This window comes from Nostoc sp. (genome assembly GCF_036917575.1).
In the GTDB taxonomy this organism is placed as follows: domain Bacteria; phylum Cyanobacteriota; class Cyanobacteriia; order Cyanobacteriales; family Nostocaceae; genus Nostoc.
The window spans coordinates 173,015-268,354 of record NZ_JBALDC010000039.1; the positions used below are offsets into that span (position 1 = coordinate 173,015).

76 protein-coding genes and 2 pseudogenes (1 of these 78 running past the window's edge) are annotated in these 95,340 nt (G+C 41.0%); 43 read left to right on the top strand and 35 right to left on the bottom strand.

Annotation, left to right across the window (positions count from 1 at the left end; all coding sequences use genetic code 11):
• On the top strand, window positions 1–744 hold the 3' portion of the coding sequence (locus V7K79_RS09460) for an aldo/keto reductase (protein ID WP_335046902.1). The gene continues 294 nt to the left of window position 1, outside the view; only the last 744 of its 1,038 coding nucleotides appear in the window; the start codon falls outside the window, past its left edge; it ends in the stop codon at window positions 742–744.
• A gap of 11 nt (window positions 745–755) precedes the next feature.
• Here the strand turns inward: V7K79_RS09460 and V7K79_RS09465 are convergent.
• Window positions 756–962: pseudogene (locus V7K79_RS09465) on the bottom strand (zinc ribbon domain-containing protein); the annotation flags it as partial.
• 117 nt (window positions 963–1,079) lie between these two features.
• Between V7K79_RS09465 and recR the strand changes: the two are divergent.
• A complete protein-coding gene (gene recR, locus V7K79_RS09470; protein ID WP_335046904.1) occupies window positions 1,080–1,637 on the top strand; it encodes a recombination mediator RecR in 558 nt (185 codons plus the stop codon).
• 189 nt (window positions 1,638–1,826) lie between these two features.
• On the opposite strand, the gene V7K79_RS09475 is transcribed toward recR, so the two are convergent.
• From V7K79_RS09475 to V7K79_RS09490, 4 genes are all read right to left on the bottom strand, one after another.
• The gene (locus V7K79_RS09475; protein WP_335046907.1) at window positions 1,827–2,399 is read right to left on the bottom strand and encodes a prolyl hydroxylase family protein; all 573 of its coding nucleotides are present in this window, start codon (window positions 2,397–2,399) and stop codon (window positions 1,827–1,829) included.
• Between the two features lie 98 nt (window positions 2,400–2,497).
• Window positions 2,498–5,740 carry a PAS domain-containing protein gene (locus V7K79_RS09480; protein WP_335046909.1) on the bottom strand — a complete coding sequence of 1,081 codons (3,243 nt, stop codon included), beginning with the start codon at window positions 5,738–5,740 and terminating at the stop codon, window positions 2,498–2,500.
• Between the two features lie 248 nt (window positions 5,741–5,988).
• Window positions 5,989–7,935, bottom strand: coding sequence for an amino acid transporter (locus tag V7K79_RS09485; RefSeq protein WP_335046911.1), 1,947 nt, complete (start codon window positions 7,933–7,935; stop codon window positions 5,989–5,991).
• Between the two features lie 769 nt (window positions 7,936–8,704).
• Window positions 8,705–9,781 carry a PIN/TRAM domain-containing protein gene (locus tag V7K79_RS09490; RefSeq protein ID WP_335046913.1) on the bottom strand — a complete coding sequence of 359 codons (1,077 nt, stop codon included), beginning with the start codon at window positions 9,779–9,781 and terminating at the stop codon, window positions 8,705–8,707.
• 398 nt (window positions 9,782–10,179) lie between these two features.
• Between V7K79_RS09490 and hemW the strand changes: the two genes are divergently transcribed.
• Window positions 10,180–11,388, top strand: a complete 1,209-nt coding sequence (hemW, locus tag V7K79_RS09495) for a radical SAM family heme chaperone HemW (protein ID WP_335046916.1) — start codon at window positions 10,180–10,182, stop codon at window positions 11,386–11,388.
• Between the two features lie 10 nt (window positions 11,389–11,398).
• Window positions 11,399–12,286, top strand: a complete 888-nt coding sequence (locus V7K79_RS09500; protein ID WP_335046918.1) for a sugar phosphate nucleotidyltransferase — start codon at window positions 11,399–11,401, stop codon at window positions 12,284–12,286.
• 227 nt (window positions 12,287–12,513) lie between these two features.
• On the opposite strand, the gene V7K79_RS09505 is transcribed toward V7K79_RS09500, so the two are convergent.
• Window positions 12,514–13,911 carry a hypothetical protein gene (locus V7K79_RS09505; protein ID WP_335046921.1) on the bottom strand — a complete coding sequence of 466 codons (1,398 nt, stop codon included), beginning with the start codon at window positions 13,909–13,911 and terminating at the stop codon, window positions 12,514–12,516.
• Between the two features lie 530 nt (window positions 13,912–14,441).
• On the opposite strand from V7K79_RS09505, the gene V7K79_RS09510 reads away from it, so the two are divergent.
• Together V7K79_RS09510 and V7K79_RS09515 are read left to right on the top strand one after the other, a co-directional pair.
• Window positions 14,442–15,566: a THUMP domain-containing class I SAM-dependent RNA methyltransferase gene (locus tag V7K79_RS09510; protein ID WP_335046924.1), complete on the top strand. Its 1,125-nt coding sequence runs from the start codon at window positions 14,442–14,444 to the stop codon at window positions 15,564–15,566.
• A 642-nt stretch (window positions 15,567–16,208) separates the two neighbouring features.
• Window positions 16,209–16,475, top strand: coding sequence for a hypothetical protein (locus V7K79_RS09515; RefSeq protein ID WP_335046926.1), 267 nt, complete (start codon window positions 16,209–16,211; stop codon window positions 16,473–16,475).
• 319 nt (window positions 16,476–16,794) lie between these two features.
• On the opposite strand, the gene V7K79_RS09520 is transcribed toward V7K79_RS09515, so the two are convergent.
• Entirely contained in the window at window positions 16,795–17,679 is an 885-nt protein-coding gene (locus tag V7K79_RS09520; protein WP_335046928.1) for a hypothetical protein, read from the bottom strand.
• A 935-nt stretch (window positions 17,680–18,614) separates the two neighbouring features.
• Between V7K79_RS09520 and V7K79_RS09525 the strand changes: the two genes are divergently transcribed.
• The 4 genes from V7K79_RS09525 to V7K79_RS09540 all read left to right on the top strand — a co-directional run bounded on the left by V7K79_RS09525 (window position 18,615) and on the right by V7K79_RS09540 (window position 24,329).
• A complete protein-coding gene (locus V7K79_RS09525) occupies window positions 18,615–19,580 on the top strand; it encodes a helix-turn-helix domain-containing protein (protein WP_335046930.1) in 966 nt (321 codons plus the stop codon).
• Window positions 19,581–19,782: 202 nt separating this feature from the next.
• Window positions 19,783–22,422 (top strand): TonB-dependent siderophore receptor, encoded by a 2,640-nt coding sequence (locus V7K79_RS09530; RefSeq protein WP_335046932.1) that lies wholly within the window; start codon window positions 19,783–19,785, stop codon window positions 22,420–22,422.
• Between the two features lie 65 nt (window positions 22,423–22,487).
• The gene (locus V7K79_RS09535) at window positions 22,488–23,432 is read left to right on the top strand and encodes an iron-siderophore ABC transporter substrate-binding protein (RefSeq protein WP_335046934.1); all 945 of its coding nucleotides are present in this window, start codon (window positions 22,488–22,490) and stop codon (window positions 23,430–23,432) included.
• Window positions 23,433–23,669: 237 nt separating this feature from the next.
• Window positions 23,670–24,329 carry a hypothetical protein gene (locus V7K79_RS09540; protein ID WP_335046936.1) on the top strand — a complete coding sequence of 220 codons (660 nt, stop codon included), beginning with the start codon at window positions 23,670–23,672 and terminating at the stop codon, window positions 24,327–24,329.
• Here the strand turns inward: V7K79_RS09540 and V7K79_RS09545 are convergent.
• The 5 genes from V7K79_RS09545 to V7K79_RS09565 form a co-directional block, all read right to left on the bottom strand.
• Window positions 24,326–25,942 (bottom strand): NAD(P)/FAD-dependent oxidoreductase, encoded by a 1,617-nt coding sequence (locus V7K79_RS09545; protein WP_335046938.1) that lies wholly within the window; start codon window positions 25,940–25,942, stop codon window positions 24,326–24,328. The genes V7K79_RS09540 and V7K79_RS09545 overlap by 4 nt on opposite strands.
• Window positions 25,943–26,155: 213 nt before the next feature.
• A complete protein-coding gene (locus V7K79_RS09550; RefSeq protein WP_335046940.1) occupies window positions 26,156–27,643 on the bottom strand; it encodes a helix-turn-helix domain-containing protein in 1,488 nt (495 codons plus the stop codon).
• Between the two features lie 292 nt (window positions 27,644–27,935).
• Window positions 27,936–28,145: a hypothetical protein gene (locus tag V7K79_RS09555; RefSeq protein ID WP_335046942.1), complete on the bottom strand. Its 210-nt coding sequence runs from the start codon at window positions 28,143–28,145 to the stop codon at window positions 27,936–27,938.
• Between the two features lie 265 nt (window positions 28,146–28,410).
• Window positions 28,411–28,893: a hypothetical protein gene (locus V7K79_RS09560; RefSeq protein WP_335046945.1), complete on the bottom strand. Its 483-nt coding sequence runs from the start codon at window positions 28,891–28,893 to the stop codon at window positions 28,411–28,413.
• A 129-nt stretch (window positions 28,894–29,022) separates the two neighbouring features.
• Window positions 29,023–29,478 (bottom strand): CAAD domain-containing protein, encoded by a 456-nt coding sequence (locus V7K79_RS09565; RefSeq protein WP_335046946.1) that lies wholly within the window; start codon window positions 29,476–29,478, stop codon window positions 29,023–29,025.
• 677 nt (window positions 29,479–30,155) lie between these two features.
• Here V7K79_RS09565 and V7K79_RS09570 point away from each other — a divergent pair.
• The 4 genes from V7K79_RS09570 to V7K79_RS09585 all read left to right on the top strand — a co-directional run bounded on the left by V7K79_RS09570 (window position 30,156) and on the right by V7K79_RS09585 (window position 32,921).
• On the top strand, window positions 30,156–31,034 hold the full coding sequence (locus V7K79_RS09570) for a DUF2382 domain-containing protein (protein ID WP_335046948.1): 879 nt from the start codon (window positions 30,156–30,158) through the stop codon (window positions 31,032–31,034).
• A gap of 357 nt (window positions 31,035–31,391) precedes the next feature.
• Complete coding sequence (locus tag V7K79_RS09575; protein WP_335046950.1) at window positions 31,392–31,601, top strand: acetyltransferase; 210 nt, start codon at window positions 31,392–31,394, stop codon at window positions 31,599–31,601.
• A 293-nt stretch (window positions 31,602–31,894) separates the two neighbouring features.
• Complete coding sequence (locus V7K79_RS09580) at window positions 31,895–32,332, top strand: hypothetical protein (protein ID WP_335046952.1); 438 nt, start codon at window positions 31,895–31,897, stop codon at window positions 32,330–32,332.
• A gap of 67 nt (window positions 32,333–32,399) precedes the next feature.
• Window positions 32,400–32,921 (top strand): hypothetical protein, encoded by a 522-nt coding sequence (locus tag V7K79_RS09585; RefSeq protein WP_335046954.1) that lies wholly within the window; start codon window positions 32,400–32,402, stop codon window positions 32,919–32,921.
• A 136-nt stretch (window positions 32,922–33,057) separates the two neighbouring features.
• Here the strand turns inward: V7K79_RS09585 and V7K79_RS09590 are convergent, their stop codons facing one another.
• From V7K79_RS09590 to V7K79_RS09615, 6 genes are all read right to left on the bottom strand, one after another.
• Window positions 33,058–34,083 carry a S66 peptidase family protein gene (locus V7K79_RS09590; protein ID WP_335046956.1) on the bottom strand — a complete coding sequence of 342 codons (1,026 nt, stop codon included), beginning with the start codon at window positions 34,081–34,083 and terminating at the stop codon, window positions 33,058–33,060.
• A 603-nt stretch (window positions 34,084–34,686) separates the two neighbouring features.
• Window positions 34,687–35,295: a hypothetical protein gene (locus tag V7K79_RS09595; RefSeq protein WP_335046958.1), complete on the bottom strand. Its 609-nt coding sequence runs from the start codon at window positions 35,293–35,295 to the stop codon at window positions 34,687–34,689.
• A gap of 516 nt (window positions 35,296–35,811) precedes the next feature.
• Window positions 35,812–38,292, bottom strand: coding sequence for a dynamin-like GTPase family protein (locus V7K79_RS09600; RefSeq protein ID WP_335046961.1), 2,481 nt, complete (start codon window positions 38,290–38,292; stop codon window positions 35,812–35,814).
• Between the two features lie 252 nt (window positions 38,293–38,544).
• On the bottom strand, window positions 38,545–39,987 hold the full coding sequence (locus V7K79_RS09605; protein ID WP_335046963.1) for an SAM-dependent methyltransferase: 1,443 nt from the start codon (window positions 39,985–39,987) through the stop codon (window positions 38,545–38,547).
• Window positions 39,984–40,646 carry a restriction endonuclease gene (locus tag V7K79_RS09610; protein ID WP_335046965.1) on the bottom strand — a complete coding sequence of 221 codons (663 nt, stop codon included), beginning with the start codon at window positions 40,644–40,646 and terminating at the stop codon, window positions 39,984–39,986. The genes V7K79_RS09605 and V7K79_RS09610 overlap by 4 nt, the downstream gene beginning before the upstream one ends.
• A 26-nt stretch (window positions 40,647–40,672) precedes the next feature.
• Window positions 40,673–41,656, bottom strand: a complete 984-nt coding sequence (locus tag V7K79_RS09615; protein ID WP_335046967.1) for a polysaccharide deacetylase family protein — start codon at window positions 41,654–41,656, stop codon at window positions 40,673–40,675.
• An 892-nt stretch (window positions 41,657–42,548) separates the two neighbouring features.
• Between V7K79_RS09615 and cysE the strand changes: the two genes are divergently transcribed.
• From cysE to V7K79_RS09650, 7 genes are all read left to right on the top strand, one after another.
• A complete protein-coding gene (cysE, locus tag V7K79_RS09620; protein WP_335046969.1) occupies window positions 42,549–43,289 on the top strand; it encodes a serine O-acetyltransferase in 741 nt (246 codons plus the stop codon).
• A gap of 45 nt (window positions 43,290–43,334) precedes the next feature.
• Window positions 43,335–43,562, top strand: coding sequence for an Asr1405/Asl0597 family protein (locus tag V7K79_RS09625; protein WP_335046971.1), 228 nt, complete (start codon window positions 43,335–43,337; stop codon window positions 43,560–43,562).
• A gap of 305 nt (window positions 43,563–43,867) precedes the next feature.
• On the top strand, window positions 43,868–44,065 hold the full coding sequence (locus V7K79_RS09630) for a DUF2949 domain-containing protein (RefSeq protein WP_335046974.1): 198 nt from the start codon (window positions 43,868–43,870) through the stop codon (window positions 44,063–44,065).
• A gap of 369 nt (window positions 44,066–44,434) precedes the next feature.
• Window positions 44,435–45,568 carry a homocitrate synthase gene (gene nifV, locus V7K79_RS09635; RefSeq protein ID WP_335046976.1) on the top strand — a complete coding sequence of 378 codons (1,134 nt, stop codon included), beginning with the start codon at window positions 44,435–44,437 and terminating at the stop codon, window positions 45,566–45,568.
• The gene (locus V7K79_RS09640) at window positions 45,555–45,842 is read left to right on the top strand and encodes a nitrogen fixation protein NifZ (protein ID WP_335046978.1); all 288 of its coding nucleotides are present in this window, start codon (window positions 45,555–45,557) and stop codon (window positions 45,840–45,842) included. Before nifV ends, V7K79_RS09640 begins: the two co-directional genes overlap by 14 nt.
• A complete protein-coding gene (nifT, locus tag V7K79_RS09645) occupies window positions 45,817–46,020 on the top strand; it encodes a putative nitrogen fixation protein NifT (RefSeq protein ID WP_114083693.1) in 204 nt (67 codons plus the stop codon). The genes V7K79_RS09640 and nifT overlap by 26 nt, the downstream gene beginning before the upstream one ends.
• Before the next feature lie 107 nt (window positions 46,021–46,127).
• Window positions 46,128–46,676, top strand: coding sequence for a (2Fe-2S) ferredoxin domain-containing protein (locus V7K79_RS09650; RefSeq protein ID WP_335047052.1), 549 nt, complete (start codon window positions 46,128–46,130; stop codon window positions 46,674–46,676).
• Between the two features lie 285 nt (window positions 46,677–46,961).
• On the opposite strand, the gene V7K79_RS09655 is transcribed toward V7K79_RS09650, so the two are convergent.
• The gene (locus V7K79_RS09655; protein ID WP_335046980.1) at window positions 46,962–47,588 is read right to left on the bottom strand and encodes a GNAT family N-acetyltransferase; all 627 of its coding nucleotides are present in this window, start codon (window positions 47,586–47,588) and stop codon (window positions 46,962–46,964) included.
• 304 nt (window positions 47,589–47,892) lie between these two features.
• On the opposite strand from V7K79_RS09655, the gene V7K79_RS09660 reads away from it, so the two are divergent.
• Window positions 47,893–48,786, top strand: a complete 894-nt coding sequence (locus V7K79_RS09660) for an NAD(P)-dependent oxidoreductase (RefSeq protein ID WP_335046982.1) — start codon at window positions 47,893–47,895, stop codon at window positions 48,784–48,786.
• 343 nt (window positions 48,787–49,129) lie between these two features.
• Here V7K79_RS09660 and V7K79_RS09665 read toward each other — a convergent pair whose 3' ends face one another.
• Window positions 49,130–50,512: a 1-acyl-sn-glycerol-3-phosphate acyltransferase gene (locus V7K79_RS09665; protein ID WP_335046984.1), complete on the bottom strand. Its 1,383-nt coding sequence runs from the start codon at window positions 50,510–50,512 to the stop codon at window positions 49,130–49,132.
• 149 nt (window positions 50,513–50,661) lie between these two features.
• Between V7K79_RS09665 and V7K79_RS09670 the strand changes: the two genes are divergently transcribed.
• On the top strand, window positions 50,662–52,473 hold the full coding sequence (locus tag V7K79_RS09670) for a proline--tRNA ligase (RefSeq protein WP_335046986.1): 1,812 nt from the start codon (window positions 50,662–50,664) through the stop codon (window positions 52,471–52,473).
• A 305-nt stretch (window positions 52,474–52,778) separates the two neighbouring features.
• Window positions 52,779–53,393, top strand: coding sequence for a GerMN domain-containing protein (locus V7K79_RS09675; RefSeq protein WP_335046988.1), 615 nt, complete (start codon window positions 52,779–52,781; stop codon window positions 53,391–53,393).
• 106 nt (window positions 53,394–53,499) lie between these two features.
• On the opposite strand, the gene V7K79_RS09680 is transcribed toward V7K79_RS09675, so the two are convergent.
• The 3 genes from V7K79_RS09680 to efp form a co-directional block, all read right to left on the bottom strand.
• Window positions 53,500–53,847 (bottom strand): ArsR/SmtB family transcription factor, encoded by a 348-nt coding sequence (locus V7K79_RS09680; protein ID WP_335046990.1) that lies wholly within the window; start codon window positions 53,845–53,847, stop codon window positions 53,500–53,502.
• A 62-nt stretch (window positions 53,848–53,909) separates the two neighbouring features.
• A complete protein-coding gene (gene accB, locus V7K79_RS09685) occupies window positions 53,910–54,467 on the bottom strand; it encodes an acetyl-CoA carboxylase biotin carboxyl carrier protein (RefSeq protein WP_335046992.1) in 558 nt (185 codons plus the stop codon).
• Between the two features lie 109 nt (window positions 54,468–54,576).
• The gene (gene efp, locus V7K79_RS09690; RefSeq protein WP_335046994.1) at window positions 54,577–55,134 is read right to left on the bottom strand and encodes an elongation factor P; all 558 of its coding nucleotides are present in this window, start codon (window positions 55,132–55,134) and stop codon (window positions 54,577–54,579) included.
• Window positions 55,135–55,300: 166 nt separating this feature from the next.
• On the opposite strand from efp, the gene V7K79_RS09695 reads away from it, so the two are divergent.
• Entirely contained in the window at window positions 55,301–56,407 is a 1,107-nt protein-coding gene (locus V7K79_RS09695; protein ID WP_335046996.1) for a peptidylprolyl isomerase, read from the top strand.
• Window positions 56,408–56,445: 38 nt separating this feature from the next.
• Here the strand turns inward: V7K79_RS09695 and V7K79_RS09700 are convergent, their stop codons facing one another.
• On the bottom strand, window positions 56,446–57,033 hold the full coding sequence (locus V7K79_RS09700; protein ID WP_335046998.1) for a Uma2 family endonuclease: 588 nt from the start codon (window positions 57,031–57,033) through the stop codon (window positions 56,446–56,448).
• Between the two features lie 90 nt (window positions 57,034–57,123).
• Between V7K79_RS09700 and thiL the strand changes: the two genes are divergently transcribed.
• Complete coding sequence (thiL, locus tag V7K79_RS09705) at window positions 57,124–58,200, top strand: thiamine-phosphate kinase (RefSeq protein WP_335046999.1); 1,077 nt, start codon at window positions 57,124–57,126, stop codon at window positions 58,198–58,200.
• An 82-nt stretch (window positions 58,201–58,282) separates the two neighbouring features.
• On the opposite strand, the gene V7K79_RS09710 is transcribed toward thiL, so the two are convergent.
• A complete protein-coding gene (locus V7K79_RS09710; RefSeq protein ID WP_335047001.1) occupies window positions 58,283–59,296 on the bottom strand; it encodes a type I glyceraldehyde-3-phosphate dehydrogenase in 1,014 nt (337 codons plus the stop codon).
• 117 nt (window positions 59,297–59,413) lie between these two features.
• A complete protein-coding gene (gene nadD / locus V7K79_RS09715; protein WP_335047003.1) occupies window positions 59,414–60,040 on the bottom strand; it encodes a nicotinate (nicotinamide) nucleotide adenylyltransferase in 627 nt (208 codons plus the stop codon).
• A 403-nt stretch (window positions 60,041–60,443) separates the two neighbouring features.
• On the opposite strand from nadD, the gene murC reads away from it, so the two are divergent.
• The 4 genes from murC to V7K79_RS09735 all read left to right on the top strand — a co-directional run bounded on the left by murC (window position 60,444) and on the right by V7K79_RS09735 (window position 64,107).
• On the top strand, window positions 60,444–61,922 hold the full coding sequence (murC, locus tag V7K79_RS09720) for a UDP-N-acetylmuramate--L-alanine ligase (protein ID WP_335047005.1): 1,479 nt from the start codon (window positions 60,444–60,446) through the stop codon (window positions 61,920–61,922).
• A 78-nt stretch (window positions 61,923–62,000) separates the two neighbouring features.
• Window positions 62,001–62,999, top strand: a complete 999-nt coding sequence (murB, locus tag V7K79_RS09725) for a UDP-N-acetylmuramate dehydrogenase (protein WP_335047006.1) — start codon at window positions 62,001–62,003, stop codon at window positions 62,997–62,999.
• Window positions 63,000–63,203: 204 nt separating this feature from the next.
• On the top strand, window positions 63,204–63,551 hold the full coding sequence (locus V7K79_RS09730) for a YbaB/EbfC family nucleoid-associated protein (RefSeq protein ID WP_292762183.1): 348 nt from the start codon (window positions 63,204–63,206) through the stop codon (window positions 63,549–63,551).
• A gap of 76 nt (window positions 63,552–63,627) precedes the next feature.
• A complete protein-coding gene (locus V7K79_RS09735; protein WP_335047054.1) occupies window positions 63,628–64,107 on the top strand; it encodes a low molecular weight protein-tyrosine-phosphatase in 480 nt (159 codons plus the stop codon).
• Between the two features lie 45 nt (window positions 64,108–64,152).
• Here the strand turns inward: V7K79_RS09735 and V7K79_RS09740 are convergent, their stop codons facing one another.
• Window positions 64,153–64,836, bottom strand: coding sequence for a response regulator transcription factor (locus tag V7K79_RS09740; protein WP_335047008.1), 684 nt, complete (start codon window positions 64,834–64,836; stop codon window positions 64,153–64,155).
• Between the two features lie 626 nt (window positions 64,837–65,462).
• On the opposite strand from V7K79_RS09740, the gene smpB reads away from it, so the two are divergent.
• Window positions 65,463–65,930, top strand: coding sequence for an SsrA-binding protein SmpB (gene smpB / locus V7K79_RS09745; protein WP_094349892.1), 468 nt, complete (start codon window positions 65,463–65,465; stop codon window positions 65,928–65,930).
• Window positions 65,931–66,570: 640 nt separating this feature from the next.
• Here smpB and V7K79_RS09750 read toward each other — a convergent pair.
• Together V7K79_RS09750 and V7K79_RS09755 are read right to left on the bottom strand one after the other, a co-directional pair.
• Window positions 66,571–67,989: an IctB family putative bicarbonate transporter gene (locus V7K79_RS09750; RefSeq protein WP_335047011.1), complete on the bottom strand. Its 1,419-nt coding sequence runs from the start codon at window positions 67,987–67,989 to the stop codon at window positions 66,571–66,573.
• A gap of 338 nt (window positions 67,990–68,327) precedes the next feature.
• Window positions 68,328–69,881, bottom strand: coding sequence for a GAF domain-containing sensor histidine kinase (locus V7K79_RS09755; protein WP_335047055.1), 1,554 nt, complete (start codon window positions 69,879–69,881; stop codon window positions 68,328–68,330).
• A 704-nt stretch (window positions 69,882–70,585) separates the two neighbouring features.
• On the opposite strand from V7K79_RS09755, the gene V7K79_RS09760 reads away from it, so the two are divergent.
• The 10 genes from V7K79_RS09760 to V7K79_RS09805 all read left to right on the top strand — a co-directional run bounded on the left by V7K79_RS09760 (window position 70,586) and on the right by V7K79_RS09805 (window position 84,853).
• Window positions 70,586–71,779 (top strand): DegT/DnrJ/EryC1/StrS family aminotransferase, encoded by a 1,194-nt coding sequence (locus tag V7K79_RS09760; protein WP_335047012.1) that lies wholly within the window; start codon window positions 70,586–70,588, stop codon window positions 71,777–71,779.
• A gap of 117 nt (window positions 71,780–71,896) precedes the next feature.
• Complete coding sequence (gene crtB / locus V7K79_RS09765) at window positions 71,897–72,790, top strand: cyanoexosortase B (RefSeq protein ID WP_335047057.1); 894 nt, start codon at window positions 71,897–71,899, stop codon at window positions 72,788–72,790.
• 206 nt (window positions 72,791–72,996) lie between these two features.
• Window positions 72,997–73,719 (top strand): cyanoexosortase B system-associated protein, encoded by a 723-nt coding sequence (locus V7K79_RS09770; RefSeq protein ID WP_335047013.1) that lies wholly within the window; start codon window positions 72,997–72,999, stop codon window positions 73,717–73,719.
• 257 nt (window positions 73,720–73,976) lie between these two features.
• The gene (locus V7K79_RS09775) at window positions 73,977–75,311 is read left to right on the top strand and encodes a polysaccharide biosynthesis/export family protein (protein WP_442938900.1); all 1,335 of its coding nucleotides are present in this window, start codon (window positions 73,977–73,979) and stop codon (window positions 75,309–75,311) included.
• A gap of 219 nt (window positions 75,312–75,530) precedes the next feature.
• Window positions 75,531–77,690: a GumC family protein gene (locus tag V7K79_RS09780; protein WP_335047017.1), complete on the top strand. Its 2,160-nt coding sequence runs from the start codon at window positions 75,531–75,533 to the stop codon at window positions 77,688–77,690.
• 458 nt (window positions 77,691–78,148) lie between these two features.
• Window positions 78,149–78,943 carry a 30S ribosomal protein S2 gene (rpsB, locus tag V7K79_RS09785; protein ID WP_335047019.1) on the top strand — a complete coding sequence of 265 codons (795 nt, stop codon included), beginning with the start codon at window positions 78,149–78,151 and terminating at the stop codon, window positions 78,941–78,943.
• 214 nt (window positions 78,944–79,157) lie between these two features.
• Window positions 79,158–80,102 carry a translation elongation factor Ts gene (gene tsf, locus V7K79_RS09790; RefSeq protein ID WP_335047021.1) on the top strand — a complete coding sequence of 315 codons (945 nt, stop codon included), beginning with the start codon at window positions 79,158–79,160 and terminating at the stop codon, window positions 80,100–80,102.
• Window positions 80,103–80,435: 333 nt separating this feature from the next.
• Window positions 80,436–81,290: a hypothetical protein gene (locus V7K79_RS09795; protein WP_335047023.1), complete on the top strand. Its 855-nt coding sequence runs from the start codon at window positions 80,436–80,438 to the stop codon at window positions 81,288–81,290.
• A gap of 32 nt (window positions 81,291–81,322) precedes the next feature.
• Window positions 81,323–83,818: an ATP-dependent DNA helicase RecG gene (recG, locus tag V7K79_RS09800; RefSeq protein ID WP_335047025.1), complete on the top strand. Its 2,496-nt coding sequence runs from the start codon at window positions 81,323–81,325 to the stop codon at window positions 83,816–83,818.
• Between the two features lie 396 nt (window positions 83,819–84,214).
• Window positions 84,215–84,853, top strand: a complete 639-nt coding sequence (locus V7K79_RS09805) for a histidine phosphatase family protein (protein WP_335047027.1) — start codon at window positions 84,215–84,217, stop codon at window positions 84,851–84,853.
• 145 nt (window positions 84,854–84,998) lie between these two features.
• Here the strand turns inward: V7K79_RS09805 and V7K79_RS09810 are convergent, their stop codons facing one another.
• Window positions 84,999–85,952, bottom strand: coding sequence for a glycosyltransferase family 2 protein (locus tag V7K79_RS09810; RefSeq protein ID WP_335047030.1), 954 nt, complete (start codon window positions 85,950–85,952; stop codon window positions 84,999–85,001).
• Between the two features lie 337 nt (window positions 85,953–86,289).
• Here V7K79_RS09810 and V7K79_RS09815 point away from each other — a divergent pair, with 337 nt between their 5' ends.
• Window positions 86,290–88,650, top strand: a complete 2,361-nt coding sequence (locus tag V7K79_RS09815) for a PhoX family protein (RefSeq protein WP_335047032.1) — start codon at window positions 86,290–86,292, stop codon at window positions 88,648–88,650.
• Between the two features lie 59 nt (window positions 88,651–88,709).
• Here V7K79_RS09815 and V7K79_RS09820 read toward each other — a convergent pair whose 3' ends face one another.
• A complete protein-coding gene (locus V7K79_RS09820; RefSeq protein WP_335047034.1) occupies window positions 88,710–88,943 on the bottom strand; it encodes a hypothetical protein in 234 nt (77 codons plus the stop codon).
• Between the two features lie 1,069 nt (window positions 88,944–90,012).
• A complete protein-coding gene (locus tag V7K79_RS09825) occupies window positions 90,013–90,273 on the bottom strand; it encodes a hypothetical protein (protein WP_335047037.1) in 261 nt (86 codons plus the stop codon).
• A gap of 478 nt (window positions 90,274–90,751) precedes the next feature.
• Here V7K79_RS09825 and V7K79_RS09830 point away from each other — a divergent pair, with 478 nt between their 5' ends.
• Window positions 90,752–92,812, top strand: a complete 2,061-nt coding sequence (locus V7K79_RS09830) for a tetratricopeptide repeat protein (RefSeq protein WP_335047039.1) — start codon at window positions 90,752–90,754, stop codon at window positions 92,810–92,812.
• A gap of 11 nt (window positions 92,813–92,823) precedes the next feature.
• Here V7K79_RS09830 and V7K79_RS09835 read toward each other — a convergent pair whose 3' ends face one another.
• The 3 genes and pseudogenes from V7K79_RS09835 to V7K79_RS09845 form a co-directional block, all read right to left on the bottom strand.
• A complete protein-coding gene (locus tag V7K79_RS09835) occupies window positions 92,824–93,603 on the bottom strand; it encodes a hypothetical protein (protein WP_335047041.1) in 780 nt (259 codons plus the stop codon).
• 138 nt (window positions 93,604–93,741) lie between these two features.
• Window positions 93,742–94,290, bottom strand: a pseudogene (locus tag V7K79_RS09840) (S-layer homology domain-containing protein); the annotation flags it as partial.
• Between the two features lie 145 nt (window positions 94,291–94,435).
• On the bottom strand, window positions 94,436–94,966 hold the full coding sequence (locus V7K79_RS09845; RefSeq protein WP_335047042.1) for a pentapeptide repeat-containing protein: 531 nt from the start codon (window positions 94,964–94,966) through the stop codon (window positions 94,436–94,438).
• Window positions 94,967–95,340 lie beyond the last annotated feature (374 nt).

Genomic DNA, 95,340 nt, shown 5'->3' on the forward strand with positions numbered 1-95,340 from the left:
GATTACCATAATGGAGGTAGCGAAATTCGCATGGGTAAGGCTCTGCAAAATGGTTATCGTCAAAAAGCTTTTCTGATGACTAAAATCGACGGTCGCACAAAGGCGGCTGCTGCTAAACAAATTGATGAATCTTTAAAACGTTTGCAAACAGACCACATTGATTTGTTGCAGCATCATGAAGTCATTCGCATGGAAGACCCAGACCGGATTTTTGCCCCTGGTGGTGCGATGGAAGCAGTTGTGGAAGCACAAAAAGCTGGCAAGATTCGCTACATAGGCTTTACTGGACACAAAGACCCTTTAGTACACCTGAGAATGTTGGAAGTTGCCAATCAAAACAACTTCCGTTTTGATGCAGTGCAGATGCCGTTAAATGTTATGGATGCCCATTTCCGCAGTTTTGAGAGGCAAGTTTTACCCAGACTGGTTGAAGATGGAATTGCTGTACTGGGGATGAAATCAATGGGCGATCAATACATTCTCAAAAGCAATGTGGTCAAACCTATTGAATGTCTGCATTACGCGATGAATCTGCCAACTTCAACGGTGATTACAGGCATTGAAAGTATGCCCATCTTAGACCAGGCTTTCGAGGCAGTACGCACTTTTACACCCATGAGCCAAGAACAAGTTAAAGCATTACTGAATCGGACTCGCCAAGCTGCTCTCAAAGGTCAGTATGAACTGTTTAAAACCACTAGCCAATTTGATGGTACAGCCAAAAATCCTGAGTGGTTAGGTTGACACTCCCCGCTCTAAAGAGACGGGGATTCTTGGTTCCCTGACTCGCCGTTAGACGATAGGCTTGCGCCAACCGCCCAAGAGGGCAAATCTCCCCAAGCGTAGCTTCCCGTATGCCCTACGGTAGTTAGTCCACGTTTTAGAATATTGATACTGGCGTTCACGTCCCTATCTTCTACATAGTTGCAGTGAGGGCAAACATGAGTCCTTAGCGATCGCGAGTTGGAAGTGTTGCGCCTGATGGAAGTACTAAAAAAATGTCATCATAGTTAAAGTGAAAACATTTTGGAGACAAGACAACGGTTTACGCACGCCCTTTAGCACGGTTAATTGAACAATTGCAACGCCTACCGGGAGTTGGCCCCAAAAGTGCCCAACGACTGGCTTTGCATATTTTGAAGCGACCAGAAGCAGAAGTAGAAGCTTTGGCACAAGCTTTAATTGAGGCAAAAAAACAGATAGGCTTGTGTTCTGTTTGCTTTCACTTATCTGCTGAACCTGTTTGTGAAATTTGCCGCAATGCCAATCGTGACAACAACACTATCTGTGTTGTTGCAGATCCTCGCGATGTGATTGCACTAGAAAAAACCCGCGAATACAAAGGCAAGTATCACGTTTTGGGCGGGGTGATTTCGCCAATTGATGGAATTGGCCCAGATCAATTGACTATACTACCTTTGCAGCGCCGTGTGAGTCAGCAAAAACCTCAAGAAGTAATTCTCGCAATTAGTCCGAGTGTAGAAGGGGAGACAACAACCCTGTATATCGGTCAGCTATTGAAACCATTTACCAAGGTGACGCGGATTGCTTTTGGTTTACCTGTAGGTGGCGATTTGGAATACGCAGATGAAGTGACTTTGGCGAAGGCGTTGGAGGGACGCCGGGAGTTAGATTAAATTTTGTTTATTTTGCAGCTTAATCACTTTCTATAAAACTCATATTTTATTTTTGAAAAAAACTCAGTACACGTTTATTCCTTTTTCCCAGTCCCCAGTCCCCAGTCCCCAGTCCCCAGTCCCCAGTCCCCAGTCCCCAGTCCCCAGTCTCTACGAGTAATTCTCCGAATCAAATCGGATTGCTATAGACTATTGACTGTACATAACATCCGATCGCAAGACGTACTTTCGCCCCTGGATAATAGTAGCGCCCTCATGTACTAGTTCGTGGACAAAACACAAAGCCATACCTGTTACTGGAAGCACAGCTAGATTAGATAAATCTTTGTAGTATTGAGGAAGATAAAAGCGGGTTTCACCGCCTTCAAAGCCTTCATTCAGATAAATCATGAAAGTCAATAAACTTTCCTCACCGTTAGGGCGGCGATAAGCACCATCATGGTGAGGTGCAAATCTCTGACCTGGATCGTAGCGATAGAAACGAAAACGCTCATTCAGCCCAACTGGATGCCATCTACCAATGGTGTTGGGGATATAATTTGACACACGCTGCCACAAATCAAAAGCACGCTCCCGGTCATCCAGAATAACGCGCTGATTATTGCGGATGTCGGGACGCATTTCAAAACCTCGGTGGGTAGTAATAGGAGCATCTACATAACCAATGTTTTCTGTTAAAGCAATATATTCAGCGCATTCTGCTGGCGAAAGAATATTTTCCAGCGTAAAAATTTGGTTGCGAAGCAAATCTTTCTTGGTCATGGTTAAGTCGATTGAGATTTAAGTCGGATGAATAATGTATTCTTTATAACCCAATACAGTTTAGTTCAGCCTAAAATCCAATGAACAGAAATAGAGTTTTAGTCATGATTTTGACCTAGTAAATCTGCAATTAAGGTGAGTAATTCAGTTGGTTGTACTGGTTTAGCAATGTGTTTCTGAAAACCAGCTCTTAAGACACGATCGCGATCGCTTTCTCCTGCATAGGCGGTAAGAGCGATCGCCGGAATTTCCCCGCCCTCCTCTTTGGGCATGGCTCTGAGCATCTTAATCAAGCTGTAGCCATCCATTTCTGGCATTCCTAAATCACTGATTAATAAATCAGGTACAGCCTGTGTTAGAATTTTAAGCGCCTCATTTACCGATGCTGCGGCAGTTATCAACGCCCCATTCTGTTGTAGCAAGAAGTGTAGAAACTCACGTGTGTCAACATCATCATCGACAATTAATACTCTTAGTCCACGCAGAACTGATGAGTTAAATTTCTCCTTTACTCTTCTTGCTTCTCCTGCACCCTCATTCTCCTTCATCAGGGGCAGTCTGACAGTAAAAACTGCTCCCTGTCCAATTCCTGGACTGGCTGCTTTTACAGTGCCACCATGCAACTCTACTAAGTGACGAACTATTGCCAATCCCAATCCCAGTCCGCCAAATTTCCTGGTTGTGCTGCTATCGGCTTGACGAAAATATTCAAATACGTGGGGTAGAAACTCAGGGGAAATACCTTGACCTGTATCTTTAACTTGAATTATTGCTGAGTGGAAAGTTAATTCACCACTCAATGAGAGACTTACTTCCACCGAACCACGAGAGGGAGTAAACTTGACTGCGTTCGAGAGTAAATTCCCGACAATTTGCTGTAAGCGATTATAATCGCCTAACACTTTACCAACATTGGGGTCAACCTGTACTTTAATCTGGATAGATTTGGTTTCGGCAATTAACCGCACTGTTTCCAATGCAGCATCAATTACAGCTACCAGGTTAACAGTGGCAAAAGTTATGTTCAACTTACCGCGAATAATTCGGGAAACATCCAGCAACTCATCAATTAATTGAATCTGCAATTGAGCATTTCTTTCGATGGTTTCCAAAGCACGATTTGTAGTCACTTCATCAAATTTGCGGCTTTTGAGTACCGATGACCACCCTAAAATGGGGTTGAGAGGCGATCGCAATTCGTGGGAGAGAATAGCAAGAAACTCATCTTTATTCCGGTTTGCCTGTTTGAGTTCCTCAGCTTGTTGCCTGAGTGCCTTTTCTAATTGCTTCCTGGGGGTTAGGTCAAGAATGAAACAAATCCAAGACGCTGGCTCTCGCTCCACCAAAGCACCACCAATTAATATGGGAATGCGGGAACCATCCTTGCGGATATATTCTTTTTCAAAGGGAGTACATATCCCAACCGTTAAAAGTTGTTCTAGTCCCTGCCGATCGAGAGCATGATATTCAGGTGGGGTAATATCTTGTCTGCGTATCTTACCCGTTAATAGTTCCTCTCGTGTATAACCCACCATTTCTAAAAAAGCCTTGTTCGCCTCAGTAATGTAGTCAAGAGTGGCGAACATAATGCCAATAATGTTGGAATCAACTAACCGCCTTAATTGAGTTTCACGCTGGCGCAAATTATTTTCTATCTGTTTGCGTTGGGTAATATCCTGGGTAGTACCCATCATTCGTACTGCCTTACCTTCGGCATCATAAAAGACGCGACCTTTAGCAGAAATCCAATGAATACTTCTATCAGACCAAAGGGTGCGGTATTCTATGTCACACTCAACTTTTTCTTCAATAGAGCGAGCGATCGCTTCATGAATGCATTGGCGGTCTTCTGCATATACACAGTTGAGGAAAATCTCAAAGCTAATTTCAGCTTCTAAAGACAGTCCAAACAGCTGCCGACATTTGTCTGTCCAAATTAACTCGTTGGTAGTGATATTCCAAAACCACATACCTAGTTCAGCAGCATTAGTAGCTAACCGAATCCGTTCTTCACTCTCACGCAGATTTGTTTCAATTTTTTGACGTTCCCATAAAGCAGCTTGCTGTTCAGTAATATCAGTACTCGCACCAACTACCCTAACTACCTGACCATTTGCATCCCGGACTGCAAACCCCTGGTCTTCCACCCACAAATAGCGACCATCCTGGTGACGCACTCGATACTCAATTCGATAACGGTTTCCATTGGCCATACTAGCCATGAACTGGTCATTAACTCTTTGTTGGTCATCAGGATGGATGCGTTCTTGCCACCACTGGAAGGTAGGTTCAGTTTCTTGTTGTGTGTAGCCAAAAACCTGGGTTAGACCCTGAGTTCTTTCTACAGTATTTCTCTCAATCTCCCAGTCATAGATGAGACAATTAACCGCAGCTGCTGCCAGCTCAAATCTTTCGTTACTTTGCCGCAAGGAAGTTTCTATGTGTCGTCGTTCTGTAATATCAAAAGCGATTCCCAAAAGATATTGCGGCAATCCCTCAGCAGTTCTGCTGTACACAGTGTCATAGCTACAAAACCAGCGCCATTCACCATTGGCGTGTCGAATCCGGTATTCAAAGCTAAGGACTTCACCTTGATAAGCAGAATTAAATTTTTCAAAATAGCTAGAAAGTCGAGCCAAATCTTCAGGGTGTAAAAGTTGATTAAATAACTCTTTTCCCATCGCCTGGATTTCTGCTGGTGTGTAGCCCCAACCTTGAGCAATTTCGTAATTAACGTAAGAATTTCGCTGCTCAATGAGGTCATAAATGTAGATTATCCCCGGAAGAGTGCCAGCAATTTGTTGAAACAGACGTTGACTATCCCACAGTATTTGAAATTCATCTGCATCAAATCGTTGAGTATCTTGTTCGCAACTATAGTCTTCCTCGAACTGAGCGTGTTTAGATTCCGTAATATCCGAAAAAGTTGTGACGATCGCATACAGATTGCTTCCTTCAGTTTGAAACAGAGGTTGCGAAGATAACAACAGCCAGACTAGCTCACCACTTGGTTTATAAAAGCCACACACCACATTTAAGCAAGGTTTACCTGTATTTTGGGTAACAATAGCAGGATGAGTTTCACTGAGTAAAGGAGAGCCATCTTCATGAATAAACTGCCACTTGGGATCGAGCAAATTTTGCCCTACAAGCTGTTGTGCGGTCAGTCCCAAAATGCGATCGCTAGCGGCATTACAAGCCTGGATAGTGCCATCAGCCAACTGAAGCACCATTCCTTCTTCTTCATTGGTTACTAGGGAAGATTTTGCCTTTTTACTAACTTGCCGATGCAGCAGCCTGTGATTAGCCAGCTGGTTGTGGAACTTTTCTGCGTCTGGCATTCTGAAAAGTTAATTAAATGATTTTAAAGTTAATCTTAGATTGAGTGGGTGATCATTACATAAATTTTAGGGCAATTTCTTCCATCTGGAGGCAGAAGCAGCGATCGCTACTTTTATCACTGGTTTATTTTTTGCCGCATCTTTATAAGACAAGGGGAGGGGGAAACAAGGGAATAGGAGAAAAAAGAACTCTGTTAACGAAACAGTGCTGAGTAATTTTAATTTACTCAGCACTCAGCACTCCTAAATCAACCCCCAACATGAACGCCAGGACGCTTATGGGGATTCTTTTCAGCCCGACGCAGTACTTCGCGGGTAACTACAGCAATGTCACCTTCACCAAACAAGATAAAACGCAGTAGGTATTGTATCGGATTTCCCTCAACCCAGCCGAAGTAAGCATGGGGAGTCTTACTCGTTTGGTCGCGAATATAAAGTAGTAAAGCTGCGATCGCATTCGGTACTGCTGCACTTTCAGCCCGGAGGATGCGATAATCACCAACTTGTGCACCTTTTACTTTAATTACATCGGCAAATTCCGAAGCATCGGAGACATGAATTTCTAAAAATAGAATTGGATCGTTGGATGGAATATGGTTGTCTTCGCGTACCTCTTTCTCTTTCATAAAATACTCTAAGACATCGCCCGTATTTAACCGATTCGCAATCAGTCGTATTGTTCCTTGGCTATCTTCGGTAAGGAATTGGGCAGCAAGTTCATCAATTTCAATTCGCTCTGTTCGCAGTTCTGTTGAACGCCAAACACGAGAAACCAGCGAGGTAAAAATGATCGCGCCGATGAAAAACCCAGCAATCCTAATCCCTTCTGGTCTTTCAATGATATTGACAATAGTGGTATATAAAAATAACAGTGTAATGATGCCAAAAATGATTTTGGCCCGCTTCTGTCCGTGACGGTGGGCTGATAAGGTGACGGCAAAGGCGGCTGATGTGATCAACACAAGTACACCAGTTGCGTAAGCTCCACCTTGGGCTTCTACACTTGCTTTGAAGATAATTGTGACAACAAAAGCGATCGCTGTGTAGACTAACACTAAAGGTCGCGTTACTCGGGCCCAATTGGGTGCCATACCATAGCGTGGTAGGTAGCGAGGCACAATATTTAATAGCCCTGCCATTGCAGATGCACCTGCAAACCACAAAATGGAAATAGTACTTAGATCGTAAATTGTGCCAAAGGCATTGCCTAAATGCTCATGTGCTAAATAAGCAAGGGCGCGTCCGTTGGCTTTGCCCCCAGATGCAAATTGTGCGGCGGGAATCAGGAGAGTGGTTATAAAGCTGGTGGTGAGCAAAAAGAAGCTCATAATCACAGCAGCAGTGGTGAGCAGTTTGCGTGTATTCCGAAGCCGCCCTTTGGAATACTCTTGAGTGTCAGTGCTGCTCCCTTTTACCAGGCCCATAACGGTCACGCCAGTTTCAAAGCCTGACAATCCTAATGCTAGCTTGGGGAATATCAAAAGAGCGATACCGATTAGGATCAAAGGGTTAGAATGGCTGGCAAAAAGTGCAGTTTGCCAGTTAGCGATCGCTTCAGGGTGAGTTATTATCTGATACAGACCGACGCTAACGACAATCAAGTTTAACAGCAGGTAAACTCCCACCAAAATTACTGCAATACCAATTGCTTCTCGGAAACCTTTGAGGAAAACTGCACCTAATAATGCAACTAATACTAGAGTGATTGCGATCGTCTGATTGTGAAGCCAATTTGGAGCTAGCGGATTTTCGATGATATGGGCTGTAGCATCAGCAGCTGACAAAGTAATGGTGATAATAAAGTCAGTTGCCACAAACCCAAGTAAGCACAGTACAAGTAATTTGCCTTGCCACCAGGGGAGTAAACGTTCTAACATTGCGATCGACCCTTCACCATGAGGGCTTTCGGCAGCAATGCGGCGATAGATTGGCAATGCTCCAAAGAGCGTTAGCAAAACCAGAACCAAGGTAGCTACAGGAGAAAGAGCGCCAGCTGCCAGTGCTGCAATCCCAGGTTGATAGCCAAGAGTCGAGAAATAATCTACACCAGTCAAGCACATCACCTGCCACCAAGGATGCTGGCGATGTATTTCTTGCTTGCGGTGGGGTCTTTCCTTCTCTCGTCGGTCTTCTTGAAGCAACCAGCGGATTAACTGTCTGCTGAGGCGTTTTGTTGAAACAATTGATTTAGCCATCAAATACGGTTGTATTGCAAAAGTCGGCTTTGTATTTTTTTTAAGCCTTCGTGGTTTATTAAAATTTTTAACTACAAAGGTATAGCACTATTATTGTATGTTAAGCATCCTGTCCAATTTACAAAATATATAGTAGCTGCTCGTAGTCGTCTACCATATAAAGATCGTTTGCAGCTTTTGGTATAGGAATAATCAATACCGCAACCGTATATTTCGGGATTAAGACTTTTGCATCCTTAACACCTTGAAACTGCATAAATTCTAAAAAACGGCACTACCAAACAAGGTATGTACGCAATTAACAAATTTGCCCTAAATTTATAAAAACAAAATTTACAAAGCGTTCCTCCAGAATGGGCTATTAATCCAGAACCTTGTGGTTTAAGACACCTTGCTTTTCAAGTTAATGATGTTGAACAAACTGTTTTTTATTTAAAATCCAAATAGCTATAAATAGAAAATATTAGAATTAAGGATAGACTTTTTACTTTTGTAACAAATAAAAAACGAGTTTTGAGGTCAGATATTATGCGCAAATCGGCGATTTATCAAGACATTGTACAAAAAGGTAAGGTTGAAGCGTTACTTGAAGTGGCAATAAATTTATTTAGGGTATGTCATTAGAACAGATCAACAGGTGATAGGGCTATCAATTGAGCAGTTACTGTATTTACAAGCAAGTGAGTTTTATGAGTCCAATCAATAAATAATCGGTGCAGTCAACCTGCACCGATTATCAAGTGTCACTTGAATTGAACATCCCATTGTTTCACGCCAATGCTGAAGCTTGGGGTTTAGCAAAAATCATTCTTCCTGCTGTAGTTTGTAAAGCACTGGTGACTACTACTCGCAGTTCACCACCCACATAACTGCTACCTTCTTCAACAACTACCATTGTGCCGTCATCTAGATAGCCAATGCCTTGACTAGGTTCTTTGCCTTCCTTGAGAATTTTCAAATCCAAGTTGTCGCCAGGTAAATAACTGGGACGCACAGCATTCACTAAATCATTCACATTCAAAACAGGTACTTTCTGAACACTGGCAACTTTAGACAAGTTGTAGTCGTTGGTTAACAATGTCCCACTGATTTCTTGGGCGAAGCGTACTAACTTGGCATCGACTGTGGGAATATCATCGTAGTCAACTGCATTAATTACAATGCGCTCGGGATATTCTTCTTTAATCCGGTTGAGAATTTCTAGTCCTCGTCTTCCCCGCACCCGCTTTTGGTCTTTACTAGCATCCGCTACTTGTTGGAGTTCTTGCAAGACAAATTGGGGTACGATAATTTGCCCTTCTAAAAACCCAGTTTCTAGTAAGGCTTCAATACGACCATCAATAATACAGCTAGTATCTAAAACTTTAGTATTGGCTGGTTTTAGCGTTCCTTCTACTACCATCGATTCGACGGTGTTGGGATTAATGAACCGCAACAAGCCTCGCCCGTGGGTGTCTGCCAAATTCATGCCAGTGACGGAGAGGATAATACTACCGACAACTGCCACCAGTGGCTTAATAAATCCAAAATCCGCCGGGATAGGGAGCAAAAATAATGGGGCTAGCATTAGGTTGGCTAGTAATAGCCCAATAACTAAGCCGATCGCACGAGTTAAGATCGCTTCTAAAGGCATTTCTTTGACTTGTGATTCTAGGCGACGATATGTCGTCTGGAAACTCAGCCCAATCGCACCACCAATAATAGCGGCAAAGACGGCAACAACTAAGCGTAAAGCTTCTAGATTCGTAACTTGATCTAGCGTCCCATTGGGTAGTAGTTCAATGCTGTAGAACCCTATTCCCGACGCTGCTAGGATGAATGAAAAAATAATAATGGCGTCAAGCATGGTTGTCTTGTTTTCCTACAACTGTGTTCACCGATAAACTTAAGTATTTTTTATTTCATCGGTAAGATAAACTTATCAATATTGACTTACACTAAGGGTTTAGTAGGGCAATATCTGCAATTATTATAACTAAAGGCTTTAATCTTAATATTTTTCATTGTTTTGTTGTTAAAAGACAAAAAATTGTAAATAAACTACTTATCTTGTAAGAATTCAGAATCTAGAAGTCAGAATTAAGAAGACTTTAATACCCAAACTTAATAATTTTCATAAAATCAAGAAGTTATTACACTCTTAATTTTACAATTATTCTGGCTCCTGACTCCTGAGTGCTGAATTCTTTCCTTATTTTCATTGTCTCTAATTCGCAGTTGGATTAACTTAAAACTTTTCTCAAAATGAGTAAAAAATTTAGTATTTCTGGAATTGCGAGTTCTGCTTATGTCCATATTCCCTTTTGCAGACGGCGGTGTTTTTATTGTGATTTCCCGGTGTTTGTTGTGGGCGATCGCTTGCGGGGCGAAACATCTGGTACTATCTCCCAATATATTGAGGTGCTATGTCAAGAAATTGCCATTACACCAGCATTTGGCCAACCTTTGAAGACAATTTTTTTCGGTGGTGGTACTCCTTCGTTGCTATCAATAGAGCAGCTACAACGGATACTGACAGAGCTACACAAGCATTTTGGGATTGCGTCTGGAGCAGAGATTTCGATGGAAATTGATCCAGGCACCTTTGATTTAGCTCACATAGCAGGCTATAGCAGTGCAGGTGTGAATCGGGTAAGTTTGGGCGTACAAGCCTTTCAATCAGAATTATTGCAAAGGGCGGGGCGATCGCACTCAGTTGAAGATATTTTTGCAGCTGTGGAATTAATTCACCAAGTCGAGATTCCCGTATTTAGCTTAGACTTAATTTCTGGATTGCCGCATCAATCTTTGGATCAATGGCAGGATTCTTTAGAAAAAACGGTGGCGATGTCTGGCGACAAGTCGCTTCTCGCCTACGCACCCACTCACATCTCCATTTACGATCTTACCATTGAACCCGGTACAGCCTTTGGTCGTTACTACAAACCTGGCGATACTCCAATGCCTACGGATGAAGCCACAGTCAAAATGTACCAGATGGCGCAGCAGGTTTTAACTAGTGCAGGTTATGAGCATTATGAAATTTCCAATTATGCTCAACCTGGTCATCAGTGTCGGCATAATCGGGTTTATTGGGAAAACCGCCCTTATTATGGCTTCGGTATGGGTGCGGCGAGTTATGTTGAGGGAAAGCGGTTCACTCGTCCGCGCAAAACTAAAGATTACTACCAGTGGGTACAAGCTGGCGGTGTAATTGATTGTGATGTGACTCCCCCAAAGGAAGTATTGTTAGAAACGTTAATGTTAGGGTTGCGTTTGGCAGAGGGTTTGAGTTTGGCGGCGTTGGTAGAGGCGTTTGGGGAAGAAAAGGTAGAGAAGATTTGCCGATGTTTGCAATTCTATTTTGAAAAAGGTTGGGTGGAAATTGCAGAGGGAAGGTTGCGTTTAATTGATCCCCAAGGGTTTTTGTTTTCTAATGTAGTGTTGGCGGAGTTGTTTGAGAAGTTGGGGTAAGAAACTGCTTATGCAGAAAAATCAAGTTAGAAAAGCTGTGATTCCGGTAGCTGGTTTCGGTACTCGGTTATTTCCAGCTACTAAAGTTGTCAAAAAAGAACTTTTCCCGATTATCGACCGAGATGGTAGGGCAAAACCTGTGATTATCGCAATTATTGAAGAAGCAATTAGTGCTGGAATTGCAGAAGTGGGGATTGTGGTGCAGCCAGATGACAAAAAAATATTTGCAGATTTATTAAAAAATCCACCCAAAAAAGAGCTTTTAGAGAAACTTTCACCAGAAAATCAAGAATATAGTCGATATCTGGAAGATTTAGGTAGCAAAATTACAATTTTATTGCAAGAGGAGCAACTAGGCTATGGTCATGCGGTATTTTGTGCCAAGGATTGGGTACAAGATGAGCCGTTTTTGCTGATGTTGGGCGACCATATTTATGCATCTGATGTTGAAAAATCTTGTGTGCATCAAGTTTTAGATGTTTATGAACAAGTTAATCAAAACATTGTTGGCTTAACTACAATGCCAGCAGAAATTATTCATAAGGCTGGGTGTATAACAGGAGTTTGGCAAGAGTTAAACTCGATTTTGTCAGTTACACAACTCTATGAAAAACCGACTATTGAGTATGCACAAGAGCATTTACGTGTAGAGGGAATCTCAGAAAATGATTTTCTAGGTATATTTGGCTTATATTTACTAACGCCGAAAATTTTTGACTTTTTAGCAGAACATATTAACCAAAATTTTCGAGAACGAGGTGAATTTCAGTTAACATCTTGTCTGGAAAAATTGCGTCATGAAGAGGGAATGACAGGATACGTTGTTAAAGGCAAGTGTTTCGATACAGGTTTGCCAGATGCTTATCGTCAGACAATGATTGATTTTAGAAAAATATAGATTAATTTCAGTTCAATTCGTTTGTCTGGGAGGATCTCAGTTTTTCAGATGGCTCAAGCAGATAGTAATCCATTGAGGTAAGCAGAGCGATGAGCAAGGACTTGAAAAATCTTGAAACTATACTGTTTAGTTTGTTTTTTGTAAAAACTGTTTTCAGTTAGATGAGTTACAAAATGCAGGACTCAAAATCAGACACAAAGAATTTCTACTTCCTTCCTACTGCCTGATTAAAAAACTACCTCAAAACTAGCGGTAGTTAGAGTCGGAAAAGAGTTGACACCCAATTGGGCAAATTTACCCCCAGAATTAATTTCAGCAAAATCATTCGCCGAACCGTTAGGGTTATAAAAGAGACTACCATTTGCGCTATTATAAACGATCACCGCACTACTACTCGCAGCTAAAGTATCGTTTGTCACTGTGGCAAAGTCTGCGGAATCTAATTCGGTTGGGAAGACTGAGTTACTTAGAGCGGTAAAGGTAGATTTAGATAGTTGAATATTGTCTTGCTCAGGATTGAAGTCATTAATAATATCAACTCCGAGTTCCCTAATATCAAACTTCGAGCCTGTTGCAAATGCAAACTTATCTGAACCTGCGCCTCCTCTTAAGATATCATCCCCACTATCTCCCTGTAGGTAATCGTTGCCCTTGCCCCCGGTCAAAATATCTTTTCCACTACTGCCAAAAATAATATCATCACCGTTGCTCCCCTTGAGGTTGTCGTCATCACTACCCCCATCGATTCTGTCCGCACCAGATCCACCAACAAGGATGTCAGAACCGGCTCCCCCATCGATGTAATGATTACCAGCAACACCAGAAAGCAAAATACTGTCATCACCGTCCCCAGCAAAAATAACCTGATCGCCAGGTGAAAAATCCCCCCTACTAAAGGTGTCGTCTCCATTGGTTGTAGTGACATCAGTACTAATCGCATTTCTAGCTCTAGCAACTGCCTCTTTTATGGTATCTGCAAGATTCTCACTTTTAGAACCAAGAGTCAGTACAGCACCTCGACCGAGCTGGGTAACTAGTGTCTCATAATCGACTGCAACATTACTCGTAGTTAGAAAAATTGGAATAATGTTATTTGCTTCTAGCGCAGTTTTTACTTGTGCGATCTCTGGATAATCTTCATAAGCATCAGCTATCCCATCTCCATTATTGGCAATAGTATCACTTGGACTAACTGCTGCTTGATCGCCAGCAACGTGATAAATACTATCGGTAGCTATTATAACAACACGAAATGAACCGACTCTGTAACCAAGACTGCCGCCGCTATCTAAAGCTGCAAACAAGAGTGCGTCTAATTGTGATTCTGGCCCATCATTGCCACCAAAAGCTTGAAAGTCAAAGATTTTATCTTTAATTGTTGTGACATTATTTGTCAAAGGGACTTCTGCTTGATATACATAGTCAGCGTAACCTCCAAAAGGCGGAAGTGGCTTATCCTTGAAAGAGCCAATACCAAATTTCAGGTCATCACCAAAGATACTTGCTAACGCCGGATTGGTTAAACGATTTACCGTCGCCGGAAGTACGGCTTTAAGCTGGACTAAATTGTCATCAGATGACGATGTTAAGTCTTGTAGCAGAACAATATCAGATACAAAACTCATAGTTTTTCCCTCTGACTATTTTTACTCACGGGTTGTATTGCAAAGTGTCTGAGTAGGATTTCAGCTTGATATTAACAGGGTTAATTGATTTAAGATAGTACTTAAACTGAAGAAAATATAATCTCTTTGCAAAAATATTTGCTGTGTCCTTACTCAGGCAAGATGTGAATTTGTCTAGGGCTTGTTATGCTGAGTTACCTAAGAAAGGCAGGAGGCAGGAGGAAGAAAATGTATTTTTTGCCCTCTGCCACTTTCTTTTAGAGCAAGTAAATTTATTTATTGTTCGTGTAGCGTGTCGTAGACAAGAAAGAAGAAAATATGTATTTTGAGATGCGTAGCGCATATTTACTGCCTCCTTATTGAAACAAAACCCATAAATCTAGGGGGTTTAGCTCCTGCCTCCTTATTTAATTCTTTGTACCCTACTAAGGTTATAGTCGCAGACTTAACGAGAGAGAATGTCACAAGATATGAGTTAAGCTAAAGTGCGTCAATGGGTGAGCAATGAAGATAATACTTTGGATTAGAGGATGAATCAGTATTTTGCAACGGTTGCTCGCGGATTAGAAAACCTCGCGGCTCAGGAGTTAGAGCAACTGGGCGCTCATTCAGTGGAGCCGGGGTTTTGCGGTGTAGCCTTTGAGGGCGATCGCACCCTACTTTATCGCGTCAACCTCTGGGCTAGGCTACCGTTCCGAATCTTGGTAAATATCCATGAGTTTCCTTGCCTTGATGCCGAGGATCTCTATCGCGGCATCCAGACTATCGATTGGCAAAACTATCTCACGCCAGACATGACGCTGGCAGTGAATGTCACGGGTAAAAACGATCGCCTCAACCACAGCCACTTCACATCTCTCCAGGTCAAAAATGCGATCGTTGACCAGCAGCAAGAAAATCTGGGTGAACGTTCAAATGTAGAGCTTCATGAACCAGATGTACGGATCAATGTTCATATTGAACGCGATAGTTGTACCGTTAAACTCGACAGTTCTGGAAATAGTCTGCACCGTAGAGGCTATCGCCCTGCGGTTGGAGTCGCCCCTCTCAAGGAATCTCTAGCTGCTGCCCTGATTCAACTTTCGGGCTGGCAACCAGACCAGATGTTCTACGATCCTCTGTGTGGATCTGGCACTTTACCGCTGGAAGCTAGCTTAAAGGCACTGAACATAGCACCAGGACTATTTCGTGAGTCCTTTGGATTTGAAACTTGGCTCGATTTTGACTTATCCCTTTTAGAAAAACTGCTCCAAGAAGCTAAAGACAGCCAACTGGATACCCTGCCTGCACCTATTTGGGGAAGCGATCGCGATGAAAATATAATTGAGCAAGCGATTAACAATGCTCAAAACTGTGGCGTTGATAACCATGTATGGTTTTCTCAAATGGAGCTTACCGATGTTGTTGCCCCCGCAGATAGTGGGGTTTTATTCTGCAATCCACCTTATGGCGAACGGCTAGGGCGAGATAGCGATCTAGGGGCATTCTATAAACTTTTGGGCGATGTACTAAAACAACGCTTCAAAGGCTGGACTGCATTTGTCTTGAGTGGCAACAAGGAACTGTCTCAATCGATTGGACTAAAATCATCCCAACGGATTGCAGTGTATAACGGAACGCTGCCCTGTCAATTAATGAAATATGAACTGTACTAAGTACAGCATTTCATTAATTCGTAGCGAATTAAACTTGCCAATACCTTGCAATGCCAATGCATCCCCCTGCAATGTTAATGCGTCCCTATACAATAGACTTCTTGCAGAACTAGGGAAAAGGGTAAGGGGGAAAGGGAAAAGGAATAAAAAATCTTTCCCCTTTAACCTTTCCCCTTTTCGCACCTCTTGCAAAAGTTACTTTTGCAAGAGGTCTAATGCCAATGCGTCCCTATACATTAAAAATGTAACGCTTTTACGCAAAACTGTATTAAGACAGAATCAATCAGATTTTGCGATTTTTGGTTTGTAGTATGTTTTCGGCGATCGCTCTCAATTACTTTTGGTCAGTAAAAAATACATTGCCTGAAAATTTGGTGACAGTGGAGATGTGCTGTATTGTCGGAGTTTGTGAGAACCGCGACCTAAATCTGCTGTTGTATGGTATTACCTATCTCGATAGATTCAATCTGAATTGGTGATATTTTTAGTCCTCTTTAATAAATTTAAATTAAGTCAAACAAACTTGAAACTATGTGTAAGTCTATATTCTGGTAGTTAGTATGACAACTTTTGAAACAAGTGACAGTATAATCAATGACTGACAATCTGCAATTTATTTATCATTAAAAGGCAAGGCTATTTATGTCAGACCAATTCACCTTTACCGTTACCAATAAAACTGAATTGGCAATTACAGAGTTATGGGTATCTATCGATGATCAAGAGTGGGCCTCATTTAATTTGGGTGAGTTAGGGATTCCATCAGGTGAAACAGCAACAATTGCTTGGGCTGAATATACGAATGGTTCGCCCTGTGAATGGTATATTTATGCTGTATTTGAAGATAAATCAAAAACTGAGTCAGCCCTATTTAACTTCTGTAAAGAACCAGCTTTAACAATCGGATAAATTCTCCACTGCGATCGCCTACGGCGGGCGTGTACGCCATCGCGCTTGATAGATGATTGCATATCGACTCTAGACATAAAAACAAAAGCCTTACCTAAAAAGTATCTAGGTAGGGCTTGATATTAGAATTGACATATCCCTTTTAGAGAAGTTGCTCGAAGAAGCTAGGGACAGCCTGTGAGACGCCCTGACTGCGCCTATTTGGGGAAGCGATCGCGATGAAAATATAATCGATCAGGTTTGTAGTATCTTAAAAGCGATCGCCTTTTTGAAATCTAGCTACTTGAGTAAACGAATAAAGCTGGCTTTGTGATTTGGCCTAATTTGTCGGGCTGAAACAGGTTTCATGCTTACTTATCATACAAAGCTGTTTTTGACCTAGATCGGTTTTGAATTTCACTTGATAAGTTTCGTTTTCCGCAGGTAAAGTTTTAGTGTAGTTATTCGCTCTGTCGCACGAAAAGTCACGAGTGAAAGTTGCTGGAGACCACTTAATTGTCATCGTACTGCCGCTCAGACTGACTTTTCCTTGTCGAGATCGGAAAATTTGCTGGTTGCAGCTGCCGCTCATTACGTTCATTATTCCTGTAAATTCGACCGTTCCGTTCGGCAGAAATTGATAAGTGAAACGCGAACCGTTCGAGCCGATATATGTACCATTTGTACTTATAGCACTGTTTCCGGTACGCGTCCAAACCCATTTTCCAACTAGTGACGAAATCTCTCCAACGCTATCAGATGAATCATCAGTATTATTTGAAGCAGTTTCGCTCGCGTGGGCGCTATCGTAAACAGACAGCAAAAGTTTAGCTTCCGCATCATTCGGTAAATTTCGCAATTGCCCTACATATTCTCCGTTAAATGCCTGCCGAATCCGGCTTTGTTCTTCTTCGTTCTTAGCAAGAGCTTGTGTATAATTGGAAATTAAATTGTCAATAATTTTTCTGGTTCCATCTGGGTCTTTGCGAAACTCATTTAATTTTATTGACTGATATTCATTGCGCTGTTCTATAGTGAATTTTGCTGAAAATGCCCATTCGTAAAAAGCGATAACTTTGTCAATATTCGATTCGTTAAGAGATTCGTTTTGAGCCGTTACTAAAATTTTACTTCCAGCAGCCTGGGCAGAAATATTTATAATCGCTCCGTCCATTAAAACGATATATAAAAATAACATGGACAAATATTTTAGTTTTTTCATCATTCCTGTAATTCTTTTACAATTTAATTAATTTTACCAGCAAGTGGTGAGTTTATATGCAATATTACACCTATAAGTGTGTAACGCGTTAGTGAGGTTGTCATTAAATTAATTGTAAATGTTTAGAGTAAATAAAGATACCCAGAGCTAAATAATTTGTATTACGTTCGCAAGCTGCAAAAACTTTTCAAGAGTTAGATCAGGCTATTATAAATGCACTTAATGTAATGACTAAAAAAGACATTATGGCTTGTCCAATATAGAAGTCATTTTTATACAAAATCAAGACCATCTACACTCAGTAAGCCAATTATTTGTAGAAGCGAGTATACGTCTGTTTGCTAATCGCCGATAGCAAACAACCCAACGCTTAGGTAGCAAAACAAACCTCTTGTGCTTTTTGGGTTAGATAACTACTTGTACAATTCAACAGCAAAAGTCTATTACCCACTGTATGGATAGACCACTGTCAAAGCCACTATCAATTCAGGCTAGATTCAAGCGCGACACGGTAGTTTCCATCTGTTTGACCTTCTTAAGTCAGCAATTCTCATAATGAGAATTGTTGAGCGATCGCCCTGCTTGATAGATATTTAGATTGTATTGTGATGATATACCAATAATATTGGCTACTTAATACTGCATTTGGTAAAGATACTATGACAAAAGACTTAGGGCAACTTAACAGTACTTTCCCGAATAATTTTAATTAAAAATGGCTTCAGTACTCAATTTGATTAGCTCAATGATAAGTTGTCCTCGTCTGAGCAACAAGATTTAGAATACTGTTTTTAAGATTTGTATCAAGAATATATTTGATGTTTTACTTACAAAGTTGGTAGTATCTAAACTAGGTGTAACTGACGTACTTAAGGATAATACGTCTTCCACTTACCCTTCATAGCTATTTCAACACTTTCTAGTAAGTTACTATTAATATGACACTTATCCTCCCGCAAGCAGATTACTTAAAAATACTATACCAAGCAGAAATAATTCAAAATAATGATATTTCAGAAAATTTTGATATCACCAGTAAATATCAATTTGGAGAAGGGTATTGGCGACATATTCAGCTACGAGATAGCATATCTTTAGAAATTTCCAATTATCAGCAGCCCAAATCATTCATTTTAAAATGTGAGCAGCGAAAGCATCCATTAGAATTCCGATTCCTTATTTTGTTAGAGAGCGAATTTAAAAACTTTGAGTTCAAGACAGGAGAATACTTTTTAAGTGGCAGTGGTATGGCATCTGAATGCGCTGTATTCGAGCCATCAGCGCAGGTAGTAGAAGTAGCTATTCACATACATCCAAATGTGTTTCATAGCTTTGCAGAAAATACATCTGGTAAACTTCCTAAAGAATTACAACATCTAATTAGACGTTGGGATCAACCAACTTATGAACGCTATGGAACTCAAACTCCTGCAATGCTTTTAACAGTGCAGCAAATTCTTCAATGTCCATACCAAGGCTTTACTAAACAAATTTATCTTGAAGGTAAGGTTTGGGAACTGGTAGCAATGGTAGTCGAGCAAGAAGTACAAATCAACCAAGGTTGCTTCCAGATTAATAAACTCAAGCCATCAGATATTGACCGCATCTATCATATTAGAGAAATTCTGTTGAAACATCTAGACAACCCACCATCTCTTATTGAACTAGCACGACAAGTAGGTTTAAATGATTGCACAATGAAGCAAGGCTTTAAGCAAGTTTTTGGGACTACGGTGTTTGGCTATCTGCATCACTGCCGAATGCAACTAGCTTATAAGCTGCTTATTGAAAGAAATATGAATGTCACAGAAGTAGCTAGAACAGTAGGTTATGCTAGCTTACCTTCATTTAGTAATGCTTTTCGTAAGAAGTTTGGGGTAAGTCCTAAATCTTGTCAGAGATAAAAATTCCGGATGGAATAAAAAAAATTCCGGCTCGAATAAAACGCAAACACTGAAAAGTTATATATTTTTACAATAATTGGGTTGGTATAAATATATTTTTTACCAATTTAGTTAGTAATAATTGCGATCTATGGGCTGAAAGGAAAATTATACTTAATTCTCAATTTCAATACCTAGTATTTACTAAGTGGTGTGTGTAAAAATGTTTATCAGACTACCGTATCCTACTGTTTGCTGGTTAATATCTGTTGTTTCTCTAACTTTAGTCAATCCAGCATATTCTGAACAACCGTTAGTCAAAAAAACTTTAGTACGCTCAGGTGAAGTTTTCAGAGAAATTCAAACATTAAATCAGCTACAGCTTCCTAAAACTAATGCTTCATATTTATGGAGAGTACCTAGACAGAATGATTTCCCTGAACTTAGTCAAGCAACTACAGATGTGGTATTAGTTACGGATGTTCAGGTAAACTCTACTGATAAAGGGATAGAGTTAATTTTAGTCACAGCTAATTCTCTTAAACTACAAGTTATACCGAAAACTGAGGGTAATTCTTATATTGTAGATATCCCTAATGCCAAGTTGCAACTAAGAAGTGGAGATTTTAGACAATCAAAGCCAGTAGCCGGAATTGGATTAATTACAGTTGCAAATGTAAATGCGGACACATTGCGAGTAAGGGTGACTGGAGAAATGGGTGCGCCTGCGGTGCAGTTGTTTGATAGTACAAAAGAAGGTTTAGTTTTTGGAGTGACCCCTAGTACTTCTACTGCTCAACAGCCAACAACAACATCAGAACAAAAACCATCTACAACAGAGCCAGAAAAACCCATTGAGTTAAATGTGATTGCTCCACCAGATACAAATTATCGGGTACCAGATGCAACTACTGCAACGAAAACAGATACACCATTGCGTGATATTCCCGTTTCGGTTCAGGTGATTCCTCGACAAGTTATCGAAGACCAACAACCGCGTAACTTAATTGGGATACTCAGAAATGCTGGCGTTGTCCAAAATAATTTTTCATCTCGAATTGCAGACACTTTTTTGATTCGAGGTTTTAGAGCTAGAAACGTCTATAGGAACGGCATCAAAGACCGCTTTGCAGATGGTGCTGCTTTCTCAAGTTCGCTGACAAATATAGATAGAGTAGAAGTTGTTAGAGGGCCAAACTCTGTAATTTATGGTCAAGTCAATCCAGGTGGGATCATTAATATAGTTACCAAAAAGCCTTTGAGTCAACCTTACTATGCCTTAGAGGTAAGGCGTGGTGCTTATGAACTTTTTGAACCTTCACTTGACCTTTCTGGCCCTGTGACAAAAGATGGCAGTCTGTCGTATCGCTTAAATACCTCTTACAGAACCGCAGAAGACTTTACTGATTTTTATAATGAAAAGCGTTTTTTCGTTTCGCCTGTTGTTAATTGGCGCATAGGTAAAAATACAAATCTAACTTTTGATTCCGAATATGAAGACATCCAACAGTCGCTAGGTACTGGTGGTGATCAGATTGCTAGTGCAACTATACTTCCTAACCCAAATGGCAAAATCCCTATTAACCGTTATTTAGGGGAACCGACTGATTTCTTTAACCGCCAGCTTAATAGATATAATTACAATCTAGAACATCGCTTTAACGATAACTGGTCTATTAGTAATTCATTTCAAGCTGCATTTTTAACCCTTGATTTACGTGAAACAGCTGTTACCAGTCTACTGGAAGCAGACAACCGCACTGTCGAAAGAAGACAGACTATTTTTCCAAAGCCAACAGAGTATGAAGCTTACACAATAGATACTCATGTTGTTGGTGATTTCAACACTGGTAGTATAAAACATAAACTTTTGGCGGGGTTTGACTTATTTAGACAAACCCAAAGTATTAATATACTTAGAAGATATGTGGCTCCTCTTGATGTTTTTAACCCAGTGTATGGTCAACCACTAGGTGATACTTTTGGAAGACTTGATCTCTACTTTAGAGATGATGCTTTAGGCTTTTATCTTCAAGACCAAGTGACACTTGCTAATAACCTCAAACTACTTGTGGGTGGACGTTATGACTTAGTAGAGAATGAGTTTGCCAATCGGATTGCTTCAACGGCGAGTGTCCAGTCTGATTCTGCCTTTAGTCCCAGGGTAGGCATAGTTTATCAACCCATAGCGCCTGTCTCACTCTACGCCAGCTATAGCCGCTCTTTTGAACAAGAAACGGGTGCAGATAAAAATGACAACCTTTTTAAACCACGGCTGGGTACTCAGTATGAAGTGGGCGTTAAGACTGATTTATTCGATAACAAACTCTCAGCAACACTTGCTTTATATCAACTGACACTAACTAACATTTTAACTACCGATCCTACCGATCCCGATTATAGTGTGCAAACAGGAGAACAAAGAAGTCGGGGAGTAGAACTGAGTGTCACCGGAGAGATTCTTCCCGGTTGGAATGTGATTGGCTTCTACGGTTATACAGATGCACGCATTACCAAAGACAATGATCTTCCAGTCGGAAATCGAGTAGAAGGAGTACCAGCTAATGTCGCTAGTTTGTGGACAACTTACACCTTTGGTACTGGCTCTCTCAGAGGTTTTGGAGGTGGAATTGGCTTTAACTACGTTGGAGATAATAAGCCAGATAGTTTGGATACATTTACAATCCCAAGCTACTTTCTCACCGATGCAGCTCTGTACTATCGCAATAATAACTTTAGCATTGGACTCAACTTGAATAACATATTTAATGTTCGATATTATGAAGCAAGCTTTGACTATCTCCAAAGAATTATTCCTGGTCGTCCGTATACGGCAGAGTTGTCAGTGAAGTGGGAATTTTAATGAGAACAACTCATTGGTTAGCCAAATGTTTTGTCATATCCCTGCCCCTTTTAGGGTTGCTTGCTATGGTAGTGTGGCTAAACGGTTGTTTCTTTTTTAATTACCCAAAAGTTAGCGATTCTAAGAGTATTTCTTCTTTAAGTCAGGTTCGAGTAGTTCAGCACTTAATGGGTAAGACAATAGTTCCTGCTCATCCTCAACGAGTTGTTGTGCTTAGTGGTCGTTGTTTAGAAAATGCTTTGGCATTGGGGATCAAACCTATAGCTGCCTCAAAGTTATTTGTCTCACAATTGCAGCGATTAGTAGGCCCGCTATCAGGTATTGAAGATGTAGATTGGCTCTCTCCTAGTATCGAAAAAGTCTTGTTTCTCAAACCAGACCTAATTCTTGGTATGCATTTTCATCAAGATATTTATCCACTGCTATCACACATTGCACCCACTGTTTTGGCTCCTCCTGGAGCCAGTGGAGCTTGGAAAGAATCTTTTGCTTTCACAGCCCGTGTTCTGGGTAAAACTAAAATAGCCCAGCAGGTAATGGATAATTATTATGCACGTTTAAAACAGTTTAAAGCAAAAATGGGCGATCGCCTGAACACAACTTTAGTCTCGGTTGCCGAATTGCGTACTGATGCACTTTGGCTGTGGGCGAAGGCAAGTTTTCCAGGAGTTATTCTTAAAGATGCGGGTGTTGCACGTCCTTACTCTCAAACTTTAGATAGTCAAGCAACCCTGAGTCTAGGGGGTGGCCCTGCTGCATACGCTTTATCAAACGAACTCTTGAGTGAGTTAGATGGGGATATTTTATTTCTAGTATCAGAAGACGCACTGGGTAAAAGGGATTTACACCAAATACTTGAGCAACTGAAAGCAAAACCGTTGTGGTCAAAGTTGAAAGTTGTCCAACAGGAAAAAGTTCATGAGGTGGGGTTTTACTGGGTTCAGTTTGGCCCCCTTGCAGCCAATCGGATGATAGACGATTTGGAGCGATATTTAGTTAAACAGCATTGAAGAAGAATTCAGAAGTCAGAATTCAGGAGTCAGAATCAATTAGTGGCGGGTTTGAATCCCCTACTAATTGTTCGCCCTTGGCGTTCCCGAAGGGTAGACTATTAAATCTTCGATAAGCGTGGGGGTCTTAAACCCATTTATTCATCCGCCAGTCGCACAGAATTAAATTCTGAATTCTGGCTCCTGACTCCTGAATTCTGTTTTGATAAACTATTTGAAAGTTTTTGAAGAGGGATTATGTTGAACTTGAGTGCAATTAGTAATGCAACTATGCAGTCAATTCCTTATAAATGGATTGTATTTGAAAACTTGCTTGACACTTCAGTACAATCTGAACTAGCAAATAGTTTTGCTACTACAAACTATAAAGAATATCATGCTAGAGACTTTGAGCCAGATGGATACCCGGAATATACGTATGATGACTACAGGTTTTTTGCTCGCTGCATTCTGGATGAAAGTAAGTACAAAGGTTTACAAGATATCAAGGATCTGAGTCTTAGTTGGCAAAGATTGATTGAACAACTTCTCACTCCTGATTATCGAGAGGCAATGGAGCATCTTACTAATTTGGATTTGAAAAACCATTCACTAACAATTTATTTAACACGACATGATTTAGGATTCTGGAACCGTCCTCATACAGATATCCCGCGTAAACATGTAACTCAACTTTTCTATTTCAATGAGGGATGGAACCCAGAGTGGGGAGGGTATTTTCAAGTTCTTAAAGATAATCAGACTACTTCTGTAATTCAAGAAGTTCCACCATTGCCTCAATATTCAGTTGCTATTGTACGTTGCGATCGCTCTTGGCACATGGTATCTCCTATTTCTTTGAATGCAACTCAACACCGTTTGCATCTACAGACTTGCTTTTGGCTACCAGAGTCTTAAGCCGTTCGATAATTTCTCAAAATACTTAAAGCCACCGCCTCCGCTACCTTAATTCCATCGATACCTGCTGAGAGAATTCCCCCCGCGTATCCCGCACCTTCACCAGCTGGATAAAGACCGACTGTATTTAAACTTTGACAATCTTCTTGGCGTTTAATCCGAATTGGTGATGATGTGCGGGTTTCTACTCCAGTCAACACGGCATCATCCATCGCAAATCCTTTAATTTGTTTGTCAAAAGCGGGAAGTGCTTCACGGATCGCTGCGATCGCATAATCTGGTAAACTCTGACTCAAATCACCCAAATGTACCCCTGGTGTATAAGACGGCTTAACAGTGCCAAATGCTGTAGAAGGACGATGATTGAGAAAGTCTCCTACTAATTGCCCTGGCGCTTCATAAGTGCTACCGCCCAACTCAAATGCTCGTTCTTCCAAGCGCCGTTGCAAGTCAATTCCCGCTAAAGCGTTGCCCGGATAATCTGCGGGGGTGATGCCCACAACGATCGCACTATTGGCATTGCGTTCATTGCGAGAGTATTGGCTCATCCCATTGGTGACGACTCGGCCCAGTTCAGATGTGGCTGCAACCACCAAGCCCCCCGGACACATACAGAAACTATAGACAGAACGACCATTTTGACAGTGGTGAACCAGTTTGTAATCGGCAGCACCTAAAATCTTATGACCCGCCTGAGCGCCGAAACGACATTGGTCGATGAGAGTCTGGGGATGTTCGACGCGAAAGCCGATAGAAAAAGGTTTCGGCTCTATGTAAACTCCACGATTAAATAGCATTTGGAAAGTATCGCGGGCGCTATGACCTACTGCAAGAACCACATAATCGCTGGCGATATATTCCCCACTAGCGAGGGTAACTCCCCGCACCTGTCCGTTTTCGATGTTGATATCTTCCACCCGACTTTGAAAGCGAATTTCACCGCCAAGAGATTCGATTTTCGCACGCATACTTTGGACGATTCCCACCAGTTTGAAAGTGCCGATATGCGGTTTGTTGATATAGAGAATTTCCGGTGAGGCTCCCGCATTCACTAGTTCGGTTATTACCTTACGCCCATAATGCTGAGGATCTCTAACCTGACTGTAGAGTTTGCCATCAGAAAATGTACCCGCCCCACCTTCGCCAAACTGGACATTGGATTCTGGGTTGAAGTCTGATTTTTTCTTCCAAAAGTTAAAGGTATCAACGGTGCGATCGCGGACTTGTTTGCCACGTTCTAAAATGATCGGACGGAATCCCATTTGCGCGAGCATCAAACCCGCAAACAATCCACAAGGCCCAGTACCAATGACAATGGGGCGAATCGTCAAATTCCTCGGTGCTTGTGCCACTGGGCGATAACCCATGTCTGGCGTGACAATCACATGAGGATCTTTTTTCAGGCGCTTGAGTAAATGAGTTTCCTGAGTCGTTTCTACATCCAGAATATAAACAAGGGTAATCTCTCCTTTCTTACGGGCATCGTAGCTACGCTTGAAGATGGAATAGTTGATCAATTCTTGGGGCGTGATTTGTAGCTTTTTGAGGATGGCAGTTTTAATCTCATCTTCAGGATGATCGAGCGGGAGCTTTACTTCTGTTAGGCGTAACATAGCGAGGAGAAATTCATACTATCTTTCAAAATATTAACAAGATAGGCAGGAGGCAGGACGAATACTGCCTTCTGCCGAAACCTTACATGAACACTGACTTTTCACGTCATGGAAAAACCTACGAAAAACCTAACCCCCCTCCCGATGCAGTTACAATAAGTAATAATACGTAGCAAAAATTACCTCATAGAAAAAAGAAAAGTTTAGTTCAAATCAATACCTGTTAAGGTTTAGTTCTAGTGTATTGAGCAACTTGGGCAAGTCCTTTTGAGAAACCTGACGTGTACCCGTCTCGACTGCATCAACCCAGGAAACGCTTTTCCCCATCGTTGTAGCGAAAAATGCTCTAGACCAGCCTTTTGCTTTTCTCGCTTCTCTGATCGCATTACCTGATACAGGCTGGATATTGTTTGCACTTAGCTGATTCGAGTCCAGGGTCAAGCGTTCCTGTACTTCTGCTGGTAAATGAAAACGCCATTTAGAATTGAGTATTTCACTCCAATAACCTATAGGTCTTTTAGCGCTTGTGCTGCTTGTTAACCAAGCTGGGCCTGTTTCCAGTTCTGCTTGCCATCCGGTTTCTTTGACAACTTTCAAGTCAGTTTCCAAATCATCAGCCATTTGCCGTCTAAGCTGTCTGTCTTGCTCTGCTGTTGACACTTTGTCTGCACCGTAAGCAATCTCCATCAGAGTCTTGCCCATTACACAATCCTGGAATTCCGGTTGGATTTGGAAGGTTAGCCAAACTAGCATTCTAGCCGCGCCGGCATTTTGTTTACCAATACTAAATAGTTTCTGTACGGTTTTCTTGGTAATAATTCCAGTGTGGTAGTGGTATTTAGATTTGTTGAGGAAGTATTTTGTCCATACTCCAGCTTGACCTATCACCTTTAAACCCACTAGCTTATTATTGCCAGCTTTATCTGTTTCAAAATCTCGTATTATGCTGATGTCCCAAATCTTTAAATCAGCAACAGTAAAAGCTCCAGCTTTCTCCTGTTTAGGCCATGCAATACAAGCTAGTACCTGAGCAGGTTGCCGTAACAAGTCGTATAAAATACTCAATTTTTCATGCTTGCATAAGTCCCTGCGTTTCACAAGCCCTGTGTATTCAAATAGTTGCTTATCATCAATTACAAAATTGCCTGACCAAGGTTTATCTAAGCTAGCTACTAAAGCACAGTAAATCAGGTGAATAGCACAGGCTCTTGGATCAAATTGGTCTATAACAACTAAAGCTGCCTCTTCTGCCAGAGTTTCTGGTTGTGGAGTTTCGGAATTATCTGTTACATAATAAAAGATTTTTCCTTTTCCAGTTTCAGCTTCTTTTTCGTAACTAAAAGTATTATTTACTTGACTTTTCCACGACAGATTCATTTTTTGAGATAAGACTTCAGCAACTCCATACAAAACTAGCGACAAGGCAGCAACATTAGTCTTACTATCAGGAAATAAAGAAGCTTTTTTGAATTGCCGAGGTTTTGCTGAATACTGGTAATTTAATAGTAAATTTTGCTCATCTTTATTAACTCTGTCTTGAAGAGGAATTTGCTTTGATAATTGAGTAGTTGGGTCTTTTAAAGATTCTTCATCAAGAGCAACATTAGTTTCCTTTGAATTTGAATTACGGGAAATGGTAATTCTCATTACCTGGTGAAATAGATGCAGAAGTTTACTATATAATGTTTGTGCTTGTTTCATTTTTATACAAATCTGCCGATCATGTAGGTAATTTACAATGATGAAATAAAGCCTGAGTTTCTTCTACTTGACCTTGCTAGAATAAACTCTCAGCCGCTTTGAGTCGCTTTAAACAACCACCAACAATGCAAGATATTTGACACCAGGTGATACCAATCTAATAAAAAGTGGTCAAGTAAAAAACTAATTTTTACTTGACCATAATTATCAGTGATGAGTTCAAGCTTTCACTGATTGTAATTACTAATTACAAATTATCAATTACGAATTACAGCTTTGCTGCTTGACGTTACTAGCGGTACTGTTGGTCAGCAGGATCTTTATACGGGTCTTCGCTAGTTGGGCGGATATTACCATACTGCCTGGAATTTCCTTGATTGCCTCTTTGCATTAACTTTTTGACAGCTAGAGCCGCGATACCAGCGATCGCTCCCTTAGCTAATGGATTACTCATAATGTTACCACGTTGACCACCGCTAAAGCTCCCCGCAGCACCACTCATAATTTGACTGAGTATATCTGGTTGTTGCTAGTGAACCCGGCCTGGCGTTTGAGCAAGATAATTTGGGTTTTGAAAGCGATCATCTATACCATCTTGGTTTAGATCGGGAAAATTTAAGTTTGAAGAGCGCGAACAAACTGCATCCGCTCTTGTGGTGACATCCGACAAAAGGCTTCTTGTGCAGATTCCTGAATATATGAAAAAAAGTTTCTATTAAAAAATAGAATGACGGTTAAACGCCATCTATTTATAATATGTACAACAATTAATTTGTTGGAACAGTACCTTCACCCAAACCCCTTAAGTCTCGCCCTGTGGGATTGTTATTATATCCTTGAAAGTCCCGGTATTGTTGTGCCTCCTCCTGTGGAACACGAATGCCCTCTTGTGGCGCTGTCACCCAGACAGGGCGACGTTGAGCATCTCGATAGTAAACACGCCCATTCTTAGAAAGGTAGTATTTCCCCTGCGCTCCTGTTCCTTGGGCATTCTTCCGCTGATTGTAGAGGTAGAAAAGTCCAGCGGCTCCTGCCAAGATTGCCACTTTCTGCCCTGTACTCAATCCCCTCCTAGCTTGGGGTTGATTTACGGGGGCGGGATTATTTAAATTTCTACCAACACTATCGTCAACTGGAGGTGGCGCAGCATTTCGGGAACCTCCGCCGCAGCTATTAAGCAACGGGACTGTTAGCAATGTTGAAAGAAATACTGTTGTTGTCAGCGAAGCTAATCTATTTGTCTTGATCATACATTTTCTTTTCCTGCTAATTTAGCTGAAGTGGTATAAGAGTCTACAGTTCTATACAATGGTCAAGTAAAAAGCCGAGTTTTACTTGATCGAAAGTTCAAATACACTGTATTCGCCACTATACTTTAGTTAGCTTAAAGTCTGTGATTCTTCTTTGCCTAGAATTTGTTTTTTAAGCAAGCGAATTTCTGCTGTAAATTCTTGCCGAGTGGAATCTTTGAGCAAATAGCGGGAAGTAAACCAAATTGTGTAACCAAGTCCAATTAATTGGAGAAATGGAGAAACTAGTGGAATATCATTTATTGCGTTGAGTACCGCTAGAAAAATTCTTAGTGCTGTAACCGTTATCACAAGCAAAGCAAAGCTGATAATCGGTAGTTTATATTCTTGGTAGAATCTACCTATGTACTCAGGTATTTTTGCCAAAAATATAGAAATCTGTCTACCAATTCTTTGCCATTGTTCTTCATTTTCTGAGGCGGGTGGCAACATTGCCAGGTTTCCAGACTCTGAACCTTTAAGTGCTTTTATCTGGTTTTCGGAGGCAGTATCGACATACTGCTGTTGCTGTAATTCTGTATCCATAATTATCTCCTGATTTTCTGCAATGAGAGCAGTTTTAAAGTTTACACTTAGCCACAATTTATCAACTTATGCAGCGCTTGTTCTGCATCCCAATGATGAGTAAATACGCCTATAGCACGCTGATGTACACTTAAGTCCATTATTTATCCTTATTGCTCCTTAGCAGCACAGGTAAATATTTGTTTGCAATATTAGGACTTTAATCATATTTAGTCATTTTTAGATTTACTTATCATCAATCTTTTGGAATAAATTCTGTTTTCAATAAGAGTGATAAAGCAAGCATTACAACTTCAGGCAATAAATATTTAAGAATGTGAGGATATTTGATTTAAGTGTAAGGTATTAAGAGACATATTAAACTAGCTAGGTTTGATAGTATGTATCGATTTAGCTAAATTTAGACTTGAAATCTACTGCTAGTAAGTAGTCACAAAAATGCTAGAGACTAGTCACGAAAGTTATAAAGTTTTAGTTATAATCAATCTCATCGAGAGTAATACATCAATACTAAAAACCTTATCCTATCTCATACTTTTGGGTTATAAAACTATATTTAATTGCTTCGATAGATGAAATATCAAGATGATTGAAGTCAATCCTCGGACAGAAGATTTATCTAAACTAAATTGTGTAATTTATAAAAAAGACACAGCAAGATTTTAAGGAATAAAAGAATGCCACTCCAGAAAATAAGTGAATTTGATGCAGACTACCATAATACTATTGAAGGCAATGACATCAAAGGAATGGGTGTCTATGTTCAAGGAACTGATGAGAAGATTGGCACAATAAATGATGCTGTAGTAGACGACCAAGGAGCGTTCCGCTATTTAATTGTTGACTTAGGCTTTTGGATTTTTGGCAAGAAAGTCTTATTACCAGTAGGAAAATCACGTATTGATTCTACAGCAAACCGTGTATATGTCGTTGGTATAACAAGAGAGCAAGCGGAAAATTTACCTGAATATCAAGAGCATACAACACTTGACTATGACTATGAAGAACAGGTGCGTGGAGGATATCGTACACCGTCTGTAGAAAGTTCAGCTGCACTAGGATCGACAGTTGGTCGTACTACTCCAAGTCCTGACAACTACACCTACGCAGATGACACGGATCTGTATGATGTCAGCGCTCACGAAGACCAAACCTTCAAACTCTACGAAGAAAGGCTGGTTGCCAACAAACAGCGCCGGAAAACTGGAGAAGTGACAATTGGCAAGCATGTTGAAACAGAAACTGTAAGAGTTTCTGTTCCAGTGGAAAGAGAGCGAGTTGTGATTGAGCGAGTTACTCCTCAAGATGCAGGCAAAGTTGTCTCTGCTGAAACAGCTAACTTCCGCCAGGGCGAAGTAGCACATGTGGAACTCTATGAAGAAGTTGCTGATGTCCAGAAAGAAGCTTTTTTACGGGAAGAAGTCAGAGTCCAAAAAGTTGTAGACCAAGAAACTGTTGAAGTTCAAGAGACCATTCGCCGTGAAGAGTTAGACGTTGATGCTGAAGGTCGTACTATTGAGGAAAAAACTGGTAAGTTGCCCAAAGACCGTATTTAAAAAGGCTGCTTTTAGCTTTCATCTCTTGTCAGACAGCACAGAGATTCTAGGCTGAATCTGGAATCTCTTCAAAGCTTTTCGGCATTTTTGTGATCGAGCAAATGTATTTGCTTTCTGTATGCGTTTGCAAGAGTTGTAGAGATCCCCAATTAGATTTAATTTATCGATTTAGCTACAGGAGAGACTTCTTCAAACCAGAAAGTGTAAAGTCTGCGTTGGCTGAACTTGTCGGTACATTCTTTCTGACGCTTGCTGCACCCTTGGGTGGTACACCTTATGCTGTTGGGCTGACACTATTAAAAAGAATGCATCAGTAAGTTAAACCTCAAACCTCAAACCTCAAACTTAAGTTTTGCTATGTTACTACAAGATAAACAGAACGGCAATTTAGTAGAAATCCTCGACATTGAGGCACTGTTTAGCCCGAAAGAAACTACTGTCAAAGGACAATATCAGGTGGGAGAAGAAGAACAAGATCCAGAATCTTTTGAGAAAGGCAAATTAAATTTTCCCTCTGGTGAGAACTTGCCACAATGTTGGATGGATCCAAATTACAAAAGCGCTTGAACATCTACTTAAAATTCATACCATGTATGTTTTATTTTAGGCTATAGCTTATTCAAGTAATTACTCAAACCTCTATAACAATTCTAAATGATTTATGAACTTTTCTGTTTCTCCTGTTGGCTCTCTTCTCTAACGAGACGCTCTGCGTACCCCTACGGGGAAGCAAGCTACATCTAAAGAAAGCGGTAGCCTGCGGCAAGCTGCCGCGCGTCTACGATAATTTTCATAACTCAAATAGGATTGCTATAGCCTGGGATTGTGGAACTTCCAACTTACTTTTTTAGGAGACAATCGTGAATATGATTCAACAGTTTCGCAAAATTTTAACGGCTTTAGTCTTGGCTTTAATCTTGACCACGACTGTTGCTTGTAACGCAGTCGTTGAAGCTAAACAACCAACTCAATTATCACCTGGAATCAGTCGTAGTGGCGACTATGCCTTGTTAGAGCGTGGTAACAGCGTACAGGGTCAAGATTTTGGGAACTGGGTTATTGGTACAGCAAAGGGAATTGTCCAAGATGCTTATGTGCGTGACAATAATAAGTTAGGTATCGTGATTACGCCTCAAGTTCGTCCGACGGAAGTACGACCATTAGCAAAATCGTTACTCCAAGGTTTTCACAAGAATTTCCCTAATCAAGACTTAACAGTTTTGATGTATGCACCAGATAAAAAACTGATTTTGACGAGTCAGTATGATGTGCAAACAAATAAAATTGAGTACAAATAATTACTCAATTTTCAAAAGTTCAAAAAATGATTTACCTTGATTTAAAGTAGAAAAGGAAACAATTAAAATGAGCAGCAGTGACAAGTATAAACGCGAAATTCTCAACGAGTTGGCTCATGGTAATACAGAGTCTTTAGATGATGTTTCATCTGACCCAACCAAGGAATACCAAAATTTTGATGATTTTGCTCAACGCTCATCCCACGAAGAACGTCGTCAATTATTTGGTCGGTCTTTCAACCATAACAGCATTCCTCCCAGCCAGATGGAGCCAGAATTGCAGAAGGCGATCGCTCAGATTAAACCTAACGAGCGGGATGATGTCGCACGGTCATTTTTCAAGCACTTAAAGCAAAGAGGTCTAGACGAGCGCCATCTAGAGAAAGACTTGGGACTTTCTACCCATAACCCTAACCATCTGAATGCAGATGACCTGAGCAAACTTGCATCTTTCACATATCATAGCCATCCTGATATCTTCCGAGAAGTGATGGCTGAACAACCAGCGATTCTTAAGTTTCTCAGTAATCCAGTTGTGGGAGCAGCTTTAGGAGCGATCGCCTCTAAATGGTTTGGTGGTCATAAGTAAGCATTCCCAAACTTGATACACATAGGCAAAAAGGCAGTGAAAGCCTTGATTTATCCGTAGGGGCAATTCATGAATTGCCCCTACATTTTAGATAAAATATGAGTCACTATTTTTATATTCTAACCTCCTACCTCCTTCACACAAGGCTAACAGCCGCCTCTAACATTCGTATTGTCCCAAGTTCAGCATCTATTTCCACTTCTACACCGATTGGCAAGGTAAATTTATCCTTAATATGACCAATCATTGAACCGTACCAAGCAGGAATACTTAAAGGAAGTATGTGTTGTTGCAATACTTGCATTAATGTAAAAGATGGTTCATCTCCAAGACTACATTTAGTACATTGCCCAAAGATAAAGCCAGCAATTTGATTAAGTATCCCAGCAGTTTTTAACTGTGTCAGCATCCTATCTATACGATAAACATCCTCGCCAACTTCTTCCACAAACAGGATGCTTTTGTTCCAAGAAGGTAGGTAAGGTGAACCAACCATCGCTGATAGTACTGATAAGTTTCCACCCACAAGCTTACCTCTGGCTTTTCCCGGTGCTATTATCTCCAACCGCACTTCGCTAGGGTTGAAATTTTGCATAGTTACAGCTTCACCATTAAATAGGATGCGTTTAAAGTAATCCACTGTAAACTGATTCCAGGTAGACGTAGCAACTGGCCCATGAAAAGTAATCATTTGACTACGGGCATTGATTGCCAACAACAGAGTAGTAATATCGCTGTACCCGATGAGAATTTTCGGATGGGAACGAATCAGCGAGTAGTTAAGTAAGGGTAAAATGCGATTGCAGCCCCAACCACCACGCATGGGAATAATTGCTTTTATAGTGCGATCGCTAAACATCAAGTTTACATCATCGGCGCGATCGGCATCTTTACCCGCTAAATAGCCATAACGGTCTAAAATATGCCTCCCTAGCTTGACTTTTAACTTTAACTGTAAAATTGACTTCTGCGCTGCTTCGATGTCTTTGGCGTCAACGATACCCGCAGGGGCGATTAATCCTATGGTATCGCCCACTTGCAGGCGGGGCGGCTTACGGATGGTATTTGGGGGTAGTTTACCTTGGGCGGTAAATGATGGTATTTGGGTAGCTAAGGTAGTTAGTCCACAGGTTGTAAGAAATTGCCGACGCTTGATAATCATAATTCATAATTATTTATAAATTATGAATAAGGTTAACTCTTAAAAAACACATTTTATAACCCATTACCAGCAATACTTTCAGAAAATTCCTCAAAATGTGTTTCTTTCATATTTTGCTAGTAGCGATGGTGTAGCGTGCCGGAGGCATTCGCCGCTAATTGGAGGCTCATATCATTTCCGGTTAAAGACTTATTATTAAGACCGCAGGGGAGCAGGGGGAAAGAGGTTTTCCTGATTTTTGCACAGATGCAGCGAATTATAACTAATTGGGCGGACATGATATCCATCTTGCACCTATCAGGGGAAACCACTAATGCACCAATAAGCGGTGAAAAAAAGCGACTGGTTTTAGACTATAGTCTAAAACCAGTTGTAGAGAGAATTGGACCTATAAATAAATCGCATTTGGGTGAGAAATAGTTGCCGAGGAGAGTTCTCAGTTGAGAATCGCAGAAACGGCAGATATGACAGATAGTCAACTGGGTCAGGACTTAGGCAAAAAAGTTCTGAAGTAGCGGTAATTCATGAATTACCGCTACGATAAATCAGATTTTTGAGATAATTTTGCGTAAGTCCTATCAATGCAAAATTATTTAATTTCTATTACGTTGGTATTGTAGTGCTGTAATAAAGCCAAATATAGTCCCCCTTTGCTCCTTGATTTAAGTCTTGGTAAATGGGTATCCATCCGGGGATATTTGGAGGAGAACTTTGGTTACCAGCAATAACTAGAACATTGATAATAGGTGGCTTATCAACTTCTCCTGTTTTCCACGCCAGATAAATATACTTACCACCTGCTCCTGCATTTAAATCTGACGGATCCCAAGACCACCCAGCAGGGGGATTATACTGTGGAGTATCATAAGCTTTAACATCTACAGAAGTAACAGGAGGTAGTCCACTTATGCCTTGATACTCAAGATAGATATATCTTCCTTTAGCTCCTTTATTAAGGTCTGTTGGAAGAATATTCCATCCTCCATCACCAATAGGACCTCGCTGATTAAGAGTCTGAATTTTAAATTGAGTTATTGGTGTTGGCTGATTCGTGTTTTGTGAGATGTAGTAGGGCTTCTCCGACCCCAACTTATTAAAAGCAAATTTTGCCACCTCCGCTTGCACCTTAGTTAGAAAACTTAACGGCAAAAAAACGGTAGCAAACATTGACACCAGAAAAACAGCAGTTAATTTTCCACTTTTCATTTTCATCGGTTATTCCTTACATAAATACACTGATTAATTATTCAAAAGCTGATCAGATACGTTTAGCTTAGAGGCTGTTTCTAAACAAATGTAAAGAGTAGTAACGCAGCGATTGCATCATTGGAATTATGGTTCATCTGATGTTGAAACACCTCATAACACCTCAATCCAAACCTTTATAATCGTTTAAAAACAGCCTTTTAGAAGTTGTTTAAAAAGTGTAAGCTTGAGCCTTAAATGCAACTCAGAGAAGCGAACGCAAGTCCCAGATCCCCCATTATGTCGTTCAACTTCTCAATAGCTAGAGTAGTCAAACATACTTGGATGACTTTTCAAACATTCTCTTAGGCTTCTGCTTGAAGTCTTTAAGAATAGATTGCTTCACGTATTTACACTGAATCATTTTCTCCAGAAACATTACTGTTAAATGCTGCTAAATATCCAGCTTCTTAACAAAATTATACAATAAGAGGCTATTTGCAATAAGTAATAGTATTTAAAATTTTGTTGAAAACGTTAATACTAAACCTCTGCTACTTCATGAACTAAACCATCTGAGTTCACCAATCCATTTCTAGCAAATTTGCTATCAATGTCTAATGAACCAGGGGTAGCATATATAAAATCTGCATTACCAATTACAGGCAAAAGATAGTCAGATAATTGCATCGCCTGTAAACAACTATTGATACTAAAAGCTGCTGAATTATATGCTGCAATATTTTCTTCAAGAACACTCAATAATCGTTGATTATTCGCAATTTTTTCTTCAGCTTCTTGTTCCAATGTTTTCTCTAAATAAGCACGCGCCTGTGGATATTGCTGCAAAATTTCATCCGCCTGCTGATTTGCCATTGGTATCAATTGAGTTTTGAGAGTTTGATTTATGGTTTGACGGAAAGATTTACGAATAGTGTGGGAAACTTTTGGTTCAAAATCTAATTTTAATAACTGCCTAATTGCTGGTTCTGCTTCCACAATACTTTCAGCATCGTAACCTTGAGAAGTTTGTAATAGAGTTTGGCGAAATTGATATATGGAAAAAGTGCCTTCATCATAGAATCTGGGACTTTCTCGCACGAAGCGATCGCACTCTACACTAGCTGCACTCACTAATGCTTGAGTAACTACTTTTTCTACAGTTTTTATTTCTTGTTCAATTCCACCATCATTATCTAATAAACGATACAATTGGCGATAATATTCTGACTTGCGAATCTTTTCAATCAACCGTTGAAAATAATTTGCAACTATTTGCTGAGAAGATTCAACCAAAATATCTTCTAATTGATTTGCTAAGTAATAAAATGCCTCTACTAAAATAGCAATTAAAGGTGCGGTAGCGTTGCGAGGATGGCTGATGGTTGCACGTCGATAAGCATAAGCTACAGAAAAAGTATCTAGCAATTCATCTAGACGACGAATCATTCGTGATTGCAATTGCTTAAAATCTGCTTCAAAAGCATCACAATAATTATTAATTATATGATTAATTTCTTCTGTAATATGTTCGCTAAATTCCCTACCAATTTGCTGTAGTTGCTGATTTAGGTGTTGCAACTCTTGCGCCTTCATCATCTCAATTTCTTGGGGCTGACTATCTAACTCGCGTTGGGCGCTCTGATAATGTTTTTTGAGCTTAATACAAACATCTTCCAAATCATCAGCAAGATTTTTAAATAATTGGGGACGCTTTTCTTCTGTAAGATAGCGAGTAATAGCTGTGCGAAATTCCTCAGTACCACTATCTTTAATTAGCTGTTCTATAAGTTCATTTCCCCAATCTCCTAAAATCCGCACATAATTTTGATTTGGAGTTTCATAGCCGTTAACAGAAACACGGAATTTAGTGGAAGACAGCTTTCCTGAATTTACACAGTAGTTATTAAACGCATAGACAAATTGTGGTGTTTCTTCTTTACCATTTAAACCTTTAATACTTTCTGCAAAAACAGAATTTAAACCAAATCTATCTTGTTGGCTTGTTTGTTTAATCTGACTACCGTAAAATCCTAATAATCCACTCGTTTTATAAACCTTGTTTGAATTGTGAAACTGTCCATTAATTAAATCGTCTAATCGTTGCCGTAGTTCGGTATTATACCAAGTTTCATCGATCCGGTTAAATACATAGAAAACGCGATCGCGTACTCCCGCATTCTCCCGCATTAATTCCAAAAGTTCTGTTTCTTCTTTTGTCATCTCACCCGCCGAAGCAGGTTTTAGCACACACACCACCGCCGAAGTATCAGGGTGTTGAATTTTGGCGTAAGTTAGCTGTGCATCTTTCTCTACTGGTGCATCTATACCCGGCGTGTCAATAATTACATTACCATCTTGTAGCAGAGGATGATTACAGTAATATTCTATCCGCTTCAATACGGCACTATTACTACCACGACGGGCATATCCAGCCGCTTCCTTGAGATTGGAAAAGTTAAATTGCTCCATTGAATATGTAGCATTCATCACCGTATTGATGCGATCGCGGTTTGCTATATATCCTTCTACTAACAACATTAACGCCTTCGCCTGTTTTGCACGTTCTGATTTACTCTCACCACCCTCCTGCTGAATAATTGCTTCAGAATATTGACGTAGCAAGTTAATTAAATCGGGTTGATTGATATTAGGTATTGTCTTAAATCCTAATTGCTGACACAAAGAAACTACTTGTTCCCGAATTTCTGCTTCACTTAAAAACGTCAAAACAACACGTTCTTTATCTACTTCTGCATACTCGATTTTGCATTCTGTACCTGTAGCGTGTCCCTCTGCACTGTAGAGTAATTCCCTTTCTAATAGTGCATTAATTAGCATTGATTTCCCGGCGCTAAATGCACCTGCAAACACAATCTCAAACTTGGGAGAAATCGCCTTACTTAAAGAAGTTCGTACAGATGTAATATCTTGGGAACGTAGCGTTGATTCTTGTTGTAAAAGTTGTAATATAGATTCAACCTGCTCTTTCAAATTTTTGCATTGAAGCGGCATATCTGACATATTCAGCATCCTGATAATATTTATCTATATATTAGTAATATTTATTGTCTTGATGGTTCAGTAAAATTCCTGAGAATTTTTATGCGGTTTAACTGTTAGGATATTCAGGTTATCAATAATTAGAAATTATACCGGACTCTTCAGAAATATGGTTGCATTACAATACAGTTCAGTTGAGCCTCACTTTGTGCAACGGGCGCAGTGGAACAAGCATCTTTATGACAACTAATAATTGTATTGATAAACAGCACATTAAAATACTAACTTTGCTAAAGCTGCCAAGTTTAAGCTATTTAAAATACTAGACTTAATTGGACGTTTTTCATCCCAAAATATTAGAGATGAATAAAAATCTTTCGCCAATGAAGAAGTTAAAAGCTGATATGATTCGTATGCACTTTTCTCATCAAAAAAGCTGAGGAAGTAAACAGTATCATCAAAAATAGCAGGCTTTTCATTTATTTGACCAATTAATCTAAAACTTAATTTTTTGTAAAGTCCACAAATTGCTATTTTCCAAGGTGCAAAAGTATATGAGCCAACACCAAAAATAGAGAATTTAGGGCTATTTTGATAAATTTTACTTTTCCTATTATTTAAAAGACTTTCATGCTTTTCTAAATATGCCCATGTTTTAGGTGCTAATTTTTGTATAGATTCAGTAGACTCGCCAACGAAAGTTTGAGTAACTAAAATATATCGATCAGTCGCTTTTGTTTTATTTTTGGCAACAGAAGAACCTTTAACTAAAGGGAAAATATAAGTTTCTTCGAGTTCATAAGATTCTCCTAGCCCATTTATAAAATAGTCATTATTTTTGCGAAATTCCATTACGCTAGCGCAATCATGCTTAATACCAGAACGCCATTTTGTTTTTGATTGCTTATTGTATAAGCTTTCTACTTTTTTAAATGTAATCAAATCCTTAATAAGAATATTATTCAAATAGCCTACACGAGAGCAAACTGAGCTTGCAAGACTATCAAATACATCACAATAATATTTTTGTGAGTTTGAATCAAATTTACAGAAAAATAAGCAAGCTTCAACAGCAGCATTAAAATATTTCTTAGAATCTATCTTATAAACTGCACAGTAAGCAAGATTTAGCTTTTCAGAATAGATATAATTTAATATTTTTCTAGAAACCGAAGTTTTACAAAGCACCGCTAGAGAACTGTTATCCTTCTGTAAGTATTGTACAAACTGTATGAGCATCCATTCGGATATATCAAAATTACTTTTTCCTGTAATTGCATCTAAACCAGTATGATTTTGAAAATTGCTCTTTTTGGGCAAATTTACGCCCCCAATACTGCCCTGTTGTGAGTTTGTTACCCAAGGTAAATTACCAAGCACTAATATTTCTTCATTTGATTCACCTATTAGTGATAACCAATCTACTTGAAAAAAATCCTCACATTTAATTTCAATCCTTTGGTCATATAAAAACTTTTCTTCTTCTAGAATCTGTCTAAAGTAGTCGAGGTTTAATTCAATTCCTAAAATTTTTTTTGCCGATTCAAAACAAGATGAGGCAGCTTCAACAAAGTTTCCTATTCCACAAGTAGGCTCAATTATAATATGTGGTTTAACACCAAGCTCTACTAGCTTTTTACATACCTGATCGGCTAATTCTATCGGCGTTTGAAAATCACCGTATTCTACTTTAAGTTTCTGAAGAGTACGCATCATGGATTAGCTCTATAAACGGTAATTATACCTTTTTCTTGGCCAGCACGTTCTATCACTCTCCCATACTGAAGCCGCCATTGCAAAGCATTAGAAATTGTCAAAAATCCCTGTAAAGGTGGATTTCTCAATATTTCATCCGCGATGTTACTTGCTTCAAGCTCGTCAACAGGCAAATTGCGGTCGAGCATAAAAGCAATTAGGTCATCTTTATTACCTTCGTTCTCTAAAATACTAGAAATTCCACGTGTCATCTGGAAATCTGCGGTTCTTTCAGCACTTACGTAAATCGTATGCAAAATATTCAGAGTTGCCGTGCGGTTTATACTATTATCTACCTTATCGTAAACAAAGATAAGCAACGAATAGCCAAGCCCAAAAATTTTTTGGCGTGCAGATTTGAATGGGCATGATGATTGTGGTTGTCTAATACTTGTTACCTTCATATCTATAAGCAACCCTGGAAAATCAATACCAATCGCAGAATTACCTTGTATGAAATCATACTTAGCTTTTAAGTAAAGTCTAAATTTCTGTTCTAGGTAAGTTCCGACAGCTTTTCCATCAGTAACACCATATAGCAGAGGTTCTGGATGTTGAGACTCGGCTAATGAAAATATTTCAGCCTCTAAACAGAGGATTTCTGCTGTCAAAATCGGCATAGGTAAAGTGATAATAGATGATATTTTTACCTTTTTTGAGGTACTAATACAGGTAATTTATGAGCATCGGCTGCAAATTTAGCGTGTTGTCCAACAGTTAAAACATTAAACTGACTAGATATCATTTCTAAACTTTTGTTCACTATTGCCAGCTTTTTGTAGGTAGGGACACTCATACCTGGGAAGAATGAGAGTTCTGGTACATCTTCTTGACTTACAAAGTCTGTAGGATGGAGTAGCAGAGAAGGCTGAACGTGTGTAACTTTACACAGCCACAGAGCAATTCGCAGGTAAAGTAATGCCACTTCCGAAGAAAATGTACTCAGAAACATTATGTAACTGAAGTGAATTGGCACTTTAAAAATTGGCATGGTGGTAACGGGAATCTCAGTCAGTTGATTCTTATCTAATTGCCACTGGTAAGGTTTTAGCGGCTGCAAACCTTCTTTAAAACCGCCGAACAGTGCTTCCCGTTTTTTACGTTCTTCCTTGCTCAATTTACAAGTTATTAAATAATATGCTCGTGCTATGGGCCCCAAAAATGTGGGAAAAGTTGAAGCATCATATTCGTATCCCCGGCGCGCTAAGACTTTCAATACTGCTGGAGAAAAACTGTATCCTGGGCCCCGAAAGCCAATAGGATGTTGATGAGTGACGCGTTTGATATGTTCTTCGGCGAGTGCCACTTCTTGTTCAATCTCATTCTCGGAATACAAATGTAGCCAAGGATCGTGATAAAATGAATGGTTGCCAATTTCGTGACCGGCATTAGCGATCGCTTGTATTGCCTTAGTATTCTTTTCCAACGCTGCATCTTGACCGACAATGAATACTGTGATTGTCAAATCCCATTGTTGGAGAATATCTAAAAAACGAGGTACGGCGATATCTAGGTAAGAAGGATACGTCTCCCAACCCGGAGCGCCCTGATTTTTTAAATAAGACCAAATATTATCTAAATCTAAAGAAAGACTGGCTATTGGTTTATTTTTTTTTTGCTTAATTTTCATTATTATTTCAAGTATTTAGACAATTTTCAGCGTAAATTATATTATTAGATTTGAATTTTATCAGTAAAGTTCCATAGTTCAATTCGGGCTGATTTTAGAATCAACCTCAAGCCAGAATATTTGCATTTCCTCCTCTTCAAAATAAAGAGTTATTTTTAGGAGCAGCATTTCCTAGACATTACCCAGATTATGAGGCAGATTTATATTTGCTTTTCTAAAAAATATTCCCGATAAATTAGATAATGATTTTTCCGCGCTCCTTTAATATCGATTTTATTGAACCTTTTAACAAGTTTTTACCCTGATATTTAATTACTGGTCATTAGTATATTATAACCAAGATCCATATCAATTTACACAAGTAGTTTTTAGCGATCGCTATTCCCACACATCTATATAATGAGAAAATAGTCACGATGAGCGATAACTATATTTTGAAACGTATATACACATACAGACAGCAAATCCTAAAAGAAAATAAAGAAATCTGTCTTTCGTCTAACCAAATAATAGGATACTAATAGTAGTAGCATATACAAAAAATGTATTTGTAACTTTATCTAAATCAGATTTGAGTGCATCTGAGTACAGCTTAATATATTGCAAAATATCTTGATAAAATCTTAGCAAAGGCTTACGGATAAAGTTTCTTGTAGCGTGAACATAAATTCTTAACCCCCGCGCCAAAAATACTAGTACCCCCATCGTTAAATACTAGCGCCCCTACCCCCAGATAGATTTTAACTTTATGTTAAGTCGGGGTTTTGGCATTTGAGTACAACCTTAATCAATCCAATAAATCCAATCAGCATTGGGTTTTCTATCGAGTTGGATGTCACCTGATATAAGCATAAAAATAGCAGATGACTCATCTACCAGATAGACATTACCGATGCAACAGTCTTTAGACAGTCTTAATAATTCCCCAAGTACCAAAACGCAGGATTCTACGCGCACATCCATGCTGAAAAATCTCCTCTCTGGCGTTTTTTTTAAGCCATTATTGAGTGATTTTCGCATTATCTTTGAACGCGATCCCGCAGCACGTAATTGGCTAGAGGTAGTATTTTGCTACCCTGGATTGCACGCGCTATGTTTGCATCGTCTTGCTCACTGGTTACATAATCGAGGAGTCGGTTTTATCCCCCGTTTAATTTCTCATTTGGGGCGATTTTTGACCGGAATTGAAATTCACCCCGGTGCAGAAATTGGTCAAGGCGTGTTTATCGACCACGGAATGGGTGTTGTCATTGGTGAAACTGCGATCGTCGGCGACTATACACTGATTTATCAGGATGTCACCCTTGGCGGAACTGGTAAAGAAACTGGTAAGCGTCATCCCACAGTGGGGAAAAATGCAGTGATTGGGGCGGGTGCAAAAGTTTTGGGTAATCTGCAAATTGGCGATCGCGTCCGTATTGGTGCAGGTTCCATTGTCTTACGGAATATCCCCAACGACTGCACAGTTGTGGGCGTTCCCGGTCGAATTATTTCTCGCAACGAAAGCGCTAACCTTTCTCCTTTAGAACATGGAAAGCTACCCGATATGGAAGCAACCGTGATTCGTTCTTTGCTCTCGCGCATTGAGCAACTCGAAAAACAATTGCAAATTTTAGGCGTTAAGAGTCATTAATCATTTGCAAAGAACAACTGACACCTGACAACTGACTAATGACAAATGACAAATCATATTTTGCAGATTCCTTTGAGCGATCGCTGGCAAATCTATCACCGCTTGCAAGAGTTAAAAATTCAGAGTTGCTGTCCCCCCGATGGTTCTTTACGAGTGCAAGTGAACAATTTAGTCGAAGCAATTCTAATTCGCAGTACAGTTATGCAGTTTCTTGCTTCTCGTCACGAATTATTAGAGTGGCTAGAGCGTTGCTGGCATTATAGCGAACGGTAGAGACGCTACTCGTCGCGTCTGTTCAAGACACTGTTAATCTTGAATTCATGACGCAAGTACTGGACTTCATCCTTTTTGTTCACTGATGCACAAAGCTCAAATAGGTTTAGAGTTTGAAGCTACTGTCTGCTAGCAGAATTTGTTGCAGACTGAGATGAATTAGACGGAGTTTAGATTTTGTTAGGTCTACTAAATCTGAAATTTTCCTGACATATAGCAACAATTAAAAAGGCGAAATTCCTAAATATAAATTGGAATCTCCAATTTTTAATTTTTTCTCAAATTAAGAAATTGAAAGTTCGATTATGCCAACTCGAAACAGAGATATAAAACTCCTCAATTTTTTGCACAATGAACTTGAACTTTCAAATGCCGATATTGCTGTAGCTCTGCGACATCGTGAATCAGAAAATGGCCCACTACCAATGCTCCTCTGGCAATATGGTTTCGTTGATTTGGAGCAGCTAGGAAAAATTTTTGATTGGCTAGCAGACCAAACTTAGTGAATTTGTACCCATTAGCTTTGAGTACCATTACCTGCCTAAATACAACAAAATGCACTAGAAAAGATGAGGTTACGAAGATGATTACATCCTTAATTGCTGGATTATGTGTATTACTTTGTTCAGGATTTGCTAATAGTTATATTAGTTCATTGCTAATCGAAGACATTTCAAATGACATCGGTAAAAACAATTAGTAAATTATACATTGTTTTAGTTCCCTGCCATACAGATGTGATGCTACTAATCGGGCAATAATAAAGGATCATGTATCCTACTTATGAATTGTGATATTTTTAGCATTTACCATCACTGGGGATTGTAGAGGGAAAGGATATTAAGAATACTTCCAAGAGAGGGATATTTGCAATGAATCAAATCATAATTAATGACACTACATTACGTGATGGCGAACAAGCAGCAGGTGTTGCCTTTACTCTACAAGAAAAAGTAGCGATCGCTAAGTTTCTCGATGCCATTGGGATACCAGAATTAGAAGTGGGTATACCAGCAATGGGTGACGAAGAAACCCGTGCGATCGCCGCAATCTCTCACTTGGGTTTACAAGCAAAACTCTTGGGCTGGAACCGTGCTGTCATCTCAGATATCAAGGCTTCCATCGCCTGTGGTTTGGACAGGGTGCATATTGCTATTCCCGTCTCTGGTATCCAAATTGCCGCTAAGTTTCACGGTCAGTGGCGAGTAAGTTTACAAAAACTCAAAGACTCAATTAACTTCGCCCTCGATCGAGGTCTTTGGGTAGCAGTCGGCGGCGAAGATTCTTCTAGGGCTGATGAAAATTTCCTCTTAGATGTAGCACTTTATGCCCAAGAATGGGGTGCATCCCGGTTTCGCTTCTGCGACACTGTAGGAGTTCTTGACCCCTTCACCACCTACACCAAAGTCCAACGGCTGGTTTCAGCGTTGACGATTCCCCTAGAAATCCACACGCATAATGATTTTGGTCTGGCAACTGCTAATGCCCTTGCGGGTATCAAAGCCGGAGCATCATCAGTAAGTACCACAGTTAACGGATTGGGTGAAAGGGCAGGAAATGCCGCATTAGAAGAAGTTGTCATGGCAATCAAGCGCATCTACGGCGTTGATTTAGGTATTAACACTTCCAGTTTGCTGGAACTATCTCAATTAGTAGCAGGTGCATCCGGTGCAGATTTACCACCTTGGAAAGCGATCGTTGGCGAAAATACCTTTGCTCATGAATCTGGTATCCATGCTCACGGAGTATTGCAAAATCCCACTACCTACGAACCATTTGCTCCCGAAGAGGTGGGTTGGCAACGGCGTTTAGTAGTAGGTAAACATTCTGGACGGCATTTAGTTGCTAACTTGTTAGAACAGCATGGAATTTTCTTGAACTCCCAAGAAACCCAATCTGTTTTAGACGCAGTGCGCCATCAATCGGTACAGAAAAAACGTAGTTTGACGACAGAAGAACTATTGAATTTGGCCAGAGAACAGAGGTACTCTCATGCAACGCGATGAATTAGAACTAAACTTGCCACCTGCTTTTGAAATTGGTGCAAAAGTTAGAGTTCGGAAACTGCTCAAAAACGATGGTACCTTTCCTGGTAAAGAAGTTGGGCAAGTTTTAGTGAATAAAGGAGATATCGGCTACGTATCAAGTATAGGCACATATTTGCAGACTTCCTATATATATGCTGTGCATTTCTTAGAAACAGGGTTTGTCGTCGGCTGTATGAAAAAAGAACTAGAATCTGTTGAGGAATCTCATGAAAGTAATGCTACGCATGAATGACGCCGGCACTTTAGTAGTTTACGTTGCTAAAAAAGACCTGGAAGAAGAAGTCGTCAAACAAACCGATGGAAATGATGGCAAGATTCTCACCCTAGCAAATGGTTGGGAATTAGAATTTCGTGATTTGCCAGACACAGCAAATTTACCTCAAACAGTAGAAGCTAAACGCCTTGCTTAAAAAGACTGGGTACTGGGGACTAGGGACTAGGAAATAAATATTTAGGAATATCTCAGTACCCAATCCCCAATTCCCAATCCGCAATGTCCAATAACTTTTTATCAATCATGGGTAACAAATATTTGACATTATCAGAATTGAACCTTGAAGGACAGTTAACAGGTTTTGTTGGTGGTGAACCAGGAAAATATAAATATTTGCAATTAGCAGTTCCATCTGGAAATGTAGAAATTAAACTGCCTAAAGAGTTACGCCGTTCTCTAAGTTCATCTTTAGTTCCCGGTCAGCGAGTTCGTGTTTGTGGTCATAGTAAGGTAGATTCGCGCACAAGTAAAATAAAAATTAAAGCCTATCGGGTAACACCAATTGATGCGTGTCCAAAGCAAGACTTACCACCTCAACCCAAAGCGAAGATTATGGTATGTCAAAAGGGTGGTTGCCTCAAACGTGGTGGTAAAGGTTTATTATCAGAATTAGAAAAAACTTTGTGCGATCGCGGTTTGCTAGACAAAGTTAACATTGAACATACTAGTTGCCAAAAATGCTGTGGCAGCGCTCCCAACTGTGTTTTACAGCTTGGTAACAAGAAATACAAGAATATTCATCCGGAAGCGATCGCATCTTTGCTAGAAAGTCACTTAACTTCAGAGCAATAAACTTCTCTAGCTTTTCTTAAAATAATACATAAATTTGTAGGGGTAAAATTTTTACCTCTATTTTTGTTGGTATAGTAAGACAAAGCTAATTTTCACGCATGACAAGAGCGAAGTTGAAACGACCCGACTAAATATGAAACTGTATGAATTTGATTTGTTATTTCGCTTTTAACTATTTCGGTTTCAGAGCGTTTTAGAAAATCTTCCATTCATTTAAACTTACTTAAAAAAATTGCTTTTTCCAATTTAAAAACGTAATATTTAACGCTTTAAAAGCTGTATTAGTTAAACTCGAAGTAGTAAAAACCCATTCGTTAAAGCTTCATTCCAAAGAGGTGAATTTTGTATTTTTGCCAGAGAAACAGGTGGATTTACAGATTGTGTGGTTATGTCGCCATCAGTCAAGAAAGATGACTCTGCTTGTAAAGATAATTGCCACAAACCTATATCATGCCACTGATCAAATTTATAGCCAACTCGACGCAAGATACCTATAGGCGAAAAACCAACAGACTCATGTACAGCTACGCTTGGTTGATTGGGTAAAGCGATCGCGGCAACAACGTTATAAAATCCTTGGAGTCGCAGCAATTTCAACAGAGAACTATACAAAGCTTTAGCAATTCCTTTTCTGCGATAATTAGCACTGACATACACAGATGATTCCACAGACCATTGATAAGCAGCACGGGTACGGTAAGGGCTAGCGTAGGCGTAGCCTACAACCTCTTGATTAATTTCGCAAACTAGCCAAGGCATCTGCTGTTGATAGCTTTTGATCCGCTGTTGAAACTCTGTTTCACTTGGTGGTTCTACTTCAAAAGAAGTTGCAGTTTCCCACACAATTGGCGCATAAATTGCCAGCATTTGTAGAGCATCATTTTCATTAACTAGTCTGATTACTGCCTTCATTGCAATACTTGCCTTCTCCCAAGCCAACTTAACTATAAAGCGGTTCCTACTCCCCAAGCAACACTGACTCATAACCTGTAATTATAATTGCTGGTTTCCAACCTTCTGCGTAGAAAAGCTAGGACAAATCAAAATACATCTGCTTTTTGAATCATCAGGTAACTTGCTTCCTGAGAATAATATATGGTAAATTCCTATTTAGATAACTACGGTAATTATATCAATTTACCGTGGTTATCTCATGACTCAATCACCAAAGTCAGCGTATTAGCCAAAAGCTGAATGACAGATAATCAAGCTTTCCATGCAAATTCAAACAGTTGGTATTTTAAGCCCGGGTGACATGGGACAGGCGATCGCATCTGTTCTTAATCAAAATGGATTGAAGACCATTGCTGCCCTGGACGATCGCAGTCCTAGAACTCGGCAATTAGCCGCCGCAGCCAATATCGAAGATGTGGGTTCTCTCAGACAACTAGTAATTGAATCTGATGTGGTCTTATCAGTGCTAGTCCCCGCCGCCGCAATAGAAGCAGCGAATCTTGTAGCTGAGGTAATAGGCAATGTGGGGAAACAGATTCTGTACGTTGATTGCAATGCAGTTGCACCCCAAAAAGTAAAACGTATTGCCCAAGTCATCGAGTCAGTGGGAGTCACATTCGTAGATGCCTCAATTATTGGCCCACCTCCCAGAGTTCCTGGTCGTACCCGCATCTATGCTTCAGGAAAACAGGCCGTTGAATTTCAACAACTGCAAAATTATGGGTTGGATATACGAGTAATTGGCGATGAAATTGGTCAAGCTTCTGGATTGAAGATGTCTTACGCCGCCTTGACAAAAGGACTGACAGCGATTGGTACAGAATTACTGATTGCCGCTCATCGCTTAGGCTTGGATGAGCAACTATGGGAAGAAGTATCTAGCAGCCAACCGGAACTTGCTGCTATACTCACCCGTTCCATTCCATCCATGACACCAAAAGCACATCGTTGGATAGGGGAAATGGAAGAGATTGCCGAAACTTTTCAGGAGGTAGGTCTGACTGAGCGCATTTTCTACGGAGCAGCTGATGTTTACCGCTTGGTGAAGGATACATCTTTGGGTAAAGAAACACCAGAAGAGTCTAACAGCGATCGCCCCTTGAGAGAAATTATTAATGCTCTTTCCGACGAAACTGCATCAAACGAAAGCTTGTAACTCGACTCAGGTTTAACAAGATGAGTGAAATTCGTGCTTTTGCTGTGAATTTTTTGTAAGTTATGGACAAAATTAAATTAGTTATTTTTGATTGTGATGGTGTTCTAAGAATTCTCTTCCGGATTTTTATTAACCAACAATAACTTTGTTGTGGTTGATTAATCTTTATTAACCCTCTGTTGTCACCAAGGAGTAGGTTTTCGGGATGCTATTTTTAGCACTACACATCTTTTGTGCTTAATACATGATAGCTATCTAATCAAAAATGCCCTTGCTAAAAATAAAAAGTAAGGGCGTTGAAATGCTTTATTATGGTTACTAGCAAAAAATGCAACCCTTTTAATCAAATCAAATTTTCTAGCGCGTGTTGTAAATCATTCGTCGCATCAGCAACAGCTTGCCTAGCACTTAAACGATTTTCCTTATAGGCTGGGTAACGCTCAGAAATAGATATCGGTTTACCCACAGTAATTTTTACTTTTTGCTTACCCAATTGCGGACGCTGTACACCTTTATCGCCTGTGATTTTAGCAATCATTTGCCATAAAATTAAAATTGTCTCTGCAAACCTTTCTACTGTGGGATTTTCACGAATATAATTACCAGAAATAGCGACAAAACTTTCTACTAAACGCATGTGCCACATCCTTGCATTCGCTTCTTCAGCAATGCGATCGCCTAAAGCTCTTTCAACAGCAGATACTCCTTTTACATCCTTAAAATCTTCTCTAAATATATAATTCCACCCTGCTTGTTCTACCCGCCGACATCGGTCACTTAAAGTACCTTTTGACTGCAAATCAAAATACTGTTCTGATATTAGTAGCGCTGCATTTAATAAAGCTTGTAAACGAATTGCCAATGCTTCATTTCTATTTTCGATTTCTTTTCCTACTGTTTTGACATCTGTAAGCTTTAGATGATAAAAGCGCGTATAAAATCTTTCCATCAGCGAAAGTAAATGTTCAGCCAAAGTCAACAACCGGGGATAAAGCGATTCTATAGAAGCACTTTCTGCTGCATTCACAGGTAAACCACTAGCTGCTTCCAATTCACTTAAAAGATTAGCGATCGCATCCCAAGGAGCATCAACATAACTATATTTAATTCCAACTGGTACAATTAGAACCTGTTGGTCGCTTCCAGCTTTGTGCAAATCTTCAGCACACCAAAAGCCTAATTGGGCGATACCAGGTTCTAAGGGGCTAATATTTTCTGATAAACCATTGGTAGCACCTTCTGGCGCAGCTGCCATCGGGAATTTTCCATTAACAAACAACTCACGCGCCGAACGTAACCCCGTCCAGTCAGCCTTACCTCGCTGAATCGGAGTACCGCCTAAATGAGAAGCAATCCAGCCCACGTGGGAACCTGCCCAGAGAGGAATGCCGCGATCGTAGATAAAATGAGCGTGAATGGGAAATTGTAGTGTTGTACCTTGCGATCGCGCTATCTTTGGTACAAGTTGAGACAGCAAGTAACCCAAACAAAACGGATCGTCTGTTTTCGGATGGCGAAACGCCAGCAGAAAACGGATCTTACCCTCCTGAAACTGGCGATAGAGATCCACCAGAACCTCTACGTTGTCTGCTTCAATTTCAGTAATAGATGTTTGCCAGTTTATCCAACTGGGTAGCAACAGATGGACGACTCGTAGAAATAAAGGGTTAAACGCCGGCGGAATAAATTCTAAAGGTGCCTGTGCTTGATAAATTACATCTGCCAAGGTAGTTCTCTCCTAAAGTTGCGATAAAAAAGGCGGAAAGCTATAAGTAAAAATGAAAAATAAATAACGCTGTGTACTTTGTACTTCATCCTTAATACTTCATACTTTAGTTGACATAGAAATTAGCGATCAAAGAAAGGCTATAAACGATGCGACTGTCACAAATGTTATTCGTTACACTCCGGGACGATCCAGCTGATGCTGAGATTCCCAGCCATAAATTATTACTCCGTGCAGGTTACATTCGTCGCATCGGTGGTGGGATCTATGCTTATCTGCCGTTAATGTGGCGAGTACTACAAAAAGTTTCCCAGATTGTGCGGGAGGAAATGAACGCTACAGGCGCACAAGAATGTCTTTTACCACAATTACAACCTGCTGATTTATGGAAAGAATCGGGACGCTGGGATACTTACACCAAAGCTGAGGGGATTATGTTTTCCCTGATTGACCGCCGCGAGCAACAATTAGGATTAGGCCCAACTCATGAGGAAGTAATTACAGCGATCGCTCGTGATATGATTCGCTCTTATCGCCAGCTACCGTTGCACCTCTACCAAATTCAAACCAAATTTCGTGACGAAATTCGTCCCCGCTTTGGTTTGATGCGCGGACGGGAATTTATCATGAAGGATGGTTACTCCTTCCATACTGATGAAGCCAGCCTTAAAGAAACTTACCAGGATATGTATAAAGCCTACAGCAATATCCTACGGCGTTCTGGTTTGGCTTTTCGGGCAGTGGAAGCTGATTCTGGTGCAATTGGTGGTTCTGGTTCCACAGAATTTATGATTTTGGCAGAAGCTGGTGAAGACGAAGTTCTCTACACTGAAGATGGTAAATACGCTGCTAACGTAGAAAAGGCTGTTTCTTTACCAATTGACGCCGAAACCTCACGGTTTACAACCTACGAGAAACGGGATACACCTGGAACAGAAACGATTGAAAAGGTGTGTCAACTCCTTAACTGTTCTCCCACTCAATTGGTAAAAAACGTACTTTATCAGACAGTTTATGATAATGGTGTAACGGTGTTAGTTCTGGTGAGCATCCGAGGCGATCAGGAAGTTAATGAAGTCAAATTGCAAAATGAATTGACCAAACTAGCTGCTGAGTATGGCGCTAAAACTATTATTAGTTTGAATGTACCAAATGTAGAAGCCCAGCAAGCATGGACAACTAAATCTTTGCCTTTAGGTTACATTGCGCCAGACATCGCAGATGAGTATATTACCGCTAATAAACAGATCCATCCCAAGTTTTTGCGCTTGGTAGATCAAACAGCCGTTGATTTAAAAAACTTTGTTACAGGCGCGAATGAAGCTGGTTATCATGTAGTTGGTGCTAATTGGAATGAGCAATTTACACTGCCTATTATAGTAGATATACGTAAGGCAAGACCAGGCGATCGCGCCATCCATAATCCCGAACAAACCTTAGAAAGCGCCCGTGGAATTGAAGCAGGTCACATCTTCCAATTAGGCACTAAATATTCCCAAGCGATGGGTGCAACTTATACTAATGAGCAGGGTGAAGAAAAGCCGCTATTTATGGGTTGTTTTGGCGTAGGTGTATCACGATTAGCACAAGCTGCCGTAGAGCAATCTTACGATAAAGATGGGATTATTTGGCCAGTTGCGATCGCACCTTACCACGCGATCGTCACAATTCCCAACATAAAGGATGCTCAACAAATTGAAACCGCTTTAAATATTTACACAGAACTCAATTCCAGGGGAATTGAAACCCTACTAGATGACCGCGACGAACGTGCGGGAGTCAAATTTAAAGATGCTGACTTGATTGGCATACCTTATAGAATTGTAACCGGGCGGGCGATCGCTAATGGCAAAGTTGAAGTTGTAGAAAGAGCCACCCGTAAATCTCAAGAAATTGCCATTGATGAAGTGACAACAACACTTCATAAGTGGATTACGGAAGCAATAGGGCATAGGGCATAGGGCATGGAGAAGAGATAAGGTAGATAAGCAAGAGGAGGGAGAAGGGAGAGACTTGTTCAATAATTCTCCCTTGTCCAGACGCGATGAATCGCGTCTCTACTTCTAACTCCCCATAATTTACATAATCTGGTAGGTGACTGATTAAAAATAAAAATTCTAAAATTAGATTGGGGATTTATAGAATTAAAAGCCATCAACAAGTCTCCTCTAGATTGTGGGAAACTCTCTACTTATAAGTATCGTCTTTAACCAGGCTGCTCCTCACATAACTACCATATCAGCCCTCAGTTAGGAAGGTTTTGAACATGAAAGACCAACAAGGATCTAATCGTATTTCTTCAGGCGTAATTGCAGCCGTGTCAGCAGCGGTTGTAGCGGTGGGTGGCGGTGTAGCTTGGTTTACCACACAATCGAGCAATACTCCTACACCGTCAAACCCCTCTGCGCACATCGATCAACCTGCACAGCCATCAACTAGGCAGCCAGCTAATGAGCAAACCCCTAATGTTTATTGGCTCAGATCAAAAGACAATAGTATTGCTTTGGTTCCCCAACCTGTTAAAGTCGCTTCTATTCGACCCAATCAGCCTTTAGAAGCAGCTTTCCAGAGTTTGTTAGCAGGCCCACCAACACAAGGGACAGATTCAACAACTATCCCTAAAGAAACTAAGCTATTGGGATTGAAGGCGGAAAATAACGAGGTTCACGTTAATTTATCTGAAGATTTTACCAGTGGTGGTGGTAGCACCTCAATGATGGGGCGCGTCGGACAAGTTGTTTATACTGCGACAAGTTTAAATCCCAAAGCCAAGGTATACATCGACGTGAACGGCAAACCATTGGATGTTTTAGGCGGCGAGGGTTTAGAGTTACAACAACCGCTAACTCGCGAACAGTTTCAGAAAGATTATCCGCTTTAGTCATTAGTCATTGGTCATTGGTCATTAGTTTTTCACAAAATGACATAGACGCGCCACTGGCTTCCCGCAGGGTAGGACAAAGGATAAATGACAAATGACAACTGACCTAACGCTTGGTATTTAACACACGAAAATTACGGGCTTGCTGCTCTAACCTTGTGGCAAGGCGATCGCAAACCCGATTACACAAATCAAAAATCATTTGATCTTCCACCCGGTAATAGGCGCAAGTTCCTTCACTGCGGCGGCTAAGAATACCTGCTTGCCACATTACCTTCAGATGTTTTGATACATTTGCCTGAGAAGTCTGTGTTGCCTCTACCAACTCTTGCACGCATTTTTCTTCATCCCGTAATAAGTGTAGCAGCCGTAGGCGCATTGGCTCACTTAACAGGCTGAAGTATTCAGCTACTTGTTGCACCACTTCTGGTGGTAAAGGCAACGTTTGTTTCATCAGGATTAACCCGCAAGGACTGAAAGTTTTAACAATGACTCACATCATATATACATTAATACTTAATCAGGGTTAATTCGCATCAAAGGTTGACCATATTCTACAGCGTCGCCATTTTGGAGGAGAATTTCCATCACCTGTCCAGAGACTTCGGCTTCGATTTCATTCATCAACTTCATGGCTTCAATGATACAGACTGTTTGACCCTTGCGGACGCGATCGCCTACTTCCACAAATGCCGCTTCCCCAGGCGCAGGAGCGCGATAAAACGTTCCGACCATTGGGGAAGGCACTTCTACTAATCTTTGGTCAATAGTTGAGGGAGGATTTACTGACAACTGCATTTGTGTGCTGGTTCCAGTATTCTCAAATACACGAGATGTGGATACCTCCGTCACCTGACTTCCACTCGTCTGGGTTCCCCCAGATGAACCCAATGTCAAGCCTGAACCTACCACACCGCCTAAAGTCCCTTGACCTCCTGACAACATCTGATTGCTAACGCTCACAGCCTTACGGACTGTTAGCTCAAAATCATCGCTTTTGAGCGTGACTTCTGCAATATCTGTTTGTGCGATAGTTACCAGAAGTTGGCGGATTTCATTAAAGTCCAATGGCACAGTTTTTATTACCTCGACCTATCCGTAAATGAGCATCTTAAGTGTGGCAGGGAATTAATCCCTATGTAGGGATCTCAATTGGGAGCAAGCATCTTTATAGAGATGAAAGTTATTCCCTGCTGATATATTTATCTTCCTGAGTATCAACTTTGATACGTTCTCCTTGGGAAATAAATAAAGGAACCATCACAACTGCACCAGTTTCCAGAGTTGCTGGTTTTGAGCCACCTGTGGCAGTGTCACCTTTTAAACCTGGATCTGTTTGTACAATTTCCAGAACCACAGATTTAGGTAACTCTACTCCTAGTACCTGTTCGCCCCACCGAATCACTTCAGCTTCCATACCTTCTTTGAGGTACTTGACGCGATCGCCAATTTGTTCGCGAGTTAATCTGCCTTCTTCGTAGGTTTCCATATCCATAAAGACAAACTCATCGCCTTCTTTATAGGTATGCTGCATGGTGCTTTTTTCTAGAGTAGCTTGCGGCACTGTTTCCCCTGCGCGGAACGTTTTTTCTATAACGCTCCCACTCTGGACATTTTTTAGCTTAGTTCGTACAAAGGCGGAACCTTTGCCTGGTTTGACGTGCAAGAATTCAAGCACTCGCCATACAGACCCATCCAATACAATTGAAACACCTGGTCGAAAGTCGTTACTGGAGATCATGAAACTTTCAAATTTTGGAAGACAATCGGCATTTATTGTACCCTTCTAGGGTCGTCATTGGGCATTTGTCATTTGTCATTTCTGATTTATCCTCTGCCCTTAACGTGGGAAGATTATTGATGGGTTACGTCCAGTCAACAATTCACTGCTGCATTTGAGTTATCCCATGCTTAACTTATTAAAATCCTGGCTGAAGAAGAGCCTAATGGCAATACTGCTAATAACAATATTTTTAGGCATAACTACAGCTGGGTGGACTCCCTCCAGTAACGCCGCACTCCCAGCCGGCAATGCAATTACCGACGGAAAGGCTTTGTTGCGGTATGCACTCCCGATAGATAACAAACCTGTGCGGCAACTACAAGGCAGTTTAGAGGACATCTCTGCCCAACTGCGGGCGAATCGACGTTGGGGTGCTATTTCCAAAGACATCAGCCAAGCATCCCGCATTCTCGATAAACCTTCCCAAATCTTAACAAGCGTTCCCGCAGAACGCCAACCCCAAGCCGAAGCTTGGATTACCGAGTTGAAAGCTGGGGTTGCTAAATTGGAAGAATTGGCGAACAGCAAAGATAAAGAACAAATTCTGCAAGAGAGAAGTAAACTACTAAATTTCATTACTCAGCTAGAAGATTCAATGGTGAAACAATTTCCCTTTGAAGTTCCTGCTGAGTATAGCAACCTGCCACAACTTAAAGGTCGTGCAACTGTAGAAATCAAAACCAACAAAGGCGATTTGGCTCTTGTCGTAGACGGTTATAGCGCCCCTGTAACTGCTGGTAATTTTGTAGATTTGGTACAGAGGGGTTTTTATAATGGCTTAGAATTTACCCGTTCTGAAGAATCTTACTTTCTCCAAACTGGAGATCCTGCTGGGAAAGATGTAGGCTTCATCGATCCAAAAACAGGTAAATATCGTGCTATTCCTTTAGAAGTCTTAGTTCAAGGTGATAAAGTACCTACTTATGGCATCACTTTAGAAGAAGCTGGTCGTTACGTTGATATGCCAGTTCTACCTTTTTCTTCCTTTGGTGCAGTAGTGATGGCTCGTCCTGAAAGTGAAGTAAATGGTGGTTCATCACAATTTTTCTTCTTTTTGTTTGAACCAGAACTCACTCCCGCCGGACGCAACCTATTGGATGGTCGTTATGCCGTTTTTGGCTATCTCACCGAAGGTAAAGAAGTTTTGGATAAACTGAAGGCTGGTGACAAAATTGAATCGGCAACTGTGGTTCAGGGAATAGAAAATCTGGTTCAGCCACAAGCTGCATAAAAAAGAGCAGGGGGAGAATAATTCCTGTACAGACGCGATTAATCGCCTCTCCCCTGATTCAGATTTCCGGCGGTGAACACCCGATCAACTGCGATCGTTAATTCTGGAAAAGTCCGCGCTCCAATTTGTTGGTTATCTGTAAAAACTGTTTCTTCGTAAAATCCATCTTCCAGTAGTAACACTGAAACTTTTCCTTTCAATGGGTCTACAATCCAATATTCAGGAACCTCTAAGGCCGCATATTCCGAGCGTTTATAACGATAGTCTCGTTTTACAGACTCTGGACTGACCACCTCGACAATTAATAACGGAGGTGACTCAAATACTGCTGAAGCATTCAACAATTCTCTAGCTTGCTCCAGTGTGACTACACACAAATCAGTCAACCTAGATTTATTTCTACCCGTTCTCACCCCACTTTCCCGAAAACACAGCCAAGTATAGTTACAACGTTTGATTTCTGCATCTACTAATTGCTCAAGAAATTTGGCAATCAGGAAATGTTCAATAGTAGGTGGATTTATTAGCTCTAGCTTGCCATCCACCAGTTCATAATGGAAATCGCTACCATCATCATAGGTTAAGTACTCCTCAAATGTGATGCTGGTTACTGGTGTTGTTACCATTCCAACTGACTCCTAGACAATACCCTTATTATTAAACAGTAAAGTAAATCATCAGTTTTCTTCGTAATTTTGCAACACGGAAAACCGATTGTGAACAGTGATTTATCTTCTCAACAAGTAAAAGACATTGGCGAACAAGGTCTTTTAGAAAGATTACAACGCTTCTGCCCACCAGAAATTATCGGCGATGATGCCGCAGTACTTGAAACTGCACAAGGGGAATCTTTGGTAGTGACTACAGATGTACTGGTTGATGGCGTACATTTTAGCAACCTCACCACTTCACCAGAAGATGCAGGTTGGCGAGCTGCGGCTGCCAATTTATCAGATTTAGCAGCAATGGGCGCTTCTCCATTGGGAATCACTGTGGGGTTGGGATTACCTGGTGAACTTAGGGTGAGTTGGGTAGAGCGCTTGTACCAGGGAATGACAGAATGCTTGCAAAAATACAATACCCCGATTGTTGGGGGTGATATTGTGCGATCGCCTGTTACTACTCTGGCAATTACCGCTTTTGGTCAAGTTAACCCTAGTCAAATTATCCGCCGTTCTGCTGCTGTTGTGGGAGATGCGATCGTTGTTACAGGCGTTCATGGAGCCTCAAAAGCTGGCTTAGAACTGCTTTTGCATCCTGAATTAGGAGGAAACCTCAACAACGAAGAAAAGACGGCTCTAATCCGCGCACACCAACGTCCACAGCCACGATTAGATGTCTTACCAATCCTCTGGAAAATCTTAACTCCTAACTCCTCTAGAGACGTAATTAATCAATCCTGTAGAGACGCGATTAATCGCGTCTCTACTCAACTCCCGATTGCTGGTATGGATAGCAGCGATGGTTTGGCAGATGCGATAATCCAAATTTGCCGCACAAGTGGCGTTGGCGCTATTTTAGAATGCAGACAAATTCCCCTACCAAAAACTTTTAACCATTGGCTGACACAAGAGCAAGCGCTAGCTTATGCTTTATATGGTGGCGAAGACTTTGAATTAGTGCTGTGTTTACCACAAGAGTTAGCATTAACCTTAGTCCAACACCTTGGAGAAGGTGCGGCGATCGCAGGCAGGATTACAGCCAAATCGACAGTAATATTGCACGACGAGCAAAAAAAATTCCCCGACCAAGTTCTTAACCTTAGCCAGGGATTTCAACATTTTGGTCAATAGTGCTTTGTGCTTTGTCCTTTTTTTAATGACCATTGTAGAGACGCGATTAATCGCGTCATCGTACAGACTAATGACAAATTAATTATTGCCACTTTTCGGCTACCAATTCTGCCAGATCCAAGACTCGTTGGCTGTAACCCCACTCGTTGTCATACCACGCCATAACTTTTACTAAATCATTGCCCATAACCAGAGTCAAGCTAGCATCGACAATCGAAGAAGCATCACTACCTTGATAATCGGAAGATACTAGTTCTAGTTGGCTGTAGTCCAAAATCCCTTTAAGTGGGCCTTCAGCAGCATCTTTGAGAGCTTGGTTAACTTCTTCAGTAATAGTACGCTTCTCAACCTGAACTACGAAATCTACCATTGAGACGTTTGGGGTTGGTACGCGTAAGGCTACGCCATTTAGCTTGCCTTTGAGGTCTGGGATAACCAGCGCCACTGCTTTTGCTGCGCCAGTAGAGGTCGGTACAATGTTTATCGCTGCGGCCCTTGCCCGTCGCAAATCCCGGTGAGAAGCGTCTAGCAAGCGCTGATCGCCTGTATAGCTGTGGGTGGTGGTCATCGTACCTTTGATGATGCCGAACTTATCGTTCAACACTTTGGCGATTGGTGCCAAGCAGTTGGTAGTACAGCTAGCGTTACTGATAATGTGGTGTTTGTTGTGGTCATAGTCATGATGATTTACACCAACCACAAAAGTACCATCCTCGTTTTTACCAGGAGCGGTAATCAGAACTTTCTTGGCTCCAGCATTTACGTGCTTGAGCGCTCCTTCTTTGCTAGTAAATACCCCGGTTGCTTCGATAATTAAGTCAATTCCCCAGTCTTTCCAGGGCAAGTTTTCGGGGTTGCGATCGGATACGCATTTAATGGTCTTACCGTTGACGATGATAGAGTTATCGTCAGCACTAATCTCAGCACCCTTGATCTTCCCTAGCATTGAGTCATACTTCAGCAGGTGAGCATTGGTTCTAGGGTCTGAGGTGTCATTAATAGCGACAAGTTCGAGCTTGCTATTCTCTCTACCCACCCAGCAACGCGCAAAGTTACGTCCAATCCGCCCGAAACCGTTGATTGCAACTCTAATCACAGTGTCTTGCCCTCTGTATTTATGCTTAATATGTTGATATCGTTGACCCCAATCATATCGCAAAGGGGGGGGGCACTTTTAACCATAAAGTGTTAGATCAATAAAAAAACACATAATTTATTCAGATTTGTAAGAGTAGAGATTGTTGTTAGTGATATATGATCTGACCGATTCTGGGACTAAATAACGAATTGACTGGCGTTCGCGGCAAAATTTGCGAATTAGACTTGACGAAACTCCTACTAAAGGTATATTTAGGAGTTGCCAGTGAATGGTAAATGACTGCTCTTTAAGTTGTTGCTCCACTCGCTTGCAGATTAATTTGCTTTGAGTTATAGTCTCACCACCTAGTTGTCGGGGTGCGATTAACCAATCACACATTTGTGCTAATTCGTGTCCCCGGTACCAACCGGGTAAGGTTTGGAAAGTATCCAAGCCCACAATCCAGTACCAGTGAGTATTTGGGTAACAAGCAGATAAGTCAATCAGGGTGTTAATGGCATAAGAAGTCCCAGAGCGATTTGTCTCCACTAGTGAGACAGTAAACGCTGGATTATCTTCGATGGCTAATTGCAGCATTTGCAGACGATGCTCAAACAAAGCTGCTTCTTTATGAGGAGGATTTAGGGATGGTACCCAAATTACCTTTTCAAGCGATACTTGATGCAAAGCTGTCTCGGCTACCAGCAAGTGTCCCCAATGAATTGGATCGAATGTGCCACCAAAAATTGCTAGTTGCTGCATCCAGTTAAATCTGGGTTATATGCTATTGAAAAATAGTTTCATTACCAATGTACTATTGTACTCAATTAACGCCTAAACTTGATGCAATTTCAAATTAGTTTCACTAAACAATGTATTATGTAGCCAATTCCAGTAAGGTAGCCAAAAATATGTATTTGACATTACAAGAATTTCTTTCCCGATGCCGTCAAAATTTTCAGAATAATCTTAAGAATAGTTTAGAAATAGCAAAAACCTCCAACCAAGGTAAAATCATTCTGAACCAGGAAAGCCAGAGCAGAAATATCTTTTGGGCATCAAACATAAACATGATACAGGAGTAGTTACGGTAAAAATCAAATTCCTGTTATGATACGCGTGTCATTTGTGATTATGGTGTGGTGTGGTGTAAGAGGAGCAATAAATGACTAATTCTGTAGATTTTAGTGGTAGACCATTTCATTTTATTGGCATCGGTGGCATAGGTATGTCTGCTCTGGCATACGTTCTTGCAAAGCGTCAATTTCCAGTATCAGGTTCGGATCTTCGTCCTAACCACATTACGCGCAAGTTAGAATCTATCGGCGCTCATATTTTTGGTAAACAAGAGGCAAGCAATCTTGAATTCTTTCACCCTCAGGTATTAGCTAATCCAGTAGTATTAAATTCACAAGAACAATTACCTGCTGATATTAAGTCAAAACTGCCTCAAGTCATTTGTTCAACAGCAATTAACACTAATAATTTAGAATACAAAGCAGCTCTGAAATTAGGTTGTCCAGTTTTACATCGTTCAGATGTACTAGCAGCTTTAATTGCCGATTACTACAGTGTTGCAGTGGCAGGAACACACGGCAAAACTACAACTAGTAGTATGATTGGTTATATGCTTCTAGAAGCAGGTCTAGACCCAACGATTTTAGTCGGTGGCGAAGTCAATGCTTGGTCCGGTAATGCTCGATTGGGACAAAGCCAATATTTGGTAGCCGAAGCAGATGAATCAGATGGTTCTTTGGTAAAACACGCTCCCGAAATTGGCATTATCACCAATATTGAACTCGATCATCCTGACCACTACGATACATTAGAAGAAGTTATTAACACCTTTCAGACATTTGCTAAGGGTTGTAAAACGTTAATAGGTAGTATTGACTGTGCTACGGTGCGCGATCGCTTGCAACCCACAATTACCTACAGCTTACACTCAGATACCAACGCCGATTACACCGTCACCAATATTGATTATCGTGCTGATGGTACTACGGCTTTGGTTTGGGAAAGAGGCAAAGCTTTAGGTGTGTTGACGTTGCGGTTGCTCAGTCGGCACAATCTCAGCAATGCCCTAGCCGCAGTAGCTGTTGGTCGCGTCTTGGGCTTAGAATTTGGAGCTATTGCCAAAGGCATCGCCACCTTTGAAGGAGCAAGACGACGCTTTGAGTTTCGAGGTGAAGTCAATAACATTACCTTCATTGATGATTATGCTCATCACCCTAGCGAGATTCGCGTTACTCTCGCCGCAGCACGTTTACAGGCAAGACCAGGGCAAAGAGTAGTTGCCATATTCCAACCTCATCGCTATAGCCGTACACTCACCTTTTTAGAAGAATTTGCCGAGTCCTTTAACCATGCTGATTTGGTTGTGCTGACTGATATTTACAGTGCAGGCGAACCTAACTTAGGGCAAATTAGTGGTGAACGTCTAACGGCGGAAATTGCTAAACAGCATCCACACGTAGTTTATCAACCAACTTTACCCGCAGTGTGTGAGTACTTGCTACAAATACTACGCCCAGGAGACTTGGCGCTGTTTTTGGGAGCGGGAAATTTGAACCAGGTGATTCCTGAAATAATTACGACACTTTGTGAACCGGCTGTTTTATTTCCAAACAAAGTGTCCCTCTAGCAACAGTTTCATCTGTAAATTCTATTACCGTGTCTTTGCGGTAAATTAATGTAAAAATTTTACCAAAACAAAGTAAAGATGATTATTTCCCAGGCAGCTGGAAACGTCTGCACAGTTCCTGTTTTGAATACAAAGAAACATCAAACAGCTAATTCAGTGGAGAGCGAAGTAATTTACTTACCCAGTACTGATTGTGCGATCAAGCCCCAGGCTTGTTTGTCAGCATTTACTTCCTATAGAGTTGGGGGAGCAGCTGATTTATACGTTGCCCCCCGAAACTTAGAAGCACTGCAAGCAAGTCTTAAATACGCAAAAGAACGTAATTTAAAAGTAACAACACTGGGAGCAGGTTCTAACTTACTGGTAAGTGATGGTGGTATATCAGGCTTAGTCATTGCTACTCGTCATCTCCGCTTCAGCAACTTTGACCCCCAAACCGGTCAATTAACCGTTGCTGCTGGAGAATCAATTCCCAGCTTGGCATTGGCGGCAGCAGAATTAGGGTGGCAAGGATTGGAGTGGGCTGTTGGTATCCCTGGAACAGCCGGAGGTGCAGTAGTAATGAACGCGGGGGCACATAATAGCTGTATCGCAGATATGTTAGTTAGTGCCCAGGTAGTTTCACCAGATGGTACGTTAGAAACTCTTACCCCAGAACAGTTAGGTTATAGCTACCGAACCTCATTATTGCAAGGTGGCGATCGCATAGTCACCCAAGCTACATTACAACTCGCGCCAGGTGCCGACCCTGCAAAAGTTGTAGCAATCACCAGAGAACATAAAAAGCATCGCTTAAGCACTCAACCATATAACTTTCCCAGCTGCGGTAGTGTGTTTCGCAATCCTAAACCTTATAGCGCTGGCTGGTTAATTGAACAAACTGGTCTCAAAGGCTACCAAATTGGTGGAGCGCAAGTAGCATTACTCCATGCTAATTTTATCGTTAATCGAGGTGGGGCAAAAGCTAGTGATATCTTCTGTCTCATTCGCCACATCCAACATCAAGTACAAGAACGTTGGTCTATTAATTTAGAGCCAGAAGTCAAAATGCTTGGAGAGTTTCAAGGTGCTTGTTGAAACTTTTAGTTCCGGAAACGGGGGAAGCAAAGGAATAAAGGGGAAGTTGAAGTAAGTTTTTCCCCTTTGTACCTCTGCATCTTGTCTTGTGCTCCATATCCTATTCTAAAATGCATTAATTATTGGTAAAAAAAGAGGCAAATTACTTACCGCATCTATAATTGAATTTGATTTGTTATTCAACGCACACGCGTACAAATAATTATGACAGGAAAAGGACAGGGATTTGGCTTTGGTTTAGGAAAAATGAAGGAACTAGCCGAAGCTTTTAAGAAAGCACAGCAAGTTCAAGAAGGTGCAAAGCGACTCCAAGAAGAATTGGAGCAAATGGAGATTCAAGGAGAATCTGGCGGTGGTCTGGTGAAGGTGATTGTCAGTGGGAACCAAGAACCAAAGCGAGTAGAAATTTCTCCAGATGCTTTAGGGGAAGGTGCAGAAGTACTTTCCGATCTTGTAACAGTGGCAATGAAAGAAGCCTACAACAAGTCCACAGCAACTATGCGGGAACGTATGGAAGAATTAACCAGTGGGTTGGAGTTACCTGGATTTTAGTCATTGGTCATTAGTCATTGGTCATTAGTCAAAGGACAAAGGACAAATGACTATTGACAAAAGACAAAGAATATCTATGCCTTACAAGTTGCTGTTTGTCTGCTTAGGTAACATCTGCCGATCCCCATCGGCAGAAAACATCATGAATCATTTAATTGAGCAGGCGGGCTTGAGCGAACACATCCTCTGTGACTCTGCTGGTACCTCTAGTTATCACATTGGTAGCCCACCTGACAGACGCATGAGTGCTGCGGCTGCTAGCAAGTTGGGAATTAAACTGCGTGGTCAAGCACGCCAGTTTCAAAAGTCAGACTTTCAAGACTTTGATTTGATTTTGGCGATGGATCGAGAAAATTATGAGAACATCCTCAGTCTCGATCGCACTGAGCAATATCAGTATAAAGTGCGTTTGATGTGCGAGTTTTGCTCTCGACATACTCTAAAAGAAGTTCCAGATCCCTATTACGGTGGTCAAGAGGGATTTAATCAGGTTATTGATTTATTGATTGATGCTTGTGAAGGTCTGCTTACAAAAGTTCAAAGTCAAGAGTTATGAGTTAGAAGTTTTAATTCCTTACTCCTCACTTTTAACTCTTAACTTTTATTCCACTAAACCATGCTTGATCGCAAAACGGACTAATTCCGCGCGGTTGCTGGTTAAGGTTTTTCTCAATAAACTGCTAACGTACTTTTCCACGGTTCGAGGACTCAGGTGTAGCTGATGACCCATTTCGGCATTAGAAAGACCATGAGTTAATAACTCTAAGACTTCCTGTTCTCTATGAGTTAGGGCTGAGTGCAGATGGGATTGCTGAATTTTAATGGACAGAGAATTATGCGCATCCTCCGCTTTTGTCAAGCCGGAACTATCCAAACTCTCTTTATGAGAAAAACGATATTCTGATTGGATAATTTGCGATCGCTCTAAAAGATTGCGGATTGCTGCTGCTAACTCTTCGAGTTCAAAAGGCTTGGGTAAATATAAATCACACCCTGACTGGTAGCCCAGAATTCTTTCTTGGGTCTTAATGCGTGCCGTTAATAAAATTACAGGCAATAAACGAAACACTGGTTGTTGACGCACCCGGCGCACCAATTCATAGCCATTCATCCGTGGCATCACAATATCCGTGACAATCAAATCAGGATGATACTCATCCACCATAAACAAAGCCTCTTTACCGTCATTAGCCGTGATTATTGAGTAGCCAGACAGTTCAAGATAGTCACTAACAGACAGACGAGTGCCCAAATCATCATCCACCACAAGGATCGTCAAGGGCATGGATAATACACCCCTAGCATTTTTTTACTCAGAAATTTGTTTTTATGTACTTCGTTAGTGAACACAGACAATAATAATGTTCTTATGTTTCATACTATGACAGGATTACTAGCTAATGACTGCTCTAAGGGTTTATTTATAAGGAAAATCTTAAATCATTAAAAAGGTTAACAAAGTGTAACCACCTTAGACTCACTGTGCTTAGAAGACATAGATAGCTTTGTAATTTGTAACAACTCATGGTCAGCGTTATATCAATTCTTTGTTAAGACTTATGCAAAAAGGAAGTGAAAATCTTGATTTTCTGTAAAGGCAATTTATGTAAACGCAAAGAAGCAAATGACGCGGAGTCTTTTGTAGAGAAACAACTTCCCACAGGATAGTGCCCCTACTTGATGTATAAATCCTATTTGTAAAACTGCACAAAATTAGGCTTGTTCTATGAAACCTCAGAGGTAATGGATATCAGTTAACTTAAAGTTGTCAGAAAACCTTAATTTTGAACTTAAAAAAGCTAAATTAGTGATATGCAGTTCACCATTTATAGCGGTTCTAAGATACACCCTATAATTTACAAGCGAATCAAAATAATTTTTTAGGTACATTTAAAGCACACAAAATTATCAATGAGCGACAAGAACGAAGGTTACAAAGTTATTTGCGACAACCGTCAAGCCCGTTATTTGTATGAAATTCTAGAAACTTACGAAGCTGGAATTGAATTGACAGGAACAGAGGTGAAGTCGATTCGTGCAGGTAAAGTCAATCTCCAAGATGGCTATGCTTTGCTTCGCAATGGCGAAGCATGGTTGATCAATGTGCATATCTCGCCTTACAACGCTAGTGGACAATATTTTAATCACGAACCACGGCGTACACGCAAGCTTCTATTACATCGTCAAGAACTCCGTAAGCTAATTGGCAAAGTCGAACAGCAGGGTTTAACTTTAATCCCTTTGAAAATGTATCTCAAACGAGGCTGGCTAAAAGTGAGTATAGCCCTTGGCAAAGGTAAAAAGCTCCACGATAAACGAGAAGACCTGAAACGACGCCAAGATCAGCGTGACATTCAACGGGCAATGAAAAGCTATTGAGGATGGGTGTAAATTACTACAGCAAGAGTGAGAAACAGGATTGCTGTGAAAACCATTATTGTATGTCTACAGCGTCAGTGATTAAAATGCCTAGTTTATAGGCGCAGATTAATTTTGTTAAAGTTAAGACTCGATACATTGGTGAGTAACTTCGGATAGCATCAGAAACTTTTACAACTTATGAAAAGTAATTTGATTACTGCTGTTGGCGCTGGCGTTCTCACCTTGAGTATAGGAATTTTACCTTTAACTCTTAGGACTTACGCAAGCGTCACAATATAAGGTCAACTGGCACATATATTTCAATTTTAGATTAATGCTTGTAAGCACTGATTTATAAGCGTTAGAGCAAAACTAAGTCAATGTGACAGTTTTTAGATAAATGTGCCAGTTGCGTAAGTCCTGACTCTATCTGCACAAGCTTAGACAACAAATGACTCCAGGGCCATCACTGCTCCAACAACGACCACTAACGATCGCAACGACTTTAATTGGGGTTGGCTGGTAAAAAGCGCGATAACAAAGCTGTAGCTGATCGCGATCCTAATGCCCCAAGTGCCACTATTTACAGAAATTAGACAATTCAAAATTTAAAAGTTGTCAGTTGTTCACTAAGAAAATAACTGACAACTTATTGATGTTAGTTTATTGCTGGTTCTGAGTTAGTTAAACTTGTCTGATTTTGAGCTAAAGGTGTCCAATAGCTGGCAATTAAGGCAACGATGAGCCACCAGAGGGTATTAACTTCAGGACGATACCAGACAGTATCTACGGTACCATGAGCTAGCATACCCAACAAAATAGCGATCGCTCCTATTAACCAAAATCCCTCTACACTTTTGAGTTGTCGCAATCGTCGCACTTGCAAAAGTGCCGTATTAAATGTGACAATTATTAGCCAGAGAAAGCAGGCTAAACCAACAAAGCCAGTTTCTACAGTCACTTCAAACAATATTGAATAGGCGCTCAAAGCAGTGTAACGAGGACGTTGGTAGAGGGGATAAACTTTATTAAAAGAGCTATGACCAGGCCCAATGCCGAAAATCGGGCGATCGCGAATCATCTCAAAAACAGCATCCCACACATTTCGGCGAAAATTATTACTACTATCCTTACGGTCAGCAAAAATACTGAACACTCGCAGCCGCACTGGCTCTACAAATATCACTGCTAGCAACAATACGCCAATCAAACCTCCTAAAACAATCGGTAGTGACCAAGTACGCCAAAAACGAGGCATTTCCACGCTTTTCCAGTAAACTAGCAATGCCATCACAGCTAAAACTGCCACTACTAATCCAATCCAACCGCCACGACTAAAAGTCAGAATTAGACAGGCACTATTGACAATCAACATTGTTAATGCTAAAGCTTTCTTGGGCCAGCTTTGCCATGCAAAAATTGCTACTAAGCTAAAAATTACTGCTGGTAGGAGGTATCCAGCCAATAAGTTGGGATTACCTAAATAACTGTAGACTCTTGTAGTCTTAGAAAGAGGAGATTCTGGATCGACCCAAGTCGCCAGTGCTGTGGCTCCAAAAAACCATTGCCGTAACCCGTATACACTAACAATTAACGATACGTGTAGGTAAAGGATGATAATCCAAGAACGGAGACGAGGCGACCTTAATACCCTGGCACAAAGCACAAATAGTAGCAAATACAACGTCAACGTTCCTAAGTCGTTGAGTGCCGCTTTTTTTACTGGTGATAATGCGGTTGCGATTGCGGCAACTCCCCAGTATAGCAATACCAGCAAGTGAATCGGAGTCACTGACGAGACATTTGCTGGTGTTACTTGATCGGATAAAGTCAACAACAGCCAAAATCCGACACAAGCCACCAGCAAAAAACCCACCAATGTACTCGAAGCAAAAGGTGCTAGAGCATATATTAAGCTGAGTAAAGCCGCTGCGATCGCATCTCCCCACTGGAGCAAGACGCTAGTTTGCCGCCAAGAACTTAGTAGTCCCACCAGAGAGCGGTGTACATAACTGGTAGCAAGATATTCTTTGAGCGGTAAAGTTGATAGAGTAAATCGTTGCCAGACTAAATTCATAAAAAACATTGCGATCAATTAGCCTGCCGACGCAGAACTTGGAATCGATCATAATGCCTATAGCTATAAAAAGGTAATAACAGAAATTGTACATCGCGTGATGGCGCTCTTATTCTTAGCCATCAGACAATATAAGTTAAGATAATTATTCGTATACTTAGTATAGCTTGATGTAAAATAGTGGCGAATTGAGGGTTGAAATTTAAAGGTATAGGTAAGTGCTACAAGCACACAGAGAATTCGCTACGAACTAATGAAATCTAGATAGAAAATACGTCTTTCCCAATCTCCATTACCCCTTATCCCCAGAGGGACCCCACCTTCCCCAATCCCCACAATTAAACATCGTTAATTGCTTGCGAGGAAGTCGCTAGTTGCAGTGGCAAAGAAAGCACATAACGATATCCTGATTCTGGTGAACCTTGAATCAAAATTTGTCCGCCATGCAATTCTGCCAGTTGACAACTTAGTAATAAACCTAAGCTTTCACGAGAAAGACTTCCATGTGATTTAGCTAAATTTATACCTGAACTAGTAGCAAAGAAATTTGAGTGGGAATCACTCAAGTTTTTGGTATTTTCCACTGCTACAGATGAAGTATCTAGTTGTTCTTGTCTTTCTGTATGAGTATTGTAAGTTGCTACCTCACCTGTAAGCTCTAGCAGCGACAAAGAATTGAGGCGGAAGTAAGGATCGACCTCTGTTATACCATCCCCTAACCAGGGATGAGAAACCCAAATAGTAATATTGAGGGTATCTTCTTTATAAGAAACATGAATACGAACAATGCTACCTGTAGCCGAAAGTTGAATCACACTGAAAACTAGGTGATAGAGAATTTGCCGCACCTTGTCTTTATCTAAAGGCCAAATGCGACTGCGTCCCGGTTCTATAGACAGGCGAATATCTTGCTCGCGGCGATTAGCAATTTCTTCGAGGGTATTGATAGCTTGTTGGCATAGCATTTCAATATCCACGGGAGCTAGATTTAGCACAGTTGAGTTTTCATCCATAGCTCCTAGTTCGGTAATTTCGTTTACTAGAGAAAGTAAGTACCGACCACTGTGTTGGATAATTTCCAAATATTCTCTCTGCTTAGTCGTCAAAGGTCCATAAATCTCACGTCCTAAAACACTAGCCATACCGAGTACAGATGTTAAGGGCGTGCGTAACTCCTGAGTTAGCTGACTCAAAAGTTCTAGCTTCAGTTGCTTAGTAGAAACAGAGTCGCTATCTTGAGTGGATGCAGTGATTTTAATCTCAGTGTTACGTTCCTCATTAAGTGAAAATATTGGAACGTTCTTGGGAGCGCTTGATTCGAGTTTCCCTTGCAAGAGTCGGTTACGTTCAAATTCACTCATGCTCCAACGAGCGATGATTTGTAAAAACTCAATATCTTGAGGTGTAAAATTGCGTGGCACTAAATCCATCACCGCCAATGCACCCAAACAATGTCCCTCAGCATCAATTAATGGTGCTCCTAAATAAGCACGAATACCATAATCTTGCACTAACTTGCTGCTAACAAGTACTGAATCTGTAAGTTTATGCGTATCATTAATTACAACTACTTGAAAATTATCTACCACCTGAGTACAAAATGACTCCCGACGTAGTAGTTGGCGGCTTTGTGCCAAATGATTCATTAATCCCAGCCTAGATAAGCCCACTGCCGACTTGAACCAGTGGCGTTCTTGATCCACAAATCCCAATATGGAAATTGGTGCTTCCAAAAAGCGGGCGGCAGTCTGTGTGGCTTCTTCAAAAACCGGAATTGTTTCTGCTTGCCGCAAACCTAAATCTGACAAAGCTTTAAGGCGTTGCTGTTCTCTTGATTCATGAGAATCCCAACCATCCTTTAGGGCAAATAATTTGTTTTCAGGCTCTATCATTGCCACTGCTACCTTAATAATTTCTTGATTCTGTAATTGATCCAAGTCCTAAGTTCCTAGGTTATCAATTGCTATTTTTAAGCATTCCCTAATTTTGCCTCTGACAAACAAATTTAAGGCAAAAATTTTTTCTCCCTTCCATTAAGCCAAGATGTGGTGTCTGCTAGTTACTAGTTACTGGTGCTGAATATTGTTTATTTAGCACTGGTGTAGTCTTTATTGCTTGAGATTTTGCAATCAGACTGCGTTAGATTTAGATTCAGCCAGGGTAAGCTAATGCTAAGGATACAATACAAAGGATGTCATTTTTTATGTATATAAGGGAAAGTTTCTATTGTGATATTTAAAGTAAATTTACTTAAAAAAATAGATATTAGTGTAATTAAATATAGGCATTTTACTGATAACAGCTAGCAGCTAGAGATGATAATCCTAGTGCAGGATGACGTAAATAATCCAACTATATCGCTACGGATTAGCAAGCTACCAAATTAGTGAAAGCTCAGTTTATAAGCTTTTTGAATTTTGAGAGAAGTCTGATAGCAACTTCGGGCGCTCAAATTAAGAGGGCGTGATTTTGAATTACCCATAACCGACTAAATAGTTGATCTAATAGATTAAATCTCTTAAAATTTTATGCCGAAAATTGTACAAGATTTTCTATTTTTTCCATGTGAGGAAACATTTTTTGAGGACAACTGATAATGAATAAAATGACTATTAGAGTTCCTTTTGTAGACCTGAAGTTACAACATGAGCCAATTCAAACACAATTGCAAGATGCAATCCAATCTGTATTGGAACGGGGAGATTTTATTTTAGGGCAAGCACTTTCAGATTTTGAAGCAGCATTTGCGGCGGTATCTGGTACAGCTTATGGAGTTGGTGTGGCATCAGGAACAGATGCGATCGCTCTAGGATTACAAGCGTGTAATATTGGTGCTGGTGATGAAGTGATTTTACCCGCAAATACTTTTATCGCAACCTTAATTGGGGTACAACGTGCTGGCGCCAAGGCAATTTTGGTAGATTGCGATCGCCAAACAGCTTTAATTGACTTAAGAGAAGCAGCAAAGGCAATTACACCTCATACTAAAGCAATTATCCCTGTGCATCTCTATGGTCAGATGGTATCACCACGCGATCTAGTAAACTTTGCCGATACCTACAAACTCCTAATTTTTGAAGATGCCGCCCAAGCACATCTCGCCCAAAGAGATGGATATTACGCTGGTTCAATCGGAATAGCAGCAGCTTTTAGTTTCTATCCCAGCAAAAATTTGGGAGCATTTGGGGATGGAGGAATGCTACTGACACGAGATTCAGATGTAGCCCAGAAGATGATGCGCTTGCGAAATTATGGTGCATCACAAAAGTATTTTCATACTGAACCAGGTACGAATAGCCGCTTGGATACTTTGCAAGCAGCAATTTTACACAAAAAATTACCATATTTGCCCCAGTGGAATCGCGATCGCCTGACTATTGCCCAGCAGTATGATCGTGAACTAGCACCCTTGGCAACTGCTGGGATTATTCCTATAGAAAACCAAAGTGATACAGGACACGTCTATCATCTGTATGTGATTAAAGTAGATGATTCTTGCCCAATAGAACGCCAGCAACTCCAGGAAAAACTCACACTGGCGGGAATTCAAACTGGCATTCACTACCCAATTCCTTGTCATCTCCAGCCAGCATTCACCAACTTAGGCTATCAACCAGGAGATTTTCCCCAAGCAGAAAAGTTGTCCAAGCAAATATTATCATTACCGATGTATCCTGGTTTGAGTAGTAGCCAAGTTAAAGAAGTTGTAGCAGCGATCGCCAATGCAGTCTCAAGAAGTTATCAGGCAGACAATTTATCTCCTGCTGACCTTGGCAGCGTGGTAGCCTAAAGTTAATTCATACTTAATTTGTCCTTTGTCCTTTGTCATTTATCCTTTGCAAATGACCAATGACTAATGACTAATGACCAATTACTAATAACCAAAGTTTTTGAATTACTTAAAATCATGGCACTCCAGCAACAGGTTAAAAATATAAACGCATCAGGCTTGTTAAATATAGCTATTGTAGGCGTTTTGCTGCTGCTTTATGCTCCGATATTGCTACACTGGTTGGATGGTTGGCTGCACAAAAATATCAGTACAGAACACGAATATTTCAGCCACGGAATTATTGGTCTACCATTTGCCGCTTATCTGGGCTGGATGAATCGGAAAAAGTGGAGACGTTTGCCAGATACCATCAATCCTTTGGGCGCTGTTTTATTGTTATTAGGGGCAATTTTTTATCTTAGCGGTGTTACAGAGTGGGTTAACCTTTCCTTGCCTGTGATATTAGTCGGATTATGCTTGTGGTTTAAGGGAATAGCAGGTTTGCGATTACAAGGATTCCCCCTACTACTAGTATTTTTAGCCACCCCAACAGCATTACCTTATCTCATTGCTCCCTATACTATGCCTCTGCAAAGCTTCATCGCTGGCACAGCAGGCTTCATACTGAATCAATTTGGTATGGAAGTAACCGTAGATGAAAGCAATCTTTACGTGGGAGGACGGATTGTAGAAGTCGCTCCCTATTGTGCAGGGCTGAAAATGTTGTTTACGACTCTCTACGTTGGTTTAATGCTGCTTTATTGGACAGATGCTTTGTCTTCACGGCGGACAACTATATCGTTTTTATCTCTTGCTGCGATCGTTAGTATTACTGCCAATATTATTCGTAATACTTTATTGACTTTCTTTCACGGCACGGGTCAAGAAGCGGCTTTTAAATGGCTGCATGAGGGTTGGGGTGGCGATCTCTACTCTGCTTGTATGCTGGTGTCACTAGTGCCTTTACTGAATTGGATTAATAGCTATTTTTCAGCGTCTCTAGAAACTGAGCAAGAAGCAGAAAGTTAGAGGTATTGGGTATTAGGCAGAGGAGCAGAGGGGCAAAGGGGCAGAGGAGCAGAGGAGCAGATGGAAAAATTTTCTCCAACTTCTCTCCTGTTCTCCACTCGCAACTCCCTTAATCTTTCATCACTTATACGTAAGTCCTAAATATTACTGAACTCACATGTGATTTTATAAAGTAAAATTTTGCCTAAGTATTGCAAATTTTACTGATGATTTCCTTCTCTAAATTTTTCAAGGAAAACCAATTGACTCAGGTAGCAGCACTCTTGTTATTGCTAGTGCTGCTAGCAATGGCAGGGGTTCCCGGATATCTGACAGGACACTGGCAATGGAAACAGCCGCCTGCTGTTCCTACCCTCCACGAATTAAAACAGATCCGCAAGACTGGGTTAACCCTTTCTGGTTGGCAAACCATTGAACAATCTGAACAGCAAATTGGTGAACATAATTGGTCTTTACAGGTAATAAAAAAAGAAGGTTCTGAATCCCAAGCAATCCTGCTTTTGTTGCCACAAAATGGGCCTATGGATCAACCAGAGGTAGAGTGGACAGACGTTAATGGCTGGGGAAGGTCACGCTGGGGAAAGTGGGATGTAGCTCAATCTCGTTCTGCGGAATTTACTGTCAAACCATCTGCGCAGTCGGCTGCTAATGTCGAAACTAAAGTAGAAGCTAGGTTTTTTCGCGCCTCCACACCACAGCAAACCTTCGCTGTTTTGCAATGGTATGCTATGCCAGACGATGGAAATCCATCACCTTTTCACTGGTTCTTGGCGGATCAACTGGCACAGTGGCGCAAGCAACGTATTCCTTGGGTTGGTGTGAGCATTCTGATTCCAATGGAACCTTTGGGGCAGGTAGAAACATCTTGGTCTTTAGCTCAGTCTATTGGAGAAACAGTGCAAGCTGCATTAATGACAGGCCCTTTGTAAAGTCTGTTATAGATGCACTTGTGCAGAGATTCATCAAAAGTATCTCTATAAATTGTGTTCAAGCTGAAACTCACCTAAAATGATGTTAATAACATGAAATTAAAAATTAAATTTAGCAAAATTATTCTGTTTATCTTAGTGAATACTTGTAGATAAAAGAGACATTGAAGGCATTTTTAGAGTAAAATAACCACTCGGCGCTACTAATTTATATATCAATATTTTCTGCACCGATGTTCATAAATCCCAGTTATTGTATGCGTGGATTCAGCGCCTTGTGTTTTGTTAGTCTTCAAGTAGGAGTTTTCTTCACAACACCTATCCAACTTGTTGTTGCCCAGCCTTTTCCCTCTCAAGGACAATCACCAAACCTATTCCCCTCGCCTTTGCCAGGTACTGAAGTTGTACCTCCAAGTACAAATGAAGAAATTTCTCCACAACTCAGTCGCTACCTCTTGGGACCAGGAGATGCAATTGGTGTTGTGCTTCAGCGTCCTCCCGGCCCATACCGCTTAGGCATAGGAGATGGAATTAGCGTTTCGGTTCAGCGCTTTCCAGATTTGAGCTTTCAAGCTTTAATCAACCCAGAAGGTAATATTGCGGTGCCGTTATTAGGAACAGTTTCTTTACAAGGTTTAACTTTGGAAGAAGCTCAAGAAAAAATTCGCTTGGGTTTAAATCGTTATGTCGTTGATCCAATAATAGTTTTAGCCTTAACAACGCAGCGTCAAGACCTCAGTTTTCAAGCTGTAATTAGTCCAGAAGGCAACATTATTGTACCGCAAGTGGGAACGGTGTCATTAAAAGGTTTAACCTTGGAAGAAGCTCAAGAAAAAATTCGCTTGGGCTTGAGTCGCTTTTTCCCAGATCCAATCGTGGTAGTATCCTTAGCAGGAACGCGACCAGTTCAAGTTACTATTAGCGGGGAAATATTTCGACCAGGAATTTATCCAATTAATTCATCAACACCCCGCGTTGCTGATGCTTTGCTAATATCTGGTGGTTCAACGTTGAATGCAGACCTGCGACAGGTACAAGTACGCCGAAAGTTAATCGATGGTTCTGTGATATCACAAAATATTGACTTATATGCAGCACTGCAAAATGGCGGTTCAATCCCGAATTTACGCTTACAAGACGGAGATGCGATACTTGTGCCCCGTCGTGAAGTCGGTAATGATGATGGTTATGACCGCAATTTAGTAGCACGTTCATCCTTGGCTACACCCCAGATTAGAGTCCGAGTTTTAAACTACGCTGCGGGAGGTCTTTCTATTCAAGCACTGCCTAACGGCAGCACATTTGTAGATGCTTTGGGAGGAGTAAATCTAGACACTGCTAATTTAAGAGATATCGCTCTGGTTCGTTTTGATTTGGAACGAGGTAGAGCTGTTACCCAAAAACTTGATGCTAAAAAAGCTTTAGGTGGTGATGCGTCTCAAAATGTGGCACTTCAAGATAACGATGTTATTGTTGTTGGTCGGAACCTCATTGGTAAAATTACTAATTTCCTGACCACTATTACCCAGCCTTTCTTCAATGTTCAATCCTTTCTCCGGTTTTTTGACAACGTCGGTGGTAGACGAAATTAATAATATTAGAAGAAGGATGTAAGCTAAAAATAGTTTGGAGTGTAAGAAGCCGCATCTTTAACTTATCTTATAATTCATTAATGGAAAAATCTTAAAAATATCAACCGATATATACAGTAGGAAGTTGATAGCGTCCTTGTATCAAAGTCACTATCTTTGTTTGGTGCTTCCTAAATTTTGAATTTTGTATTTTAAATTTTGAATTGGAGCGAAGCGACCATGACCCCACCAATTGTTAAACGCTATCTGATTGCTTTTGATAAATATAAGTGGATTGGACTAGCTAGTTTTGCTTTAGTTATTGCAGGGTCAACTGTGGTAGCTGTGCAACCAGAGCCACCTACTAGCTATATAGCATCTGGGGCACTTAGTTATAGTGGTCCGCCAGTTTCTTTCTCTACAACTGGTAATGAAATCCAACAGCAAGGAAAGGAACTGAATGAGGATATTTTACTATCAAACCAGATAATTGCAGGCGTGGCAGAGAAAGTCGGTGTCAAACCGAAACAACTCGGCGCAAGTCTTGCCCTTACTCTACCTAAAAAAAATGTTAAAAGTGGAGAATTAGAATCTCCTTTCTTTGAACTGAAATATGTAGATACTGACGCAAAAAGAGCTATCCAGGTCTTGACAGAATTGATGCAAGCAATGATCAAGGTGAGTAGTGACATCAATACTGGGCGATTACAAGCAATTATTCAAAAGATTAACGATCGCACACCACAATCTAAACGAGAATTGCAAATTGCCGAAAAGAAGCTGGAACAGTACGATCGCATAGAGCGAACCGCAATATTAGCAGCAGAGAATGGCAGCTTATTAAGCGCCATTACTGCTAGCCAAAATATACAACGGCAAATTCAATTAACTATTTCTGGGGTTGATGGTCAAGTTCGCAGTTTACAAAATAAGTTAGGCTTAACAGTTGGACAAGCTTATGTTTCTTCTGCTTTGAGTGCCGATCCAATTATTGCTAACTTGCGAGCGCAAATTTATCAAAGTGAATCGCAAATCGCTGTACTCAGAAAAGATTTGCGGCCAGAACATCCAACGATGGTGCAGTTAATGCGTCAAAAACAAGCAGCTGAGGAATTACTACAACAACGTGCTGCTGAGGTGTTAGGTGGTGGTGGAACGGCGGCTCCGCTTCAGGGTAGCGTTGCAGGTATTCGCACTTCATCCAGCTTAGATCCAACACGTCAGCAATTGGCAAACCAAATGGTGGCTTTACAAACCCAACGGGAGACACTGCAACAACAACTAGCTCAAGAAATCCAACAAGAAGCACTACTACGGCGAGAGTATTCTCTGATACCCAATAAGCAATTAGAGCGATCGCGTTTAGAACAGGAGGTTGGACTCAAAAAAGGTATCTATGACCAAATGCAGGCGAAGCTAACCGATGCGAAAACCGCAGAGGCAGAAACTACTAGCAGCCTCAGCATTGCCAGACGTTCCGCAGTTATTGTTGATCCCAAACCCCCGAAGAGTGTGCCTATTACCCTTGCTGTGGGTGGTATCTTAGGTGTGTTGGTTGGTGGCGGGGTGATATTTTTGTTAGGAGCGCTGGAAGGGACTTTCAAAACCAGGGAGGATATCCGCGAGAGCCTCAAGCAACGAGAAGTGGCACTGTTGGGAGAATTGCCTTTAATGCCAGTTGATGATTTGGAGCCAGATGCTGTGCCGGTGGTATTTTCGCAAGATTCTCCTTATTTAGAATTTTATGAGAAATTCCGTAGTAATATGCGCCGGATTGGTGGTAGAAACTTAAAGGTAGTATTGATTACTAGCACCGGTAGCCTAGAGGGTAAAACGGCAAGTGCTTATAATTTGGGTATCGCTTCCGCCCGTGCTGGTAAAAGAACCTTAATTATCGAAACAGATTTGCGATCGCCTTCCCGTTGTACATCGTTGAGAGTAATTCCTGACCCTGAAGCCACTATTGAACCCCTACGTTATTACGCTAATTTGAGTGAATGTATTCGTTTAGTTCCTGATGTAGCAAATTTATACATTCTTCCTAGTCCTGGTCCAGTACGGCAATCCGCTGCTATTCTTGAATCCAGCGAAATGCGGCGGCTCTTAGAAGATGTCCGCGAAAGATTTGATTTAGTTATTTTAGATACTAGTCCTCTGAGTACATCAAATGATCCTTTGTTAATTCAACCCTACAGCGATGGAATCGTATTAGTGGCGCGACCAAACTATACGCAAGAGAATATGCTAGCTGAAGCTATCGATCAATTGGTTGAATCTGAACTGGGGTTATTGGGAGCAATTATTAATGGTGCTGATATCATAGTTTCTGGACCTGAAGAAGTTGCAAGATCATCAACATTTTCATCTGAAGAAGTTTCAGCAAGTGCTAACAAAAACTAATATAGCAGGAGGTAGAACTATTACTATTCTTAGCATTCACGCTTGGCATTATGTCCTAACCTATATGACTACGGCTATAGTTTCCAAATAGTGAATTGCTTATACAGCTTTGGGTAAAATCTTGGCAAATTAGAGGGTAAAAATTTAAACGTAAGGGGAAAGCAGTGGGGTGAGTCAGGCGCGAAGGGCGAGTTCCTAACTTGAAGCGATTGGCGAACCCGTAGACCAAGAGTAAACCTTTAAAATAGCAAGATTTTCATTACCACAAGTATAGTACTGCCCGATTGTTGAGTAAGCAGCGCTATTTTCTTGACCTCACTTGGTCAAGCAACTATAACTCTTCAGAATATGCTAACCTAGTATGGTTAACTAATCTCGCACATCTAAGAATTCGGGTGTTTCCCGATTGGGAAATACACTTGGATGGAGGTTTAACCCGAATCGGAGTTAGAAAATTTATGCCAGTAGTTTCATTGGCTCAAATGATGGAGTCAGGGGTTCACTTTGGGCATCAGACCCGGCGTTGGAACCCGAAAATGTCTCCTTACATTTATACTTCCCGCAATGGCGTGCATATTATCGACTTGGTGCAAACTGCCCAGTTGATGGATAATGCTTACAACTATATGCGATCGCACGCAGAACAAGGGAAGAAGTTTCTTTTTGTCGGCACTAAGCGCCAAGCAGCTGGAATTATTGCCCAAGAAGCTAGCCGTTGTGGTTCCCACTACATTAACCAACGCTGGTTGGGTGGAATGTTGACCAACTGGGCAACCATCAAAACACGGGTTGACCGTCTGAAAGATTTAGAACGCCGTGAAGAAACTGGCGCACTAGATTTATTGCCGAAAAAAGAAGCATCAATGCTACGTCGGGAAATGACGAAGCTTCAGAAATACTTGGGCGGCATTAAAACAATGCGAAAAGTGCCCGATATCGTGGTAATCGTAGACCAACGCCGGGAATATAACGCAGTTCAAGAATGCCAAAAGCTGAATATTCCCATTGTGTCCATGTTGGATACAAACTGTGACCCCGATGTAGTAGATATCCCCATCCCAGCAAACGACGATGCTATCAGATCGATTAAGCTGATAGTCGGAAAATTGGCAGATGCCATTTATGAAGGTCGTCACGGTCAGCTGGATGCTGAAGATGATTACGAAGATTATGACGGTAGTGAGTATGACGAAGACTACGAAGAAAGCGAATATACTGATGCCGTAATTCCCGACGAGGAAACAGAAGAATAGTGCTGAGTGAAGAGTGCTAAGTCCTGAGTAAGATAGAAAGACTCAGCAAATTGGATAGTGCTGAGTCTTGATTTTTGAAGTTGTAAGTTGTGATTTGTCAATGAAGAATAAAATTGATAACTGAACACTCAAAACTCAGCACTCAAAACTCAGCACTGAGTACTAAATTAGGTGAGTAATTATAACTCGAGGTCAAGTTAGGAATTGAGGCAAAATGGCGGAAATATCTGCAAAACTCGTCCAAGAGCTACGCCAAAAAACTGGTGCTGGCATGATGGACTGCAAAAAGGCGCTGATAGAGACTGAAGGCAACGTAGAAGAAGCCGCAGACTGGCTACGGAAAAAGGGCATCTCTAAGGCGGGGGCAAAAAGCGATCGCATTGCGGCAGAAGGGCTAGTAGACACTTACATTCAGCCCAAAGGTCGAGTAGGTGTACTCATAGAAGTCAACTGCCAAACCGACTTTGTTGCTCGTAACGAGGCTTTTAAAGCTTTAGTTAAGAATCTAGCAAAGCAAGCAGCTACTGCTGATAGTGTTGAGTCTTTGCTGGCTCAACCCTATATTGATAATGAAAGTGCGACTGTAGAAGACTTTATCAAGCAAACCATTGCTACCCTTGGTGAAAATATCCAAGTGCGTCGCTTTGTTAATTTTGCAATAGCAGAGGGCATACAAGGTGTAGTAGACAGCTACATTCACACTGGCGGTCGAGTTGGTGTATTAGTAGAACTAGGTTCCAAAACTGAGTCAGCAGCTGCTAATTCAGAGTTCCAAACCTTGGCACGCAACACTGCAATGCAAGTTGCAGCTTGCCCAAATGTCGAGTATGTGAGCGTAGACCAAATCCCTAGCGAAATTGCCCAAAAGGAAAAAGACATTGAAATGGGCAAGGATGATTTGGCGAACAAGCCTGAAAACATCAAAGAAAAAATTGTTCAAGGACGGATTGAAAAACGCTTGAAAGAATTGACTTTGCTCGATCAGCCTTACATTCGCGATCAGAGTATTTCCGTGGAAGACTTGATAAAGCAAGTGAAGGCACAATTAGGTGAAGAGATTCAAGTGACTCGCTTTGTCCGTTATATACTGGGCGAAGGCATTGAAAAGCAAGAAATGAGCTTTGCTGATGAAGTCGCTGCACAAATGGGCATCAAGTAATATTAGTCATTAGTCATTAGTCTGTACCAAAGACAAAGCGCAAAGTCTGAGCGGAGGTTTCCTCCGTTGGCGCAGCCCGCCGCAGGCATCAGACGGCAGTTCTTTTAAGCGGGGGAACCCCGCCAACAGACTGCCTCAACTTTGTAACAGAGGACGAATGACTAATGACTCTTTACAAAACAGGTCAGGTTATTTGCTTGGCCTGTATTTTATTTAGTAAAGACAGAAAATTTCGCATTTAATTTAAAATCTAAAATTTTCTAAAAAGTTATCCTAAAATAAATTTGTACATTTGTACTATGTAATGGTTCAGATGGGCAAGAGCGAAAAAATATGGCAAGAGCAATCGAGCGAATTGAGCAGGATATTGCAGCACTCCAAGAAGCGATCCGGGCGATCGCAATCGAACTACAAAGCGCTTATGCTAGTTATCTAAACACCTTGGGGCTAGCTGTACGCAAACAGTTGATTCTTGCGAGTTACCACCTCTGTACCCAAGGATATCCCGAAAACTTTCTACATTTGTCATTGAATCAACGCCAACAATTGCAACAAGCTACTCGTAAGTTGGGTCAACTGGCAGCTGAACAATTGCTCATTTATCTTAAAAGTGAAGAATCAGAGGAAGATGAGGTGGATGAGGTGGATGAGGGAGATGAGGTGGATGAGGAAGTAACATCCTCTTCATCTTCACTATTTCTGGACACTTCTAATTCTCAGTATCTCACTGCCAACACCTCCGATCCTACAGAACTGGCAAAATGGCAACAGAAATTAGAAGAGGTCATGCAAGAGATACTGAAAAAACTTTCGCACGATGCTAATATTTTGTTACAAAAAGCTCGAGTATTACCGAAAAAATTACCAGAACCGATTTTAGCAGCGGCGGCGGCAGCATCAGAAGCATCTGCTGAGGTAATGCCGGGGCCACCCAATTTATTAAACTTAGTAATTGAAATTGAAAATGAGCAACAGTCAGAAGATTCGGGACTGACTCAAATCATGGCTATTAACCTGCGGCTAGGAGAAATTGAATTTGCTGATGTGACACTTTCCTCTGAGCGCAAGCGAATCCGCAGTATTTTAGTTAAGCTAAATAAGCTAGGACGAGAGTATCAAAAAAGACATAAAGAAAAGGCGATCGCTGAAGCGGAAGCTGCATGGCGCGCCAGTTGGTTTGAGGATTAGTCCTTTGTCCAGAGTCAAATGACCAATGATTAATGATTAATGAAAAACCAGATTGGATACGATTGCACAAAGCCTTGGCAATAGAAGCTGAACGTGGCTTTACAGATTTGATAGGCAGAGAATACCGTTTCAGTGAATTTCTGAGCCTAACTTTGGGCAAATTCCCCACAGGCTTACCCCAAATTGAACGCCGCCGTTGGCAAGGATTAGCGGTGCAGTTTGCTAGTTATCCACATCTAGCACTGGAAGAAAGGCAGCATTTAGTAGCAGAGACTCGTAGGTATATTTCTCAACTACAGCAAGAGGAGCAGGGGGAACAGGGGGAGCAGGGGAGCAGGGGAGTAGAGGAGCAAGGGAGAATTTATAAATCCAAAATTAAAAATCCAAAATCTCCAATTGTTACTGAGGTGAGTCGGAGACTTGCACCAAAAATTGAGCAAAAACTCAGTGATTTACCAGAAATAGGGTTTAAAAAAGCTGGTAATTTGGCACGGCTTGGTTTACATACCGTTCGTGACTTGCTTTTCTACTATCCTCGTGACCATATTGATTATGCGCGTCAGGTGAATATCCGCGAGTTACAGGCGGGTGAGACGGTGACAATAATCGCTACAGTGAAGCGTTGCAACTGCTTTACTAGCCCGAAAAATCAGAAATTATCAATTTTAGAATTAGTAATAAAAGATAACAGCGGTCAAATCAAAATTGGTCGTTTTTACGCAGGTACGCGCTTTAGCAGTCGCGCTTGGCAAGAAAGTTTAAAACGCCGTTATGCAGTAGGTAGCATTCTAGCAGCCTGTGGGTTGGTGAAAGAAAGTAAATACGGATTGACACTGGATAATCCAGAACTAGAAGTTTTGGCAAATCCAGGAGATACGATTGAGTCGCTAAATATTGGGCGGGTAGTGCCAATTTATGGATTGACTGAAGGCGTGGTGGCGAATACAGTGCGACAGGCGGTAATTGCTGCTTTACCTGCTGCGGCTAATTTGAAAGACCCTTTGCCAAGTGGTTTGCGGCAGAAGTATGGTTTGATGGAATTAAAAGATGCGATCGCTAATATCCATTTTCCCAGCGATAGCGCCGCCCTACAAGTTGCCCGTCGTCGCCTAGTTTTTGACGAATTTTTCTACCTGCAACTTGGGTTATTGCAACGTCAACAGCAAGCAAGAGCGATTCAAACCAGCGCCATCCTTGTCCCACGCGGTCAACTTGTAGAGAAATTTCACGAAATACTGCCTTTTCAACTCACTGGCGCCCAGCAACGAGTTCTCAACGACATTCTCAACGATTTACAAAAACCTGTACCAATGAATCGTTTGGTGCAAGGTGATGTCGGTTCTGGTAAAACAGTCGTTGCTGTCTTAGCTATCCTTGCAGCAATTCAGTCTGGCTACCAAGCGGCGCTGATGGCTCCCACAGAAGTTTTGGCAGAACAACATTATCGCAAGCTAGTTAGCTGGTTTAATCTACTGCATTTACCAGTGGAATTACTGACAGGTTCGACAAAAACTGCGAAACGAAGACAAATACATTCTCAGCTAGTAACTGGTGAATTACCTCTGTTAGTAGGAACCCATGCGTTGATTCAAGACCCTGTAAACTTCCATCAACTAGGGTTAGTAGTCATAGATGAACAGCATCGCTTTGGCGTAGAACAACGGGCACGTTTGCAGCAAAAAGGCAATCAACCTCATGTGTTAACTATGACAGCAACCCCAATTCCCCGAACTTTAGCATTGACCATACACGGGGATTTGGATGTAAGCCAAATTGATGAATTACCACCGGGACGACAAAAGATTCAGACAACAGTATTGTCAGGTCAGCAACGCAACCATGCTTACGACCTGATCCGCCGAGAAATTGTCCAAGGTAGACAAGTTTATGTGGTTTTGCCTTTAGTGGAAGAATCAGAAAAATTAGATTTGCGATCGGCTGTTGACGAGCATCAAAAGTTACAGGAAAGCGTTTTTCCTGATTTTCAAGTAGGGCTGCTACACGGTCGCATGAGTTCAGCCGATAAGGATGAAGCGATTACCAAATTTCGTGATAATCAAACGCAAATTTTGGTTTCTACTACTGTTGTTGAGGTTGGTGTAGACGTACCTAATGCTACAGTGATGCTCATTGAAAATGCAGAGCGATTTGGACTATCGCAACTGCACCAACTGCGGGGGCGTGTTGGTCGGGGTGCGGCTCAGTCCTACTGTCTGTTGATGAGCAGTTCTAGAAGCCCTGATGCTCAACAACGATTGAAGGTGTTGGAACAATCTCAGGATGGCTTTTTCATCTCTGAGATGGATATGCGTTTTCGTGGGCCAGGGCAAGTACTGGGAACTCGTCAATCTGGAGTGCCAGATTTTACCTTAGCGAGTTTGGTTGATGATGAAGAAGTTTTACTTTTAGCACGGCAAGCAGCCGAGAAAATAATAGAGATGGACGTTACTTTAGAGCGTTGGTATTTAATGAAAGAAGAGTTGAAGTATCGGTATGAGCGCTTAATGGGTGGGGCGATTTTGACATAACATATTTGAGTTAGAAACCTACATCAACCAATGAATCTTCAATTTGATTGCTGGGGGCAGGGCGGGGCACTCAAGTTGACCCCAAACACTGACGCAATCCTTGCTGAATCTGCACGGGCAGTAGCCGAGGTTGCCACTTGCATCTAGGTATAAAATTGCTCAGAAAGCTCTCAATCGGTTCAGTTTTGCTGTTTGAGGAATTCGCCAACGGTATCCGTATCCCGCCTCAAACTAGAGTAATAGCTCTTACCGCTACCTTTTGTCAATGAAATCAAAAGTTTGTGGTTAATTGACTTTTTTGGTTGATTACTTTGTCTTGGTGTCACAGACTCGATTGCAAGATTGATGGTAGTTTATTTTTGCACAAACTTCTTGATTCCAATCGCGATACAAGCTATGACACTTAATTTATATTTACTGCGACATGGAGAAACCACTTTTAGTCAAAGTGGTAATTTCTGCGGTAAAACTGATGCGGAGTTGACAAGAGAAGGGACACAGATGGCAGAGAGTTTTGCCGATGTTTATCAAAGCTTGTTGTGGGAGGCTGTTTATGTTAGCCCGATGAAGCGCACAATTGCAACTGCCAAGCCATTTTGTGATGCTATCGGTATAGATATGCAGTTGCGTGACGGACTTAGAGAAGGTAGTTACGGCTCTTGGGAAACTTTGAGTAAATCGTTTGTCCAAGAGAATTACGCCCAAAACTATGTAAAATGGTTGACAGAACCCGCTTGGAATGCACCCATTGGTGGAGAAACTGCGGTAGATATTGCTAACCGTTCTATGCCTGTAATTGCTGAAATTCAAGAAAAACATCCCCAAGGTAATGTTTTAGTAGTTTCCCATAAAGCCACGATTCGGATTTTGCTTTGCAGTTTACTAGGAATTGATTTGGGACGCTATCGCTATCGGGTCAATATTTTGGTCGCGTCAGTAAGTATGGTTAAATTTGACGTTAATGGCCCCTTGTTAGAAGTATTAGGCGATCGCCATCATATACCCGATCATATTCGCTTTCGTCCGGGAACATAACAGTCCTTTAAACAAAAACCGAAGACCAACACAAAAGGATTTGATTCACTGGACGAATGGCAAGAAATCTAAAGGCAAGAAACGATATGACCAACAAAGTTTTAACAGGTTAACTACACGGTGCTACTTCCCAAAGGTGTTTCAATCACGATGCTTGCTGCATTTGAGCATAGGCTTCATAAACACCCTTCACATTATACCAGTTGAGGAAAATTCGGGCAATTTCTAAAGCTAATTGCGGCTTACCTAAATTAATTAGCCATTGCAATAACGGAGCCATTGTCCGCTCATTTAGCGTACCATTGAGTGATAAAATTCCCCAAAGTAAGCGATGCAGCCAAGTCATTTGGATCATCATTCGCACTTCCCATGTGGGATGCTTTTGATAAAACAAAACTCCCATCCGTCCGCGTTGAATTTCTTGGTCAATTAATCGGGGAATTTGTTCTAAATTAAATGCTGGATGCCAGTGATATCCTACGGCTTCTGGACATTTAATTAGTGTCAAACCTAATTTTTTGAGCCGCACACCTAATTCTAAATCTTCCCAGCCGTAGAGTTGAAAACTAGTATCAAAAAGTCCGGCTTTATCTAACCAATGTTTGGGAATTGCTACATTTCCCGTAGCAAAAAAAGCTGCTGAAAAATCTGTGACTTTGTAGGGTTCAGCAGTTGGGTTGTTGAAATTACAAGTATTAATAACTGCACCGTAAGTAAAAAAGCGATCGCTCCCCAATTTCTCTTTCCCTTGCACTAGTGCATCAGTATGAGCTTGCAGGAAATTCTTCAGCACGACTAAATCGCTATCAATAAAGATAATTGTGTCTCCCTGCGCCTTCTCTACTCCCAAATTACGAGCCGCAGCTGGGCCAGCATGATCTTGCTCAAACCAGCGCACATGGGGAAACTCTTCTTTGTGTGCTGCTAACCACTCCAATGTGCCATCAGTAGAACCATCATCTACCAAGACAATCTCGTAATCAGTAACCGAACTTGGCTGACTCAACTCCTGCACCTCCAGGGCGCGGAGGCACTTTTCTAAAATCGGTTGGCGATTATAAGTCGGTATCACAACGCTGAAAAACACAGTCTCACCCACAACACTATTGATTTATCCATCTCCAGGATAGGACAGATGGGGCGCTGACACTGTTCCTGACTGGATTTTTAACTTCTTATTTTGAGATTTAGTACAAAATAAATCCTCTTTAATCAAGATATAACCTGATATTAATTTTTGGTCATTAGATTATATGACAAACTGAAAATTTTTTGTCTAGTTAGCTGACCTAAATAGCAAACAACCTTTTGTTTAAGAACAGGTTACTGACCATTCAAAATGTATGGCATTTTACGTCAAGAATTGATGGCTTTTTCTGCCAGTAATCAAGATTTGGTTTTACGAAATTCTTGATGTCACAAGAGAGGAGAGTTTAATGTCTAAATTAAGTCGCAGACAAATTTTAGTATTTTTTGCTGGCAGTGCTGGTGCAGCTGTGTTGGGAGACACAATTATAGATGGTGTTTCTAGTATTGCTGGAGCAAGCAACAAGCCACTGAGTTTTACACCAGTGCGCTTACCCCATTCTTTATCTGTTTATAAACAGCAGAAAAGTTTCTTACCAACGGGAATCGGTCAGGGACAGGTAATCAATCCATCTGCTAATACGAAGTTAAATAGCTACAACGTAGTTGATGATTTGGTAGTGCCACCAGAATATGAACGTTATGTAATTATCAGCTGGGGCGATCGCGTCTTTCCTAACAAAGATGAATATTTCGGTTACAACAACGATTATACGGGTTTCATTCCTCTGGGTAGAACCAATGATATCGGCTATTTATGGGTCAATCACGAATACGTCAGTTTTCCATTTTCCGATTTAGCACCAGAAGCTCCTGCTGATGTTAAAGGATTACCTACCACCTTTGAATCAGTGATTGGCTGGGCTTTACCTACCACCAGAGGTATTGAATTTGACGGCGAAGTTCTATATAACTTAGGCGGATCGATTGTCCGCATCTCCCGACGTAATTCTAGCAGCCGTTATGCTGTGGTTAAAGGTGATGCGAGAAATCGCCGCCTTCATGGTCTTTCTGGGTTGGGAATCAATAGCCAAAGAAGTGATGAATATAAAAATGTCACTTCTTGGGGAAGTCGCAGCTACCAAAAAGGCGATCAAAACTATCTCATCGCAACTGGCCCGGCTGCAACCCAAGTATTTAACTTCTCCTCTGATGGATTAGGTAACAAAATTATTGGCACTAGCTATAACTGTTCTGGCGGTACAACTCCTTGGGGAACTATTTTAAGTGGCGAAGAGAACTTTCAAGGAAGTGTAGGAGGTTTTGTTGGTGTTACAGAACCAGTCAACCCTAATGGTACTCAAACAGGTTACATCGATGGTACTACTGGTAAAACCTTCGGTTTAGTTGGTGAAAAATACGGTTGGATTGTCGAAATTGACCCTGTTAATCCAAATTTCCGCCCTCGCAAGCACACTTCATTGGGTCGTTTCCGCCATGAAAACGTTGCCATCCGTGCCGAAGCTGGGAAGCCATTAATCGCCTACATGGGTGATGATAGACGTGGGGGACACACCTGGAAATTTATCAGCGCAGGTGTTATTTCTTCACCAACCGATAAAGCCAACAGCAGTTTATGGGAAAGTGGTACATTGTATGCCGCCCGCTACAATCCAAATGGTACGGGTCAATGGATACCGTTACGTTTAACCACTCCCACCAATCCCATTTCGCCATCGGTAATTTCTTCGGTGGAGTTTGCTGCTTTGGGTTCGGCTCAAAGAAATGGTCTTTTACCTTTACCGAAACGTAATGGGATTGCAGGTGAAACTACAGATGGCGGTTCCCTCGCAGTCGATCGCACCAATGAAGCAGAAAGACTACCTGCTTATCAAGGCAAAAAGCTATCTGACTTCTACACTTCCCAAGGTGCTATTCTCAGTGATGCTTTCTTAGCAGCGAATTTGGCTGGTGGAACTCCGACAGCACGTCCAGAAGATATAGAAGTGCATCCCACCACCAAAGAAGTATTCATTTCCTATACTGACGGTGCGCCAGGAGGCGACGGTTATCCAGATTCGCGCATTTTCCAGGTTGCCAAGTTAAGTAAAGATGTCAACGCAACCCAACAATCCGGGGGATTGTACAAGATTATTGAAGATAGCGCCGATGGTACTGGTCTAACCTTCCGTTGGCAAAGATTTGCTCAGGGTGGAGAAGCCGGATCGATTTCTGGTGCTGGTTTTGCCAACGTCGATAATTTAGTGTTCGACAATAAGGCAAATATTTGGGGGGTAACTGATATGTCTACCACCACTCACAATGGTTTTAATGTTGGTGCTGCTGGTACTGTAACTATCATCGACCACACAGCCAGTGGTAATGTTTCCAATTTCACAGGAGTTTTCGGTAATAACTGGCTATTCTATATTCCTACTACTGGTACTCACGCGGGAGAGGTAATACCCTTTGCTCAGGGGCCAGTGCGTTGTGAAATGACAGGGCCAACTTTTGTGGGAGATACGTTGATTATTTCCGTACAGCATCCCGGCGAAGATAGTCCAATTAATGATGGTACGATTTTGAGTCGTGAGATTGAATTACTGGATTTGAACGGTGTTACATTCAATCAGGCTCGGACTGTCCCTCGTGGTAGTAGTTGGCCAAGCAACATCCCAACTGCTGACGGTGGAAAGGGTCAACCTAGAAGTCTTCCCAAACCATCTGTAATTGCTATCAAACGTAAAAATCCTACTGGCAGTTTTACTTAACTATGTGTGTAGAGACGTTATTATCTAACGTCTCTAAATTAATTTTCAAAGTAGGACTATTAATTTTTCACTCCAGACAGTTTTTTCTTGGGTTTCATTCCCAACGCCATAGCACTAGCGATCGCTACACCACCAAAAGTCATCGGTTCTGGTACAGATGTACTTTTAGAATAAGTTACTGTACCCACCTCTGTTGTAGACAATAAGTCAGCACTCAGAATGCTATAAAATTTTGTTCCTCCTGTATTTGGATTACCTGGATTGTTACCAATAAAAAATTGATTTTCAACCAAATAGCTCAATCCTGACAGGTTGCCATTTGTAAAGCTAACTACAGGTGATGATGGGTAATCAAAATCGCTTGCCCCTGTATACTGAGTACCTAAATAATTAAATAAAACAGATAATCCATTGTTAACGCCTAAAGTTTCCTCGCCTAACCCGCTTAAGGTCGAGTCATCATATCGAAAAGAGCCGAAATACTGACCGGGGCGATCGCCAGATGTCGCATTTACGGTGAAATCATAATTAACTAAGGCAGCTTGCGTCGGTTTAACAACAGCAGCAACCGCGATGTCTACGACGGGCTACGCCTACGCAACAGCAAAAGCAGCAATGCTAATATCTTTAGCTAATTTCATCAGAAAATGCTCCGAAGCTAAAAAATGAATAATTCTGTAATTTCACTTAAATAAGCTTTTAAGCAATGTATGTAGGTTAAGAAATAACCAATAAAAGACGATCTTCGTTAAATTTTTAAGTTTGTCAGCTATATATAAATTTTGTGTAAACTTATTTCAATATTTACAGCAGATTATCTTTTGAGAGCCTTAGCCCGCTTGCACTTTGAAGAAATCGCCTGAAGCTCATCAGTTTATCCTGCGTCAAAGTCAATGCTCATGTGTAACGCTTAGGTTGTCTTGCATCTACTGTTGTTGGGCTAACTTCTCAGTGGAAATCAGCCCAGCCTCAACACGATTTTAATTGTCCACAGCCGAGTAGATATTCTGAGTTTTCCAGATCCCATGAAAAGTCAGCTTCACCGCCTGGGATGTCGAGTAAAACTACTATTGGGTGACTTTTAATGAAGGTTTAGCAATATCTACGACGGGCTACGCCTACGCTCTCACATATATAGCAATCCGATTTGATTCATGAATTACTCGTAGAGACTGGGGACTGGGGACTAGGGACTGGGAAGAAGGAAAAAAGGTGTACTGAGTTTTTTTCACGCAATCAAATACGAGTCCTATAGCAATCCGGTCTAAATTGTGAAAATGAACAAACCACTTTTTCTGCAAAATACCAAAAAAAGAAAAAGAAGTTTTCATATCTAATTTAGGACTGCTATAGTTGCGAAAATCAGGCATGAAGATTTGCTTGTTCCTGCAACCACGGATCGACAGGTTGTCCATCTTTGCGGCGTAATTCAATTTCCACAACCATCACTTCTTTGGAACCAGGAGGTGCAGGTTTTTTATGGAAAATAATGTCATAATCTTCTGGATTGTGTTTGTGTTCTTTCAACCAATCTTGTACCTTGGTTGTGGCAAAAAATGATTGCCCTTGCTCAAACATTCGGGTAATCTGCAATTGCAGCGTATAAGGATTTATGCGACCCATTTTCTACCGCCTTTGTTAAGTTAATTTTAAGACAAGTAATCTGCTTACCGGAGATAATTTAATGTTAGTGTGAAGTAACTACACTTGACACTTCTCATACAGGTATAACTTACAGTTTCAATGCCTTGTTATCTGTAAGAACAAAGTCCGAACCTTTTTTGATGGATGGTCTAAGAAAGCGCCTTTTGCAATTTGTCTTCCACTAATTGAGAGATTATTATTTGTACTGCTTGATTTTCACTATATTTAGCAGTAGTTACAACTTAGTAATGTTATAATAGTACCTCCAAAAAATTGTCACAAACTTAACTGCACTCTATCACTAAAGTTGTACGTACACTAAGGAAGAGGAAACGGATTAGTTAAGGATTGCTTAGAATTTTACACTGACTTTACAACATTTAACTACTTAATTCTGTTATAGATTGGAAAGAGGCACGCTGCTTCAAAAACTGACCAACAGACTCAGATAGTTGTTATGCAGAGCAAAAATCAAGCTGTTTTCGCTTTAATTATAAAAAGCACGATTGTATTTTTACCCTTATTGTTATCCGTTGGAATTGCCAGTGGACAATCTGCACCATCACCCAACCCAGCACTAACTCCGACTCCGGTGTTATCAAATTCAGAACGGGAAGAATTAGCACGGCTACGAGTAGAAAAGCGAATTCAACAGCAAGTCCAATCAGATTTTAAGAATACTTTTAGCCGTACAACTATTTTACTTGATGTTTGGCTAGTTATATTAAGTCTCTTTCCAATCGCAGTCATTGCTTTGTTATGGCTGTTGCGACGGGTGATCATCCGGGAAATTGTTGATCGGGCAATGCAACAAATTCAGGGAATGGAAAAATTACAAAATCAGCTAACCACCGTTAAACAAGAAGCTGAAAATGTTATTCAAAATGCGAAAAAAATAAATTATGAATTAGAACAGGAAACGACTGCTTTACAACAAAAAATTAAAAATGAGCAAGAAAATGTATCTCTTCTAATATCTGATCTAGATTTAGCTAAAGCACAGGTATTAAGTAGATTAGAAGCAGAACTAAAAAAATCTCAAGAAAATATAGAAAATTTAGAGTTAAAATTTGCTTCTGAGTTATCTAATTTAGAGTTTGATGTTCAACAAAAAAAAGATATAGCACTGGATAATTTAGGAAAATTAGCATCTGCGATCGCAGAAGAACTATCTAAGTTAAAGTTAGGCGTACAACAACAGCAAGAACTAGCTGTTACTGATTTAGAAATATCAAGGTCTGAGTTCACATCTCAACTTTCTGGATGGCAGTTTGATGCTCAAAAACAAAAAGATATAACTTTTGAAAGTTTAACAAAATTGCAGTCAGAGTTTGTAGAAAAGTTATCAAAATTACAGATTGATGCTCAAAAGCAAAAAGAGAGCGCAGTTGATAATCTTGGTACATTTGATCAAGAATTTAAATCTCAATTATCTGAATTACAGGTAGATGCTCAAGAACAAAAAAATAAAATTATTGCGAGTTTAGCAGCATTACAATCACAATTTAAATCTCAATTATCTGAATTACAAGTCGATGCTCAAAAATCCCAAGAGCTAATCGTTGAGAACTTAGAAAAATCTGCTTCTGAATTTACTTCGCAATTCTCAGAATTTCAATGGAATGCTCAACAACAAAAGATTCTTATTTTGGAGAAGTTAGAAAGATTAGAAACTGAATTTGCCTCCCAACTTTCTGAGTTACAATTAGATGTCGAAGAAAGAAAGGATCTGATTCTTCAAGAACTATCTGAAATTACGCCGGAATCAATTCTAGAGGTAGTAAATTCTGAAGTTGAAGAAGAGATACAAGAACAACCGGAATTATCTGCTGATGAGTATGTAAAACAGGGAGATGGGCTGTTTTCTCAAAGACACTATGAAGATGCGATCGCAGCTTACAACCAAGCAGTGAAAATCCAACCTGATGAACCTGTGAATTGGTTAAAACGTGGTCTAACTCTGGGAAGGTTGAAACGCTACCAAGATGCGATCGCATCCTACGATCGAGCGATTGCAATTCAGCCAGATTATCATCAAGCTTGGTGCGATCGCGGCGTTGCTTTTGGGAACTTACAACAACATCAGCAAGCCTTTGCCTCATTTGATAAAGCCACACAAATTAAACCTGATGATGCCGTTGCCTGGTTAAATCGTGGTCTTTCCCTAGTAGCATTAGAACAATACGAAGAGGCAATCATGTCCTTTGATAAAGCGCTAGAATTCCAACCAAACTCTCCTAAAATCTGGGATAAACGCGGTTACACTTTGGTAAGACTGGGACGCGATGATGAAGCGATCGCTAGTTTTAACAAAGCTTTAGAAATTAAGCCAGATTACGCGAGTGCCTATTACAATAAAGCAGCCTGTTACTCACTGCAAAGACAAGTTGACCGATCCCTGTTAACTTTACAACAAGCGATTGAACTTAATCCCAGGTATAAAGAAGACGCAGCAACTGACCTCGATTTTGATGATATTGCCGATGATGAGCGCTTTAAGCTGTTAGTTGCAGAATAAAAAGTCATTTGTCATTCGTCATTAATTAATGCTCCTCTGCTCCCTGCTCCCCTGCTCCCTTGCTCTCCAGACATGGCTTTAAGTTTAGATGTAAAAGAATCAGAGCGATCGCTTTTTTCGGGAGTAAATTGCCCGATTGGGGCATGAATAACAGCAGGTGGGAGCAATTTTGGCTTTCGTTGATGATTTGGTGATCGGGAAGGTGCTGGACTTTCTTGCGAAGTTTGCCTCTGGCTGACAGCAGATAATCGCTCAATGGTTGCCGAAGAGGTAAATTTCCCTGAAAGTGGAGATTTTAAGACGGTTTTATCATCTCTATCTTCTTGCTTTTCCTCTTCTTCGCTCAAAGATGTCTTTGGTTGATAACTTTTCAGTTGGAGAGTTGCAGTATTGCTGTGTTGATAGCCGTTGTGACTCTTAGCTGGTGGTAATTGAGGACTTATCACTTGCTCTACAGTAGGTTTTATCTTAGCTGGCGGTAGAGCTGGTGCAGCCGATGAGGTTAAGCTTTGAGGAAATTTGCTACAAATCATCCGTTCAAATTCCATGTTGAAATGATATGCAGCCTGATCCCGGCGCTGCCAAAATACTAAAATTTGCTGCACAGAAACCGCTTTATAACGACCTTGATATAGTGCCTCAATCACTGCCAGGTGTAGCCAATTAAGGGGGTATTGCGTTTGCCAACGCTCAACTAGCTCATTGGCACTATACCCACCGAGATCGAAACTATAGTTAATTAATAAGGCGATCGCCAAGTTGGCAGAGGTGTCTGGAAGTGTTGTTAACATCGGGCATCGGGCTATTAGCTTTAGGCAATAGTTCTAAAATTTGTCACCCATCGCATATTAGCCTAGCGTGCTTTTAACTACATGGTTTTTTTTCCAATAGTTGCCAAGCCGATAGGCAAGTGTTCCCTATTCTACTGATCAACTTTTAAAATGCAACCCCACAAAGACTGATTTAATCACAGATGTTCGCCCAATGGTGACTAATGCCTGATAAACCATTGCTGCAACTTCGGCGTGTGTTATCGAACGTAAAGGCACAAGCATTTTCGGCTCTGTATAGTTGACAATTCTTCACTATTGTGTGGCAGTGGCAACAGCTGTCTGGGCGTAGTCGGGAATGGTATGACGATCGCTATATACTTCTAAAACATCGCGATTAACAGCTGGTAGTCCTAGTCCGTTTATTAAGGAGACAATCACTTGTAGCCGCTGCACACTTTGAACGGGGCGGAAGTGCGATCCGCTAAATCCGCCAACAAAGCCACCGCTAGCCGCGATTTGGATAGCGCTATAAGCCCAAAAATCCTTGGGTACATCCGTAAAATCCAAAGCTGGAATTTTGGGAAATGGGTTAAAAGCGATCGCCACCAAAGCTGCATACTGGGCGCGAGTCATTGGTTTATCTGGCTGGTAGCTACCATCAACAAAAGCATGAGTTAAATCCATGCTCGCTAATCCTTGAAGAAATGGTATAAACTGTAGCGTCTGTGCAGAGAAGATTATTGGGGATGAGGGCGAATTTTGCTTTTGTGCAAGACGTCTACTGTTTCGGTTAATAAATTGAGTCAGCAGCCTAGATGAGAGCATTCTTATACTCCGCATGAGAACGAGATTAAACATTCTCATCTAGAATAGTTCCTTCTATATTGGCTCCATCCAAATTGGCTCCGCTCAAATTTGTCTGGTTCAAATCTGCTTGAGTGAGATTTGCCTGGGATAAGTCGGCTACAGTTAAATCTGCACCACTTAAATCCGCTCCATCTAGATTTGCTGCTATCAAGTTTGCTTGCTGCAAATCCGCCTCACTCAATTTAGTTTCAATCAATTTAGCAACCGTCAAATTAGCGTGACTCAAATTAGCTCCATCCAAGATAGCTCCATCTAAGATAGCTCCATCTAAGATAGCTTTGCTTAAGTTGCTATTACTGAGATCCGCATTGCTCAAATCTGCTCCATTTAAATCTGCTTCAATCAAACTGGCGGCAGTTAAATTAGCGTGACTCAGATTGGCTCCATCTAAAATTGCTCGATCTAAAATCACGCCATTGAGATCGGCTTCTCTTAAATTAACCTCGCTCAAGTTAACGCCAGTAAAGTCTCTGATACCTGCGGCATAGTTTTTCAGGAGTTGATCTGCTTTCATATCTGTCACTGTGCTAAGGAACGTTTAACTAATTCGTAATGCGCTTCGCCCCGCTACTCTAACGTAATTCGTAATTTTCGAGTGTAATTACCTTTTATATATACGTGGCTTTATTTTAGTTTGGGTCTAAATAAGAGTCTGAAACAGTCTTTAATTACGAATTACGTTAGCGCAGTCGTAGCGAGTCTGCAAGAGATCAATTATGAATAATTCTCAACTATCCAGACTAACAGTAAATCCCCAGCACGCGCCACAGAGGATTAGTGTAATGAATCAAACTAGCCCTCTTCTGTCACTTTCCGGTTATTCTAAATAAAAGGATTAGAAGAAAAAACTCTGCAAGGGAGGTAGGGCAATGGATGTAGAATTACAAA

Coding starts and splice junctions, on each gene's coding strand:
- V7K79_RS09650 (WP_335047052.1), top strand. CDS start 46,128: ATGGGTAACAAATATTTGACATTATCAGAATTGAACCTTGAAGGACAG.
- V7K79_RS09625 (WP_335046971.1), top strand. CDS start 43,335: ATGACAAATCATATTTTGCAGATTCCTTTGAGCGATCGCTGGCAAATC.
- V7K79_RS09485 (WP_335046911.1), bottom strand. CDS start 7,935: ATGGCTAAATCAATTGTTTCAACAAAACGCCTCAGCAGACAGTTAATC.
- V7K79_RS09515 (WP_335046926.1), top strand. CDS start 16,209: ATGTCAGACCAATTCACCTTTACCGTTACCAATAAAACTGAATTGGCA.
- crtB (WP_335047057.1), top strand. CDS start 71,897: ATGGCACTCCAGCAACAGGTTAAAAATATAAACGCATCAGGCTTGTTA.
- V7K79_RS09480 (WP_335046909.1), bottom strand. CDS start 5,740: ATGCCAGACGCAGAAAAGTTCCACAACCAGCTGGCTAATCACAGGCTG.
- V7K79_RS09605 (WP_335046963.1), bottom strand. CDS start 39,987: ATGATGCGTACTCTTCAGAAACTTAAAGTAGAATACGGTGATTTTCAA.
- V7K79_RS09550 (WP_335046940.1), bottom strand. CDS start 27,643: ATGAAACAAGCACAAACATTATATAGTAAACTTCTGCATCTATTTCAC.
- V7K79_RS09795 (WP_335047023.1), top strand. CDS start 80,436: ATGGCAAGAGCAATCGAGCGAATTGAGCAGGATATTGCAGCACTCCAA.
- V7K79_RS09845 (WP_335047042.1), bottom strand. CDS start 94,966: ATGAAAGCAGATCAACTCCTGAAAAACTATGCCGCAGGTATCAGAGAC.
- V7K79_RS09540 (WP_335046936.1), top strand. CDS start 23,670: ATGTTGAACTTGAGTGCAATTAGTAATGCAACTATGCAGTCAATTCCT.
- V7K79_RS09780 (WP_335047017.1), top strand. CDS start 75,531: ATGACCCCACCAATTGTTAAACGCTATCTGATTGCTTTTGATAAATAT.
- V7K79_RS09680 (WP_335046990.1), bottom strand. CDS start 53,847: ATGAAACAAACGTTGCCTTTACCACCAGAAGTGGTGCAACAAGTAGCT.
- V7K79_RS09775 (WP_442938900.1), top strand. CDS start 73,977: ATGCGTGGATTCAGCGCCTTGTGTTTTGTTAGTCTTCAAGTAGGAGTT.
- recG (WP_335047025.1), top strand. CDS start 81,323: ATGATTAATGAAAAACCAGATTGGATACGATTGCACAAAGCCTTGGCA.
- murC (WP_335047005.1), top strand. CDS start 60,444: ATGACTAATTCTGTAGATTTTAGTGGTAGACCATTTCATTTTATTGGC.
- V7K79_RS09750 (WP_335047011.1), bottom strand. CDS start 67,989: ATGAATTTAGTCTGGCAACGATTTACTCTATCAACTTTACCGCTCAAA.
- V7K79_RS09595 (WP_335046958.1), bottom strand. CDS start 35,295: ATGAAAATGAAAAGTGGAAAATTAACTGCTGTTTTTCTGGTGTCAATG.
- V7K79_RS09640 (WP_335046978.1), top strand. CDS start 45,555: ATGCAACGCGATGAATTAGAACTAAACTTGCCACCTGCTTTTGAAATT.
- V7K79_RS09500 (WP_335046918.1), top strand. CDS start 11,399: ATGCAGAAAAATCAAGTTAGAAAAGCTGTGATTCCGGTAGCTGGTTTC.
- V7K79_RS09695 (WP_335046996.1), top strand. CDS start 55,301: ATGCTTAACTTATTAAAATCCTGGCTGAAGAAGAGCCTAATGGCAATA.
- rpsB (WP_335047019.1), top strand. CDS start 78,149: ATGCCAGTAGTTTCATTGGCTCAAATGATGGAGTCAGGGGTTCACTTT.
- V7K79_RS09805 (WP_335047027.1), top strand. CDS start 84,215: ATGACACTTAATTTATATTTACTGCGACATGGAGAAACCACTTTTAGT.
- V7K79_RS09630 (WP_335046974.1), top strand. CDS start 43,868: ATGCCAACTCGAAACAGAGATATAAAACTCCTCAATTTTTTGCACAAT.
- V7K79_RS09490 (WP_335046913.1), bottom strand. CDS start 9,781: ATGCTTGACGCCATTATTATTTTTTCATTCATCCTAGCAGCGTCGGGA.
- V7K79_RS09510 (WP_335046924.1), top strand. CDS start 14,442: ATGAATCAGTATTTTGCAACGGTTGCTCGCGGATTAGAAAACCTCGCG.
- V7K79_RS09520 (WP_335046928.1), bottom strand. CDS start 17,679: ATGATGAAAAAACTAAAATATTTGTCCATGTTATTTTTATATATCGTT.
- V7K79_RS09670 (WP_335046986.1), top strand. CDS start 50,662: ATGCGACTGTCACAAATGTTATTCGTTACACTCCGGGACGATCCAGCT.
- V7K79_RS09655 (WP_335046980.1), bottom strand. CDS start 47,588: ATGAAGGCAGTAATCAGACTAGTTAATGAAAATGATGCTCTACAAATG.
- V7K79_RS09815 (WP_335047032.1), top strand. CDS start 86,290: ATGTCTAAATTAAGTCGCAGACAAATTTTAGTATTTTTTGCTGGCAGT.
- V7K79_RS09570 (WP_335046948.1), top strand. CDS start 30,156: ATGCCACTCCAGAAAATAAGTGAATTTGATGCAGACTACCATAATACT.
- V7K79_RS09525 (WP_335046930.1), top strand. CDS start 18,615: ATGACACTTATCCTCCCGCAAGCAGATTACTTAAAAATACTATACCAA.
- tsf (WP_335047021.1), top strand. CDS start 79,158: ATGGCGGAAATATCTGCAAAACTCGTCCAAGAGCTACGCCAAAAAACT.
- V7K79_RS09590 (WP_335046956.1), bottom strand. CDS start 34,083: ATGATTATCAAGCGTCGGCAATTTCTTACAACCTGTGGACTAACTACC.
- V7K79_RS09600 (WP_335046961.1), bottom strand. CDS start 38,292: ATGTCAGATATGCCGCTTCAATGCAAAAATTTGAAAGAGCAGGTTGAA.
- V7K79_RS09835 (WP_335047041.1), bottom strand. CDS start 93,603: ATGTTAACAACACTTCCAGACACCTCTGCCAACTTGGCGATCGCCTTA.
- V7K79_RS09615 (WP_335046967.1), bottom strand. CDS start 41,656: ATGAAAATTAAGCAAAAAAAAAATAAACCAATAGCCAGTCTTTCTTTA.
- V7K79_RS09675 (WP_335046988.1), top strand. CDS start 52,779: ATGAAAGACCAACAAGGATCTAATCGTATTTCTTCAGGCGTAATTGCA.
- hemW (WP_335046916.1), top strand. CDS start 10,180: ATGAGTAAAAAATTTAGTATTTCTGGAATTGCGAGTTCTGCTTATGTC.
- V7K79_RS09565 (WP_335046946.1), bottom strand. CDS start 29,478: ATGGATACAGAATTACAGCAACAGCAGTATGTCGATACTGCCTCCGAA.
- V7K79_RS09770 (WP_335047013.1), top strand. CDS start 72,997: ATGATTTCCTTCTCTAAATTTTTCAAGGAAAACCAATTGACTCAGGTA.
- smpB (WP_094349892.1), top strand. CDS start 65,463: ATGAGCGACAAGAACGAAGGTTACAAAGTTATTTGCGACAACCGTCAA.
- efp (WP_335046994.1), bottom strand. CDS start 55,134: ATGATCTCCAGTAACGACTTTCGACCAGGTGTTTCAATTGTATTGGAT.
- murB (WP_335047006.1), top strand. CDS start 62,001: ATGATTATTTCCCAGGCAGCTGGAAACGTCTGCACAGTTCCTGTTTTG.
- V7K79_RS09475 (WP_335046907.1), bottom strand. CDS start 2,399: ATGACCAAGAAAGATTTGCTTCGCAACCAAATTTTTACGCTGGAAAAT.
- V7K79_RS09610 (WP_335046965.1), bottom strand. CDS start 40,646: ATGCCGATTTTGACAGCAGAAATCCTCTGTTTAGAGGCTGAAATATTT.
- V7K79_RS09700 (WP_335046998.1), bottom strand. CDS start 57,033: ATGGTAACAACACCAGTAACCAGCATCACATTTGAGGAGTACTTAACC.
- V7K79_RS09560 (WP_335046945.1), bottom strand. CDS start 28,893: ATGATCAAGACAAATAGATTAGCTTCGCTGACAACAACAGTATTTCTT.
- cysE (WP_335046969.1), top strand. CDS start 42,549: ATGCAACAGTCTTTAGACAGTCTTAATAATTCCCCAAGTACCAAAACG.
- nifV (WP_335046976.1), top strand. CDS start 44,435: ATGAATCAAATCATAATTAATGACACTACATTACGTGATGGCGAACAA.
- V7K79_RS09660 (WP_335046982.1), top strand. CDS start 47,893: ATGCAAATTCAAACAGTTGGTATTTTAAGCCCGGGTGACATGGGACAG.
- nadD (WP_335047003.1), bottom strand. CDS start 60,040: ATGCAGCAACTAGCAATTTTTGGTGGCACATTCGATCCAATTCATTGG.
- V7K79_RS09505 (WP_335046921.1), bottom strand. CDS start 13,911: ATGAGTTTTGTATCTGATATTGTTCTGCTACAAGACTTAACATCGTCA.
- V7K79_RS09740 (WP_335047008.1), bottom strand. CDS start 64,836: ATGCCCTTGACGATCCTTGTGGTGGATGATGATTTGGGCACTCGTCTG.
- V7K79_RS09555 (WP_335046942.1), bottom strand. CDS start 28,145: ATGAGTGGTGCTGCGGGGAGCTTTAGCGGTGGTCAACGTGGTAACATT.
- V7K79_RS09575 (WP_335046950.1), top strand. CDS start 31,392: ATGTTACTACAAGATAAACAGAACGGCAATTTAGTAGAAATCCTCGAC.
- V7K79_RS09535 (WP_335046934.1), top strand. CDS start 22,488: ATGGTAGTGTGGCTAAACGGTTGTTTCTTTTTTAATTACCCAAAAGTT.
- V7K79_RS09830 (WP_335047039.1), top strand. CDS start 90,752: ATGCAGAGCAAAAATCAAGCTGTTTTCGCTTTAATTATAAAAAGCACG.
- nifT (WP_114083693.1), top strand. CDS start 45,817: ATGAAAGTAATGCTACGCATGAATGACGCCGGCACTTTAGTAGTTTAC.
- V7K79_RS09530 (WP_335046932.1), top strand. CDS start 19,783: ATGTTTATCAGACTACCGTATCCTACTGTTTGCTGGTTAATATCTGTT.
- V7K79_RS09585 (WP_335046954.1), top strand. CDS start 32,400: ATGAGCAGCAGTGACAAGTATAAACGCGAAATTCTCAACGAGTTGGCT.
- V7K79_RS09760 (WP_335047012.1), top strand. CDS start 70,586: ATGAATAAAATGACTATTAGAGTTCCTTTTGTAGACCTGAAGTTACAA.
- V7K79_RS09755 (WP_335047055.1), bottom strand. CDS start 69,881: ATGATAGAGCCTGAAAACAAATTATTTGCCCTAAAGGATGGTTGGGAT.
- V7K79_RS09730 (WP_292762183.1), top strand. CDS start 63,204: ATGACAGGAAAAGGACAGGGATTTGGCTTTGGTTTAGGAAAAATGAAG.
- V7K79_RS09545 (WP_335046938.1), bottom strand. CDS start 25,942: ATGTTACGCCTAACAGAAGTAAAGCTCCCGCTCGATCATCCTGAAGAT.
- V7K79_RS09825 (WP_335047037.1), bottom strand. CDS start 90,273: ATGGGTCGCATAAATCCTTATACGCTGCAATTGCAGATTACCCGAATG.
- V7K79_RS09735 (WP_335047054.1), top strand. CDS start 63,628: ATGCCTTACAAGTTGCTGTTTGTCTGCTTAGGTAACATCTGCCGATCC.